Source organism: Steroidobacter gossypii (genome assembly GCF_016801985.1).
GTDB classification, from domain to species: domain Bacteria; phylum Pseudomonadota; class Gammaproteobacteria; order Steroidobacterales; family Steroidobacteraceae; genus Steroidobacter; species Steroidobacter gossypii.
Window position 1 is genome coordinate 1,551,442 of sequence record NZ_JAEVLS010000001.1, and the last position, 115,343, is coordinate 1,666,784.

97 protein-coding genes (2 of these 97 only partly in view) are annotated in these 115,343 nt (G+C 63.2%); 51 read left to right on the forward strand and 46 right to left on the reverse strand.

The genetic code is table 11. From position 1 onward, the window contains the following. Window positions 1-501: the 3' end of an NAD(P)/FAD-dependent oxidoreductase gene (locus JM946_RS06780; RefSeq protein WP_203166386.1), read on the forward strand. The gene continues 1,119 nt to the left of window position 1, outside the view; 501 of the gene's 1,620 nt are visible here — the last part of the coding sequence; the start codon falls outside the window, past its left edge; the stop codon is at window positions 499-501. On the opposite strand, the gene JM946_RS31535 is transcribed toward JM946_RS06780, so the two are convergent. The 6 genes from JM946_RS31535 to JM946_RS06810 are packed head-to-tail and all read right to left on the reverse strand — an operon-like array spanning window position 485 to window position 5,799. Beyond that, window positions 485-910 carry a hypothetical protein gene (locus JM946_RS31535; protein WP_203166387.1) on the reverse strand — a complete coding sequence of 142 codons (426 nt, stop codon included), beginning with the start codon at window positions 908-910 and terminating at the stop codon, window positions 485-487. The genes JM946_RS06780 and JM946_RS31535 overlap by 17 nt on opposite strands. Further along, complete coding sequence (locus JM946_RS06790; protein ID WP_203166388.1) at window positions 900-3,233, reverse strand: MMPL family transporter; 2,334 nt, start codon at window positions 3,231-3,233, stop codon at window positions 900-902. Before JM946_RS06790 ends, JM946_RS31535 begins: the two co-directional genes overlap by 11 nt. Next, a complete protein-coding gene (locus tag JM946_RS06795; protein ID WP_203166389.1) occupies window positions 3,230-3,862 on the reverse strand; it encodes a LolA-related protein in 633 nt (210 codons plus the stop codon). Before JM946_RS06795 ends, JM946_RS06790 begins: the two co-directional genes overlap by 4 nt. Further along, window positions 3,822-4,790 carry an LpxL/LpxP family acyltransferase gene (locus tag JM946_RS06800; RefSeq protein WP_203166390.1) on the reverse strand — a complete coding sequence of 323 codons (969 nt, stop codon included), beginning with the start codon at window positions 4,788-4,790 and terminating at the stop codon, window positions 3,822-3,824. Before JM946_RS06800 ends, JM946_RS06795 begins: the two co-directional genes overlap by 41 nt. Further along, complete coding sequence (locus tag JM946_RS06805; RefSeq protein ID WP_203166391.1) at window positions 4,787-5,104, reverse strand: ApeI family dehydratase; 318 nt, start codon at window positions 5,102-5,104, stop codon at window positions 4,787-4,789. The genes JM946_RS06800 and JM946_RS06805 overlap by 4 nt, the downstream gene beginning before the upstream one ends. A gap of 2 nt (window positions 5,105-5,106) precedes the next feature. After that, complete coding sequence (locus JM946_RS06810; protein ID WP_203166392.1) at window positions 5,107-5,799, reverse strand: COG4648 family protein; 693 nt, start codon at window positions 5,797-5,799, stop codon at window positions 5,107-5,109. 101 nt (window positions 5,800-5,900) lie between these two features. On the opposite strand from JM946_RS06810, the gene JM946_RS06815 reads away from it, so the two are divergent. The 12 genes from JM946_RS06815 (at window position 5,901) to JM946_RS06870 (ending at window position 19,796) form a co-directional block, all read left to right on the forward strand. Continuing rightward, complete coding sequence (locus JM946_RS06815; RefSeq protein ID WP_203166393.1) at window positions 5,901-7,022, forward strand: NAD(P) transhydrogenase subunit alpha; 1,122 nt, start codon at window positions 5,901-5,903, stop codon at window positions 7,020-7,022. 4 nt (window positions 7,023-7,026) lie between these two features. Then, window positions 7,027-7,353, forward strand: coding sequence for an NAD(P) transhydrogenase subunit alpha (locus tag JM946_RS06820; RefSeq protein WP_203166394.1), 327 nt, complete (start codon window positions 7,027-7,029; stop codon window positions 7,351-7,353). A 6-nt stretch (window positions 7,354-7,359) separates the two neighbouring features. Then, window positions 7,360-8,793 carry an NAD(P)(+) transhydrogenase (Re/Si-specific) subunit beta gene (locus JM946_RS06825; RefSeq protein ID WP_203166395.1) on the forward strand — a complete coding sequence of 478 codons (1,434 nt, stop codon included), beginning with the start codon at window positions 7,360-7,362 and terminating at the stop codon, window positions 8,791-8,793. 317 nt (window positions 8,794-9,110) lie between these two features. Beyond that, complete coding sequence (locus JM946_RS31195) at window positions 9,111-9,788, forward strand: response regulator transcription factor (protein ID WP_203166396.1); 678 nt, start codon at window positions 9,111-9,113, stop codon at window positions 9,786-9,788. Beyond that, window positions 9,775-11,157 (forward strand): sensor histidine kinase, encoded by a 1,383-nt coding sequence (locus tag JM946_RS06835; protein WP_203166397.1) that lies wholly within the window; start codon window positions 9,775-9,777, stop codon window positions 11,155-11,157. Before JM946_RS31195 ends, JM946_RS06835 begins: the two co-directional genes overlap by 14 nt. 77 nt (window positions 11,158-11,234) lie before the next feature. Then, window positions 11,235-14,423 carry an efflux RND transporter permease subunit gene (locus JM946_RS06840; RefSeq protein ID WP_203166398.1) on the forward strand — a complete coding sequence of 1,063 codons (3,189 nt, stop codon included), beginning with the start codon at window positions 11,235-11,237 and terminating at the stop codon, window positions 14,421-14,423. Beyond that, a complete protein-coding gene (locus JM946_RS06845; RefSeq protein WP_203166399.1) occupies window positions 14,410-15,558 on the forward strand; it encodes an efflux RND transporter periplasmic adaptor subunit in 1,149 nt (382 codons plus the stop codon). Before JM946_RS06840 ends, JM946_RS06845 begins: the two co-directional genes overlap by 14 nt. Next, window positions 15,545-16,945 (forward strand): efflux transporter outer membrane subunit, encoded by a 1,401-nt coding sequence (locus tag JM946_RS06850; RefSeq protein WP_203166400.1) that lies wholly within the window; start codon window positions 15,545-15,547, stop codon window positions 16,943-16,945. Before JM946_RS06845 ends, JM946_RS06850 begins: the two co-directional genes overlap by 14 nt. A gap of 180 nt (window positions 16,946-17,125) precedes the next feature. Beyond that, entirely contained in the window at window positions 17,126-17,680 is a 555-nt protein-coding gene (locus JM946_RS31200; RefSeq protein WP_349263275.1) for an HNH endonuclease, read from the forward strand. After that, window positions 17,674-18,588 carry a 5'-3' exonuclease gene (locus tag JM946_RS06860; RefSeq protein WP_203166402.1) on the forward strand — a complete coding sequence of 305 codons (915 nt, stop codon included), beginning with the start codon at window positions 17,674-17,676 and terminating at the stop codon, window positions 18,586-18,588. Before JM946_RS31200 ends, JM946_RS06860 begins: the two co-directional genes overlap by 7 nt. Window positions 18,589-18,711: 123 nt before the next feature. Continuing rightward, complete coding sequence (locus tag JM946_RS06865) at window positions 18,712-19,134, forward strand: hypothetical protein (RefSeq protein WP_203166403.1); 423 nt, start codon at window positions 18,712-18,714, stop codon at window positions 19,132-19,134. 182 nt (window positions 19,135-19,316) lie between these two features. Next, a complete protein-coding gene (locus JM946_RS06870) occupies window positions 19,317-19,796 on the forward strand; it encodes a tetratricopeptide repeat protein (RefSeq protein ID WP_203166404.1) in 480 nt (159 codons plus the stop codon). Window positions 19,797-19,841: 45 nt separating this feature from the next. Here JM946_RS06870 and JM946_RS06875 read toward each other — a convergent pair whose 3' ends face one another. Beyond that, window positions 19,842-21,617 carry a M14 family metallopeptidase gene (locus JM946_RS06875; RefSeq protein ID WP_203166405.1) on the reverse strand — a complete coding sequence of 592 codons (1,776 nt, stop codon included), beginning with the start codon at window positions 21,615-21,617 and terminating at the stop codon, window positions 19,842-19,844. 142 nt (window positions 21,618-21,759) lie between these two features. Between JM946_RS06875 and JM946_RS06880 the strand changes: the two genes are divergently transcribed. Genes JM946_RS06880 through JM946_RS06890 form a run of 3 tightly spaced genes read left to right on the forward strand, consistent with a single transcriptional unit; the run spans window position 21,760 to window position 24,255 of the window. Continuing rightward, window positions 21,760-22,485, forward strand: coding sequence for a 2OG-Fe dioxygenase family protein (locus tag JM946_RS06880; RefSeq protein ID WP_203166406.1), 726 nt, complete (start codon window positions 21,760-21,762; stop codon window positions 22,483-22,485). A 54-nt stretch (window positions 22,486-22,539) separates the two neighbouring features. Next, window positions 22,540-23,373 carry an orotidine-5'-phosphate decarboxylase gene (pyrF, locus tag JM946_RS06885; RefSeq protein ID WP_203166407.1) on the forward strand — a complete coding sequence of 278 codons (834 nt, stop codon included), beginning with the start codon at window positions 22,540-22,542 and terminating at the stop codon, window positions 23,371-23,373. A gap of 9 nt (window positions 23,374-23,382) precedes the next feature. Beyond that, window positions 23,383-24,255, forward strand: a complete 873-nt coding sequence (locus JM946_RS06890) for a fructosamine kinase family protein (RefSeq protein WP_203166408.1) — start codon at window positions 23,383-23,385, stop codon at window positions 24,253-24,255. A gap of 13 nt (window positions 24,256-24,268) precedes the next feature. Here JM946_RS06890 and JM946_RS06895 read toward each other — a convergent pair whose 3' ends face one another. The 4 genes from JM946_RS06895 to JM946_RS06910 form a co-directional block, all read right to left on the reverse strand. Next, the gene (locus JM946_RS06895; RefSeq protein ID WP_218042626.1) at window positions 24,269-25,096 is read right to left on the reverse strand and encodes a DUF4097 family beta strand repeat-containing protein; all 828 of its coding nucleotides are present in this window, start codon (window positions 25,094-25,096) and stop codon (window positions 24,269-24,271) included. Window positions 25,097-25,214: 118 nt separating this feature from the next. Further along, window positions 25,215-27,395 (reverse strand): acetyl-CoA hydrolase/transferase C-terminal domain-containing protein, encoded by a 2,181-nt coding sequence (locus JM946_RS06900; protein WP_203166410.1) that lies wholly within the window; start codon window positions 27,393-27,395, stop codon window positions 25,215-25,217. 48 nt (window positions 27,396-27,443) lie between these two features. Next, window positions 27,444-28,043, reverse strand: coding sequence for a YceI family protein (locus JM946_RS06905; RefSeq protein ID WP_203166411.1), 600 nt, complete (start codon window positions 28,041-28,043; stop codon window positions 27,444-27,446). Continuing rightward, window positions 28,040-28,609, reverse strand: coding sequence for a cytochrome b (locus JM946_RS06910; RefSeq protein ID WP_203166412.1), 570 nt, complete (start codon window positions 28,607-28,609; stop codon window positions 28,040-28,042). Before JM946_RS06910 ends, JM946_RS06905 begins: the two co-directional genes overlap by 4 nt. A 110-nt stretch (window positions 28,610-28,719) precedes the next feature. On the opposite strand from JM946_RS06910, the gene JM946_RS06915 reads away from it, so the two are divergent. After that, a complete protein-coding gene (locus JM946_RS06915; protein WP_230979465.1) occupies window positions 28,720-29,463 on the forward strand; it encodes a YceI family protein in 744 nt (247 codons plus the stop codon). Between the two features lie 43 nt (window positions 29,464-29,506). On the opposite strand, the gene JM946_RS06920 is transcribed toward JM946_RS06915, so the two are convergent. The 5 genes from JM946_RS06920 to JM946_RS06940 all read right to left on the reverse strand — a co-directional run bounded on the left by JM946_RS06920 (window position 29,507) and on the right by JM946_RS06940 (window position 36,019). Next, on the reverse strand, window positions 29,507-31,582 hold the full coding sequence (locus JM946_RS06920; protein WP_203166414.1) for a S46 family peptidase: 2,076 nt from the start codon (window positions 31,580-31,582) through the stop codon (window positions 29,507-29,509). Window positions 31,583-31,635: 53 nt separating this feature from the next. Then, window positions 31,636-32,355 (reverse strand): hypothetical protein, encoded by a 720-nt coding sequence (locus JM946_RS06925; RefSeq protein ID WP_203166415.1) that lies wholly within the window; start codon window positions 32,353-32,355, stop codon window positions 31,636-31,638. After that, on the reverse strand, window positions 32,355-33,440 hold the full coding sequence (hemH, locus tag JM946_RS06930) for a ferrochelatase (protein ID WP_203166416.1): 1,086 nt from the start codon (window positions 33,438-33,440) through the stop codon (window positions 32,355-32,357). Before hemH ends, JM946_RS06925 begins: the two co-directional genes overlap by 1 nt. A 165-nt stretch (window positions 33,441-33,605) precedes the next feature. After that, the gene (locus JM946_RS06935) at window positions 33,606-34,166 is read right to left on the reverse strand and encodes a PEP-CTERM sorting domain-containing protein (protein WP_203166417.1); all 561 of its coding nucleotides are present in this window, start codon (window positions 34,164-34,166) and stop codon (window positions 33,606-33,608) included. A gap of 575 nt (window positions 34,167-34,741) precedes the next feature. Then, a complete protein-coding gene (locus JM946_RS06940; protein WP_203166418.1) occupies window positions 34,742-36,019 on the reverse strand; it encodes an acetyl-CoA C-acetyltransferase in 1,278 nt (425 codons plus the stop codon). A gap of 185 nt (window positions 36,020-36,204) precedes the next feature. Here JM946_RS06940 and JM946_RS06945 point away from each other — a divergent pair, with 185 nt between their 5' ends. Continuing rightward, entirely contained in the window at window positions 36,205-37,575 is a 1,371-nt protein-coding gene (locus tag JM946_RS06945; protein ID WP_203166419.1) for an MATE family efflux transporter, read from the forward strand. Here the strand turns inward: JM946_RS06945 and JM946_RS06950 are convergent. The 6 genes from JM946_RS06950 to JM946_RS31205 form a co-directional block, all read right to left on the reverse strand. Next, entirely contained in the window at window positions 37,560-37,934 is a 375-nt protein-coding gene (locus tag JM946_RS06950) for a DUF2845 domain-containing protein (protein WP_218042628.1), read from the reverse strand. The two genes, JM946_RS06945 and JM946_RS06950, sit on opposite strands and share 16 nt — an antisense overlap. 52 nt (window positions 37,935-37,986) lie before the next feature. Next, complete coding sequence (locus JM946_RS06955; RefSeq protein WP_203166421.1) at window positions 37,987-39,165, reverse strand: iron-containing alcohol dehydrogenase; 1,179 nt, start codon at window positions 39,163-39,165, stop codon at window positions 37,987-37,989. 49 nt (window positions 39,166-39,214) lie between these two features. Continuing rightward, window positions 39,215-40,597 (reverse strand): aldehyde dehydrogenase family protein, encoded by a 1,383-nt coding sequence (locus tag JM946_RS06960; protein ID WP_203166422.1) that lies wholly within the window; start codon window positions 40,595-40,597, stop codon window positions 39,215-39,217. Between the two features lie 60 nt (window positions 40,598-40,657). Then, complete coding sequence (locus JM946_RS06965; protein ID WP_203166423.1) at window positions 40,658-42,028, reverse strand: glutamine synthetase family protein; 1,371 nt, start codon at window positions 42,026-42,028, stop codon at window positions 40,658-40,660. Beyond that, window positions 42,025-43,587: an amino acid permease gene (locus JM946_RS06970; RefSeq protein WP_203166424.1), complete on the reverse strand. Its 1,563-nt coding sequence runs from the start codon at window positions 43,585-43,587 to the stop codon at window positions 42,025-42,027. The genes JM946_RS06965 and JM946_RS06970 overlap by 4 nt, the downstream gene beginning before the upstream one ends. Before the next feature lie 183 nt (window positions 43,588-43,770). Continuing rightward, window positions 43,771-44,649, reverse strand: coding sequence for a diguanylate cyclase (locus JM946_RS31205; protein ID WP_203166425.1), 879 nt, complete (start codon window positions 44,647-44,649; stop codon window positions 43,771-43,773). A 203-nt stretch (window positions 44,650-44,852) separates the two neighbouring features. Here JM946_RS31205 and gshA point away from each other — a divergent pair, with 203 nt between their 5' ends. The 7 genes from gshA to JM946_RS07010 all read left to right on the forward strand — a co-directional run bounded on the left by gshA (window position 44,853) and on the right by JM946_RS07010 (window position 55,158). Beyond that, entirely contained in the window at window positions 44,853-46,436 is a 1,584-nt protein-coding gene (gene gshA / locus JM946_RS06980; RefSeq protein WP_203166426.1) for a glutamate--cysteine ligase, read from the forward strand. Window positions 46,437-46,978: 542 nt separating this feature from the next. After that, the gene (locus JM946_RS06985; RefSeq protein ID WP_203166427.1) at window positions 46,979-47,209 is read left to right on the forward strand and encodes a hypothetical protein; all 231 of its coding nucleotides are present in this window, start codon (window positions 46,979-46,981) and stop codon (window positions 47,207-47,209) included. Beyond that, window positions 47,152-48,480 (forward strand): GGDEF domain-containing protein, encoded by a 1,329-nt coding sequence (locus tag JM946_RS06990; RefSeq protein WP_203166428.1) that lies wholly within the window; start codon window positions 47,152-47,154, stop codon window positions 48,478-48,480. Before JM946_RS06985 ends, JM946_RS06990 begins: the two co-directional genes overlap by 58 nt. 185 nt (window positions 48,481-48,665) lie before the next feature. After that, a complete protein-coding gene (locus tag JM946_RS06995) occupies window positions 48,666-52,136 on the forward strand; it encodes a pyruvate carboxylase (RefSeq protein WP_203166429.1) in 3,471 nt (1,156 codons plus the stop codon). 119 nt (window positions 52,137-52,255) lie between these two features. Further along, window positions 52,256-53,809 (forward strand): PAS domain-containing sensor histidine kinase, encoded by a 1,554-nt coding sequence (locus JM946_RS07000; protein ID WP_203166430.1) that lies wholly within the window; start codon window positions 52,256-52,258, stop codon window positions 53,807-53,809. Continuing rightward, a complete protein-coding gene (gene fixJ, locus JM946_RS07005) occupies window positions 53,806-54,438 on the forward strand; it encodes a response regulator FixJ (protein ID WP_230979466.1) in 633 nt (210 codons plus the stop codon). Before JM946_RS07000 ends, fixJ begins: the two co-directional genes overlap by 4 nt. Window positions 54,439-54,783: 345 nt before the next feature. Beyond that, window positions 54,784-55,158: a response regulator gene (locus JM946_RS07010; protein ID WP_322110913.1), complete on the forward strand. Its 375-nt coding sequence runs from the start codon at window positions 54,784-54,786 to the stop codon at window positions 55,156-55,158. A 34-nt stretch (window positions 55,159-55,192) separates the two neighbouring features. Here JM946_RS07010 and JM946_RS07015 read toward each other — a convergent pair whose 3' ends face one another. Both JM946_RS07015 and JM946_RS07020 read right to left on the reverse strand, forming a co-directional pair. After that, window positions 55,193-56,140, reverse strand: a complete 948-nt coding sequence (locus JM946_RS07015) for a DnaJ C-terminal domain-containing protein (protein ID WP_203166432.1) — start codon at window positions 56,138-56,140, stop codon at window positions 55,193-55,195. A 148-nt stretch (window positions 56,141-56,288) separates the two neighbouring features. Then, window positions 56,289-58,358, reverse strand: a complete 2,070-nt coding sequence (locus tag JM946_RS07020; RefSeq protein WP_203166433.1) for a M12 family metallo-peptidase — start codon at window positions 58,356-58,358, stop codon at window positions 56,289-56,291. Between the two features lie 393 nt (window positions 58,359-58,751). Between JM946_RS07020 and JM946_RS07025 the strand changes: the two genes are divergently transcribed. Next, the gene (locus tag JM946_RS07025; RefSeq protein ID WP_203166434.1) at window positions 58,752-59,090 is read left to right on the forward strand and encodes a P-II family nitrogen regulator; all 339 of its coding nucleotides are present in this window, start codon (window positions 58,752-58,754) and stop codon (window positions 59,088-59,090) included. Between the two features lie 66 nt (window positions 59,091-59,156). Then, on the forward strand, window positions 59,157-60,128 hold the full coding sequence (locus JM946_RS07030; protein WP_203166435.1) for a quinone oxidoreductase family protein: 972 nt from the start codon (window positions 59,157-59,159) through the stop codon (window positions 60,126-60,128). A gap of 6 nt (window positions 60,129-60,134) precedes the next feature. Here JM946_RS07030 and JM946_RS07035 read toward each other — a convergent pair whose 3' ends face one another. Together JM946_RS07035 and ilvN are read right to left on the reverse strand one after the other, a co-directional pair. Further along, a complete protein-coding gene (locus JM946_RS07035; RefSeq protein ID WP_203166436.1) occupies window positions 60,135-60,743 on the reverse strand; it encodes a glutathione S-transferase family protein in 609 nt (202 codons plus the stop codon). Window positions 60,744-60,861: 118 nt separating this feature from the next. Beyond that, the gene (gene ilvN / locus JM946_RS07040) at window positions 60,862-61,368 is read right to left on the reverse strand and encodes an acetolactate synthase small subunit (protein ID WP_203166437.1); all 507 of its coding nucleotides are present in this window, start codon (window positions 61,366-61,368) and stop codon (window positions 60,862-60,864) included. A gap of 542 nt (window positions 61,369-61,910) precedes the next feature. Between ilvN and ilvB the strand changes: the two genes are divergently transcribed. Further along, window positions 61,911-63,704, forward strand: a complete 1,794-nt coding sequence (ilvB, locus tag JM946_RS07045) for a biosynthetic-type acetolactate synthase large subunit (RefSeq protein ID WP_203166578.1) — start codon at window positions 61,911-61,913, stop codon at window positions 63,702-63,704. Between the two features lie 53 nt (window positions 63,705-63,757). Here ilvB and JM946_RS07050 read toward each other — a convergent pair whose 3' ends face one another. The 7 genes from JM946_RS07050 to JM946_RS07080 form a co-directional block, all read right to left on the reverse strand. Continuing rightward, the gene (locus JM946_RS07050; protein ID WP_203166438.1) at window positions 63,758-65,029 is read right to left on the reverse strand and encodes a TetR/AcrR family transcriptional regulator; all 1,272 of its coding nucleotides are present in this window, start codon (window positions 65,027-65,029) and stop codon (window positions 63,758-63,760) included. Between the two features lie 64 nt (window positions 65,030-65,093). Beyond that, a complete protein-coding gene (locus JM946_RS07055; RefSeq protein WP_203166439.1) occupies window positions 65,094-66,296 on the reverse strand; it encodes an acetyl-CoA C-acyltransferase in 1,203 nt (400 codons plus the stop codon). A gap of 39 nt (window positions 66,297-66,335) precedes the next feature. After that, a complete protein-coding gene (locus JM946_RS07060; protein WP_203166440.1) occupies window positions 66,336-68,417 on the reverse strand; it encodes a 3-hydroxyacyl-CoA dehydrogenase NAD-binding domain-containing protein in 2,082 nt (693 codons plus the stop codon). 195 nt (window positions 68,418-68,612) lie between these two features. Continuing rightward, entirely contained in the window at window positions 68,613-70,163 is a 1,551-nt protein-coding gene (locus JM946_RS07065; RefSeq protein WP_203166441.1) for a tetratricopeptide repeat protein, read from the reverse strand. A gap of 65 nt (window positions 70,164-70,228) precedes the next feature. After that, complete coding sequence (locus JM946_RS07070; RefSeq protein ID WP_203166442.1) at window positions 70,229-71,173, reverse strand: hypothetical protein; 945 nt, start codon at window positions 71,171-71,173, stop codon at window positions 70,229-70,231. Window positions 71,174-71,307: 134 nt separating this feature from the next. Next, a complete protein-coding gene (locus tag JM946_RS07075) occupies window positions 71,308-72,405 on the reverse strand; it encodes an NAD-dependent epimerase/dehydratase family protein (RefSeq protein WP_203166443.1) in 1,098 nt (365 codons plus the stop codon). Continuing rightward, window positions 72,402-74,489 (reverse strand): S9 family peptidase, encoded by a 2,088-nt coding sequence (locus JM946_RS07080; protein WP_203166444.1) that lies wholly within the window; start codon window positions 74,487-74,489, stop codon window positions 72,402-72,404. Before JM946_RS07080 ends, JM946_RS07075 begins: the two co-directional genes overlap by 4 nt. Window positions 74,490-74,818: 329 nt before the next feature. On the opposite strand from JM946_RS07080, the gene JM946_RS07085 reads away from it, so the two are divergent. Continuing rightward, window positions 74,819-75,670 carry an alpha/beta fold hydrolase gene (locus JM946_RS07085; RefSeq protein ID WP_203166445.1) on the forward strand — a complete coding sequence of 284 codons (852 nt, stop codon included), beginning with the start codon at window positions 74,819-74,821 and terminating at the stop codon, window positions 75,668-75,670. Window positions 75,671-75,698: 28 nt separating this feature from the next. Here the strand turns inward: JM946_RS07085 and JM946_RS07090 are convergent, their stop codons facing one another. Beyond that, on the reverse strand, window positions 75,699-76,091 hold the full coding sequence (locus JM946_RS07090) for a hypothetical protein (RefSeq protein WP_218042630.1): 393 nt from the start codon (window positions 76,089-76,091) through the stop codon (window positions 75,699-75,701). A 43-nt stretch (window positions 76,092-76,134) separates the two neighbouring features. Continuing rightward, window positions 76,135-77,460, reverse strand: a complete 1,326-nt coding sequence (locus JM946_RS07095) for an aminotransferase class V-fold PLP-dependent enzyme (protein WP_203166447.1) — start codon at window positions 77,458-77,460, stop codon at window positions 76,135-76,137. A 103-nt stretch (window positions 77,461-77,563) separates the two neighbouring features. On the opposite strand from JM946_RS07095, the gene ilvA reads away from it, so the two are divergent. Next, on the forward strand, window positions 77,564-79,084 hold the full coding sequence (gene ilvA / locus JM946_RS07100) for a threonine ammonia-lyase, biosynthetic (protein ID WP_203166448.1): 1,521 nt from the start codon (window positions 77,564-77,566) through the stop codon (window positions 79,082-79,084). A gap of 10 nt (window positions 79,085-79,094) precedes the next feature. Here ilvA and JM946_RS07105 read toward each other — a convergent pair whose 3' ends face one another. Continuing rightward, the gene (locus JM946_RS07105; RefSeq protein ID WP_203166449.1) at window positions 79,095-81,758 is read right to left on the reverse strand and encodes a tetratricopeptide repeat protein; all 2,664 of its coding nucleotides are present in this window, start codon (window positions 81,756-81,758) and stop codon (window positions 79,095-79,097) included. Window positions 81,759-81,858: 100 nt separating this feature from the next. On the opposite strand from JM946_RS07105, the gene JM946_RS07110 reads away from it, so the two are divergent. After that, window positions 81,859-82,023 (forward strand): hypothetical protein, encoded by a 165-nt coding sequence (locus tag JM946_RS07110; protein ID WP_203166450.1) that lies wholly within the window; start codon window positions 81,859-81,861, stop codon window positions 82,021-82,023. Window positions 82,024-82,138: 115 nt separating this feature from the next. After that, the gene (locus JM946_RS07115; RefSeq protein WP_203166451.1) at window positions 82,139-83,044 is read left to right on the forward strand and encodes an alpha/beta fold hydrolase; all 906 of its coding nucleotides are present in this window, start codon (window positions 82,139-82,141) and stop codon (window positions 83,042-83,044) included. An 87-nt stretch (window positions 83,045-83,131) separates the two neighbouring features. Here the strand turns inward: JM946_RS07115 and JM946_RS07120 are convergent, their stop codons facing one another. Further along, window positions 83,132-83,365: a hypothetical protein gene (locus JM946_RS07120; protein WP_203166452.1), complete on the reverse strand. Its 234-nt coding sequence runs from the start codon at window positions 83,363-83,365 to the stop codon at window positions 83,132-83,134. 225 nt (window positions 83,366-83,590) lie between these two features. Here JM946_RS07120 and JM946_RS07125 point away from each other — a divergent pair, with 225 nt between their 5' ends. Continuing rightward, window positions 83,591-83,764, forward strand: a complete 174-nt coding sequence (locus JM946_RS07125; protein ID WP_129641894.1) for a DUF1328 domain-containing protein — start codon at window positions 83,591-83,593, stop codon at window positions 83,762-83,764. Between the two features lie 90 nt (window positions 83,765-83,854). Here the strand turns inward: JM946_RS07125 and JM946_RS07130 are convergent, their stop codons facing one another. After that, window positions 83,855-84,625, reverse strand: a complete 771-nt coding sequence (locus tag JM946_RS07130; RefSeq protein WP_203166453.1) for a response regulator — start codon at window positions 84,623-84,625, stop codon at window positions 83,855-83,857. Window positions 84,626-84,836: 211 nt separating this feature from the next. On the opposite strand from JM946_RS07130, the gene JM946_RS07135 reads away from it, so the two are divergent. The 6 genes from JM946_RS07135 (at window position 84,837) to JM946_RS07160 (ending at window position 91,120) form a co-directional block, all read left to right on the forward strand. After that, the gene (locus tag JM946_RS07135; protein ID WP_203166454.1) at window positions 84,837-85,019 is read left to right on the forward strand and encodes a NepR family anti-sigma factor; all 183 of its coding nucleotides are present in this window, start codon (window positions 84,837-84,839) and stop codon (window positions 85,017-85,019) included. Beyond that, window positions 85,016-85,648 (forward strand): sigma-70 family RNA polymerase sigma factor, encoded by a 633-nt coding sequence (locus JM946_RS07140; RefSeq protein WP_203166455.1) that lies wholly within the window; start codon window positions 85,016-85,018, stop codon window positions 85,646-85,648. Before JM946_RS07135 ends, JM946_RS07140 begins: the two co-directional genes overlap by 4 nt. Window positions 85,649-85,674: 26 nt before the next feature. After that, complete coding sequence (locus JM946_RS07145; protein WP_203166456.1) at window positions 85,675-87,555, forward strand: sensor histidine kinase; 1,881 nt, start codon at window positions 85,675-85,677, stop codon at window positions 87,553-87,555. A 131-nt stretch (window positions 87,556-87,686) separates the two neighbouring features. After that, window positions 87,687-88,922 (forward strand): MFS transporter, encoded by a 1,236-nt coding sequence (locus JM946_RS07150; protein WP_203166457.1) that lies wholly within the window; start codon window positions 87,687-87,689, stop codon window positions 88,920-88,922. A 55-nt stretch (window positions 88,923-88,977) separates the two neighbouring features. Continuing rightward, window positions 88,978-90,072 (forward strand): PA0069 family radical SAM protein, encoded by a 1,095-nt coding sequence (locus JM946_RS07155; protein ID WP_203166458.1) that lies wholly within the window; start codon window positions 88,978-88,980, stop codon window positions 90,070-90,072. Between the two features lie 346 nt (window positions 90,073-90,418). Beyond that, window positions 90,419-91,120, forward strand: a complete 702-nt coding sequence (locus tag JM946_RS07160) for a hypothetical protein (protein WP_203166459.1) — start codon at window positions 90,419-90,421, stop codon at window positions 91,118-91,120. Window positions 91,121-91,421: 301 nt separating this feature from the next. Here JM946_RS07160 and JM946_RS07165 read toward each other — a convergent pair whose 3' ends face one another. Further along, entirely contained in the window at window positions 91,422-91,634 is a 213-nt protein-coding gene (locus tag JM946_RS07165) for a hypothetical protein (protein WP_203166460.1), read from the reverse strand. Window positions 91,635-91,963: 329 nt separating this feature from the next. Here JM946_RS07165 and JM946_RS07170 point away from each other — a divergent pair, with 329 nt between their 5' ends. The 11 genes from JM946_RS07170 to JM946_RS07220 all read left to right on the forward strand — a co-directional run bounded on the left by JM946_RS07170 (window position 91,964) and on the right by JM946_RS07220 (window position 104,878). Beyond that, complete coding sequence (locus JM946_RS07170) at window positions 91,964-92,422, forward strand: hypothetical protein (RefSeq protein ID WP_203166461.1); 459 nt, start codon at window positions 91,964-91,966, stop codon at window positions 92,420-92,422. Beyond that, entirely contained in the window at window positions 92,419-92,952 is a 534-nt protein-coding gene (locus JM946_RS30930; protein WP_203166462.1) for a hypothetical protein, read from the forward strand. The genes JM946_RS07170 and JM946_RS30930 overlap by 4 nt, the downstream gene beginning before the upstream one ends. Before the next feature lie 122 nt (window positions 92,953-93,074). Beyond that, window positions 93,075-94,322, forward strand: a complete 1,248-nt coding sequence (locus JM946_RS07180) for a hypothetical protein (protein ID WP_203166463.1) — start codon at window positions 93,075-93,077, stop codon at window positions 94,320-94,322. 30 nt (window positions 94,323-94,352) lie between these two features. Further along, the gene (locus JM946_RS07185; RefSeq protein WP_203166464.1) at window positions 94,353-96,698 is read left to right on the forward strand and encodes a serine/threonine-protein kinase; all 2,346 of its coding nucleotides are present in this window, start codon (window positions 94,353-94,355) and stop codon (window positions 96,696-96,698) included. Then, window positions 96,695-99,109 (forward strand): PEGA domain-containing protein, encoded by a 2,415-nt coding sequence (locus JM946_RS07190; protein ID WP_203166465.1) that lies wholly within the window; start codon window positions 96,695-96,697, stop codon window positions 99,107-99,109. Before JM946_RS07185 ends, JM946_RS07190 begins: the two co-directional genes overlap by 4 nt. A gap of 208 nt (window positions 99,110-99,317) precedes the next feature. Beyond that, a complete protein-coding gene (locus JM946_RS29940) occupies window positions 99,318-99,455 on the forward strand; it encodes a hypothetical protein (protein ID WP_218042632.1) in 138 nt (45 codons plus the stop codon). A 37-nt stretch (window positions 99,456-99,492) separates the two neighbouring features. Beyond that, window positions 99,493-100,326 carry a MotA/TolQ/ExbB proton channel family protein gene (locus JM946_RS07200; RefSeq protein ID WP_203166467.1) on the forward strand — a complete coding sequence of 278 codons (834 nt, stop codon included), beginning with the start codon at window positions 99,493-99,495 and terminating at the stop codon, window positions 100,324-100,326. After that, complete coding sequence (locus JM946_RS07205; protein ID WP_203166468.1) at window positions 100,326-101,726, forward strand: FHA domain-containing protein; 1,401 nt, start codon at window positions 100,326-100,328, stop codon at window positions 101,724-101,726. The genes JM946_RS07200 and JM946_RS07205 overlap by 1 nt, the downstream gene beginning before the upstream one ends. Further along, window positions 101,707-102,801, forward strand: coding sequence for a vWA domain-containing protein (locus JM946_RS07210; protein WP_203166469.1), 1,095 nt, complete (start codon window positions 101,707-101,709; stop codon window positions 102,799-102,801). The genes JM946_RS07205 and JM946_RS07210 overlap by 20 nt, the downstream gene beginning before the upstream one ends. A gap of 30 nt (window positions 102,802-102,831) precedes the next feature. Next, window positions 102,832-103,911: a hypothetical protein gene (locus JM946_RS07215; protein ID WP_203166470.1), complete on the forward strand. Its 1,080-nt coding sequence runs from the start codon at window positions 102,832-102,834 to the stop codon at window positions 103,909-103,911. Window positions 103,912-103,918: 7 nt separating this feature from the next. Continuing rightward, window positions 103,919-104,878 carry a hypothetical protein gene (locus JM946_RS07220; RefSeq protein ID WP_203166471.1) on the forward strand — a complete coding sequence of 320 codons (960 nt, stop codon included), beginning with the start codon at window positions 103,919-103,921 and terminating at the stop codon, window positions 104,876-104,878. Window positions 104,879-104,893: 15 nt separating this feature from the next. Here the strand turns inward: JM946_RS07220 and JM946_RS07225 are convergent, their stop codons facing one another. The 5 genes from JM946_RS07225 to JM946_RS07245 all read right to left on the reverse strand — a co-directional run bounded on the left by JM946_RS07225 (window position 104,894) and on the right by JM946_RS07245 (window position 110,733). Next, entirely contained in the window at window positions 104,894-106,303 is a 1,410-nt protein-coding gene (locus JM946_RS07225; RefSeq protein WP_203166472.1) for an energy transducer TonB, read from the reverse strand. A 98-nt stretch (window positions 106,304-106,401) separates the two neighbouring features. Further along, complete coding sequence (locus JM946_RS07230; protein WP_203166473.1) at window positions 106,402-107,475, reverse strand: SAM-dependent methyltransferase; 1,074 nt, start codon at window positions 107,473-107,475, stop codon at window positions 106,402-106,404. Between the two features lie 3 nt (window positions 107,476-107,478). Continuing rightward, window positions 107,479-108,258: a DUF1295 domain-containing protein gene (locus JM946_RS07235; RefSeq protein WP_203166474.1), complete on the reverse strand. Its 780-nt coding sequence runs from the start codon at window positions 108,256-108,258 to the stop codon at window positions 107,479-107,481. Beyond that, the gene (locus tag JM946_RS07240; protein ID WP_322110914.1) at window positions 108,255-108,614 is read right to left on the reverse strand and encodes a DUF1475 family protein; all 360 of its coding nucleotides are present in this window, start codon (window positions 108,612-108,614) and stop codon (window positions 108,255-108,257) included. Before JM946_RS07240 ends, JM946_RS07235 begins: the two co-directional genes overlap by 4 nt. 184 nt (window positions 108,615-108,798) lie before the next feature. Further along, window positions 108,799-110,733 (reverse strand): methyl-accepting chemotaxis protein, encoded by a 1,935-nt coding sequence (locus tag JM946_RS07245; RefSeq protein WP_203166476.1) that lies wholly within the window; start codon window positions 110,731-110,733, stop codon window positions 108,799-108,801. A 266-nt stretch (window positions 110,734-110,999) separates the two neighbouring features. On the opposite strand from JM946_RS07245, the gene treS reads away from it, so the two are divergent. After that, complete coding sequence (gene treS / locus JM946_RS07250; protein ID WP_203166477.1) at window positions 111,000-114,266, forward strand: maltose alpha-D-glucosyltransferase; 3,267 nt, start codon at window positions 111,000-111,002, stop codon at window positions 114,264-114,266. Here the strand turns inward: treS and amrA are convergent. Next, window positions 114,263-114,820 (reverse strand): AmmeMemoRadiSam system protein A, encoded by a 558-nt coding sequence (gene amrA, locus JM946_RS07255; RefSeq protein ID WP_203166478.1) that lies wholly within the window; start codon window positions 114,818-114,820, stop codon window positions 114,263-114,265. The genes treS and amrA overlap by 4 nt on opposite strands. After that, window positions 114,792-115,343: the 3' portion of an AmmeMemoRadiSam system protein B gene (gene amrB, locus JM946_RS07260; protein WP_203166479.1), read on the reverse strand. The gene runs 297 nt beyond the window's last position; 552 of the gene's 849 nt are visible here — the last part of the coding sequence; the start codon falls outside the window, past its right edge; the stop codon is at window positions 114,792-114,794. The genes amrA and amrB overlap by 29 nt, the downstream gene beginning before the upstream one ends.

Genomic DNA, 115,343 nt, shown 5'->3' on the forward strand with positions numbered 1-115,343 from the left:
GAGAGCACGCTGTCGCTGTACACCGATCAGTACGCGATGTTCGGCGATCCCGAGGTGATGCCGGTCAAAGTGATCTGGGACTACACCTACTATTGGGGCGTGCTGTGCCAGTTGTTCTTCCAGGGCCGATTGACGGATATGAACAGCCTGAGCCGGCTCTCGGACCAGTTGAATCACTCGCGCGACTTGAACCTGGTCATGCAGAAGTTCATGCGCGAGTGGTCGCGGCTCAGCGGCCGTCGCAACGATGCGGTGTTGCTCGATCAGGCGTCACTGCCGTGGTTCGCCGAGCTGAATCGCGGCCTGCGGGATGAGCTCGACGATGAGGCGTTCCGCGCCCGAATGATCGAGTACACGGCGCTGCTGGACTCGCTTGCGATGGAGATCATCGAGCGCGCTTGCTCCGAGCATCCGTCGCTCGACAGCAGTGATGTTCGCAAGCTGTTGAGCCCGGAATCTGGGACGGCGCCGGAGTCGTTGCTGTTTACCCGGGCAGCTTGAGCAGCACGGCGGCTCGGCCTTCCGCCACCACTTCATCGCCGTGAGTGACTTTGAAGCTGTACTGCTGGCTCGACTCTCCGGCCTGCAGGCAGACAGCTTCGACGCGCAGCGCGCCGGATAAGTCGTCAATGTAGTCGCGCGCGAACGTTACGGAACGCAGCGATACCAGCATGCCGGGCGGCGCTCGCTCTGGCGCAGCCTTCAATGCTCCGTGTACAGCCATGGCTTGCGCCCCGTATTCGCACAAATGCACCGAGCGTAATCGACCATTCGAGCACAATGGATTATCCGTAGCCTGATGACTGCGGGTTTCCAGTACGATGCGCGCGTCATCCCACTCGACGACGTGCTCCCAAAGGCACATGCCGCCTTGATGCGGAATCAGCGCAGCGATGTCGTCACGTGACATGAGTGGCGGCAGACGGTCGGGTCAACAGTAATGCGAGCACGAAATTAGAAACAACGCCCAGTGACACCGTCAAGCCGATGGCTCGCAGCACCGGGAGCGTCGAGGTGGCCAGCAGTGCGAACACCATGAGCGTCGAGGCCGAGCAGACCAGCAAGGCATGCAAAGTGCGCCGCTGCTCCATCGGGTCGTCGGCCGCGTGTTCGAAGAACAACGCGTAGTCCAGCCCAAGCCCGGCGGCGAGGATCAGGGCGATCAGATGAAACAGCGTCATCGACACGCCTGCTGCCTGCAAGATGCCGATGATGAGCAAAGTCGTCAAAGCCATCGGCGCAAGCACGCGATATACGCGCGATGCTCGCCGCAATGAGAATGTCACGACCGCCGCCAGCAGCACGGCGGCAACCGCCAGACTCCAGAGGATCTTGACTCGCTGGTGGGTCACCAACGTTTCCGATGCGTTCTTGGTGTCGAGCAGCGTCACGTCCGCGCCAGCCGCAGCGGCGAAGCGCTGCAGGGCCGCCACATTTCGAACGCCGCTGAATGTCACCAGCGCCGTGGTCCGATCGCCATGCTGAGTCAGCAGCATATCTACGCTGACGCCGAGCGGAGAGTCGCGTAATTGCTCGATGGTCAGGATGCGAAGATGCCGGGCCCTCTCGACGTCTTCCAGCAACGGCTCGAACACGTCGGGGCGGAATGGTGTGTCTCTCACGGCAGCAGCGACATCGGCGCGCAGCGTGGCGGGTTCCGGAAGTCGAGCTTGTCGCTGCCGTTGTTTCTCCGCGGTGGGTAGATAGCGCCCTGCGTGGTCATAGCCGGCGATCGCGTCCTCTGCAACCAGCGCTTGCAACGATTCATCGAGTTGCTCGAGACGTTGCAACGCGTACTCGGCATCCGCGGCATCGATGACGAGCAGGTAGCGAACATCCGGCGTGCCCAGTTCCGAGCGCAACGCCTGATCCTGGATCAGCAACTCCTTGGGGACGGGCGTGAGCTTGCTCAGATCGCTTTCCCACATCGGCTGCGGCGCAAGCACGATGGCAGCCAAGGCCGCGACAATCGCTACTGCACCCGCCCAAACAGGGCGAGGTAATCGCTCCATCCGTCGCCACAGCCGGTCGAGCCAGACCGAATCGCCGAAATCCCGTCCTGTCGGAGCCATCAGCACCGGCAAGGCATATCGAGTGGTCAGGCCCGCCACCGCCAGGCCGGCTACCGTGAAACATGCGAGCTGTGCGAGCCCGACGACGCCCGAGAACAGGAATGTGAGATAGGCAATGCACGTGCTCGCCACACCGGTGGCGAGGGTCGGCCAGATGTCTCGGGCGACTTCGACCGGAGTGCGGGTCGCGTGACGATGGCTGAGCAAATGAATGGGGTAGTCCTGCGCCACGCCGATCAGGGTGAAGCCGAACGCGAGCGTGATGCCATGAACCGTGCCGAACAAGGCGCTAACGGCGGCAAGGCCGGCCAGCCCGGCGCTGGCCAGTGGCAGCGCGCTCAATACGACGCTGCCGATGCGACGATAGGCAATCAACAACAGCACGATCATGCCGATGGTCGCAGCTGTGCCGAGTTGCTGAGCTTCGCCTCGGGTACGCTCCTCCATCATCACTGAGAACTTGCCCGCGCCGCTGAAGGTCATCTTCACGCCATCTTCGCGCGCCAGCCGCTCGGCTTCGGCATTCAGTGCATCGACCGCCACGCGTTGCTGGTCTGGATCGAAGGCCGCGGCGCGCGTCTGTGCAAGCAACAAGGCCTGCTCGCCCTTGGCGTCGAACCACACATCGAACAGCCGGTTCGGCTCCTGCATCGGCTGCCATCGTTGCATGACCTTGAGCAGTTCAAGCGTGGGGTCGCGGGACAGCCAGGGTTCGAGAAACGCTCCGGCCGGCGAGGCCAGGTCTTGGGCGCGCGCCTGAAGCTCCGCATGCAGATATTTCGCGTCGAGGGCTCGCTCATCCAAGGTGGGCGACAGGAGATATCGATACGACAGCAAGTCGTCCGGCACGCTATCGAGCGACACCTCGCCGTTGGTCACCAGACGAAAGTACGGACTCTCTTGCAAGCGCTCGACCAGTGAGCGTGAGCTGTCGGCAAGTTGCTCGGGAGTTGCGCCTTCGAGCGCGATCACCATCACCCGCGAAGCGGGCCCTTCGCCGATCTCTTCCAACAGCAGCTGTTGTTCGGGAGTCGTCGGACTGGGAAGAAACAAACGCAGGTCGGTGCCGATCTGCAATTGTTGCTGCACGAACCAGGTGAGGCCGGCCAGCAGCGCGATCCATAGGAACAGCAGCAGCAGCGCGAAGCGCGTGAGTTTCATTCGGCGCAGCGCCGCTGCAAGGCAATGGCAGTCACATCGGAGGCCACGGGCTCCATGGCCGCGTTACCGAGCAGCAACACGCTCGAGCCGCCGTCGGCGAGGGTCATGGTGAAACAGCGCGGCTCGCTCTGCCGGCCAGTGACTTCGATCTGTCGCAGTCGGCGGCTGCGCTTGCTATCAGCCGGAGTCAACTTGAGCGACCATGCGTCGTCGTCGCCGCCGAGCTCGACATTGAAGGACTTGCGTAACGCGGCGGCGTCACCCAGCAACATGGCCGAAAAGCCGGACAGCAGGCCTCTGAGTTCCGGTGCATGTTTCAAAGCAAAGCTGCGCGGCTTTTCGCCCTCGCGTTCCACCTTCACCGACTCGCCGCGGATTGCAGTGTGTTCCCGGTAAGGTGTGGTCACGCGCCGATCGAGACTCTCCGGACCGGAATAACCGAGATCGCCCGAGACGATCAGCGGCGTCTTGAGCAGCGTGGAGAAACGCACTTCCGTGAACGAGATGGTCGCCGGCGCGGGCTTCGCCAGACGCGCGATCAGTGCATCGATGCGCTGCTCGGTCGACTCGATATCGCCTGCAGTCGAATCACTCTGAGCCGCGCTCCACGCCGGGACGTGCAGGCACATCGCGAGCAGGGCCGCCAGAATCCGAGTGCGAATTGAGCTGCCAGAAGTCATAGAAGTTGAACCAATTGTACGGCGCGCCGCGCGTGTAGTGGGCCAGCCGGTCTGCAAAACGTTGCACGATGGCATTGAGACTCGCCTCGCGGTCGGCCCGTTCCACCCGCAAAGTCTCGGCGAATACTTCGAAATACAGATCGTAGCGATTGCCGCCTCGGTACAAGCCGAAACACAGCACTACCGGCACTTTGAGAGCCGCCGCGATCTGCCAGGGCCCGGTGGGAAAGGGCGCCGGGCGTCCCAGGAAATCGGCGATGGTGACCTGGTTGCCGGGCCGCGCGCGATCCACCAGCAACGTCACCAGCGCGGCCTCGTCCAGCGCTTCCTTGATGGCCAGCGCCGTGACCGCGCCGTCCTGCCGGGCATTGATGATGGAGCGCGCCAGCTCGGGATTGAGCGCATTCAGGATGCGGGTCAGCGCCGGGTTCTGTTCGACGTCCAGCACCACGCGAACTTTCACATCGCGGCGAAATTCGGCCAGCACGCGTAAGGCGTCGAAGCTGCCCAGGTGCGAGCCGAGCACCAGCACACCCTGTTTCTTTTCCCACTGCGCGCGCAATTCGTCCAGGCCGTGCACGCGGATATCGAAACGTTTGAAGCGCTCGGACAGCAGGAACACGCGATCCAGGATCACGGCGGCGAATGTGTAGAACTGCTTGGCCACATCCAGCAGGCGCACCTTGCGGCCCAGCGCAAGCTGCAGATATTCGCGGGAAGCGCGCCGCTCGGGCCCGCGTTTCGCCAGGAAGAAAGCAGTGATGGGGAACAGCACCAGACGCGCGGCGGTGCGTCCGCACAGCAGGGCGAACGTGCTGATCAGCCGATACCCGAACGGCGAGCCGGCTTCGGGACGATCCAGCCATTGTTGTTTCACGGCTGCGCGGGCTCGGCGATGCTAAACAGACCTTGAGCAATGGCTGCGCCGTCACGGCTCAAGCTGAAGCGCAGTTCCCGGGCATCGAGCTTCAGCTGCAAATCGGCGCTTTCACCGGGCAGTAGCGGCGCAGTGAACTTGGCATTGGGCAGCGCGAGCACTCGCATCGGTCGCTGCAGCCAGCGCTCGGCCTCCTGCAGGACGCAGTCGAGCAGCACCACCCCGGGCACGATGGGCTGTCCCGGAAAATGGCCGGGCAGCGAAGGATGATTCGCGTCGATGCGCAGAACCGTTGCGTGGGCGGCGGCGCTCATGTTCAGCGGCGAGGGCCAGCGGCGTTGCTGACCAGGCGCGGCATGGCCGCGAGCACACGTAGAAAAAAGTCCAGCATGTTTCGGTAGGGTTGCCGCGGAAAGCGGCGGTGGCGATAAGCGTACTCAATCAGGAAGAACGCCGCGACCAGCAAATAGCCGATCACGTTGGCGAACAACGACCACCATTCCTGCGGCACCGTCACTGGCGGCGTGACGCCGCTCGCCAGCAGCAGCCCATCGGGCTTGGCCAGCAGCGCCAGCACCAGGTTGGTGACCGACAGCGCCACGAACAGCACCGTCCAGCCCAGGGTGAGCTTGCGTGCGTAATCGAGCACCGCGGGCTCCGGCTCTTCCGGGTCGATGAGGCGGATCAGCTGTTCGATGAGTGGCGTCTGCCTGGCGGTGAGGGTGCTGCCAAATACGCCGGCCATGAATCCTGGAACCAGTACCGGTGCGATATACAGCGGCAGCGTCGCGTGCGTGGAGCGAGACAGCCACCACAGGCAAGCGGCGATCGGCGGCACGGCAAGCCACGCCGCGACGCTGCCGCGAGCCAAGGCCGGCAACATGGGTACTAGAACCAGCAGCGCCAGCGCGACCACGATCAGCGCCATGCTGTTGTGGATGACGGCGAAGTGAGCGACCAGCGGGTAAGCGAGCGCCGAAACGGCCTTGTAGCGGCTGATGTTGGACATCGGTGGCGAAGAATGCGCGTGTTGCCGAGCGCGGGCAAGGCATCCACAATGGCGGGAATTTTTATCCGCAGGCGAACTGGTTTGGGGGAGGTCTGCTCGGCATGCCGGTGAAGATAGCCGTCCTGAAAGAAACGCGCGCCAACGAAAAACGTGTCGCCATGGTCCCGAGCGTCGCCGACAAGCTGAGCAAGCTGGGCGCCGAAATTCACATGCAGGCCGGCGCCGGCACGGCCGTCAAACTGGCCGATGCCGCGTTCAAGAATGTGAAATTCAGCGCCGATCCGCTCGAGCTGGTGCGCGACGCCGACGTGGTGCTGAGCGTGCAGCCACCGGAAGCGGCCGTCGTCGACGCCATGAAGCCGGGCGCCATCCTGATTTCATTTGTCTATGCGCACAAGGAAGCGGATCTCACCAGGCTGCTCCGCGACCGGCGCATCACCAGTCTGGCGATGGAGCTGGTGCCGCGTATCTCTCGCGCACAGGCGATGGACGCGCTGTCGAGCCAGGCCACCTTGTCCGGTTATTACGCCGCGCTGTTGGGAGCCACGCATCTGGCGCGCATTCTGCCGATGATGACCACGGCCGTCGGTTCGATTCGTCCGGCGCGCACGTTGGTGATGGGCCTCGGCGTCGCCGGCCTGCAGGCGCTCGCGACGGCGCGTCGCCTCGGCGCGATGACGGAAGGCTACGACGTGCGACCGGAAACCAAGGAACAAGCCGAGTCCCTCGGTGCGAAGTTCGTCGATACCGGCGTGGATGCACGCGGCGCCGGCGGCTACGCGCGTGAGCTGACTCCAGAAGAAAAAGACAAGATCGCCAGCGTCGTCACCAAACATATTCAGCAAGCCGACATGATCATCACCACGGCCGCCATTCCAGGCCGGCCCTCGCCCAAGCTGATCAACAGGGCGCAGGTGGACGGCATGAAGGCCGGCAGCGTGATCGTGGATCTGGCGGCGGAAGGCGGCGGCAACTGCGAATACACCCAGCCGGGCGAGACCATCCAGGTCGGTCAGGTGACCATCGTGGCGCCGCTCAACGTTCCCAGCCTGCTCGGCGAGCATGCCAGCGAGTTGTACGCCAAGAATCAGTTCAATCTGATCGAGCTGTTTCTCAAGGAAGGCGCCATCCAGCTGGACTGGGCCGACGAGATCATTGCCAAGACCGCGCTCACGCACGACGGCAAGATCGTCAACGAAGCCGCACAGAAAGTTGTCGGGTGAACCTATGGATCTCGCTACCACGCTGACGGGCTTCGTCGCCCTGTACATTTTCATGCTCGCCGCCTTCACCGGCTACGAAATCATCGGTCGCGTGCCGGCGATTCTGCACACGCCGCTGATGTCGGGTTCGAACTTCGTGCACGGCATCGTCGTGGTCGGCGCGATGTACGCGCTGCTCAACGCGACATCGACTGTGGAGCAGGTGATCGGTTTCGTCGGCGTGCTGCTCGGCGCGGGCAACGCCGCCGGCGGTTACGTCGTCACCGAGCGGATGCTGGAAATGTTCAAACCCAGCGACAAAAAGCGCGCTGGCGACCAGAAGAAGGCATAAGCGCCCATGAACCTCACTCCGCAATTCATCATCGACGCCAGCTATTTCGCCGCGGCGTTTCTGTTCATCTACGGTTTGAAGCGCATGTCCTCGCCGGTGACGGCACGCTCGGGCATCGTGGTGGCCGGCGCGGGCATGTTGGTCGCGGTGCTGGCCAGCTTCCTTTATTACTTTGGCGTCAACGACGCTGCACTCCCGCACTTGAGCACCAACGTCGTGCTCGCGTTGACAGCACTGGTGATCGGCACCGGCTGGGCATGGTGGAGCGGCAAACGAGTCGCGATGACGGCCATGCCGCAGATGGTTGCTTTGTATAACGGCATGGGCGGTGGCGCGGCCGCGGCGATTGCGGCGGTCGAGTTGTTACGAACCAACGCGGTTCATCAAACGATTCCGCTGATGCTGGCCATCGCGGGCGCGTTGATTGGCTCGGTGTCGCTGTCCGGCTCGTTGATTGCGTGGGCCAAGCTCGATGGCCGCATCAATGGCGTTTGGCGCATGAGCGGCCAGCAGATATTCAACGGCATCGTGTTTCTTGCGACGCTCGGAGTGGGTATTTACATCGTGTTCGTGGCGCATGGCCACGCGCATCCGGGTGTGGTCGCGGCGTTCTTTATCGGCGCGCTGATTTTCGGCGTGTTGATGACGATGCCCATCGGCGGCGCGGACATGCCGGTGGTGATTTCGCTGTACAACGCGTTCACGGGTCTCGCGGTGGGCTTCGAAGGTTACGTGTTGCAGAACCCCGCGCTGATGATCGCGGGCATGGTGGTGGGCTCGGCGGGTACGTTGCTTACGCTGCTGATGGCCAAAGCGATGAATCGCAGTGTGTCGAATGTGATCTTCAGCAACTTCGGCGATGCTGGCGGGGAGAGCCAAGGCGAAATCAAAGGTTCGCAGAAGCCGGCCGAGGCGGGCGACGCTGCGATCAACATGCGTTATGCGTCGAAGGTCATCATCGCGCCGGGTTACGGCCTGGCGGTGGCGCAGGCTCAGCACAAGCTTTATGAGTTCGTGAAGTTGCTGACGGATGCGGGAGTGGAGGTGAAGTTCGCCATTCATCCGGTCGCGGGCCGCATGCCCGGCCATATGAACGTGCTGCTCGCCGAGGCTGGTGTGCCGTACGACATGATCTACGATCTGGAAGACATCAACGGTGAGTTCAAAGAAGCCGACGTGGCAATCGTCATCGGCGCGAACGATACGGTGAACCCGGCGGCGCGCACCAACAAGTCCAGCCCGATCTATGGCATGCCCATCCTGAACGTCGATCAGGCCAAGCAGGTTTATGTCGTCAAGCGCGGCCAGGGCAAAGGTTACTCGGGCGTGGAGAACGAATTGTTCTTCGCGGACAACTGCAACCTCGTGTATGGCGATGCGCAGAAGGTCATGGTGGCGATGATTCAGGCCGTGAAGTCGCTCGAGGGCGGCGGGCACTGATCTCGGCGTCGTTTAAGAGGGTGGCTTCGATTGGGGCTGAGGCTGTGCCGGGGTAGGTCCTCCCGGCACCGCGCACCGCCCGGCCCACGCGTAGCGTGGTCCGTGCGTTACGTCCATGTAGCTGCTAACGGAAAAACGTCCCTGTTTTATCCATTTGCCGGGAGAACCTACCCCGGCACAGCCTCCGCGGCGCGGGGTGGAAGGTCAGATCTCTTCAGGCGGAGCGAAGCGAACGCCGCGCTTGTTAAAGCATCCTTAATTGCCGGTGCCGAGCGGGGGCGGTAGGCTGGCGGTTCCGTGATGCTGTGGCTGGAGCGGTGGCTAGAGTACTCATCATCGAAGACGACCGCGTGACCGCCGATGAAATCGGGGCGGAGTTGCAGCGGTACGGGTTGGAGACCGAGTGGGTCGGTGACGGCAACACCGGGCTTGAGCGCGCGCGAGGGGGTTTTTATGACGCCATCACGCTCGATCGCATGCTCCCTGGCATGGATGGTCTGACCCTTGTTACACGGCTGCGCGAATCCGGTGTGCAGACGCCGGTGCTGATGATCAGTGCGCTGTCGGACGCCGATGAGCGAGTGCGGGGCCTGCGGGCTGGCGGCGACGACTATCTCACCAAACCTTTCAATCCCGACGAAATGGCTGCGCGCATCGAAGTGCTCCTGCGCCGGCACGCGAACGCGTCGCGACCCATGGTGCTGCGGGTCGGCGATCTCGAGCTCGATCTGATCGATCGCACCGCGCGCCGCGGCGGCACGCTGCTGGATCTGTTGCCCACCGAGTTCCGGCTGCTCGAATTCCTCATGCGTCACAGTGGCCGCGTCCTGACGCGCACCATGATCTTCGAGGCCGTGTGGGGTTATCACTTCGACCCCGGCACCAACGTCATCGAGGTGCACATTGGCCGGCTGCGCCGCAAGCTCGATCCGCCCGAACGGGAGCCGCTCATCCACACCGTTCGCGGAGCAGGGTACGTGCTTGAAGCTCGCTGAGCTGTCACGCGTCAGCACGGTTCGGCTGCTGCCGATCTACGGCCTGCTATTCATCTTGTGGAGCGTGCTGCTGGTCGGCTGGGTGCAGTACGACACCAAGCGCTATTTGTCCGGTGTGGTCGACGAGATCCTGCGCCAGCGCATGCATTATCTGAATCACATCGACCGGCAGCGCTTGCCCGAGGCCATGGCGCAGACCGTCGCGTTGGATCTGCAGGGTGTGATGCTGTACGGACTGTTCGATCAGCAGGGTCGAAAGCTGGTTGGCAACATCGAGCAGATGCCGGGCGGCGTGTCGCTGGATGGCGTGGTTCATTTCCTGCCTGGCGGTGTCCGCAAGGAAGGCGACCAGCGACCGATCCGCTCGCGGGGCTTGGCGACGCGGCTCGACACGGGCGAAGTTTTGATTCTGGCGCGCGCCACCAGCGTGGTGGATGAAGTCAACGCCATCATCTATCGATCGCTGTTGTGGGGCCTGTCGCTCACCGTCATTCCCGGCCTGATCGGCGGGTTGTGGCTGGCGCGAGGCCCATTGCGACGGATTCGTGCTTTGGAGTCCGCCGCACAACCCATCATGCGCGGCGATTTGCATCAGCGGCTGCCGATCTCGGAGCGTCGTGACGAGCTCGACATGCTGGCCGGCATCGTCAATTCGATGCTGCAAGAGATCGAGCGCCTGATGAGCGAAGTCAAAGGGGTGTGCGACAGCATCGCGCATGATTTGCGCACGCCGCTGACTCGTCTACGCACGCAGTTGCATCGCATGCACCGTGAGGCGGCCGATGAAACCGCGCATCGCGCTGTGCTGGAGCATGCCATCTCCGATGTGGACTCGTTGCTGGATCGCTTCCGCGCGCTGTTGCGTATCTCGGAGCTGGAAGATATGCACCGTCGCGCCGGCTTCACCGATGTGAATCTGGTGAAGACCATCGATCACGTGCGCGAGATCTACACCCCGCTGGCCGAAGACAAGCACATCACCTTCTCGTTCGAGGTGGCGCACGATATTCCATTGGTTCGCGGCGATCCGCATTTGCTGCTGGAGGCTGTCTCCAACATCGTCGACAACGCCATCAAGTTCACGCCGACCGGCGGCAGCATCCATCTGCGCCTGACGCAGGACGCCGCCGAAGGCGTGCGCATCGACGTGATCGACAGCGGTCCCGGCATCTGCACCACAGAGCGTGACGTGGTGTTGCAGCGGTTCTACCGCGGCACGTGCACCAGCAAGGATGTTTCCGGCTCGGGGCTCGGCCTGTCCATCGTGGCCGCCATCGTCAAACTGCACGGCTTCAAATTGCAGATCATCGACAATCCCAGCGGCGGCGCCTGGTTCTCGCTGTCGTGCGGGCCGGCGGCGGCCGCCTAAAAAACCTTTCATCTGCGGCATGTCCGAAGCGGCGACGAGCCGACCCATAATGGTCGTTCCAGGATCGTCGGCTCCGCATGCTCGGTATCGTCAAAATCGCTCTGCGCCGCCCGTACACCTTTGTGGTGCTGGCGCTGCTCATCCTCATCTTTGGCGTGCTGGCCATCCTGCGCACGCCCACCGATATCTTTCCGAACATCCGCATTCCGGTCATCAGCGTGGTGTGGCAATACACCGGCCTGCCGCCGGACGGCATGGCGGGGCGCATCACCACCAATTTCCAGCGCACCCTGACCACCACGGTCAACGACATCGAGCACATCGAAGCGAATTCGTATACCGGCTTCGGTGTCATCAAGATCTTTTTCCAGCCGAACGCGGACATCAACACTGCCAACGCGCAGGTGACGGCCATCGCGCAGACCATCCTGCGACAGATGCCGCCGGGCGTGAATCCGCCGATGATCCTCAACTACAACGCGTCGACTGTATCGATCCTGCAGCTGGCGTTGTCGGGCGAAGGCATGACCGAGCAGCAGCTTGCCGACCTCGGTTTGAATACGATTCGCACGCAACTGGTGACGGTGCCTGGCGCGGCCATTCCGTTTCCCTTCGGCGGCAAGAACCGCCAGATCCAGATCGATCTGGATCCCACCGCGTTGCAAGCGCGCGGTTTGTCGGGAACGGATGTCGCCAATGCGCTGGCGGCGCAGAATCTGATCACGCCGGTGGGCACTCAAAAGATCGGCGGGTTCGAGTACGTCATCAACCTGAATAACAGTCCGTCCGCGATCGAAGATCTGGGTCGCCTGCCCATTCGGCTGGTCGACGGCGCGATGGTGTATTTGCGCGATGTAGCGCACGTGCGCGACGGCAATGCACCGCAGACCAACATCGTGCATGTAGATGGCGGACGTTCAGTGCTCATCAACGTGTTGAAGAACGGTTCCGCCTCGACTCTGGCGGTGATCGAAGGCATCAAGAACAAGGCCGAGCAGCTCAAGGCGCAACTGCCCGACGCGATGCAGATCAAGCCCATCGGCGATCAATCCATTTTCGTTCGCAGCGCCATCACTGGCGTGGTGGTCGAAGGCGCCATCGCGGCCGTGCTCACCAGCCTGATGATCCTGTTGTTCCTCGGCAGCTGGCGCTCGACCGTGATCATCGCCACGTCGATTCCGCTGGCGGTGCTGGGCTCGGTATTTCTGCTGTCGATGACCGGACAGACCTTGAACATCATGACCCTCGGCGGCCTGGCGCTGGCGGTCGGCATTCTGGTCGACGACGCGACCGTCACCATCGAAAACATCAACTGGCATCTCGAGCACGGCAAGGATGTGAAGACTTCCATCCTCGACGGCGCGGCGCAAATCGTCACTCCCGCGTTCGTCTCGCTGTTGTGTATCTGTAACGTGTTCGTGCCCATGTTCTTCCTGGAGGGCGTGGCGCGCTTTCTGTTCGTGCCCATGGCGTTGGCCGTGATCTTCGCGATGGTGTGCTCGTTCATCCTGTCGCGCACGCTGGTGCCGACGATGGCGATGTATTTGTTACGGCCACACTCGCATGAAGATGCGACGGCATCTTCCACCAATCCGCTGGTGAAGTTTCAGCGGTCGTTCTCCGCGCGATTCGAGCGGTTCCGCGGCAGCTACAAAGAGTTGCTGTCGCTGGCGATGTCCCACCGGCGTGTGTTCGTTACCGGATTCATGCTGTTCGTGCTCGCCTCGTTTCTGCTCGTGCCGTTCCTGGGGCGCAATTTCTTCCCGTCGGTGGACTCCGGCCAGATCATGATCCATTTCCGCGCGCAGCCGGGCACGCGCGTCGAAGAAACCGCCAACCTGTCGGCCCGCATCCAGGACGTGATTCGTCAGATCATTCCGCCGGATGAGCTGATGCTGCTGGTCGACAACGTCGGCATGCCGTTCTCCAGCATCAATATGACCTACAACAACACCGGCACCATCGGTCCGCAGGATGGCGACATCCAGGTGACGTTGGAGGAAGAGCACCAGCCCACCGCGGAGTATGTCCGCAGGTTGCGAGAGGAATTGCCCAAGCGCTTTCCCGGCGCCAGTTTCTCGTTCACCCCCGCCGACATCGTCAGTCAGATCCTGAACTTCGGCTCGCCGGCGCCCATCGACGTGCAGATCCGCGGTAACAATCTGGCGGCGAACTATGCTTATGCCGAACGCTTGCTTGCAGATATCAAGCGCATCCCGGGTGTTGCCGACGCGCGCATTCAACAGGCGCGCGGCCTGCCGACGTTCAACGTCGATGTCGATCGCACTCGGGCGCAATTCTCGGGCCTGACCGAGCGCGACGTGACCAACAGCATGGTGGTCAATCTGGCCGGCTCGGTACAGGTCGCGCCGACGTTCTGGCTCAATCCGGAAACCGGCATTCAGTACCCCATCGTCATGCAGACGCCGCAGTACAGGATGGATGAGCTGAGCTCGCTCGCGACCCTGCCGGTGACGGGTGAAAATTCCAGAACTTCGCATCTGCTCGGTGGCATCGCGGATATCACGCGCACCACCTCGAGCGGCGTGATCTCCCAATACAACATTCAACGGATGGTGCAGATATACGCCACCACTCAGGGCGCCGACCTCGGCTCGGTGGCTTCACGTATTCGAGAGATCATCGACGCGCACGCCGAGGAGTTGCCCAAAGGCTCATCGGTAGAGCTGCTGGGCCAGGCGCGCACCATGGACAGCTCCTTCTCCGGACTGATCTTCGGGCTGATCGGCGCCATCGTGCTGATTTATCTGCTGGTGGTGGTGAATTTTCAGTCGTGGAGCGATCCGTTGGTGATCATCAGCGCCTTGCCTGCCGCGCTCGCTGGCATCGTGTGGATGTTGTTCACGACATTCACGTCGCTGTCGGTGCCGGCATTGACCGGCGCGATCATGTGTATGGGAGTGGCCACGGCCAACAGCGTGCTCGTCGTGAGCTTTGCGCGCGAACGGCTGGAGCAACTGGCCGATCCGATTGCGGCTGCCATCGACGCCGGCTTCGTTCGTTTCCGTCCGGTGCTGATGACGGCCCTGGCCATGATCATCGGCATGGCGCCGATGGCGCTCGGCCTGGGCGAAGGCGGCGAGCAGAACGCGCCGTTGGGTCGCGCCGTGATCGGTGGGCTGATCTTCGCCACCGTGGCCACGCTCATGTTCGTTCCTGTCGTTTTCAGCATCGTGCATCGTCATTACGCCCGCAAGCCGGACACGGATCCGTCGTTTGCCGGAGAGCCTCATGCCGCCCACTGATTCCCATCGTGCGCTACGTCGCGCAGGCATCGTCATCGCCGTCATCGCGGTCGTGATCGTCGTGTCCGGAATTGGAGTGCGCGTCAGCGATCGTCGCGAACTGAGCGAGTGGACCGAAGAGCAGGCGATTCCCACCGTCGCCATAGTCACTCCCACCAAAGGTGATGCAGCTGCGCGCCTCGAGTTGCCCGGTCGTTTAGAAGCGTTGTCGCGTGCGCCACTGCACGCGCGTGTGTCGGGATACTTGAAGTCGTGGAAGGTCGATATCGGCACGCCGGTGAAGGCGGGGCAACTCCTGGCGGAAATCGAAGCGCCGGACATCGAGCAGCAGTTGTTACAAGCGGAAGCGGATCTCGCCAGCGCCGAGGCCAATGCAGCGCTCGCCGCCAGTACCGCCAAGCGCTGGCAGTCCATGCTCGGTCGCGATTCGGTGTCGCGTCAGGAGGTGGAAGAGAAGGTCGGCGATCTCGCGGCTAAGCAAGCGCTGGTGAAAGCGGAGCGAGCCAACGTCGAGCGGTTGCGGACCATGAAAGGCTTTACACGCATCGTGGCGCCGTTCGATGGTGTGGTCACCGCGCGCAACACCGATATCGGCGAGCTGATTACCGCGGGCGGTGGCTCGGGCCGGGAATTGTTTGTTGTTTCGAATACCGGTCGGCTGCGGGTGTATGTCAACGTGCCGCAGGTGTATGTGAGTCAACTCAACATGGATGCGAAGGCGACGATCACTGTGCCCGATCAGCCGGGCAAGGAATATTCGGCGAGCGTGGAGGGGTCGGCGCGCGCCGTGAATGTCGCCACTGGCACGACGCTGATGCAGCTCATCGTCGACAACCGGTCAGGCGAGTTGTTGCCTGGCGGTTATGCAAGCGTCAGCTTCGAGCTGGCTGGCGGTGCGCAGTCGCTGCGAGTGCCGGCGAGCGCTCTGATCTTTGATCAAGCCGGCCTGCGCGTCGCCACCGTGGGGTCCGACAATCGCGTGGTCATGAAGCCGATCAGCATCGCTCGCGATCACGGCGCCTTCATCGAAGTGGCCACCGGCCTGGATCCCGAAGATCGTGTGATCGCCACGCCACCCGACGGTTTGATCGCAGGCAGCGCCGTGCGTGTGCTCGAAACCAATGCGTCGAGTTGAGCTTTCGATCGTAGCGGCGCTCGCGCTGGCGGGATGCTCGCTCGCGCCGAAACTGGAATTGCCCGAGGTTCCCGTTGCCGATTCCTACAAGGAGCCGGCGCCATGGATGGAGGCCGCGCCGGCCGATCGTTTGCCGCGCGATGCCTGGTGGCAGGCTTACGGCGATGCCGAACTGAACAACCTGCAAGCGAAACTGATTCGCAACAGCCCGGATCTGCAGGCCGCGCTGGCGCGCTACAACCAAGCGAAGGCGTTTGCGGATCAGTTGCGTTCCGGTTTGTTTCCTTCGTTCGGCCTGCGCGCCGACGGTGTTCGCGCAAGGCAGTCGGAAACTCGTCCGCCGGCCGGGCAAGCAGCGCCTCGTTATTACAACGCTTACGGCGTAGGATTCGAAGCTGCCTATGAACTCGATCTCTGGGGACGAGTTCGCAATGACGTCGCCGCCGGCGATCTCGAAGCGAGCGCGGCCGCGGCGGACCTGGAGTCGGCGCGCTTGAGCTTGCAAGCTCAACTGGCCGATTACTACATCGCGCTCTATGGGCTTGATAGAGAAGCGGCATTGCTGGCCGATACCGTCGCTGCTTACGAGCGCGCTTTGTCGCTCACCAAGGAGCGACACGACGCCGGCATCGTATCCGGCCTCGACGTCGCGCGAGCGCAGACGCAGTTGGATACGGCACGATCGCAGAGGTCGCAGAACCAGGCTCAACGCGCGACGCTCGAACACGCCATCGCTGCCCTTGTGGGGGAATCGCCCTCGCAATTCTCCTTGGAGCCCCGCTCGGCTCCCCTGCAACTACCCCGCATCCCTCGCGACGTGCCGAGCAACCTGCTGCAACGCCGGCCGGATATCGCCGCGGCACAGCGCCGAACGGCAGCCGCGAACGCCAGTGTGGGTGTGGCTCGTGCGGCGTATTTCCCTTTCATCACGCTGAATGGCCTGTATGGCTTCGAAAGCACTCGCTCGAGCGATTGGCTGACCGCCCCGAATGCCGCCTGGTCGGTCGGCCCGACCTTGCTGCTCGAGCTGTTCGACGCCGGTCGCCGTCGGGCGCGCATGGAGCAAGCCAGGGCCGTGCTGGAAGAGGCGGGCGCGGCCTACCGAGGCATCGTACTGGCCGCTTTTCAGGACGTTGAAGACAGCCTGGCCCTGCTGCATCACTACGGGAGCGCCGCAGAGGCCGAGCGCTCGGCAGTCACTTCGGCCCAGCAATCTCTGGATTTCGCCATGAACCGCTATCGTGAGGGTGCGGTCAGCTACCTGGAAGTGGCGCAGTCCCAGACCGTCGCCCTGAATGCCCAGCGCGACGCCCTTGACCTGGAAACACGACAATTACGGGCCAGCGTGGCCCTGATCCGCGCCCTGGGCGGCGGCTGGGAGGGCTGAAGCGCCCGCGTGGTCCCGGTGAAACAGCTGATACATTAGTCTTTAAGCTGAAATACTTGTCCCGTTGAATCTTTACACAACAGTCGCGTATCTTACGTCACCGGCCCTTGTCGTGTCCGAGTCGTGCAACCTCACCTGTACAACTTGACCCAAGAGATCCTGCGGACTGACGTCTCGGGAATGCCCCTGGAGTGGATAGACTACCGGGACGCGGTACGGCTGTATCACACGGAACAGGTGGCCTATACCTGCGGCACGCAGTTGTACCGGCTGCTCGGCGGCACCAACGCCCGCTCCGGATTGCAAACCGTGGTGGAAGTGAATTCCATCATCGCCACCATCGGTCACACTCACAATCCCGGCAACCTGCGTCACGATTACACGCCGCCGCTGAACAACCAGACCTTGTTCAAACGCGACGCGCATCTGTGCATGTACTGCGGGCAGCGGTTTCCCTCGAGCATGCTGTCGCGGGATCACATTCGTCCGCTGAGTCAGGGCGGGCTGGATCTATGGACCAACGTGGTGACGGCGTGCCGTCGCTGTAACAATCTGAAGGCGTCGAAGACTCCGGAACAGGCCGGCCTGCAGCTGATCGCCGTGCCGTTCAAGCCGACGTACGCCGAGTACATTTATCTCAAAGGTCGTCGGGTGCTGGCGGACCAGATGGAATATCTGCTCGCGCACTTTCCTCGCTCCAGCCCGTTGCACGCCCGCCTCAAATTGCAGTGCTGAATACTCAATCCCTGGTTTCCCAGCCGCTGTATCTCATAGATGCATCGGTGTTCGTGTTCCGTGCCTGGCATTCCGTCCCCATCGAGCTGGTGGATCCCGATGGCAACGCGGTCAACGCGTTGCATGGCTTCAGTCGCTTCCTCGGCGACTTGATCGAACGCGTGCGCCCCGAGCACATCGCGGTGGCATTCGATGCGAGCCTGGTGACTTCGTTTCGCAATCGCTTGTATCCGGCGTACAAGGCCAATCGCGAGCCGGCGCCGGTCGAGTTGAAACGTCAGTTCCTGCAGTGTCAGCGCGTGTGCGCCGGGCTGGGCATTGCTTCCTTTGTCAGCAGCGAATACGAGGCCGATGACATCATCGGCACGCTTGCCACTCGCGCCCGCGCCGCCGGCCGTAAAGTCGTGCTCGTGACGCGAGATAAGGATTTGTCACAGCTGGTGCGGCCGGGCGATGAATACTGGGATTATCTCGGCGACGAGCGTTTCGGCTACGACGACATCCCGCGACGTTTCGGGGTGCGCGCCGAGCGCATGGCCTGTTTCCTCGCACTGATGGGCGACGCGGTAGACAACATCCCGGGCGTGCCCGGGGTCGGGCGCAAGACCGCTTCGACGTTGTTACATCACTTCGAGTCGCTGAGTCATCTGTACGACGACCTGGATCGCGTGTTGAAGATCAAGCTGCGCAATGCCGGGTTCGTGTGCGGGCAGCTGCGCGACTATCGCGAGGCTGCGTTCCTGGCCCGGCAGCTCACCGAAATTGCCTGCGATATGCCGCTGGATGTGGAACTGGGGCAGTTGCGGCGGCGGCCGCCGGATCTGGGCGATCTCAACAAGTTCTATGACACCGTCGGCTTCGGGCGCCTGCTCCGCAATCAGGCCGAGCGCATCGCGGCGCTGAACTGAGGCGGGCCCGCTAGCGTCTGTTTATTGCCGCGGGTACGCAGTTGCCCGGGGAAAAGCTCCGTTATCCAGCGATTCTCGACGGCGTCGGCCGGCGATCCTGGATGTCCCGTCTCAGGAGCTGCCATGAAAGCCACGACGCATGTTCTTCGCCTACTGGGAGCTTTGTTGCTTGCGCCCTTGCTCGAAGCGCAACCCGTCATCTATCGCTGCGAGGGGCCGGCTGGGGTGGTGTATTCGGACCGCGCGTGCGCGGCGGGTGCGGATCCCCACGAAATCGATGACAGTCGCGTGACGGTTTATACCCCGGAACCGGTGGCCGATCGCGCCTCGCCGTCACCCTCTGCCAAGCCTCCCAAGCCCCGACGTTCCAAGGCCAGCAAGGTGCTCGACCCGAACGAGCGGCGAAGCGATTGCGCCAGGCTCGACCGGGGATTACGTGCTGTTCGCGCCAAGATGCGGGCGGGTTATGGCGTCGAGGAAGGTGAGCGGCTGAAGGCTCGGCAGCGGCAGCTGGTCGAGCAGCGCCGAGCGCAAAAGTGTGCTTGATCGCGCTGGATGGATACCTGGGGTTTCAAATGTGAGCGCATAATGTCGCGGGACGGAGTCAGCCGTGAGCCGCGGATTCGCCGGCTGCGGAGGTCACGGGATCGGCTATCACAACTCGGCAAGCATTTCGGCAAAGTCAGGGGGTCGTTATGGTTGCGTTTACTTCTCTCCCGGAATTGAGGATGGTGGCCGCCAGTCTGCTCGCAGGCGCCTGGCTATTCGCGGCGCCGCTGGCGTTGGCGCAGGACAAAGCCGTCGACGAGATGATGGCGCAGGCGCAGAAGGCCCTGCAGAAAGGTCAGCCGCGCGAGGCGGAGAACCTGCTCCGCAAGGCGATCGAGTCAGCACCGACGCGAGCGGAGTTGTACATGCTGAGATCCAGGGCGCGAGATTCGTCGGGCAAGTACGATGCCGCGCTCGAAGATGCAAACAAGTACATCGAGCTGGAGCCGAGCGATGCGTTTGGATATCTGAATCGCTCGCGAATCTATATTTCCATGGACAAGCCGGATTCGGCGCTCGCCGACGCCAACAAAGCCATCGAGCTCGATCCCAATGAGCCGGATGGCTATTACCGTCGCTCCGACATCTACCGAGAGATGGGGAAGGATGCCGAGGCCAAGGCGGACGAGGCCAAGGCGGATAAGCTGGCCAAGAGCTGAGCCGTGATCGCGACGAGGGGCGACATCCCTGCCGCCCCGTAGCGATCAACGCGGCTCGGCGTCGACGCGAAACACCGGGTAGAGGTTGTAACGCTCGTCCCACGATGAGTGGCGGCGGTAGAAGAAGTCGAGGCGGGCGCTCGGGTCGCTGGCGAACTTGGGGTCTTCCAGGCGCTGTTGGAATTCACGACGCAGCGCCGGGTCCTTTTTCAGCATCTGCTCGCCAACCGCTTCGGCCACGTACGCTTCCATATATTCCTTGCGCTCGAAGGCTGCGGCGAAGAAGCCCCAGCTCACCATCGAATCCGGATCGCGAGGCTCCAGTAGCGACATCAGGATTTCAGACTTGGCCTGCGCGATGGGAACGAACAGCGAGCCGGCAGTCATTTCGCGGGTTTCTTTGCTCCAGTCGCCTTCGACACTGAAGACACTGCGGCCTTCGAAGGTCGCGGCGGCGGGAGCGGCTTTGGTGGCGCGGAAGACTTCTACTTCCGAGCGGAGCGGCTGAGTCAGCGTCCTAAACTCGATGCCGTGCAGAGTCAGCTTGTCGCCAACCATCCGAGCGTGGCTGGCGGGCACGACATAGCCGCCGAGCGGTGCGCTTACGGTGATGTCAGGTTTGACTTCGTCGTACAACGGAATGCGCCAGATCTGCGGCTTCTTGTCGTTGTATCGAGTCATCAACGTGCCGGAGATCGCAGACGGCCTGCGCTCATATTCATAGCCGCGAAACTCGATGGTGCGAACGTGCGGTGTGTTGGTGTAAGTCAGCGCAACAGTGGAACCGCCGATCTTCGCTGCCTCGGCGTCCGCAGCCCGAGCGGCGGCGAGCCACTTCTTGCCATCGCGCGCGGCCATTTCCATCAACGAAATGATGGTGTGATGAGTGATGCGCACGCGGGTCGGATAGTCCTTCCACGAATGCGTTTCCACCAGCACGCCGATGCGATTGCGACCGGCCCAGTAAGCCTGTGAGAAGCGCTTCGGGCCCACCGACACGGCGAAGCCCGTGCTCGGATCGTCGTCCTTGATGAAGGAAGGATAGAAGTCCAGCGGCAGCGAGCCTTTGGCGGCCGCGCGCTTCATCAACTCGTCGCGAACCTCGACGGCAGCCTGGCGAATGGGCGCGTGCCCATTGAGAGTCGGCGCGACGCTATATGAAATATCGTGTTCGAACTTGGCGCCGTTGGTGACGTGCAGGTCGACGTAAAGGATCGGATCCCATTCACCTAACAGACGCAGCATGGCGTGCATCTCCGGCGCCTCGGCCTTGAGATAATCGCGATTCAAGTTGAGATTCTGGGCGGTCACGCGCCAGCCCATCTCTTCCGGCCCGACCTGGTTGGGGCGGTTCCAGCGGCCGAAGCGCTCGTGGCCGTCGATGTTGAACACGGGCACGAACACCAGCGTGACGTTCTTCAACGCGTCCTTGGCGAGCGAGCCGTCGAGCATCTGGCGCAGGGCCAGGAAGCCGGCGTCCTTGCCGTCGATTTCGCCGGAGTGAATGCCTCCCTGCATGAGCGCGACCGGGCGCCCGGCGCGGTGCGCCGAAGCAGCGTCCAAAGTGCCGTCGGCCGACGCCACCAACGCGAGCATGGGTCGGCCTTCGGGCGTTCGGCCGAACTCGAAGCAGCGCACCTGTTGCGGCCATTGCTTTTGAAACGCGGGACAGAGTCTTTCGACTTCTTCATAGCGGCCGGTGCGGCGGTCGCCGGATTGTTCGGCGACGGTGCGCAGCGAGCTGGCGGGCCCAGCGGCGACGGCGAACTGAGCGAACGAGCAGGCCAGCAAGGCGAGCGCGGCGGACTTATGACGGATCATCGGGAGCTTCCGTGAACGGGCCAATGCGAAAACAAGGCGCGCAAGATTACTGTATAGAGCTGCCCGAAGTTGTCCCGTTTCTTGCTTCAGTAGCGGTAAAATTGCGGCGTCGACGGCTGTTGTCCGTCGGCGGGAGTCCGACTTGAAACTGATCCGATCGAATGAAGGCGCGGCAGCCACACTGCACCAGGTGGGCTGCGTGTTGTTGCAGCCGGAGGAGCTGGCGGAGGAATGCCGGGTCCGGCTCGAGGATCTGAGCAGCCTGTCGCCCTCGTGGAACCAACTGCCGCGCGATGCTCATTTGCGAGACGGTGGCCGTTACCGATTCCGCCGTCACAGTTGTTTCGTTCACGAGCATGACAGTTTGCAGCTGGCGCCACACCGCGCCCATTGGCAGCCCACCGAATACAACGCTCTCCATGGCGGCATGGAACGCTGGTTCGAGCCGATCTCCGGCGAGGTCCTGCAGGCTCCGGCGTGGACTGCCCTGGTGAGCGGGCTGGCTGACTTGTTTGCTCGGGCGCGGCCGGTGCCGCGTTGGTATATCGAAGCGCATCAGTTTCGCATCGACACGGCGGAAGGCATCGGCCGGCCGACGCCCGAAGGCGCGCATCGCGATGGCGTCGACTATGTCGCCGTGGTCCTGGTGAATCGATTCAACGTGCGCGGTGGCGAGACGCGAGTCTTCGAAGCGGCAGGCATCTCGGGCGTTCGCTTCACCATGAGCTCACCTTGGACGGCGTTATTGCTCGACGACGCCAAGGTGATTCACGAAACCACGCCGATCCAGAACGACGGTCCTGGCGGCGTGCGCGACACGCTGGTGCTTACGTTCCGTGAGCATGGCTTCCAGTCGCCGTCTTCCTGACCGGCAGGCGTAGAATTTCTCTCGATCGCGTATTGCTGATACAGGTACCTGCTCATGTCCACGTTCGCGGCCCGCTTGCAACACAAAATCGCCGAGCACAGCCCGCTGTGTGTCGGTGTTGACCCCTCAGCGGCGTTGTTGAAGTCGTGCAATTTGCCGAACACGCCCGAAGGCGCGTTCGAGTTTGGCAAGCGCGTGCTGGAAGCGGCGGAGTTTCGGATTTCGCTGCTCAAGCCGCAGTCGGCGTTCTTCGAGCGCTTCGGCAGCGCCGGACTCAAGGCGGTCGAGGAGCTCACGACGCTTGCGCGGAGTCGCGATGTGCTCGTGCTTCTCGATGGCAAGCGCGGCGATATCGATACGACCGGAGCCGCCTACGCCGAGGGTTATTTTTCCTCGTCCACGACGCTAAGAGTCGATGCGGTGACCACGCATGTATATCTCGGCCTCGCGGCATTGGATCCTTTTCTCGACATCGCCGTGCGAGCTGAAGGCGGCGTGTTCGTCGTGGTGCGCTCGTCGAATCCGGAAGGTCGTGAGTTACAAACCGCGCGCATGGCGAACGGCGAGACCGTTGCTCAGAATCTCTGCCGCGAGATCACGTTGCGCAATCGACGTCAGGGTGAAGGTCTTGGATATATCGGAGCCGTGGTCGGTGCGACCTGCGACGATGCAGCCGAGTCCGTCGAGGCGCTTCCTCAGTCTTTCATTCTCGCGCCCGGAGTCGGCGCGCAAGGCGCTACGATGCAGGACGTGCTGAAGCGCATGCCCTCGGCGCGTGGCCGTGTGTTGCCCAATGTTTCAAGAGCCATCCTGGCGAACGGCGGCAATGTCGCCGACATTCGCACCACCATCCGCGGCTTGCAGGAGCAGGCTCGCGAGCTGCTGTAGTCGCCCGTTATGTCGCTCGCCGCTGCACTTGGTCGCGCTTCAGGTAGCGAGGTTGCGGCTGGATCCGAGCGCAGCGTCTCGGGCGGCTCGATCAATGCATGTTCTCGCTTCGAGAGCGACCAGGGTCCGCTGTTCGTAAAGCACGGCGATGCATCGAGCCTGGCAATGTTTCAGGCCGAAGCAGAGGGTCTTGCCGAGCTGTCTCGAGCGCAGGCAGTGCGCGTTCCACGAGTGCTGGCGGTGAGTGAGCACGAAGGAACCGCCTTCCTGGTATTGGAGTGGATCGATCTGCGCGGCACATCCGCCGGCAGCGAAGCGAAACTTGGCGAACAGCTGGCGAGACAGCACCGCGTCACTCGCGATGAGTTCGGCTGGCATCGTGACAACACCATCGGCTCGACGCCACAAACGAATCGACTCACCAAGGATTGGGTAGATTTCTACCGCGAGTGCCGCTTGCAACCTCAACTCGCGCTGGCGAAACGAAATGGCGCCGGCGCCGATCTCATCGACGGCGGCCACCGCTTGTGCGAGCAACTCGACCGTTTCTTCCCTGGCTACGCTCCGACGCCGTCGCTGCTTCATGGCGATCTGTGGGGAGGCAATTGGGGCGCGGATGCGAGCGGGCAGCCAGTGCTGTTCGATCCCGCGGTTTATTTCGGGGATCGCGAGACGGATCTGGCGATGACGCGCTTATTCGGTGGTTTTGGCGCGCAGTTCCATGCGGCGTATCAGGCGGCGTGGCCGGTGGATCCGGGCGCAAACACGCGTATCACGCTCTACAACCTGTACCACGTGCTGAACCATTTCAACTTGTTCGGCGGCGGTTATTCGCGGCAGGCGCTGGGGATGGTCCAGCGCCTGCTGGCCGAGCTGAAATAGCCCGGCGGGAGTCTCAATTACCGGCGGGGATCCGCACGGTGCCCGACACGCGCTCGTACAGAATGTTGCCGCTGCTGTCGACCATGACCGCGAAATTGCCGCCCACGTCGCTCACGTTGATGTCCCCCGAGCTGTCGTTGTGGATCTTGACGTTCTGTTTCACTTCGCGAATGGTGATATCGCCGGAGCTGTCGTCCATCACGTCGACATTGCCGGTGACCTTGGCTATGGCGATGTCGCCCGAGCTGTCACTGAGAATTCTCACATTGCCGCGCACGTCCTCGATGTCGATATTGTCCGAGCTGTCTTCGACCTCGACATCGCCGATTACGCTCATGATGCGGATCACGCCCGAGCTGTCGTTGACGTACAGATTGCCGTTGATGTTTTTCAGCAGCTGATCGCCCGAGCCGTCCGTGACCCGCGTCGTACCCACGTCGCTCAGCTCCAGGTCGCCGCTGCTATCGGTGACCTCCAGCTCCACATTGCGCGGCACGGCTATGTCCAGATCCAGGTAGGCGTAGCGCTTGAAGCTGAACATATCGGTCATGCTGCTGCCGAGCACTACCGTTAGATAAACGGTGTCGTTCTCACGGCGGCTCTCCAGCCCGATCTTGCCCAGCAGGTTTTCGGAGGAGGCACAGGCCTTGCCGAGCGCCTTGAGCTCGCCGTTCGTGTCGCCGTGGATCTTCAGAGAGCCCGCGTCGGCCGAGACCACGACCTTTTTGACCGGGCCGTTGAACTTCGCCGCGCGCTCGGAGGAGAACTTGCAATCCTCCGCCCACGCTGCGCCGCTGCTTAACAAAATCATCAGGAGAAGCTGCGCCCCTGTCTTGTTCATGAAGACGTCCTGTTCATTTTAAGTAAAACGGAACAACGCACCCATTCGCTGGGAGCGTTGTCGCGGACTCGGGCCCGCACCCGTTTCCGCTTGAGGGGAAGCAAAGATTAGGCGTTGCTCAGCCGCTCTGCAAAATTTTGCGAAGCGCAGTCGCCAGCAGCCGACGTTGTACGAGCTGCGGAAGGGCGCGGGCTTCTGCCAGGCCCATGCGCGCCAGGTGGGGCTGAATGGCCGGGATGGGCGAGCCGTCGAACAGTGCGCTCAGCATCACTCGCAGTCGGCCCGACCAGGATCGCGTTGACGCTTCCAGCGACCGCAACGCCTTGGCGAGCGCGATTTCCTCGGCGGTGAAGTCCGTGCCGAACGGCAGTTCGGCAAACAAACCTCGCTCGCGCCACGGCGCGAACTTATTGGCCAACTGTTGTGGCGTATTGGCCCGGGCTGCATCCGGAATGGCCCAATCCCGGGGCAGCTTGCCGGCGCGCTTCGCGTCGCTCACCAAGGCGCCTTGGAAACGTGCGTCCATGATCCCCACCAGGGCTTCGACGATTTCGCGGTCGGTTCGGCCGCGCAGATCGGCGATGCCATATTCGGTGACGACGATATCTCGCAAGTGGCGTGGAATCGTGGTGTGCCCATAGCTCCACACGATGTTGGATGTTGTAGTCCCATGGGAGATGCGCGTAGCACGCACGCACAAAATGGAGCGTGCCTCGGGCAGGGCGTGCGCCATGGCGACGAAGTTATATTGGCCGCCGACGCCGCTCACGACACGACCGTCGCCGAGCGCATCGGACACCGCGGCGCCCAGGCCGGTGATCATCATGGCCGTATTGACGAAACGCGCGTAGCGCCGCTGTGCGCACTTCAATTCCCATTCGTGGCCATACAGCTCGTTGATGAAGCTGATGCCTCGCATGGCGAACAGCTTGCGCTGAGCGGCTGGCAGCTCGCGCAGGCCGGCATAGAAGCTCTTCGGACCGAAAAAGAAGCCGGCGTCGGCGAGCACGCCATTTCTCAGCGTGTCTCCCAGGCAGTGTTCGGCGATTTGAGCGCGCTGTTCCGGATCGGAGAAGGTGGCGCGCAGCTGCTGGCCATCCGGAGTGATGAGCACGCCACGGTCATACTCGACGTCGTCCCGAAACAAACCTATTTCCCGGAACTCCTGGAAGTCGGCGTAGGACATGCGGCTCATGCCGGCCTCGACCAACGCATCGAGGGTGTGCAGGCTGACGCGTTCGTCGACGTGTCCTTCGTCGATGAGCCGCTGCAGCTTGGCGCTCGGATACACGCGCCGCTTCAGAATGCCGCTGCGGTACAGGTCGAGAAAGCCGTCGGCCAGCATCTCGGTGCAGCCATACAGGCCGCGTTCGAAGGGCGCGGTGCCGCCTTCGGTCTCGATCAGTCGGCGGTGGCGCGCCAACAGACCGTTGGATTCCAGGATCTCGCGATACAGCGCTGGCTGCTTTTGCCGTAGCTGCAAGGCGTAGCAGATGCCGTCGCCCAGCTCGCCGATGCCCAGCTGCAGAGTGCCGCCGTCACGGATCAGCGTGCTCACGTTCAGCGCGATGGCGTGCTCGGTGGGCGGAATCGGCATGTTCGGCGGGCAGAACAACGCCGTGTCCGGATCCTTGACCAGGAAATCGAAGGTGTCGGAGGTGACCAGCGCGTCGCCGTACATGAACGGCATTTCGCGATGGACTTGTCCGATCAACGTGAACGGCTTGCCTTTGCCACTGGCGCGCATGGCGGCGATCTGTGGCAGCAGATCGGCGGTCATGTCGGCGTTCGAGCCGAGGCTGAGCAGGCCGGGCGCTTCGTCCGGCGGGGGGGCGGCGACTTGCTGAGCAATCACATTGAGCCCACGACGCAAGGCGTCGCGCGCCACGTGCGTGTAGTTGCTGCTCAGATAGTTCTGTTGCAGAACGTCGTTTCGCAACCAGGCGCCGGGCTCGAGGTAAAACTCCACCACCTCGATGTTGGCTGGCAGCTGCTGCCGTTCGATGAGCTGCAGATATTCGAGCTCGGGGTAGTTGCCGAACACCCGCCGGGAGAACGGCTCGATGAAGCGCCGTTCGAGCTCGCTGCGCCCCCGTGGCGCGCGCAACGACAAGGCAGTGATGATGGTGAGCTTCAGGGTCGGATCGGCGGCGACGCGCGCCACGAAGGCGTTGACCAACGTATTGGGCTTGCCGATCGCCACCGGCAAGCCCAGCACCACATGCTTGCCGACCCGGTTGAGAGTGGCCTCTACACAGTCGTCGGGCGCCGTGAATCGAAGCGGCGAGGATGCGGACATCGGCGGGCGGTCACCCGGCTCGAGAATGCATGGTCGAGCGCGTGCGGCTCATGAAGCGCTTTTCAGACGCAGCGCGAAGCGCACCTGCACGTCGTTGCCGACGGTGGCGGTGTCTTGCCAGTCGCCCTGGCCGACGCCGAAGTCCAGACGTTTGATCCTGGCGGAGCCTTTCAGCCACGCGCCCCCGTCTTTGTTCTCGAATGTGAATTCGATCGGCACGTCCCTGGTCACATTGCGCAGGGTGAGCTTGCCGGTGGCGGAATATTTGTTGCCGCCCCTGCTGGTGAACTTGTCGGCGACGTAACGCGCGGTCGGGAAGCGTTTGACGTCGAACAGATCGGCGCTCTTGATGGTGTCGTCGCGCTCGCCGTCCTGGGTATTCACCGAGGCGGTATCGATCTTCACGTCGAAGCGGCTGGCGGTCAGATCGGCCGGGTCGAAGCGGATGTCGGCGGTGAATTTCTCGAAGGCGCCTTCGAACTGCGCGCCGGCCTGTTCACCGACGAACGTCAGTTTGCTTTCCTTGGGCTGCATGCTCCATTGCGCGGCCGCGAAGGCCAGCATGGCGGCCAGGCCGGTGGCGAAGCCCACCACCAGGCGGGCGGCCAGACGATGAGGCGTGTTCCGGGTGTTCTGGGCAACAGTCATGATCGCGTCGTTTCCTGTGTCAGCTTGACGGGCAACATACGGCGTAGCACGTCGTCCTTGTCCCAAAAATGATGTTTGAGCGCCGCCGCCACGTGCAGCAACGCCAGCCAGAACAGCGTCCCGGCCAACAGCTCGTGAGTCTGGTGCAGGAACTCATAGGCGGGTTTGCTGGGCCGGATGAAATCCGGCAGCGTCACCAGCCCGAACCAGCTTACGGGAAAGTTGCGCGCCGATGACATGAGCCAGCCGACGATCGGCGTGATCAGCAGCAGCGCATAGAGTGCGACATGAGAGAAGCGCGCGGCAATACGCTGCCAGGTGGGCACATCCTTCGGCTCGCCCGGCACCACGTTGAGCCAGCGCCAGATCAGGCGCAGCAGCACCAGAGCCAGGATGGTGATGCCGAATGACTTGTGCTGGGCCAGCACGCCGATCTTGGCCGGGCCCAGCGGCAGGTTGTCGGCGCGGTTGGCGAGGATGAACTGAACTATGATGAGCGCCACGATGGCCCAGTGAAATAACTGCGCGACGACGCCATAGCGCGATTCGTCGTTCTTCAGTTGCATCACTTCGACCCCTGCTCACGTAGAGACAACAAGTGTAAGCGATTCGCGGGGCGGGGCCCACGCGAAGCTTCGATCGGCTGCAAATCTGACACAGTGCGGGGCACCCCGGAATGGCTACGCTAGGAAGTCGAACAGCACTGAGTGCCGCGAGCCGCGTGGTCGTGCTGTTAGTTCTGTGCCTGGGACTTGTCGCTTGTCCGCGACCAGTGCAGCCGCCCCCGCCCGCGCCGAGCGTGCCGCCTCCATCTTCAGCGCCTTCGTCGCCGCCACCCGACTCGGCGACGGACTTTTATGAGATCGATACGCAAGCGTCCGTCGTGCATATTCATGTGTTCCGCGGTGGGACGCTGGCGCGGCTCGGCCACAATCACGTGATCACCAGCAGGTCGGTGACCGGCCGTGCCTGGCTACACCCTCGGTTCACAGCTTCCGGTTTCGAGCTGTCGTTTCCCGTGGCCGAGCTGGTCGTGGACGATCCCCAGGCCCGCCAGGCCGCCGGCAGCGACTTCCCTCCCGAGATCCCGACGGCGGATCAGGAGGGGACGAAGAAAAACATGCTCCGGCCGGAAGTGCTGGATGCGCAGAAGTATCCCAAGGTCACGTTCAGGTCGGCTTCGATCTCCGGTTCCTTGCAGGCTCCCCGAATCACCGCGCGCATCACGATCAAGGACGTGAGTCGCGAGGTCGTCGTGCCGGCCAGCATCGCTTTGAATGGCAAGCGGCTGACGGCCCGTGGCGAGCTCGAGATTCTGCAGACGGAGTTCGGGATGAAGCCCTTCAGCGTGGCGCTGGGGGCGCTGGCGGTGCAGGACCGATTACGCGTGCGCTTCGACCTGGTAGCGGTGAAGCGCTAAGCACGAACAGCAGGGCGGGGCCTGATGCCCCGCCCTCGAGGAATCAACGAGCGTCCAACAGTTCCTTCGCCAGATCCTGCGCGCCATACACATCGCGAAGCGCAGCGATGATGATCGCCGGATGCACGGCCACGGTGCGATTCATCTCGCCGTCGTACCAGAAGCTGCCCGCGATGGAATGTTTGTTGCCATCGAAGGCCAGCCCGACCAGGCGACCCTGGCTGTCGACCAGCGGGCTGCCGGAGTTGCCGCCGACGATGTCGTTGGTGGTCACGAAACAGAACGGCGTGCTCATGTCGAGCTTGTCGCGAGCGTCGAGCCACACTTGCGGCAGACGGAACGGATCCTTGCCGGTGGTGCGTTCATAGAGCCGCGACAACTGGGTGAACGGTTCGACCGGTTGACCTTTCTCCGTCCAGCCCGCGACCGCGCCGTAGCTGAGTCGCAGAGTGAAGGTAGCGTCGGGGTACGTGTTCGTGCCGAGCACCGCGAAGCGAGCCTTGGCGATGCGCTCTTGGGCCGCTGCCACTGGAGCCTGCACTTCGTCTTCGTAGATCTTGCGAACGGCGCGGGCTTCGCCATCGATGTCACGCGCCAGCGCGATCATCGGATCGTTGGAGGCCGCCACGGCCGCGGCGCCGCCATCCCACAAGGCCTTACGAACGGCGGGATCGCCCAGCTTGCTCTGCGTGATCAACTTGGCGGCCAGCGACTCGGGCGACTCGGTGCTCAGCAGTTTGCGAACCACTGAATCGTCCGGGCCGAGCGTTTCGCGCAGCTTGTCCAGCGAGAACGACAACGTCACCTGCTCGAACTCGGGATAGAGCGGTGTGGTCGCGAGCAAACTGGAAGCAATCTTCGGCAGATTCGATTCGGCATACTCGCGCAATCGTTGTTCGTTGCTCTTGCCGCGCTCCGCCGCGCCGCGCACCAGCTGCCGCGCATAACCGAACAGCTTGCTATTGAATCCGGCGCCGCTCTCCAGGAAGAGATAACGGTCATAGATCTGTCGGTAGCGTTCCTGCGCGTCGGCCGCATCCTTCCACGCCTCGCCGACGGCGGCTTCGAGCTTCGGATCCGTCTTGACGCGCTCGCGAAGTTCACGCTCCTGCACGGTCTTGCGAGCAAACAAACCATCGTCGAGCAGCGCCGTCTGAAAGCCGCGATACACCTTGAGCGCGTTCTCCACGCTCTGCAGGTAATCCGACACGATGCGCGCCGGCTCGTCGCCAGTCTTGCCGTACTGGATCATTCGACCGCGCAGCTCGGAGTTGCGAATGAGATAGGAGGGCACCGAGACATCGCGCTGAAAGCGCAGTTGTTCGACGGTGAGCAGGCGGCTGGTGCTGCCGGGGTGCCCGGCGATGAACGTGGGCTCGCCTTCCTGCGGGCCTTCGATGCGCCAGCTCAAGTGATTCGGCGTGCGCGCCGGCTTGCCCTTGTCGTAGACGCGCATGAGGCTGAAATCCAGGCTCCAGCGCGGGAAGTTGAAGTTGTCCGGATCGCCACCGAAGGCGCCGATGGCGTGATGAGGCGCGAACACCAGGCGCACATCGTCGTAGCGGCGATACTTGTACAAGTAATATTGGCCGCCCTGATACAAGGTCACCGATTCACAGGCGAGCGGGCCGCCGCGGCTGTTTTTCGAGCTGCTGGTGCAGGCGGCCTCCAGCTTGCTCAGTTCCTGTTTGCGTGCCTGATTGGCTTGCGCATCGGCGAGGCCGGCGGTTGCGGCCGCCACTTTGGCAGTCACGTTCTCCATTTCCACCAGCACCGACAGGATCTGGGTCGGGCATTTCTTTTCCTGGCTGCGCGTGCCGGCGTGGAAGCCGTCGTCGACATAGTTCGCGCTGGTGCTGGACAGCTCCGCCAGGCACGACATGGCGCAGTGATGATTGGTCAGGACCAGGCCGTCGGGCGACACGAACGAGCCGGTGCAGCCGCTTTCGAAGCGGGTGATGGATCGTTGCAGCTTGTCCAGCCAGGGCTTGTCGAGCGTGATGTTGTATTTTTTCTGGATGGCGGCTTGTGGCACGTTGTCGAAGGTCCACATGCCCTCATCCGCCACGACTGCGGTGGCGAACAGCGCCGCACACGCGGCTGCGAGGCTTCGTAACATCGAATTCTCCCTCAATGTATACAGCGAACGGCTGCGTGCTCCGGCGCACGCGATCAGGTGTCGGACTGTAACAGCAGCAGCCGCGTTCCTTCCGGCGCAATGAGAATGGCGTTGCACGATTCGTCGAGATTGTCGGGCATCTCGTCCGATAGCCGGAAGCCGCGTTCTTTCAGCCGGGTCAGGCGCTCGCGCATGTCCGGGTCTTCGAACGTCAGCACCGGTTGGCGAAATGCTCGCGAACGATACAACGCCAGGTTGAGATGGTCACTGGTGATTGCCGTACGCGCAAATGGCTCCAATTGCTCATCCCACGCCACGAAGCCGAGCGCTTCCCAGAACACGCGCATCGGGCCCTGCTCCCGCACGGGCAGGCCGAACTCGGTGAAATAGCCGCAAGTCGTGGCGGGCGCAGTCTCGAACTGCGGTGGGGAGAAGGTGCGCGCCTCGAAGACGTTGACCAGCTGGCCGGAAGGATCGCGAAAGCTCACGCGATTGAACACTTCGTTGCCGAGCTTCATGTCTTCGAGCTCGATGTCCATCTGCTCCAACTGATCGACGCCATGCATGAGTCGCGGCATCACGAAGGTCAGCGCCGGGGAGGCCATGGGCTGATCGTGCAGCCCAAGAAACAACCGTCCGTCGGTGACCACCGCGTACGGATGCTTCAAGGCCTCGCCGACCGGCGCCTGGACGAAGCCCAGCGATTCGTAGAACGCCAGAGACTCGCGAATCTGTGGCGCGTACACGCTGATTTCCAGGAATCGCTCGAACATCAAACCTGGGCGCCGCTGCGTAGGGTTGGTTGCTCGGCCGGCGCCGAGCCACGCGACGCTGGCTGCCAGCCCTGCGCGTGACGATTGACGAGGTTGGTGATGACTGCCACGTGCGATTCGTCGGCATTCAATGCGGGGATGTAATCGTACCCTTCGCCGCCCGCGCCGAGAAACGCCTCCCGGTTGCGAAGCGCGATTTCCTCGAGCGTCTCGAGACAATCGGTGGCGAATCCGGGGCACACGACCGTGACACGCTTCGGTCCGCTGCGTCCGAACTCGAGCAGTGTTTCATCGGTGTAGGGGCGCAGCCATTCCTCGCGGCCCACCTGCGATTGGTAACTGAGGGTCCAATCTTTCTCGCCCAGCGACAGTCGTTGCGCGATCAGTCGTGCGGTCTGAGTGCAGTGATACTGATAAGGATCGCCCGCCGCGGCGTAGCGCTGGGGAACGCCATGAAACGAAAACAACAAGTGGCGGCGTTCGTTTGTCCGCCAATGGCGCTCGATGCTGGCCGCGATGGCGTCGATGTAACCGGGGTCGTCGTGATAGTCGCCGATGAAGCGCAACTCGGGCACCCAACGCCAGCGTTGCAACTCCTTGGTCACGCGTTCGAACACCGAGGCCGTGGTCGAGCCTGAATACTGCGGATACAGCGGCAGCACCACGAGCTGACGCACGCCCTGCCGGCGGAGTTCTTCTACGGCCTTCGGAATGGATGGCGAGCCATAGGTCATGCCGAGGGCAACGGCGGCATTCCATTGGGAAGCGAGTGCTTCCGCCACGCGCTGGGTCAATGCGGTGCTATGAGTCAGCAGCGGTGAGCCTTGAGGTGTCCAGATCTGTTGGTAGGCGTGAGCGCTTTTCGAAGGACGGATTCGCAGGATCACGCCGTGCAGAGCCAGCCACCACAACCAACGGGGCGCTTCGATGACGCGCGGATCGCCGAGAAAGTCGGCCAGGAATCGGCGGACGGAGGACGGATCCGATCCATCCGGCGTACCCAGGTTCACCAGCAGTACGCCCAGGCGATCGGCGGCGCCGTGCTGGTGGGAGGGATCGCCAAGGTAAGTGGGTTTGCCCAGCACCGCTCATGACTCGTCGTTCAGGGGCGGCCAGTGTAATGAGGTCGCCCCCGGTGCGAGCAACAGTCCGTGGCAATCACCGCCATCGACGATTCGGAGGCACCTGCATAAAAGAAAAGCCCCGCCGGAGCGGGGCCTTCCCTACCGAGGAGCGATTGCTTCGCTGCCTTAGGCAGCGCGCGTCTGCCGACGGCGGCGCATGCTCACCGCCATGCCGACCAGACCGAGGCCGAGCAGGCTCAGCGCGCCCGGCTCCGGAACGTTCGCGGGAACGTTGCTCAGGCCGTTCGCCGTCAGGGTGGAGCTGATCAGGTCGAAGTCGCCGAACACCGAGCTGATGGTGACGGTCAGCGTGCCGAGCACATTCAGCTGCAGCAGGCCGACGATGGACCAGCCGCCGTACTCTTCGCCGCCGGCGCCGAAGTCCCACACCAGGCTGTCGCCGCTCACGCCGGGCAGATCCACGAACGCGAGCTCCAGGCCGTCGAACCAGCTGCGGCTGTCATCGGCCAGGTTGATGGACAGATGAAAGTCGGAGATGACGTCGTTGAGCGGGCGGAAGCCGTTGTCGTTCAGGTCGTGCACATAGGTGTACGACTGGCCGCTGCCGATGTAGATGCCGTTGCTGCCGCCGTTGAGCGAGTCGGTCCAGGTGGCGGGGATGAAATCGGCCTGCGCGGAGCCGGCGAAACCGAGCGCGAGCAGGGCCAGGGCAAAAAGTCGCTTCATGTTGGTATGACTTCCGGTGAAAAGGTGCACCAAGCCAAAGCAACCGGTATGCCACGGGCAATATTTTCCTGAATATTCAACCGATTGCGCGAGCGGCGGTGCGTTCCTGCAGGTCTGACCCAGCGTCGGTGTAATGCTTACCGACGCGCAAGGCAGCATGCGTTTTTCCATATTGTGAAAACTGCAAGGAGAGGTCGCAGGCTCGGCGGAGCGAAAACTGCGTCGCGCTGTGAGGGTATTTACCTCGGTTTGTCGCTATACCCTTTAGGATCTGCGTGCGTGTGATTAGGGATGCCTTCACAAGGACCCGCAAGGTCGGGGCATGCATCCGGGCAGGGACGCCCTTTCATCTTCCTATTTCCAGTTCTGGTTCAGCGGCGGGTCGCCCGCCAACCTTCTCATCGACCAGCCGATTGCTCGACGTGTCGCGATTCATTACTGCCCCCTCCCCGGGATCGCGGCACTTCGCGCAGGGGACCGAACGCCGGATTAACTTATTCTGGCCTCTGCGGTCCGGAGGGCGGTCGGTAGGTGCCACCAACCCCTGCCGACCGCCGTTTTTCCGGGCGACGGTTTCAGCGTTCCACGATCGCGGTGACGCCCATGCCGCCGGCGGTGCAGATCGAGATCAGGCCGCGGCCGCCGCCGCGATGGGCGAGTTGCTTGGCCAGCGTGGCAAGGATGCGAGCGCCCGTGGCGGCGAAGGGGTGGCCCATGGCGACGCTGCCGCCCTTGAGATTCATCTTGCTCCGATCGATGCTGCCGAGAGGCGCCGACAGTCCGAGCCGGTCGCGGCAGAACTCGGGTGACTCCCACGCCTTGAGCGTGCACAGCACCTGCGCTTCGAACGCTTCGTGGATCTCATAAATGTCGAAATCCTGCAGCTTCAAATTCGCATCCGCGAGCATGCGCGGCACGGCATAGGCCGGCGCCATCAGCAGGCCTTCCTTCTGCACGAAATCGACCGCCGCATATTTGCCATACGTGAGATAGGCGAGCACAGGCAGTCCGCGAGCCTTCGCCCATTCTTCGCTGGCGAGAAGCACGGCGGCTGAGCCGTCCGTCATCGGAGTCGAGTTGCCGGCCGTGAGTGTGCCGTTCGCAGCGAACGACGGTTTGAGCTTGGCGAGCTTCTCGATCGAAGTATCGCGCCGGATGTTGTTGTCCTGGTTCAGCCCGCGGAACGGCACGACGAGATCTTCGTAGAAGCCTTCGTCCCAGGCAGCCGCGGCTTTGCGATGACTCTCGTAAGCAAGCTGATCTTGATCGAGGCGCGAGATCTGCCAGGTCTGCGCCATCTTTTCGCAGTGCTGGCCCATGGACATGCCGGTGCGCGGCTCACTGACTCCCGGCAACTGCGGCTTCAGAAAGCCGGGTCGGAATCCCGCCCAAGGCGACAAACGCTCGCCCAGCGAACGACCTCGCGCGCTGCGCAGAAGCATTTTGCGATACGCGGTGGGGTAGACGATGGGCACATCGCTCGCGGTATCCACACCGGCGGCGATGGCCGAGTCGATCTGGCCAGTGGCGATCTTCAAGCCCAGCACGATGGCTGTATCCAGGCTCGTGCCACAGGCGCGTTGCAGATCGAACGCAGGCGTTTCCGGCGCGAGGCCACTATCCAGCACGCTTTCACGCGTCAGGTTGAAGTCGCGCGAGTGCTTGAGCACCGCGCCGGCGCCGACATCGCCGAGCGTTTCACCGCGCAGGTTGAATCGATCCACCAGCCCCTTGAGCGAGGCGGTAAGCATTTCCTGGTTGCTGGCTTCGGCATACACGCCCATCGAGCGCGCGAACGGAATCCGTGTGCCACCGATGATGGCGACGCGGCGGATGGAAGAACCTACGAGCATGGCGGCTCCATTGCGAGCAACGTGGGGCCGCAAGCATGCCAGCCGTCGTCACTCGATTCATAGTCGGAACACATCGTTGGGATCGCTGTTCATCTGCTGTTGGCGTCGGCGGCACAAAGCCCGTACGCTGTGCGGCCGCGATCCGGAACCACACTCGCCGTCGTCCGCGACGGCCATCGACTCGCATGACTATCACCAGCCGCGACCGCCTGGTCGTGGACGCCCGAGCTATTGTTGCGCTCGGCGGACCGTTGCTAGGCAATAACCTCTCCATCACCGGCATGGCGTTCGCCGACACCATCATGGCCGGCCAGCTCGGTGCGGTCGACCTGGCCGGCCTGGCAGTCGGCGCGGCCAGTTTCAACCTTTTCATGTTCACCGGCTTCGGCCTGCTGATGGCGACTTCGCCGTCGGTGGCGCACGCCTTCGGCGCCAACGACCGGCAGCAAGTCACGACCTATGCCCGCCAGTCATGGTGGCTGGTGATGGCGCTTTCAATCTTGCTGTTCCTCGGCATGCGGCAGGCCGACTGGTTCCTGCCGGCAGTCGGCATCGCCGAAGAGGTGCTGCCGGTGGCGATCGGCTATGTGCATGCCATCAGCTGGGGCATGCCCGCGCTGCTGGCGTTTTTTTCTTTGCGCTATACCAGCGAAGGGTTGGGCCGCACCAAGCCCATCATGTTCACAGGCTTTCTCGGCCTGACCGTGAACGTCATCGGCAACTGGATTTTCATGTACGGCAAGTTCGGCGCCCCGGCGCTTGGCGCAGTGGGCTGCGGCGTGGCCACCGCCATATCCATGTGGCTCATGTTCTTTGCAATGTTTCTACACGTGCGAACCCATCGCGCCTATCGACCTTTCAACTTCTTCGCACGCGTCGATCGGCCGAACTGGCCGGTGCTGGGCGAGTTGACCCGCATCGGAGCGCCCATCGCCGGCAGCATCCTCGCCGAAGGCGGTTTGTTCGTCGCGGCGGCATTGATGATGGGCAGCATGGGCGCGGTGACGGCGGCCGGCCATCAGATCGCGCTGAACTACGCCGCTTTCATGTTCATGGTGCCGCTGGCCATCAGTTCGGCCACCACCATTCACGTAGGTCACACGCTCGGCCGCGGCGATGTGCTGGGAGCGCGCAATGCAGGTTTGATTGGCGTCGGCATGTGCGCCATCGTCATGACCGTCTCCGCCATCGTCATCCTGCTTCTGAACGATCAGATCGCGGCGCTGTACACGCGCGATGTGCCGGTCCGCGAGCTGGCCGCGAGCTTGCTGCTGATGGCCGCGCTGTTTCAATTTTCCGATGGCGTGCAGGTCGGCGCAGCCGGCGCGCTGCGCGGATTCAAGGACACGACCATCCCGATGATGATGTGCGTGTTCTCGTACTGGGTGGTTGGATTCACCTTCGCGTATCACTACGGCGTTTACCGGGGCGAAGGGCCGGTGCTGGTGTGGGTCGGCTTAAACGTCGGGCTGACGGTCAGCGCGATCCTGCTGGTCGTTCGCTACCTGCGCGTCACCAGAGCGCGCATCGACAGTGCGGGTCAGCGGCCCATATAAGAGCCGCGCTGCGGATCGTTGTAACCGTAGCCGAGGGTTTCCACCTCTTCGACGATGCCGTCGACGAAGCGCACCCGGCGCATCAGTTTGTTCGGGCCGAAGTTGTAGGTCCAGGTTTCCACCGGGACTTCCACCAGGCCGTCGCCGAAATAAACAAGCCGGCCACTGACGTTATAGAAAGGCCGCCGCAGGATGGTGCGCGTCTGCACGTCGGCCGGCTCGCCGCAGAAGGCGCGCACTTCGGCGCGTGCATCCCCGTCTCGAATCAAACGTCCACCACAACGCATGCCGTCAGCATGCGCCGGCATGGCGACCGCCGCCGCCAGAATCGTCGATGCGATGAGCATGGGGATACGCATGGCGCTCACTATGCCTCCGCGCGCATGAATTGCCAATGAACGCCGGCTTAACTCAGGAAGCGGACGCATGCAGTCTCCCCTCGATGCAATTTCGATACAGCTGGGCGAAGTCCGCCACGGTGAGCGTCACTGGATTGCCGCCAGTGGAGGGATCGTCGAACGCCTGCTGCGCGAATCGGTTCGCGTGCTCGGGTTCAACGCCCAGCTCGGCCAATGTGTCCGGCACGCCGATGGTTTTTCGCAGGCCCAGGATCCAGTCCAGCACCCCGGTAAATGAATGTTCTTGCAAATTGAGATAGGCCGCCAGGCGCTGCATTTTCTCGCTCAGCGCCGGTCGATTCCACGACAGGACATAAGGCATGACCACCGCATTGGTCAGGCCGTGATGCGTGTTCAGGTTGGCCGAGCAGGGATGGCTCAGGCTATGCATGGCGCCGAGCCCTTTCTGAAACGCGGTCGCGCCCATCAGCGACGCCGCCATCATGTGCGAGCGGGCTTCGAGGTCGCTGCCGTGTTTCACCGCCGTTGCCAGCCAGTCATGAATCAAACGCATTCCTTCCAGTGCAATGCCTTCCGCCAGGGGGTGATAGGAAGGCGAGCAATACGCCTCGAGATTGTGAGATAGCGCGTCCATGCCGACCGCGGCGGTCACGCTGGGCGGCAGGCCCAAGGTCAGCTCCGGATCGGCGATCACCACCGCGGGCAGCATCTTCGGATGAAAGATGATTTTCTTGGTGTGGTCGCGCGTGTCGGTGATGACCGCGGCGCGTCCGACTTCAGAGCCGGTGCCGGACGTTGTAGGCACTGCCACCGTCGGCGCCATTCCCGCGACATTCACACGCGTGTACCAGTCCTCACGATCTTCGAAGTCCCAGATTGGGCGCGTCTGTCCCGCCATCAACGCCACCGCCTTGCCGGTGTCGAGCGCGCTGCCGCCGCCGAAAGCGATCACGCCATCGTGCGAGCTCCGGCGATAGGCATTGACGCCATTCGTGACGTTGGACTCCACCGGATTCGCCTGCACGTCGCTGAAGACTTCGCAACTCAGTCCCGCGGCTCGACACGATGCGACGGCATTCTCGATCATCGACATCTTCGCCAGCGCCGGATCGGTGACGAGCAGCGGACGCTTCATGCCGAGCGATTTGCATGCGTCGGCCAACTCTGCGACACGCCCCGGGCCGAAGCGCACCGAGGTAGGATAGTTCCAGTTGCCGCGCAGTGAAGCCATGAGGGTTTCCTTCGAGCGAACCGGTTTGATGATGAACTCTCGCATGATTTCAAGTACGCGTGCGCAGATGAAACGATTTGGGACGAGTCAGGTGTTCGTAGCCCACCACCGATAACGTGCAGCCGCGGCCGGAATCCTTCACGCCGACCCATGCGAGCGCCGGATCGAGATAGTCGCAGCGATTCATGAACCACGTGCCGGTGTCGATGCGATCGCCGATGGCCAGCGCGGCCTCCTGATCCCGTGTCCAGATCGCCGCGGTGAGTCCGAAGACCGTGTCGTTCATGAGCTCGACGGCCTGCTGGTCCGAGCTCACTTTCATCAGACCCGCAACCGGCCCGAAAATTTCCTCGCGCATCACCGTCATCGAGTGGTCGACGCCCAGCAGCAGCTGAGGCGCCAGATACGGTGTGCCGGGTTTGCTGACAGGAAAAGCCGCTGCATCGATCGCAGGCGACGCGCCGGCGCGGATCGACGCTTCGATCTGCTGACGAATCGTGTCCGCGGCGGAGGTGCGAATCACAGGACCTAGCGTCGTGTTCGGATCCAGTGGATTGCCAAGTACGTACTTACGAGTGAGATCGATAAAGCCGGCGACAAAGTCGTCGTACACGCGTTCGTGCACATAGATTCGCTGCAGGCCACAGCACGACTGGCCGCTGTTGAAATAGGCGCCATCCACGATGTTCTCGATGGCGTGCGCGAGATCCGCGTCATGTCTCACATACACGGGATCGCAGCCGCCGAGCTCCAGTCCCACACCGATGAAACGTTCCGAAGCCGCACGTTGCACGGTGTGGCCGCCAGCCACCGAGCCGGTGAAGGCGACGAAGTCGATGCGTCGGTCGCGAACAATCTTCTCGGTGTCGGCATGAGTGAGATGCAGAACTTGAAACACGCCTGCAGGCAAGCCGGCCTTGGTCAAGCAGCTCGCAAAGCGCTCCGCGCACAATGGTGTCTGGGCCGAATGTTTGAGGATGACTGCGTTGCCGGCCATCAATGCGGGAACGACGCTGTTGACCGCGATCAGGTACGGATAATTCCAAGCGGCGATGGTGAGCACGACGCCAAGCGGCTCGCGACGCACGAAGCGGGTGAAGTTTTCTTTCGGGCCCGCGTCGATGTCGGCCAGCGCCTGTGGCGCGATGGCGATCATGTGTCTCGCGCGCTCCAGCGTGCCGTTCACTTCGCTGGGCGTGTAGCGAATCGGCCGGCCCATTTGCCAGGTCAGCTCGGTGGCGATCTCGTCGCGCTGGGCCTCGAACAGATCGCAAAACCTCGAAAGAATGGCCGCGCGATCCTCCACAGGCGTATCGCGCCACGCGCGCTGCGCGGCGCGAGCGGCGTCGAGTGCTTCATCGATGATCGCGGGCGTATCCAGCTCGAGCTCGACGTAGATGCTGCCATCGATAGGAGAGATCGTCTTCTGCATATGCTCGCTCGCCAATGTGCCGGCCGCGCCTTCGACTGTTCTCCGTTCCCGGGACACCAGTCAGATGATTTCGAAGTACCTGGCCAGCTCCCAGTCCGTAATATGCTTGCGGAACTCGCGCTCTTCCCACTCGCGGGTCGCGGCGAAGTGATCGACGAAGGCATCGCCGAAGTACTCGCGCGCCATGCGCGATTGTTTCAAACGCTGAGCCGCATCCCACAGCGTGCGCGGCAGCGCCAGGCGCTCTGGAAACTTGTGATCGTAGGCGTTGCCTTCGACCATCGGCTCCGGTTCGATGCGATGCTCGACGCCCCACAAGCCCGAGGCCAGCGCCGCAGCCAGAATGATGTATGGATTGGCGTCGGCTGCCGCCACCCGATACTCCACACGTTGTGACTTCGCGCTGCCGGGAATGACGCGCAAGGCGCAGGTCCGGTTCTCGACGCCGATGGTGGAATCGGTGGGCGCCCAGAAGCCGGGAATCAGACGTGTGTAAGAGTTGACGGTCGGCGCGACCATGGCGAGCAACTCCGGCATGAGTTGTTGCTGGCCGCCGACGAAATGACGCATGGTCTGGCTCATCTGATGCGGCTGGTCGGGATCGTGGAACACCGGCTTGCCGCCGCTATCCTTGAGCGACAGATGAATGTGTCCGCTCTGGCCCGGCCAGTCGCGCGACCACTTGGCCATGAACGTGGCCATCATGTTGTTGCGCTGGGCGAGCACCTTCACGAACGTTTTGAACAGCGCTGCCTTGTCCGCCGAGGCCAGCGCCTCGTCGAACGCGATGGCGGCTTCGATCACGCCGGGCCCGGTTTCCTCGTGCAGCCCTTCGATGCCGAAATCCATGGCTTCGCAGGTCTCCAGCATGTGGCGATAGAATTCCGCCGCGGTCGAGTTGCGAAGCACCGAATAGCCGAACCAGCCGGGCGCCATGGGTTTCAGATCGCGATAGTGCTTGGCGCGTACCGACTCCGGCGTCTCGTCGAAAAAGAACACTTCGTATTCGAAGCCTGCGTACGCCTGGAAGCCAAGCTGGGCCGCTTTGTCGAGCACGCGTCGAAGCACGCCGCGAGGACAGATCTGCTCCGCCCCGCCAGTGAACTCGCTCAAGAACAGCAGGTTGTTGTGCTCGAACGGCAGCGGCCGGCAGGTCTCCGGAAGAATGCGCACCGGCGCGTCCGGATAGCCGGTGTGCCAGCCGGTGAATTTCACATTGTCGTAGAGCTGATCCTGGCAGTCCCAACCGAGCACGACATCGCAGAATCCGAAGCCGCTCTCCAGCGCCGAAACGAACTTGGCGCGCGACATATATTTGCCGCGCATGATGCCGTCCACGTCGAACACGCCGACTTTGACGTGCGACAGACCGCGCTGCTCGACGATGGCTTTGGCGTCGGCGGCATTCTTGACCTGGCGAGGTTCCATCATGATGCAGTGTCAACCTTGGTGGTGCCGTAACCCTCGCGCTCGGGATGACCATGCTGGCCGCCAGTGAGCGCGAATTCCTCTTCCGGCGACAGCACCAGCCGGTGACGGCCCACCAGCGCAAAATAGATGAGGCCAGCGACGTACCACGCCAGGGCCGAGTACACACCGGCGCGATACACCGGATCCTGCAGTTGGAAATACAAAGTGACCAGTGCGATCAGGACCGTGGCGCTCGCGCCTGGAATGCCCAACGGGCTGCGATACGGGCGCTCGATGTTCGGCATGTTCTTGCGTAACAGAATGAACGAGACGCCCTGCAGCGCATAAGAAATCATGGCGCCGAACACCGCCATGTTGAGCAAGGTCGCGCCGATGATCGCGCCGCCTTGCTCCGCGCCGCGCGAGAACCAAACGACGAGGATCACGCAGAGCCCGATGGCCGCGCCGGTGAACAATGCGATGTGAGGAGTCTTGCGCGAGCCGTGCGTGATCGACATCGCTGCCGGGTAGTAGCCCGCGCGAGACAGGGAATAGATCTGCCGGCCGAACGCGAAAATGATGGTGTGGAAGCTGGCGATCAACCCGATGACCGCGAGCAGCGACAGCAGCTTGGCGATGTCGCCGGTGAAGATCACGCGGAAGCCGTCGAGCAACGGCTCGGCCGAGGTGGCCAGCGAATAGGCGCCATGCAGCTTGCCCTGGTCCGCCGAGCCGATCGATGCGTTCAGCAACATGATCATCAGCGCCGACACCATCAGTGTGAACATGCCGAAGATCAGGCCTTTGGGCATGTCCCGTTTCGGATCCACCGATTCCTCCGCTGCGAGCGGCAATTCCTCGATCGCGAGGAACAGCCACACCGCGAACGGCATGGCCGCCAGCACACCGCCCCAGCCGAACGGCAGGAAGCTGCCGCCGCCCTGCGGCAACTCCATGAGATTGCCATCGGGGCCGACCGCGATGTTCAGCGCCCAGCGCGAAAAGTCCGCGTACGGAATGGCGCTGATCCAGAACACCACCAGCACCGCCAGCGCCAGCATGGTGACCACCACCGAGATCTTGAATGAGACCTCCACTCCGGCGTAGTTGAGCGCCACGAACAGCAGATAACAGCCGATCCACCACAATGGCTGAAACGCGGCGGGAGTTTCGAAGATGCCGGTGAGGTAGGAGCCGATGAAAAACACGATCACCGCCGGCGTCATGATGTATTCGATGCTCTCGGCCAGCCCGGTGATGAAGCCGCCCCAGGGGCCCATGGCGCTGCGAGCAAACGAATAAGCCCCGCCGGTGTGGGGCAGCGCCGGCGACATTTCCGCCAGGCTGAAGATCAGGCCCAGATACATGATGGCGATGATGATGGCGGCGATGAACAGTCCGCCCCAGCCGCCGGCGCCGATGCCGAGATTCCAGCCGGAAAAGTGACCCGAGATGACCGCGCCGACGCCCAGCGCCCATAACGACCAGACTCGTGCGTGGCGTCTGAGGCTGCGCTTGGCGAAGTAGTCCGCACCGGCGTTCTGATACGTCACGCCGCCAACCGTCTTCTTGGCTGTCATGCGATTCTCCTGGAAGGAACGCCAATCGCAGCCGCGACCCACATTCCTTGTCTGTTGTTCTCGAGGATGAATGCGACGAAACGACTATACGCCCACCCCGCATGAATGGCGTACGCGCGGGGTGGTCGCGTCAAATGACAAGCAAGACTGGGGCCAGGCCGGCGGACCGGGCCGGCGAATGCTTCAAGAAGCGAGCTCGATGGCAGGGCGCTCGCGATCCGCGGGCGGAGGGTTGGCGGCCATGGCGATGCGATTGCGGCCCAGGCATTTCGCCCGGTACAGCGCCTGATCGGCCGTTCGTAACAAAACATCGGGCGTTGCATTCATGAAGCCTGGCGAGCCCGGCACGATCGTGGCCACACCGCCACTGATGGTGATGCGCTTGTTGCTCTCGGCTGCTCCCACCGAAATGGCCATGCGCCAGATGCGTCGACGCAGCCGTTCGGCGTACAGGCCGGCGCGGCGTGCGTCCACAGCGGGCAGGATTACGGCGAATTCTTCTCCGCCATAGCGGGCGACCAGATCGCCGCCCCGGCGGAAGGTTTCATCCAGTGTGCGGGCGACCCGGCGCAGGACCTCGTCACCGGCGGCGTGACCGTGGGTGTCGTTGAACTGCTTGAATTCGTCGAGGTCTAGGAAGATCAATGACAATGGCAGCTGCTCGCGCCGCACCCGGCGCACTTCCCGATCGAGTGCGCGATCGAAATGGCGCCGATTGGCGATGGCGGTGAGGGGGTCGAGCGCCACCATGCGCTTGAGTCGTCGATTGGCGGCTTCCAGCGCCAGGCGGAGGCGGCTCAGCTCTTCGTTGCGCGCTTCCAGTGCGTGAGTGCGCTCGCGAACTCGACTCTCCAGGTGGTCGCGAACGGTCTGCAGCTCGGCTTCGGCCCGCTGGCGCTGAGCCAGTTCGGCTTCCAGCTCCTGCGTCCGCCGCTTCAGGCGGGCATGCAGCCACAAGGTCCGGGCCAGGGCAGCAACAGCCGTCACCGCCAGCGCCGCGACCACTCCGATCGACAGGTATGAGGTTGCGAATTCAAGCGCGAGGGCGGACGAAAGCTCCACGGATCTCCAGCAGGCGCATCGAGTGTGCAATCAGAGCATAAACACCGGCTTTGCGGTATCAGACTTGACGAAAGACCCGCGCATGATTCACATGTGTTGTGACCGGATGGTTGCAATCTCCGCGCCATTTCCGAAGGTCTGGCGCTTGACGCGTTCGACGAGGCTGCCGGAAACTTGCCGGCCATTTCGAGTTCTGATGTGACATGAGCAGCTCCGGCATCGACCGCGCCTTCGAGCGTCGCCTGGCGACGCTGATCAATACCCGCGAGCCGCGTGTGCTGCAGAATGGCTTGAAGGGCGTGGAAAAAGAATCGCTGCGCGTCTCGCCCGACGGCCGCATCGAGCACAGCCCGCACCCGCAGGCATTGGGCTCGGCGCTCAGCCACGAGCACATCACCACCGATTATTCCGAAGCCCTGCTCGAGCTGGTCACACCGGCGTTCCGCGAGAGCTGGCAGCTGCTGCAATATCTTTGCGATCTGCATCAGTTCGTGTATCGCCATCTCGGCGAGCAACTGCTGTGGGCCACCAGCATGCCCTGCATGCTCGAAGGCGACGCGGACATTCCCATCGCGCGCTATGGCCGCTCCAACATCGGGCGCATGAAAGAGGTGTACCGGCTGGGCCTCGGGCATCGTTATGGCCGGATGATGCAGGCGATTTCAGGCGTGCATTTCAACTACTCGTTCCCGCAGCAGTTCTGGCCGGTGCTGGCCGAAGCCCTGCAGAAACGTAACGCGGGCCAGGATTTCATTTCCGACCAGTACTTCGGTCTGCTGCGCAATTACCGCCGCCATGGCTGGCTGATTCTGTATCTGTTCGGCAATTCGCCGGCGCTGTGCGAATCGTTCGTGCGCGGCCGCGATCATCAGCTGGAAAAGTTTGCTGCCGGCACGCTTTATGCCCCGCATGCGACGTCGCTGCGCATGAGCGACCTGGGGTATCGGAACAAGAGCCAGGCGGGCGTGCAGATTTCGGTCAACGGGCTGGACGAATATGTCCGCGATCTGACGGCTGCCGTCAGCACTCCGCACCCGGAGTATCAAAAGCTCGGCGTCAAGGTCGACGGCGAATATCGACAGCTCAACACCAACCTGCTGCAGATCGAGAACGAGTACTACAGTTACATCCGGCCGAAGCGGGTGGCGCGCTCGGGCGAGCACCCCTCGCAGGCGTTGCGTCGGGGCGGCGTCGAATATGTGGAGTTCCGGGCGCTGGATGTGAGCGCATTCGATCCGGTCGGCGTCAATCAGAACAAACTGCGCTTTCTCGAAGCGTTCGCCGCGCTGTGTGTGTTGAAGCAGAGCGATCCGATCGAGGCCAGCGAGCAGGCGCACCTGGACGCCAACCATGCCATCGTCGCGCGTCGCGGCCGCGAGCCCGGGCTGAAACTCAACCGCAATGGACGGTCGGTAGAATTGCGGCAGTGGGCGCTGGAGTTGATCGATTCGATGCGCGGCATCTGCGAGCTGCTCGACGAAGGCGATGAGCGCCGGCAATACACGGCGGCGTTGGAATTGCAACAGACCAAGATCGACGACCCGGACCGCACGCCTTCGGCGCGCAGTCTGCAGGAGCTGCGCACGACCGGCGAAAGCTTCGCGCAGTTCGCGCTGCGGATGTCCCGCGTGCACAAAGCGTACTTTCTGGACCTGTATCCGCCCAACGAGCAGCGCCTGGCGGAGTTCAGTGCCGAAGCCGAAGAGTCGTTGCAACGCCAGGCCGCCCTCGAAGCCGCCGACGACATGACTTTCGACCAGTTTCTGGTCAAGTACTTCGCTGGATAGACTCGCAAAAGTCGCGCCTTTTGCGAGGTGTGTCGAAAGGGCCTCGGTCGCTTTCGATCATGGAGAAGACTTGCAAAAGTCGCGCCTTTTGCGAGGCGTATCGAAAGGGCCTCGGCCGCTTTCGATCATGGAGAAGACTTGCAAAAGTCGCGCCTTTTGCGAGGCGTAATCGAAAGGGCCTCGGCCACTTTCGATCATGGAAAATGTCAAGTACGCGGATCGAATAATTCGAATCGATCGCGAATCCGGATATCGCAGCGCCGCGATTTAGCGGGTGAGTTTTATTTTTCGCGCCGACTAGCACAAGCGAAGCACGAGGATTAATCTCGGCACCCTGGCTAGCGCGTTGGTCGCTTGAACATAACGAGGCGACTTCAAACGCGTACCCACGTCTGTCGAGTGTCCAGCGCACGGAAGTCGTTCAAGAAGACCTCCAGGTTCCGCAACTGAGAACTGCGCACGCTTTCACGGTCGGACGAGAAATAACATGGGCAGTTTTTTTCTTCCGAAGTAGCGTGAGAGCGCTCCGCCGACTGATTTATATGAGCACTGTAATCAAACCTGTCGTGAGCCAGATGATCAGCGGAGGAGGATCGGCGGCGAATGCCGATCAACTCGGAGATGCGATCAGTCTGCGCGTGCCGCCCGAGATCGGCGTCGACACGGTCGTCGAGCCCAATATCGAATCCACCGGGGGCTGGGATGCCTACGAAGTATGGCGACGCTTGATCAAGGACGCGCGCGATCGTCGCAAACAGCAGGATTCGAACTAATCCCCGAGCCGGCGGCACAATTCGCCCCCGGGGCGAGCCTTACCAGCGGCGCTCAGGCGCCGAGCGCCCCGCAATCTGCTTACGGGCAGCAGCTCGCGCGTGGCTTTCCCCGTCTCAAGTTCGACGATCCGGACCTGGAGCGGAAATTCCGCCGTTCGCATCTGGCCCGCAGCCGCGCGCAGATCAGCCGCAATCTGCTGCTCGGCATCGGCTTCGTCGTAGGCTTCTCGGCACTCACTCATCTGGTCTTGCCAGGGCCGGTGAACCGGCCGCTGGATCTGATCCGCCTGACGGTGCTCGGGCCGGTGTTCCTGATTGCACTCATCCTTGTGCACACGCGCCTGTATCAGCGCTGGTATCCCATCATATGTCCCTATGGCGCAACGCTCTTTGGCGTGGGCGTGGTGGTGCTCGCCGTGATCGCGGCGAGTCAGGGTGTCAGCCTGATCGCGTCGGTGGTGCTCGCCATCATCTACAACTATCTGATGTTGGGCCTGTCGTTCCGGCCGGCCTTGACCACGTCGTTGCTGGTGCTGCTGTCGTATCCGTTGATCGCCACGCTGGCCGGGATTCCAGGACCGCAGCGCCTGGTCGATGTAGGTGTATTGCTGTTCACCAACGTCATCGGCGCCATCGTCTGTTACTCGCTGGAGCGCGCCAACCGCACCAACTTTCTCGAGTCGCAGCTGCTGATGGAAACGGCGCGGCGTGATGGATTGACCGGCATCGCCAATCGACGCACTTTCGATGAGCACCTGGACCGCGTCTGGGCGCAGGCGGCGCGCGAAGGCCGGCCGTTGACCTTGCTGATGATCGATATCGATCACTTCAAAGCCTACAACGATCGCTTCGGCCATCAGGCGGGCGACGAGTGTCTGCGACGCGTGGCGTGGTCGTTGAGCAGTCATGCGCGTCGTCCGCTGGATATTGCGGCCCGCTATGGCGGCGAGGAGTTCGCGATGGTTCTCTACGACGCGAGCCGACAACACGCCGAGGACATGGCGCGGCAGATCCAGATCGGCATCGACTCGCTCGCCATCGCTCACGCGGCGGCGAACGCCAGCAACCGGTTGACGGTGAGCATCGGCATCGCCTGTGTCCAGCCGATGAGCGATCGCAGTCACTTCGGCTTCATCCAGCTCGCCGACGAGGCGCTGTACGCCGCCAAGGAGCGCGGCCGTAACTGCATCGTGATCATGGACAAGGAATACAGCGAGCTCACCACCGGCTCGTTCCGCAAAGACAAGCCAGTGGCGAACACGGCCCACTGACGAAGCAACGTCGCGCGCTGTCATCTCCGCTGACGATAATCCGATCGTCAAAGCCAATTGGCCTCGGCCTTGCAGGGGCGGGTCGTGCGGCTATGATCGTGGGCTCTCGCTGCCTTCTGTCGTGCTCGGGCAGCTTCATCCATCGACTACTACAAGCCCGTCTGGCGCGGGCGGCGAGTGTTGTCATGCCCCAAGTCTCCAAGCAGCCCAATCACCGGCGGATCAAGAGTCTGCTGATCGCCAATCGCGGCGAAATCGCTATCCGGGTGATGCGTGCGGCGGCCGAGCTGGGGATTCGCACGGTTGCCATCTACTCGCAGGAAGACCGCTTCTCGCTGCATCGCATGAAGGCAGACGAGAGCTATCTCGTCGGCGCCGGTAAAACGCCGGTCGAAGCGTATCTGGACATCGCCGACATCGTGCGCATAGCGCGCGAGGCGCACGTCGACGCCATCCATCCGGGCTATGGCTTTCTGTCGGAGAATCCCGAGTTCGCCGAAGCCTGCGCCGCCGCCGGTGTGATCTTCATCGGACCGACTCCGGAGATCATGCGCCGCCTCGGCAACAAGGTGATGGCGCGTGACCTGGCCGTGTCGGCCGGAGTGCCGGTGATGCCGGCCACGCCGCCGCTGCCGAGAGACGAAGCAGAAATATTGCGCATGGCGCGCGAAGTCGGCTTTCCAGTCATGCTCAAGGCGAGCTGGGGTGGTGGCGGTCGCGGCATGCGCATCGTCGAGACCGAAAAAGAATTGCTCGAAATGGTCGCCACCGCGCGGCGCGAAGCCAAGGCGGCGTTCGGCAACGACGAGGTCTATCTCGAAAAGCTGGTGCGCCGTGCGCGGCACATCGAAGTGCAGTTGCTGGGCGATGCCTATGGCAACCTGGTGCATCTGTTCGAGCGTGACTGTACGGTCCAGCGGCGCAATCAAAAGGTCATCGAGCGCGCGCCTGCCACGTTCTTCGACGACGCGCAGCGCCAGGCTCTATGCGATGAAGCGCTCAAGATTGGCCGTGCGGTGCGTTATCTCAACGCCGGCACCGTTGAATTCTTACAAGACGCCGACTCGGGCAAGTTCTACTTCATCGAGGTCAATCCGCGCGTGCAGGTCGAGCACACGGTCACCGAGGCGGTGACAGGCATCGACATCGTACGAGCGCAGATCCGGATCGCGGAAGGCGCCAGGATCGGTGATGCCGACAGCGGCGTGCCGAAGCAGGAAGACATTCGTCTGAATGGCTACGCGATGCAGTGTCGCGTGACCACCGAGGACCCCGAGAACAATTTCATTCCCGACTATGGCCGTATCAGCGCCTATCGCAGCCCGGCCGGCTTCGGCATCCGCCTCGATGCCGGCACGGCGTATTCCGGCGCGATCATCACGCGCTCCTACGATTCGCTGCTGGTGAAGGTGACCGCGTGGTCGCCAACGCCTGCTGAAACGATCGCCCGCATGCATCGCGCCCTGTGGGAATTCCGCGTGCGCGGCGTTGTGACCAATCTGCGGTTCCTGGATCAGCTGATCCTGCATCCGCAGTTCGCATCGGCGGAGTACACCACCAAGTTCATCGATCAGACGCCGGAGCTGTTCCGCTTTCCGCGCAAGAAGGATCGCGCCTCGCGGCTGTTGAACTTCATCGGCGACGTGGTGGTGAACGGCAATCCGGAGGTGAAGTCACGTCCGCGACCGCAGCGACTGGTGGCGCCGAAGCTGCCGAAAGTCGCTTTGCCCGCGCCTGCGCCCGGCACCAAACAGAAGCTGGACGAGCTGGGGCCGGACAAGTTCGCGCAATGGATGCTGGAGCAGAAGCAGGTGCTGCTCACGGACACTACCATGCGCGACGCGCATCAGTCGTTGCTGGCGACGCGCTTCCGTACCTATGACATGAAGGCGATCGCGCCGTACTACGCGAGCCTGCTGCCCAATCTCTTCTCGGTCGAGTGCTGGGGTGGCGCGACCTTCGATGTGGCCATGCGCTTCCTCAACGAGTGCCCGTGGGAACGTTTGAACGAGTTCCGGCGCGCCATGCCGAATCTGCTGCTGCAGATGTTGCTGCGTTCGGCGAACGCCGTCGGCTATACCAACTATCCCGACAATGTGGTGCGCTACTTCGTCAAGCAGGCGGCGCAATCGGGTATCGACTTGTTCCGTGTATTCGACTCGTTGAACTGGGTCGAAAACATGCGCGTCGCGATCGATGCGGTTCGAGAGACGGGCGCGCTGTGCGAAGCCGCCATTTGTTACACGGGCAATTTGACCGATCCGCGCCAAACCAAATACGACCTGAAGTATTACTTGTCGATGGCGCGCGACTTGAAGGCGGCGGGCGCGCACATTCTCGGCATCAAGGACATGGCGGGCCTGTGCCAGCCGCGAGCCGCTTACACGCTGGTCAAGGCGCTGAAGGAAGAGATCGGATTGCCGGTGCATTTCCATACGCATGACACCAGTGGCATCGCTGCTGCGAGCGTGCTTGCCGCGGTGGATGCAGGCGCCGATGCGGTCGATGGCGCGCTCGATGCGATGAGCGGACTCACCTCGCAACCCAATCTGGGCTCCATCGTCGAATCGTTGCGGCATGGTCCGCGTGAGTCCGGTCTCGATCCTGAGAACTTGCGAGTGCTCTCCAGCTACTGGGAGCAGGTGCGCCATTGTTACAGCGCGTTCGAAAGCGATCTGCGGTCCGGCGCCTCGGAAGTTTATGTGCACGGCATGCCGGGCGGACAGTTCACGAATCTGCGTGAGCAGGCGCGCTCGCTCGGCATCGATGACGTGCGCTGGCCGGAAGTGGCGCGCGCCTATGCCAAGGTCAACGAGATGTTTGGCGACATCGTCAAGGTGACGCCGACCTCGAAGGTGGTCGGCGACATGGCGATCATGATGGTCACCAGCAATCTCACGCCGGAGCAGGTGCTTGATCCGAACACCGAGATCGCGTTCCCGGAATCCGTGGTCTCGTTGTTCCGTGGTGATCTCGGTCAGCCCTACGGCGGCTTCCCGTCAGCCCTGCAAGAGAAAATTCTCAAGGGCGCCGCAGCCATGACCGGACGCCCGGGCGAGGTGTTGCCGCCTATCGATCTGAACAAGGCCCGCGAGGAGGCGCAGAGCAAGACCTGGCGCGAGATCACCGACGAAGAGTTCGCTTCATACCTGATGTATCCGAAGGTGTTCCTCGACTACATGCGCAACCGGCTCGAATACGGGCGGGTGAGCGTGCTGCCCACGCCGCTGTTCTTCTATGGTCTGGAGCCAGGCGCGGAAGTCACGGTCGAGATCGATCGCGGCAAGTCGCTCATCGTGCGCTTCGTGGCGGTCAGCGACGTTCATGAAGATGGCACCCGCACCGTGTTCTTCGAGCTCAACGGCCAGCCTCGGTCGGTCAAAGTGCCCGACCGCAGCCAGGTCGCGCTCAAGCCGCCGCGGCGGAAGGCGGAACCGGCCGACGGCAATCACGTTGGCGCGCCCATGCCCGGCACGGTCGCCACCGTGGCGGTCCGCCAGGGCGACAAGGTGAAGCGCGGCCACGTGCTGCTCACCATCGAAGCCATGAAGATGGAAACATCGGTGCGGGCCGACCGCGACGCCTCGATCGGTGAGATCGTTACCAAACCCGGCGAAACGGTCGACGCCAAGGACCTGCTGGTGGTGCTCGCCTAGATCGTGCCCGTTTGAACCGAGTCCAGACTCGGGCAGGGGTGTCGTGGGCCGGCCGCGGGGAACCGATCGCGGCCAGCACTACTTCCACGGCTGCTGCCATGCGTGGTTAGATCGGTAATATGACCTTACTGCGAGTCGCCGAGCCCCAAGAAGAACGCGCGCATCGACTGGAGCGCGAATTTCAGGCGGTCTTGGACGCCGCCGTCGACGCGGTCGTGCTGTTCGATCACGAGGGCCGCATCGAACTGCTGAACCATGCCGGCGAGCGCATGTTCGGCTACAACGAGCAGGAGGTCATCGGGCTGAAGGTGAACATCCTGTTGCCCGAACCGTACCGCTCTCAGCATGACGACTATCTCCGTCACTATATCGAAGCGGGCGAGCCTCGCATCATCGGCATCGGTCGCGAGCTGCTCGCCAAGCGCCGCGACGGCAGCGAGTTCTCCGCCGAGCTCGCGGTTGGCCGCGTGCAGGGCACGGATCCGCCGCGCTTCGTCGGCTTCATTCGCGACATCACCGTGCGCCGGAATGCGGAAGAGGCGCTCCGCCGCAGCGAAGCCCAGCTGACCATCGCCCAAGAGATCGCCAACCTCGGCAACTATGTCGTGCATGCGGACGGCAAGTTCGAGGACTACTGGTCGCCGCATTTGTATCGAGTGCTGGGGCGCCGCTATGGCGAGCCCTACATCGGCGTCTACGAATACCTGGAGCCGATGGTGCATCCTGCAGATCGTGCACGCTGGCAGGCGGCACGCGACGAGCTCGAGACCAGCGCCCGCTCCATGGACATCGAGTATCGCGTCATCCATCCTGACGGCTCGCTCCGCTACGTGCACCACATTGCACAGACAACGAGGCGACCGGACGGCAGGGTGCTGCGACAGGTGGGAACATTGCACGACATTACGGATCGACGCCGTGCCGAAGACGAAGCGCGACAGATGCAGGATCGCATCGCGCACTTCGGACGTATATCCACCATGGGTGAAATGGCTGCCGGCATCGCGCACGAAGTCAATCAGCCGCTCACGGCGATCGCGACCTATGCGCAAGCGTGCCAGCGTCTGATCGCGGCCAACGACTTTTCGCAGGAAGAAGTGGAAGCGGCGCTCAATCACATCGGCGCGCAGGCGCTGCGCGCCGGTGAGGTGATTCGTCGCTTGCGAACGTTTGTAAAAAACCGGGAAGTGCGGCGAGAGTTGATCGAGGCGAATCGTCTGCTGGAGGACGTGGTCACGCTTGCGCAGACCGACGCCCGACACAACGGCGTGCGCCTGGTGCTGGAACCATCGCCGCAAGCGCCGCAGGTGCAGGCGGACGCGGTACAAATTCAACAAGTGGTGCTGAACCTGGTTCGCAACAGTATCGATGCGATGCTGACGGTGCCCGAAGTGCGCCGTGAGATCCTGTTGCGAACCACGGTGGACGGCGAAGGCGATGTGGAATTCATGGTCGCCGATCGCGGCACGGGCGTGGACCCGGCGGCCATGGCCGAGCTGTTCAATCCGTTCTTCACCACCAAGCCCGGCGGCACCGGACTCGGCCTGTCGATCAGCCGATCCATTGTTCGCGCTCACGGCGGCAAGCTGTGGTGCAGCGCCAATCCCGGCGGCGGAGCGCGATTCTTTTTCACACTGCCGGCCGTGCCGGCGTCAGCAGGGAGTCAGCAATGATGATGAGAGCAAGCGTCACCAATCAGCGGCCCACGATCTTCGTCGTCGACGATGACTCCGCGGTGCGCGACGCGCTGAAGCTGCTGCTTCGGTCGGTCGGACAATCCGTGGAGACCTACGGAGCAGGCTCGGAATTCCTGGAAGCGTACAGCGAAGACCGGCCCGGCTGCCTGGTGCTGGACATCCGCATGCCGGGCATGTCGGGTCTGGAGCTGCAACAGAAGTTGAACGAAAAGCACTCCATCCTGCCGATCATTTTCATCACTGGACACGGCGACGTGCCGATGGCGGTAGAGGCCATGCAGGCCGGCGCGGTGGACTTCATTCAGAAACCGTTCAGAGATCAGGATCTGATCGATCGCATCAACCAGGCGCTCGAGAAGGACACCAGCAACCGCGCCGCGCTGGGTGAACGCAACGACATTCGCCGCCGATTAGAAACACTGACGCCGCGTGAGCGCGAAGTGCTCGATCTGGTCGTGCACGGCAAAGCGAACAAAGTGATCGCCGGCGATCTCAAGCTCAGCCAGCGCACTGTGGAAATCCACCGGGCGCGCGTCATGGAGAAGATGCAGGCGTCCTCGCTTGCACATCTGGTGCGCATGGTGCTCGAAGTCGGGCAAGTGTGAGCGGCTACGCATCCGTGCATGTGGGACATCTGATTTTGCTGCTGTGACAGAAGCTTGCGATTGGCCGGCGGATCGCGACGAGCGAACGTATGAAACAACTTTAATTTCCGGCGAGTGCAGCGTTCAGCGGCGCTGCCTTTCCTTAAGTACAAGTGCGACTTTTTCGTCGGTGGCGCTCGGCCAAGATAACAACATGCGACCACGGCCCACAGGCGAGTCCACCGCCCCCAATCCTCCCTGCGGCTCGGGCTTTCCCGCAACAGTGGCCGTGGCCGCTTTTTTCTCAGCATACTCAGCGCAAAAGATTCGTTCCTGGTTGTGTCGTACTCCCGCCCCATCGTTGCAGTGATCGAAGCCGACGCAACGGACCGCCGAATGCTTTGTTCCTTATTGAGTAAGCTGAACGCGGAAGTTCAGGATTACGACAGCGCTGAAAGCTATCTCGCCTCGCCTGGCGGAATTCACGGCAGTTGCCTGATCACCGACATGAGCCTGCCGGGCATGTCCGGGCTGGATCTGTTGAAGCAGCTGCGCGCCAGGCACGCGTCCACGCCGGTGATCTTGTTGGGAGAGGATGCAGACGTGCGCGCCGCGGTGGCGGCCATGCGCGAGGGGGCGGTGGATTTCATCGAAAAGACGCACGTGGATTATTCCATCGTGCGTCGCGTCGCCTATCTGCTCGATCATTCACAGCACGCCGAGGCTCCCGGCGTGCATTGATCGGTTGTCTCCGGCCGATCGACCGTCCGAATGTTTACTGCAGCTCCGCTCGCGGATCGAACGGCAACTCACGCTGCATCTGTTCGTATAGCTCGCGCGCCTTCGCCGAATCGGCGGGCGGCAATACGATCTTCAACACTACGTACTGATCGCCCGGCGTCGAACCCGGCAGACCGCGGCCTTTGAGTCGCATGCGCTGTCCCGCTTTCGCGTTCGCGGGGATGCGCAAGTCGACCGGTCCAGCCAGCGTTGGTGTCGGCACCGTGGCGCCGAGCGCGGCTTCCCACGGCGCGATCGGCAACGTCAATGTCACATCGCGGCCTTCCACTTGATACAACTTGTGCTTGCGGAACCGAACTTCGAGATACAGATCTCCCGAAGGTCCGCCGCCGTGGCCGGGGCTGCCTTGACCGGAGAGACGAATGCGCTGGCCTTCCACGATGCCTTGAGGGATCGTGATCTTGAGTGTGCGCGGTCCGGTCTGCGGGCTCTTCAGCTCGATGGTCTGCGTGCCGCCGCGGAACGAATCTTCGAGATCGATCTCGATGGACGCGACTTGATCGTCGCCCGCCATCGCGAAGCCGCGAGCACCGCCCGCGCCACGCGCACGCGGGCCTCCTCGAGCAGCGCCGCCGAACAAGGACGAGAAGAAATCGCTGAAGCCGCCTTCCTGGTCGCCGAACGCGGTCGAGAACTCGAAGTTCTTGCCCCAGTCCGGCGGCGGACGGAAGTCCTGGCCCTGACGCCAGTTGCTGCCGAGTTGATCGTACGCGGCGCGCTTTTGCGGATCCTTCAGGACCTCATAGGCTTCCTGCACTTCCTTGAAGCGGGTCTCGGCGTCCTTTTCCTTGCTCACGTCCGGGTGATATTTGCGCGCAAGCCGGCGATAGACGCGCTTGAGCTCGTCCTGGCCGACGTCGCGGGCGACGCCCATGATCTTGTAGTAGTCCTTGTATTCAGGCACGGCGAAATGACACCTCATGCCCGGGCCCGTGAGGCACGCGCCCGGAAGATTGCAAGCGACTGATGGCGATCAATTTACGCGGTCCGCTCCGCCGGGCCAGAAGTTGCCGGCCGGAGACACGGATTGCGTGTGCTTGGCGTCGTAAATGGCGCTTGCAAGCGCGCTTTCAAGCGTCCGCGGGCCGGGTGTGGCGGCGGCGCTGCTGGAGACTTTTCAGGCCCAGCGTTCCCAATAGCAGAGCCAGCAGGCCGGTTCCCAAGGAGCCCCCACCGCCGCCGCCGGATGAGCCCGACGAGGAGTTGGTCACCGCCGCGGCGGTCACGTTCACCGTAGTGCTCGCCCGGTCATTCGCGGTGTCCGGATCGAGATGACTGCTAGAAACGTGGGCTTGCAAGCCAACGCTACCGATGGCGCCCGCGGTCAGGCTCACGGTGCCCGCGGCGCTTGCCCCGGAAGCCAGCGAAGGCAGCGAGCAAGTGACCGTGCCGCTTGCAACCGAACAGCTGCCGCCAGCGAGGGTCGCGCTCGATGCCGAGACTCCGCTTGGCAGGGCCATTGTGAGCGTCACGGAGCCGGCGCTGCGCTCCGATTCATTGCGAGCCGAGAAGCTCGCGCTGAAGGGCTCATTCGCGGCAACGGAGGAGGGCGCCTGGAGGCTCACGCCGAGATCCACTTCGGTCTCGATTTGGATCGTGCCCTCGCCGTGGTTGTTGGCGAGATTGCCTTCGTTGGCTGCGCTTACGTCCACGGCAATGGGATAAGACCCGACGAGGGCGCCGCGCAGAGACAGTTGGACCGCAGTCGAGTTGCCTCCAGCGATGTTGCCGAGCTCGCAATTCACGCGCCCGCCACCACTGGTGCACGTGCCTCCGCTCACAAATGCTTCGACAATCGTGAGCTCAGACGGCAGTGTGATTTCCGCTCTCGCGTCGGTGGTCGCGAGCCCGCCGGCATTGCGTACCGTCAGCGCCCAATCGAAGTTCCGACCTAGCGGCCGCCGCGCGGAGCCCAGACTGCTATCAACGGTTATATCGGCGTTGGCTAGCGCAGTGATGCAACTCGCGTTGTTGGCCTTCGGCTGCATGATGCTCAAGCTGCACGAGGAAAACCTGTCGTTACCGTTGATGCTCGAGGACATCAGGAACACGCCAGTCGGCGTGCTCGCACAAGCGCCATCGACGTCGCCATCGTGAGGTGCCCCGAAGTTGTGGCCGATCTCGTGAGCGGCGATCAGGGATTCCATCCACGCATTGCGCCCGCTCGCTTCCGTGAGGCCGGCGCCGTACTGCCGATCGCAGACGGAGCTGATGTACGCGATGCCGACCGTCGATCCGTCCAGGTTGCGCCCGGTGAACAGATGCGTCAGGCCGCGCGCATTGAGATTTGGAGAGCGTCGGCGCAGATCGGCGAGCTCGCTGAGCAACGATGATGGAGCCGTGGTGGCCGATAGCGAATCGCCGATATCGATCGACGGTACGCTGATCTGCACGCCCAGTTGTGAGCTGTAGATGCCGTCGACGTTGTTGAGTCGCTGCAGGATCTGCTCGCGCGTCTGGCTCTCGCTCGTGAACTGATTCCGCAGCAGGTTGTCCGCCAACACCGAAAGCTCGATCCGCCGGGTCGCGCCGGCCGCTTGCATGATCGCTGGCGCGCCCTTCAGTTCGCTCACCATCGATCGATAGGCGTCCGAGCCGTTGCCGGCGATGGCCGTGGTATCGACGCCGCACGAAGCCGACCCCGGCGCCATCTCCACATCCTTGAGGCGGAAGATGGCCGTGGTGTCCGCGGCGACTTTGGCGTTGACGGGCAGCGAAGCGCGCAGCTCGGCAGCCGGCTCGATCACATACAGCTCGGCGCCATCCCAAATCATGCCTGCGAGCTGGCCCTGCGTGATCGAAAGGCGCACCCATGACTGGGTCTCGCCGTTGATGTGACCACGGTACAGCTCGATGTTCGGCTGGTCGGTCAGGAGCGGGGATAGCCGCTCGTTCGGTTCCAGCGTCAGATCGAAGCGCCGACCATAGGCATCGAACTGCAGCGCATGCGTCTGCGACGACTTTCGTTGAACCTGGCCGGTCGGAGTGGCGAGCCGGAGAGGCTCGAAGTAAAGAATGCGGGTGTCGTCCTGTTCGGCGCCGAGCGCGACGCCGGTCACGGTGCCGAGCGCGAAGGCAGCCAGCCAGTGCCAGGGTTGTCCGAACTTGGTTGCGCTGTCGCGCCTGTCGCCCCCGATCACTGATTCGACCTTGCTTCCCAGATGCCGGCCGACCTTTTCGCACAGTGGCGCGCCGCGGGCAACAGCACGAAAGGCCCTGGTTGTTCGGGACGCGATCTCGATCACGGGCAAGTGTTGAATAGTGAGATGAATATTCCACTTTGGGGAGGCCTGCTGACGCACCAATTCCGCGCGCCCGCTGCGGCACGCGCGCCAAACTGGTGCGGGCCGAATCGGACTTTTACCGGCGATCGGCTGGTAAGCTGACGCCCAGTGATCACGTCGGGTCGAAACGCGCGGCATGGAACGTGCATTGCAATCCCTCGCCGCGGTAGTGCAAGGTAGTCTGGCCACGCCAAGCGATCCGGCGGAAATGAAAAACCCATAGCGCAAGCGAGACAGGAGCCACGGGGAATGAAACTCATCAGCGCCATCATCAAGCCGTTCAAGCTGGACGACGTTCGTGCCGCGTTATCGGAAATCGGCGTGTCCGGCATGACAGTTACCGAGGTCAAGGGCTTCGGCCGGCAGCGCGGTCACACCGAGCTGTATCGCGGCGCCGAGTACGTGGTCGATTTCGTACCCAAGACCCGCATCGAAGTCGCCGTGCGCGATTCTCTGGTCGATCAGGTGGTCGAGGCCATCATCGGCGCGGCCAAGACCGGCAAGGTCGGCGACGGCAAGATCTTCATCACGGATCTGGAGCGTGTGCTGCGTATCCGTACCGGCGAAGCGGACGATCAAGCTCTTTAAGTAGATGCACCCACCACAGGCGGCGCGCACCGCCGCCTGAGATCCGGCTCGGGCTAGAATGCCCGCATGACCGGCATCATTCGTTTCCACGAGACTGGCGGTCCCGACGTATTGCGTTGGGAATCCATCGAGCTGCCCGAGCCTGCGCGCGACCAGGTGAGATTGCGCCATACCGCGGTAGGCCTGAACTTCATCGACGTCTACGAGCGCAACGGCCTGTATCAGGTGCCGCTGCCGGGCACGCCGGGCAAGGAAGCGGCCGGAATTGTCGAAGCCGTCGGGCCCGGCGTGAAATATGTGCAGGTCGGCGATCGGGTCGCGTATTCCGCAAGCGGCTCCGGCTCTTACGCCGAAGCGCGCGTGATGCAGTCCGATCGGCTCGTGAAGATCCCCGATGACATCGACGACAACACGGCCGCCGCCGCGACGCTCAAAGGCCTGACTGCGCATATGTTGCTGCGTCAGGTCTACAAAGTGCGCAGAGGCGATGCGCTGTTGGTGCACGCTGCAGCTGGCGGCGTTGGTTCGATTCTCGTGCAGTGGGCCCGTCATCTCGGCGCGGTCGTGATCGCAGTAGTCGGCTCTGCTGCGAAGGCGGATATGGTGCGAGAGTTGGGCGCACAACACGTTTTGCTCAGCGACGACGATTGGGTCGCGCAAGCCAGAGCCATCACGGGCGGCCGAGGCGTCGCGGTGGCCTATGACTCTGTCGGCAAGGACACTTTCATGCGCTCGCTGGATACGTTGCGAGTGCGCGGCATGATGGTCAGTTACGGCAATGCATCCGGCCCGCCGCCAGAGATCTCGCCCTTGGAGCTGTCGAAGCGCGGCTCGCTGTATCTCACACGACCGACCACGTTCCATTTCACTGGAACGCGTTCGGCGCTCAGCAAGGCCGCGCAGGAGTTGTTCGATCTCATGGCTCGCGGCGCGATCAAAGTGCAGATCGGCCAGACGTATCCGCTCAAAGAAGCGGCCCGCGCGCACGCGGATCTGGAAGCCCGTCGCACTACGGGCTCCACAGTGTTGGTCCCCTGAGATCGATCAGGTCGAGGTGATGGGGGCCCACCGCGGCTGCGACGACACGCGGTCGCACCAGCTGCGTATGTTCGGATAAGGCGCGAGATCGAAACCGCCTTCGTGCGCGACATGCGTGTACGCGTACAGCGCGATGTCTGCGAGCGAGAACTGTTCGGCGACCAGGTAGGTCCGTTCGCGGAGCCCGTCTTCGAGCACGTCGAGCGCGGCATAGCCGATCTTTTTCTTTTCGATCAGCTTCTCGCCGAGCTCCGCGCGAGTCTTGCCGAGCATCTTCAGCCAAAATCGCACGGTGCCGAGGTTGGGTTCGAGGTTGTATTGCTCGAAGCACATCCACTGCCACATGCGCGCGCGCTCATAGGCGTCTTCGGGAATCAGCGCGGAGCCTTCGGCCAGGTAAGAAATGATGGCGTGGCTCTCGGACAGATAACCCTTGCCCGGAATCTCCAGCACCGGAATGCGACCGTTGGGATTTTTCGCCAGAAACTCCGGAGTGCGCGTGGCGCCGACCTTGATATCGAGCTGGATCAGCTCGTACGGCAGCGCCAGCTGCTTGAGCACCAAGCGCACTTTGTAGCCGTTACCGGAGGGCAGATAGTCATACAGGCGATACATCGTCTCTCCCAAGCATCATCCGCAGGTCCAGGTTTGCAGGCACACGTTCAAAGAATTGAGCGCGTCCCCGAAACATCCTGCCCGTGATGTTTGCAGAGAACTCCTTGACGCCAGTCGATCAGGCGCGGAGCGTGGTCGCTCCTCGCAGCATCGCCAGTGCACCGCTGCGCACGACTTCAAGAACTTCGCCGAGATTCCCCGCTTCGGCAATGAACCTGTTGATCTGCGCTTCACTATCGGTGAGTTCGACGGTATAGCTTTCCGGGTCATCCGACAAGACTTTTCCACCGGCCTTTTGCACAGCGGAGTTGACTGCGGCCAGTTGCGAGGCCGGCACGCGCAATTTAAGTAACAAAAGCTCGCGCTCGACGTGCTGATCGCGCGTCACGTCGTCGACGTTCACCACGTCGATGAGCTTGAGCGACTGATTGACGATCTGCTGCACGACCGCTTCGGTGCCGGTCGTGACCAGAGTGAGTCGCGACACGGTCGGATCTTCGGTGGGCGCCACGTTCAGCGACTCGATGTTGTAGCCGCGCGTGGAGAACAGACTGGCGACGCGCGTCAGGGCGCCGACTTCGTTCTGTAGCAGGATGGAAACGATGTGGCGCTTGCGGGTGCTCATCGCGGATCCTTTGGCGGTCGCAGGAGTGGTCCAGGCCTCGGGTCGAGGCGTCACTATAGATGTCATCGGTCGCGCCACTGTTGGCAGGCGAAAGGGTCGGAGAGCATAGGGGAGGCGGTGGCGGGTTGCCTAGCTCATCTGCGTTGCGGTGGCGTGTGTCGTTTGGAAAGAGGCTCGCGGGCCCGGGGGGCGCACGCCGCCTCCGTCGGCGGCAACCGTTCGAACACCTCTGTTCCGAAAGTCCGCCGCAGGCAAAAATCAAAATTATCTTCTCCCTCCCGTGCACGGGGCCATGCACCGGAGGGGGCAGGGATGGGTCTTCTGGCCGCGAGGGGAGCCACACGTCAAATACCGGGGGCGAAAAGCGGGAAAGAGGGGGTGGGGTGCCAAATGGACGCTGAGGCTCAGCTTGCTGTAGGCTCCCCCGGTCGCATAAACCCGGTCGCCACACGCGCCCCGGGCGCATTTTTTTCCGGAAAACAGACGTGAAACATAGTCCTGCCGCGCTCTCCGCCGCCAGCCACCCGCTTGCCGGCAAGCAGATGTCAGGCGCCGAGATCATCGTTCAGGTGCTCGCCGACGAGGGCGTGGAGACGGTATTTGGGTACAGCGGCGGCGCGATCCTGCCGACATACGACGCGATCTTCGTCCACAACCGCGACGGCGTGAAAGAGGGCCGCCAGCCCATGCCGCTGGTGGTGCCGGCGAACGAGCAGGGCGCCGGCTTCATGGCGGCAGGGTACGCCAGAGCCACGGGCAAGGTCGGTGTGTGCGTCGTGACTTCCGGTCCGGGTGCGACCAACACGGTCACCCCGGTACGGGACTGTATGGCGGATTCCATCCCCATTGTGGTCATCTGCGGCCAGGTGCCGACGGGCGCCATCGGCAGCGATGCGTTCCAGGAAGCCCCGGTGGCCAGCATCATGGGCTCGGTGGCGAAGCACATCTTCCTGGTGACTGACGCTGCAAAGCTGGAAGCCACGGTGCGAACCGCGTTCGAGATCGCCCGCACCGGTCGGCCCGGGCCAGTGGTCATCGACATTCCCAAGGACGTGCAGAACTGGCGCGGCGCCTTCCAAGGCACAGGCCGGTTGCCAGTGCCGGGTTATCGGCATCGCATGAACCGGCTCCTGCGCAGCACGTTGTCCGAGACGCAGTGCGCCGAATTCTTCAGCATGCTTGGCGAAGCCAAACGGCCACTCATCTATGCGGGCGGTGGCGTGATTCAATCCGGCGCAGCGCCGGCGCTGCGCGAGCTGGCCATCGAATTCAACATCCCAGTCGTCACCACGTTGATGGGTCTCGGCGCATTCGATACCACTCATCATCTGTCGATGCGCATGCTCGGGATGCACGGCGCGGCCTTCGCCAACTATGCCGTCGACGATTGCGATTTCCTGATCACGCTCGGTGCGCGATTCGACGATCGCGTCGCCGGCAATCCGCCGAAGTTCGCGCCGAACGCCAAGCGCATCGCGCAGATCGACATCGACGCGTCCGAAGTCAACAAGGTGAAGCCGGTGCAGTGGCACCACGTCGGCATGCTGCCCGAAGCGCTACGTACGTTGCTCACGTATGGCCGTCGCGCCAGTTTCAAGCGCGACTGGACCTCATGGGTCGAGCATTGCGCGCAGCTCCGTCGCGATCATGCGATGAACTACGATCGCGACAGCACGCTGATTCAGCCGTATCACGTCATCGAAGAGATCAACCGGCTGACCAAGGGCGAAGCCATCATCAGCACCGGTGTGGGCCAGCATCAGATGTGGTCCGCTCAATACTTCGACTTCCGTAACCCGCGCCTGTGGCTCACCTCGGGCAGCATGGGCACCATGGGTTTCGGTCTGCCGGCGGCGATCGGCGCGCAGCTCGCCAATCCAGACAAGCTGGTCATCGACGTCGACGGCGACGCCAGCATTCGCATGAACCTGGGCGAGCTGGAGACGGTCACGACCTATGACCTGCCGGTGAAGATCGTAGTGTTGAACAACTGCGGTGACGGCATGGTCAAGCAGTGGCAGAAGCTGTTCTTCAAGGGCCGCCTGTCGGCCAGCGACAAGTCGCTGCACAAGAAGGATTTCATCAAGGCCGCGCAGGCGGATGGCTTCCAATACGCGGTGCGCCTGGATCGCAAACAAGATGTGGAGCGCGTGGTCCGCGAGTTCATCGAGTTCAAGGGCCCGGCGTTCCTCGAAGTCATGATCGATCCGGACGCGGGCGTGTATCCGATGGTCGGCCCCGGCCAGGCCTACGATGAAATGATCACCGGCCAGCACATCAACTCTCGCAATACGCCGACGCAGATCCGCCCGCCGGACGCTTCGGAAATGTTCTAGGCCGATTTCGGAGCCGCCACGGACGTGGCGGCCACCGCATTCATTCGCTAGCGTTATTTCGCGAACAATCCCATCAGCATGGGCTTGGCGTACAGCTCATGGGTTTGCTCGCCGGTGGCGCCTGGCACCCACCAGCGATATTCCGCGGACGCATTCAAAGTCGCAGAAAACACTTGCGCGCCAATCATCGGGTCGATCGCGCGTATCGACCCGGCGGTGATGCCGTCGGCGATCACGCCGGCGAAGCGATTCGAAACCCGAGCGTAAGCGTCGATCATTTCCTGGCGCATGGACAGCGGCAACGCTACCAACGCTGAAGTGCGCAACAGCGGGCCGCGCTCCGACATCTGATAGACGATCAACGCCGCCGCGAGCGTCATCAACTGTTCCCATTGATCGTCGCTCTGCGCAAGCACGGTACGCTGAATGCGGCGCATGGTGTCGAAGCTGCGCTGGAAGCAGGCGACCACCAGGTCGTCTTTGGCGTCGTGGTGGTAGTAGAACGAGCCCTTGGTGACGTTGAGTCGTTCGGAAATCTTTTCGACCGAAGCGCCGCGATAGCCGCGCTCGTTGATCAATCGCGTAGCCGCGATCAGGAACGTTTCCTGCGCGGCGGAGCCGGATGCGGCGGGCAGCATGTCATCGAGCGACACCTGCACATTGCGCCAGGTACGGCCCCGGCCGGCGAAGCCATTCAACAGGATGTCGCATATACGCCGGTGCACGCGCTCGAAGTCGTCGACGTCATAACGTCGTAACCAGATCACCGCCCAGAACACTTGCTCGCTCAGGATGTGAGCGCGCGCGGCACGTTGAGTTGCGGTCATCCACGAGCACTCGGGCGTTTCGAACAGCGCGCAGAGTTTTGCGAAGAAGCGCCGGTACGCATCGCCGACCACGGTGCGCTGTGGCTTTTGTAGCGTGCGCATGTCGCCGAACAGTGCGACGGGCGGCTCCTCGCCAGCGACGATGCGATGGCGCAGTTGCAGCCACAGTTGCAGCAGTCGTTGCACGCGCTCACGTGCCTCGGATTCCTGCGCCGCCATGTCGACCAGCGCCTCGGTGCGGCCAATGGCGTCGAGGAAGCAGGCCACCGCCAGATCTTCTTTTTTCCGGAAGTAATACGTGATGCTGGTGGTGAGCAGGCCGACGCGACTCGCCACGTCGGCGAGCGTCATGCCTTTGACCCCGTCGCGATTCATGATCTCGCTGGCGGCCGCGATGATGGTCTGTTGTTTGCGCGCGTATTTGCTGCCGGCCCGTGCCGACTTGCGGGGCCGCCCGGAGGAGGGCGGCGCTGTAACTTCTTTGTCCGAAGCAGACATCCGCGGTGATCTCCGGGCGGGACCTTCGTCCCGCCCTTGACGGCCGCCAGTCTACAAGATCGTGTTAGAAGATCTCGAACAAGCCCGCTGCGCCCATGCCGCCGCCCACGCACATGGTCACGATGCCGTACTTGGCGCCGCGGCGCTTGCCTTCGATCAGCAGATGGCCCGTCATGCGTGCGCCCGACATGCCATACGGATGGCCGATGGAAATCGCGCCGCCGGACACATTGAGCTTGTCGTTGGGAATGCCGAGCTTGTCGCGGATGTACAGCACCTGGCTCGCGAACGCTTCGTTCAACTCCCAGATGCCGATGTCGTCCATTTTCAAGCCATGCTGCTTCAGCAGCTTCGGCACCGCGAACACCGGGCCGATGCCCATTTCGTCCGGATCGCATGCCGCGACCATCATGCCGCGGTAAGCGCCCAGCGGTTTCAGGCCGCGCTTCTCGGCCTCTTTCGCTTCCATCAACACCAGCGCCGCCGCGCCATCGGAGAGCTGCGAAGCATTGCCGGCGGTGATGAACTTGCCTTCCTTGATGCGCTGTCCGTCCTTGAACACGGGCTGCAAGCCCTGCAGGTCCGGCAGCGTGGTCTTGGGGCGATTGCCTTCGTCGAGCTTCAGAGTCACAGGCTTTTCGGAGGTGGCGCCGGTTTCTTTGTCCGTCACGATCATCACTGAAGCCAGCGGTGCGATCTCAGCGTCATAGCGGCCTTCGGATTGCGCCACGGCCGTGCGCTGCTGAGACTGCAATGCATACTGATCCTGCGCTTCGCGGCTCACGCCGTAGCGTTCGGCAACGATTTCCGCAGTCTCGATCATCGTCATGTAGATCTGCGGAATGTTCTTCACCAGCCATGGATCGGCGGCGCGGAATCTGTTCATTTTGTCGTTCTGGACCAGCGAGATCGATTCGACCCCGCCGCCGATGGCGATCTGCATGCCGTCGTGAACGATCTGTTTCGCGGCCGTGGCAATTGCCATCAGGCCCGAGGAGCACTGACGGTCCATGGACATGCCGGACACGGTGACGGGCAGGCCGGCGCGCAGCAGCGCCTGACGAGCGACGTTGCCGCCGGTCGAGCCTTGCTGGAGCGCGCAGCCGAGAATCACATCCTCGACTTCCGCGCCATCGATGCCGGCGCGCTTCACCGCTTCCGCGATGGCGTGACCGGCCAGCTCCTGACCCTGAGTGTTGTTGAACGCGCCGCGATAGGCTTTGCCGATCGGCGTGCGTGCGGTGGAAACAATGACTGCTTCACGCATGAGTGGATTCCTTGGTTGGTCTATCGGTACGCCGAGCGTTCACTTCAGATCCTGAAACTTCCTGCCTTCGGCGGCGAGCTTCTCGAGCAACGGCGAGATGCTGAAGCCCGCGCCGAGCTTGGGCGCATGTTCCTTCAACTTGGCAACCACGGTGGCGAGCCCGACGGTGTCGGCATAGAACATCGGGCCGCCGCGATAGGCCGGCCAGCCGTAGCCGTTGATCCAGACGATATCGATGTCGGACGGACGGATCGCAATCTTCTCTTCGAGAATCCTGGCGCCTTCGTTGATCATGGGATAGATGCAGCGCTCGATGATTTCCTGCTCGGAAATCTGGCGCGGCGTCGCGCCGGCTTTGGCCATGAAGTCCTTGATGATCTTCTCGGTGACGGGTGAGGGCTTGGCGTTGCGCTGCTCGTCGTAGTCGTAGAAGCCCGCGCCGGTCTTCTGGCCGCGGCGATCCATTTCGCACAGCACCTCGCGCACCGTCGAGCTCTTGGATGTTTCTTTGCTCCAGCCGATGTCCAGGCCCGCCAGATCGCCCATCGCAAACGGTCCCATGGGCATGCCGAAGTCATACAACGGCTTGTCGACATCCCACGGCATCGCGCCTTCCATCAGCATGGCCTGGGCCTGCGCCTGACGCGCGGCCAGCATGCGATTGCCGACGAAACCGTGGCACACGCCGACCAGCACCGCGACCTTGCCGATCTTCTTGGCCAGTTGCATGGAAGTGGCGATAACTGGCTTAGAAGTCTTCGCGCCGCGCACCACTTCCAGCAGACGCATCACGTTGGCCGGTGAGAAGAAGTGCAGGCCGATGACCCACTCGGGGCGCGAGGTGGCGCTGGCGATCTCGTTGATGTCCAGATACGAAGTGTTGGAAGCGAGGATGGCGCCTTGCTTGGCGATCCTGTCGAGCTTGCCGAACACGTCTTTTTTCACGTCCATGTTCTCGAACACGGCTTCGATGATCAGGTCGCAATCGGCCAGCTTTTCCAGCTCCAGCGTGCCGGTCAGCAGGCCCATGCGCTTTTCGACATCTTCGGCCTTGAGCTTGCCGCGCTTGGCGGTAGTCTCGTAATTCTTGCGAATCACGCCGAGGCCGCGTTCCAGCGCTTCCTGCTTGGTTTCGACGATGGTCACGGGAATGCCGACGTTCGCGAAGTTCATCGCGATGCCGCCACCCATGGTGCCCGCGCCGATGACGCCGACTTTGGCGATCGGCAGGGTCGGCGTGTCGGACGGCACATCGGGGATCTTCCACACTTCGCGTTCGGCGAAGAACACATAGCGCTGCGCGGCGGACTGCACGCCGCCCATCAGTTCCTGGAACAACTTGCGCTCGACGGCCAGGCCTTCATCGAACGGCAGATTCACCGCAGCCTCGATACAGCGAATGTTGTATTCGGGGGCGAGAAAGCCGCGGAACTTGCGAGCGTTGGCCTTGCGGAAATCGGCGAAGATTTCCGGCTGGCCGCGCGCCGCTTCGACCTTGTCATTCAGATCGCGCACTTTCTTGAGCGGGCGATTCTCGGCGACGACTTTCTTGGCGAAGGCAATCGCGCCCGCGCGCAGGCCGCCTTCCGCCACGAGTTCGTCGATGAGACCCGCGGCATGCGCGGTCTTGGCGTCGATGTGAGCACCGGAAGTGACCATCTCCAGCGCTTTCTGCGGGCCGACGATGCGAGGCAGGCGTTGCGTGCCACCGGCGCCCGGCAGCAAGCCGAGATGAACTTCCGGCAGACCGCATTTGGCGGAAGGAACAGCGACGCGATAGTGACAACCCAGCGCGACTTCCAGGCCGCCGCCGAGGGCAGTGCCATGGATGGCGGCGGTCACCGGCTTGCTGGTGTTCTCGATGACCTCGATCACCTCGGGCAGCCACGGCGATTTCGGCGGCTTGCCGAACTCGGTGATATCCGCGCCGGCCATGAAGGTCCGACCGTCACAAATTAAAACCAGTCCTTTGATCGCAGCGTCCGCGCTGGCCTGCTGCACGCCCTGGACGATGCCTTCGCGGACCGCATGCGACAGCGCATTCACGGGCGGATAGTTGATTGTGATGATCGCGATCCCGTCTTCCACGGACAGGTCGGTCACAGCGTTGATTGCCCCCATCGGTGCGTCTCCTGTGGCTTGAATGATCGGACCGCGAGGCGGAATAAAGCGCTCGGCGGGGTTGTTCCGCCGAATCGGCTCAACGTCGCGGGGCGGGCATTATGGCGCACTTTGAGGGCTTTTACCGCAGTGCAAAGAATTCCGCACCGCGGGTTCTCTACCGACCGGTAATCAACGACTTAGCTGCGGCGATCATCAGCGCCGCGCCGTGGATTTGCTGGCGGTGCTCGGTTGGATCTTGCAGCCGTATAGCGCGGGCTCGGCGGAGCAGACATCGGGCACGCCTTGCTCCTGCCAGAACGCGGGCAGGCCGGCCGCGCTGACGATTTCTTCGAAGCGGGAGTGGTCGCGAAGGAATCTGGTCTGCGGCATCCACAGCACTCGCAGCGGCAGGCTTTCGCCCTGACGTTGCAGACGTGACATGCGATTGAAAACAAACTCCGGCTGCTTCAAAGCTGCGCCACACAGAATCTCCGTGGCCGGATCGATCTGCTGCTCACTCGCCGCGAGCGTGACGGCTTGCAACGCCTGCGGGATGCGACGACGATTTTCCGCCGCGCGCAGCAGCGGCTCGCCCCAGCGCGAAAAATCCTGCGTGCCGATCGACGCTTTCAATATGTTTCTGGCCGAATCGTGTCGGCCCGCCAGCAGGGCTTCCAACGCCTGCACTGTCGAGGGCACCGCTTGAATCGCGGGCGGCGCTGCGGTGGTGGTCAGCGTATATGCGAAACATTCGGTCGCGCCCGTGCTCTGCGGTTGCAGAGCGACGGCTTGGGCGCCGAGCGGGGCGGCTTGTTTATAGCGTCCCGCATCGACCAGCAAACAGGTGAGGCCTTCCAGTGCGGCGGCTGTCTGCGCGTCGAGGGTCAAGGCGCGCTGAAAACTTTCGCGAGCAGCAACCCATTCGTTACGACGTAAATGAACCAGGCCGAGCGCGGCGTACGCCTCGGCGCTGGCTTCATCGAGTGTGAGCGCGTGCTCTGCCGTGGTTTCGGCCAGCTGCGTCAGCGATGTTTCATCTTCGCCACCGAGGCTGAGATAGCCGGTAGCCAGCGAGCCCCACGCGCGAGCGAATTTGGGATGACTACGAACCAACCCTTCCAGGCGCTCCACCGAACGGGCGCGGCGAGGCGCGTTCGACGGTTGCGTGAAGCCCGAGCTTTCCGGACCGGACCACTCCAGCGAGGTGGTCAAAAACGTGTCGTACGCCTTGTCATCGTCGGTGCCCAGCAACGAGGTCCAATCGCCAGTGGCGTGCGCGGCATTCAGGAACCGCGGCAACTCAGATGCGAAGGCGCGCATGACAGCGAGACGAGATTCATTCGGCAACGCCAGCGCATTCTGCCGATCGACGACATCGTCGGGCGCGATCAAGGCGAGCGTCGCCTGCTCCCCGTCGCCACTGAACGTGATGCGCAGAGTGAAGATTTTCGGCTCGGCGGCCGGATCGGTCGAGATCGCGGTCATGTGCATCTTGCCGCGAGTCAGCAGGTGATTCAGTTCGAGGCGCAACCACGAGAGGTCCGGATTGTCGGCCTCGCTTCTCAGCTCCAGACGTAAAGGTTTACTGGCGTGAAATTCTTCCCTGATCGGCGCGGGCGGGATGACAGGCTCGGGCTCCTCGGGCGAGCAACTGCGCAGGAATGGGTACGCCGCGAGCGTGGCGAGCAGCAGCAAGCCCGCCACGCGGCGAACGGTGAATAAACGGTTGGCGCGGGGCTGCGCTGGAGGAGTCGAGTCTTGCACGGCGGCGCTAGTTTAGTGCCGCCGCGCGATGCGCCGCCAATGTCAGACGGCGCTTGGGTCCTGGATCAGCGCCACTCGTTGCCGCCCTGATCGAGCACGCTGGCGAACTCGGCCCGGCGCGGCACGCCCTCGAAGGTCGAGGTGCGCACGAACATCCTGGCGCGGTCGGTGGCGTTGAACGAGCCGTTGAGCCCTTCGATGTGGCTGTTGGCCACGTGCACGATCGCGTCTTCGACGATCAGGCCCGTGCCGGTGGCGACCACGTGGCTGTTGGTGATGTAAAGCTCGCAACCGCCGCGAGCGATGATGGCGTCGCCTTCGACATAGATCTTGCGGTCGTCGAGCTTCAACATGCGCTTGCCTTCGCAAATGATGGGCTCGCTGGGCTGCGTGCCCGCGACGTTGCGCGATTGAGACGCCGAGCTCTTGCCGGAGCTCACGATGCTGACCCCGGGACCGGAGACCCGCAGCTGTCCGCCCGTGCGTTCGATGGTGTAGGCCGCTTCGGCGGCTTGCGCTCGTTCGGCAGCGGCTGCCGGCGAGTTGTCGACGACTCGCGCCGGTTCTTCAGCAGCGCGCGTTGGAGTAGCTGGTTCGGCGGCAGTCGGAGCTTGCGCCGGGGCATAGTTCAACGGTGCAGGGTCGGCCGGCTGTGTACTTGCCGTTGGTGCTGCCGGCGGAGCAGCCGCTGCAATGGCAGGAGTCGGAGCATTCAGCTGCGCAACTGGCGCGGCGGCCAGGTCGTTCAGATGGATCGTTTGAACCTGACCGGTCGTGCGATCACGTACGGTGAACACGCGCGTCCTGGTATCGCTCGCGAGCACCTCGTAACGCGGATTGCGTTCCAGCGCGCTGCGGGCCCAAGCGATTTCGGCCGGCTCGCCAGGCAATGCCGCGGTCGGCTCGTTGCCGCCGTGGTTGCATGCGCTGAGCACGGCCAGCGCGATACAGCCGAGCGCGAGGCGGGCGCGGAAGGATCGGGCTGCCGAGCGGATGACGATTGACGACATGACGGTCTCCAGAAGCAGGACACTATCGTCACTCCGGTGAGGACGAGAGTCCACTTCTGTTCGACGGGCGCGGCGAGTTGGATGAGACCACGGCGGCGATTGGTGATCGCCGCCGGATATATGTCACATTCGAATCACGCCAGGGCTTTCAACTGCTTGAGCAGCTCGGTTTCCCGTTCAGCAGTGAGCCCGGCGCGCAGCTTGGCTTTTTGTTCGGCGGGACGCTGTTCGTGCCAGGCCAGCGTGTCCTTGATGGTCACCTCGAGGTCGCGGAATCGCAGACCCTGCGCGACCGCTCGCGCCGAGCTGACCAGCGTCGCGCCCGCTTCCTTGCCGACCGGCGGCGCCCAGATCGGAATCTCGCCGCTCTCCAGCGCCTTGTGCTGTTCGAGAAACGACTGACTCGCCCACACGAACGACGCATTCGATCGGGAGACGCGCCTGCTGGCCTCGAGCAACTGCCCCATGGTCACCGCGCCCGGCGGATTGCAAAGGTTGTAACGGCCCTGGATCTTGCGTTCGACGCAGGCGTGCATGAACTCGGCCATGTCGCGCACGTCGATGAACTGCACCGGATCCGACGGCGTGCCCGGCGCCAGCATCTCGCCACCGCGCGCCACTCGCACCGGCCAGTAAGTGAAGCGATCGGACGAATCGCCCGGGCCGACGATGTATGAAGGCCGAATCACTGCCTGACGCGCGCCGAAAGTTTGTTCGACGACCTTTTCGCAGGCCGCCTTCAAACCTCCGTAGTTGTCATTGGTGATTTCCGTGGCGTTCGGATCTTTCAGCTCGGCGAGTTTGTAGTCCTCGTCGATGCCCGGTGGCGTGAGATCGGCGTACGCGGAAATGCTCGATACATAGATGTAGTGCTGCACGTGATCCTTCAGCAGCTCGGCGCTCCGCTGCACCTGGGCGGGGAAGTAACCGGAATTGTCCACGGCCACGTCCCAGTCGCGACCCTTGAGCATGTCGAGCGGGCCGGCGCGATCGCCGATCAGCGTCTCGACGTCGTCCTTGAACAAGCCCGGATTGCGTTTGCCACGATTGAGCAGAGTGACTTGATGACCGGCAGCGCGCAGTTCACGCACCAGGTGCGGGCCGCTGATGCCGGTGCCGCCGAGGATCAACACCTTCAGCGGCTTCGATTTGTTGCTCGCGGCGAATGTTTGTCCCGCGAGCAGCGTGGCGGCGCCCGCCATCAGCAAAGCTTCGCGTCGATTGATAGTCATTGCGACACCTGTGTTTGAGTGGCTTCACTGCCGGTGGCCGACACCGGGGTTGCTTCGCCCGGTCCTGGGCGCACGTATTTCTCCAGCCATTGGCGCTTGGTCTCGTACCAGAACAGCGAGTTCTGCGGCTTCAAGATCCAATGGTTCTCGTCGGGGAAGTACACCAGCTTGCTGGGCACGCCGCGGTTCTGCAGGGTGTTGAACAGCTCGAGGCCATGATTCACCGGCACGCGCATGTCGAGCTGACCGTGAATCACCAGCGTCGGAGTAGTGAAGTTCGCGGCGAAGCTGTGCGGCGAGTTGCGTGTGAAGCGCTCGACGTCTTCCCAGAACTCGCCATGGCGCGATTTGTCCGCACCGTAGTCGCTGGCGATCTGTGTATATGAGTTGTACACCGCTGCGTGCGCTACCAATGTTTTGAACGGATGCGGCTTGCCCAACAGAGCAGACGCAAGATAGCCGCCATAACTGCCACCGCCAGCGGCCATTCGTTCAGTGTCGATCCATGGCTGGGCGCGGAACCAGTCGGCGGCCTTGATGGTGTCCTCGTACGGCAGCGCCATCCATTCCTTGGTGATGGAGTCGGTCCAGGCCTGGCCGAAGCCGCTCGAGCCATGGAAGTTGTGCCAGGCGGTTACGTAGCCCCAGTTGGCGAAGATCTGCGCGTTCCAGCGCCACTGATAGCCGTCGATGGCGCCGTTATGCGGGCCCCCATGCAGCAACAGGTACAGTGGCCACTTGCGGTCCGGGGAGAAGTTCGGCGGATATACCACCCACATCTGCACGTCTTCGTTGTTCGCGCCTTTATAAGTGACGCTCTCCACCTTGCCCGGCGTGAGTTTGGCCAGCAGCGCATCGTTGAAATCGGACAGCTTGGTGGCGGCGCCCGTGCGCGGAATGATGCTGACGAGCGTCGGCGGCTCGCTGAAGCTCTGACGCAAGCCGACGATCACCGGGCCGCTGCCGGCGATGGCGAGCGAGCCGAAGCTGTGCTCGCGAGTCACGGCCTTGGGTTCACCGCCGCCGATGTCGAAGCGATAGATGCGACGCGTACCGGCGTCGTCGATGGAGCCAAACAACGATCCGCTGTCTGGCGCCCACACCAGCCCATCGGCCGTTCGATCCCAGTTCTCGGTCAGGTTGCGCAGCTTGCTGGCGCGACGATCGAATAACATCAGGCGCGCGCGATCGGCGTAGAAACCTTTGATGGTTTGCCGGCGAAACGCGAGCGATCGACCGTCGGGACTGTACAGCGGACCGAAGTCGTCGGCCGGATTGTCCTGAGTGAGATTGGTGAGATTCTGCGGCGAGCCGCCTTCCACCGGCAGCGTGAACACATCGAAGTTGGGATCGATGCCGCTGCGATCGGTGTTGACCGCGAACGCGACCTCGGCGCCATCCGGCGAGATGTCATAAGAATTGGCATCCGGCTCGGCGCGATCCAGCGCGACCCCGGAGTTGCGCGTGATGGCTTGCGGTTCGCCGCCGTCGATGCTGATGGAATAAATATGGGTCTGGCGATCGTCGAGAAAATGATCCCAATGACTCACCGGCGCCTTGTCCCAAACCTTTGCGGTCATTTTCGCTTCACTGCGTTCGGTCATGCGCTTTTCCATCTCGGCCCAGCTCGCCAGATCCGTCCAGACCTGCGACAGAAAGGCGATGCGTCGCGAATCGGGAAACCACTTCGGAGCAATCACGCCGGTTGGGACGTTGGTCACCCGACGCGCTTCGCCACCGTCGACGGCAATGACATAAAGCTGCTGTTGTTTGTCGTCGCCGCGCTTGGCGACGAACGCGATCATCTCGCCATCCGGGCTCCACACCGGCGAAGACGCCGAGCCGGCGGTGCTGGTGAGCTGCCGCGCCTTGCCAGGCTTGGTGGGCACCAGCCACAGATCCGTCTCGCCCTTGTTCTTGTCGACGTCGTAGCGCGTCACCGGCACGACCGCGAGGCGGCCGTCGGGAGAAATATCCGGCTCGCCGAGCCGCTGTAGTTGCCACATCGCCGCCGCGCTGTAGGGCTCGGCGTGCGTCGTGCCGGCGAGGGCGATGCCGAACATCAGCGCGAGCGTGGCCCGCATGGAGGACCGCAGGGCGCTGTGCGGTTTTTGCTTATGACAATGCCTGCGCTCGTAGCTGCGAAGAGACGGCATGCAAATCATCGGTGTGCCTCGTGTTGAGCCCATGTAATCAATCGTGAATTGACATTAGTCTAACCAAGCGGCCGACCTGCGCTGTGCATCTGAGAAGTGCATCCATTTCTTCGCAGGCATCGCTACGTACACTCGCGACTGTCCAGCAAGTGCGCGGCCTCGCTTGAATACGCGAGCTTCGCGCGGGCTCGCGACGAGCCACGCTCAACTCGCACGGAGGCGTCGACCGCATGGAGCGTCCTAAAAGAGGACTTCGAGTGATCCAAGCCAAATACCGCAACCGCCTGCCTTTGCCGCAACCTGCCGTCGTGCATGTGCGCCGCTCCTACGCCGAGAGCCGTTTCGGCCAGATTCATCTGTCTACGGCTTACCCATCGGGCGGCGGTTTCGACGAGCGTACACCGGTTGTCTGTCTGCATCACAGTGGCGGTTCGGGTCGGCTGTTCGCACCCATCCTGCGTGAGCTGGGGCATGACCGCAGCGTCTATGCGCCCGATCTTCCCGGTCATGGCAATTCCGACCCGGCCAGCAGCAAGGCGACAGTCGCCGATCTCGCCGCGGCCATCGCAGATTTCATCGACGGGCTGCGCCTGCGCACGGTAGATCTCGCCGGTTTTCAGCTCGGCGCGCTGATCGCCGCCGAGCTCGCCATCGCTCGGCCGCAACTGATCCGTCGCGTGCTGCTGTGGGGCGTGCCTTCTTACTCCGCTCAGGACCGGGCGGCGCTGTTGCAGAACGTATCCTCGCCGGGGTCGCGTGAAGACGGTAGCGACGTAAGTGAGGAGTGGCGTCGAGTGCTCGAGCGTCGCGGTCCAGGCGCACCCATCGGCGCGCTGACCGACGAACTCGCCGATCGTCTGCGCGCTGGCAGCAGTGGCGGGCGTGCGTTGGTGTCGATGATCGAGTATCCGGTGTCGGAGCGGCTGCCGCTGGTGAAGCAGTCGGCGTTGGTGCTGCGGCTGAAGGACGAGTTCTGGGAGCACTCAGGCCGCGCTCGCGCCTCGCTGCCGAATGGCTCGATGCTCGACCTGCCAGACTACGGCCAGGGCTTCCTGAGCGCCGCGCCTCAGCGCTTCACTTCGGTGGCTCGCGAGTTCTTCGATCGGTGAACCCTGATCGAGCTGGGTCAGCGCTCGGTCAAACCGAGCGTTCCCAGCTCCAGGCACAGGTGAGGCCTGCGATCAGGCAGGTCATCGCCCAGCGCGACGCCATCATTGCCGTCGCTTTCGCCGACAGGCCGCGCTCGGGCGGCGACGTGATCCACGCGCCCACCACTGCGGGCAGCGATACCGGCACCCAGCACAGCATCGCGAACGACACACCCCGGAACCACCAGGGCACATCGACCATCCCCGCCAGCCCCCAGCTCAGCCAGAACAACAGGCCGAGCCCCGTGCCGCAGATCAGGTGCAGGAATGCATCGGTGAGGCTCAGCGTGCTGAAGCTCGAGCCACGCCAGCGGATCATCTCATAAATGGAATACAGCACCGAATGGGCCAGCACCGCGGCCAGGCCGCTCAGGCTGCCCATGAGCAGAAGATAACTCAGCTCCACGGATCGATCCCGGCGCCGCTCAACGCAGCACCTGCTGCAGGCCGTTGAACAACCTGTCCACTTCGTCGTGCGTATTGAACGCGTGCAGCGAGATGCGGACCGCGCCTTCGCTCTTGCCCGGCCACTGCATGTCACGCGCGAAGACGCGATGACCGCGCACCAGCCCCAATGTGATATCGGACGCCTGACGGCCGGGCACATGGAACGAAAGAATGCCGGCCCACAAGCCAGGGCGGCCCGGTGTCAGCAAATCCAAGCCCGGCAGCTGTTGCAGGCGCAGGCGCGCGTAAATGGTCAGCTCACGAATGCGCGCTTCGATGCGACTGCGCAGCACCTGACGATGGAAGTCGAGCGCCACTTCAGCGCCACGCAACGAGGGCCACGTGAGCGGCACGATGTTTCCTAACTTGTGCAGCGCTGCCGGCACGCCCATGTGACCTTTGGACTGCGTGGGCGTGATCACCGGCGGCGAAGCGTCGATGCCGCGCGGCTGCGAAGGCCAGATGCGATCGAGCATGTCTCGGCGAACGTACAACATGCCGGTGCCGTTGCTGCCGCCGAGCCACTTGTGAAACGACGTGCCGTAGAAATCGCAACCGAGGTCGCGCAGCTGGAAATCCAGCATGCCGAGCGCCTGCGCGCCGTCGACCACGCTGATCAGATTGCGCTGGCGGGCGAACTGACACAGATCCTGGACCGGCATCAACGTGCCGTCGGCGTACTGAACGTGCGAGAACAGCAGCACTCGGGTGCGATCGGTCACCGCGCCAGCAAACAGACCCAAGGCCTGTTCCGGACCCTCCATGGGCGCGGGCAGGTCGATCTGCTTGACCACGATGCCGCGCCGTCGGGCCAGCAACAGCCAGGGGCTGAGCGTGGCGGGGTGCTCGCGAGTGGTGGTCAAAATCTCATCGCCCGCGTTCAGATCCAGGCCGTTCGCCACGGTGGCGATCGCCTCGCCAGTGCCGCGAGTGAACATGATTTCGTCGGCGTCGCAGCCGATGAAGCCGCCGAAGGCGGTCGCGATACGCGTGGTTTCGGCGCTCCATTGCCCGTCGGCGAAGGCCGCGATGTTCAAGCTCTGGGAGTCACGCACACGATATTCGGTCGCCATCGCCGCGCGCAGCGTTGGGCCGGCGCCGGCCACGTCTAGATATGTTCTTTGCAGATCCAGCACCGGCTGGGTGCGAAACCACTGCCACAGCTCCTTGGTGGTGGAGGGCATGCTGCCGATGGGCTGCGCGCCGGCGCTCGACGCCGCGCCCAGGGCGGCAGCGCCCAGCGACGTCATCAGGCTGGTGGCGAGCAGGTCGCGGCGAGTGAGACGGGCGGTCGAATCGTTCATGAGGTCGTAACGGCCGAGTCGTTGCAGAGTAAGACGTTCAGATGTTCATCCGCCGGGTGGCGAGCGGCGCGCATTATCGCAGAGATGCGGTATCCTGGCCTGTATGTCCCACGATTACCTCGAGCGTATTCTCAAGGCGCGCGTCTATGACGTCGCCATCGCCACGCCGCTGGACGCGGCCCCACGGCTGAGCCGCCGTTTGGGCAATTCGGTCCTCTTCAAGCGAGAGGATCTGCAACCGGTGTTCTCGTTCAAGATTCGTGGCGCCTACAACAAGATCGCACACCTGTCGGACACTGCCGCCAAACGCGGCGTGATCTGCGCTTCGGCGGGCAATCACGCGCAGGGCGTGGCGCTTGCCGCCAAGCGCCGGGGTATCCCGGCGACGATCGTCATGCCTCAGACCACGCCGCAGATCAAAGTTCAGGCGGTGCTGGATCATGGCGCGGAAGTGGTGCTCCACGGCGACGACTACGATCAAGCCTACGAGCATGCGATGAAGCTGATGAGCGAGCGCCAGCTGGCGTTCATTCATCCTTTCGACGATCCGGATGTGATCGCCGGTCAGGGCACCATCGGCATGGAACTGCTGCGCCAGTGCGCCGGCGAGCAGATCGATGCCATATTCGTCGCGGTGGGCGGCGGCGGATTGATCGCCGGCATCGCCGCGTATGTGAAGTACCTGTTTCCCAAGATCAAGATCATCGGCGTCGAGCCCGACGATGCGGACGCCATGTACCAGTCCATGCAGGCCGGCAAGCGCATCACGCTGGATCGGGTCGGCATCTTCGCCGATGGCGTCGCCGTGCGTCGGGTGGGCGAAGAAACATTCCGTCTGGTGCGTGAGTACGTCGACGAGATCATGCTGGTCAGCACGGACGAGATCTGCGCGGCCATGCAGGACATCTTCGAAGAGAATCGCACCATCGTCGAGCCGTCGGGCGCGTTGTCGGTCGCCGGCATCAAGCGTTACGTGGCGCGTGAGCAGTGTCGTGACCGCACTTTCGTCGCCATCAACTGCGGCGCCAATGTGAATTTCGACCGGCTGCGTCACGTGGCCGAGCGCGCCGATATCGGCGGCCAGCGCGAGGCGCTGATCTCGGTGGAGATTCCGGAAGTGAAGGGGAGCTTCCTGCGCTTCTGTGAAGCCCTCGGTCGGCGCAGCATCACCGAGTTCAACTATCGCTTCAGCGATGCAACCTCGGCGCAGCTGTTCGTCGGCTTCGGGCTCAGTGATGGCCGGCGCGAAAAAGAAGCGGTGATCAAGTCACTGAAGGACTCGGGTTATACCGTGCACGACATGAGCGACAACGAAGTCGCCAAGCTGCACGTCCGATACATGATCGGCGGCCACGCCCGTGGCCTCAGTCACGAGCGACTGTTCCGTTTCGAATTCCCCGAGCGCCCCGGCGCATTGTTGAAATTCCTGAACGCTATCGGCACGCGTTGGAACATCACGCTGTTTCACTACCGCAATCACGGTTCCGACTACGGCCGCATCATGGTGGGCATCCAGATCCCTCCTGCCGAAAGCACGGAGTTCGAGCTGCACGTCCGCGAGCTCAAATACGTCTACGCGGAAGAAACCGACAACCCGGCGTACAAGATGTTTCTCGGAGCGTGACCCGGTCGGCTCATCGCGCGCTCACGCTGTCCAGCGCTTCTTTGGTCCGCCTGGTGATCGCCGCATCCTCGCCTTGTGCCTTCGCCAGGATGGGATAGCTGGTCTGAAGCAACGGCGACGCTTCCTGTGCCCGATCCAGGGCGAGCAGAGTGCGACCGAGCGAGCTATGGACGGAGGCGAGAGTAGGGCTGTCGGCGGCGAGAGATCTGGCGCCGAGTTGCGAGGCCTTGCGAAGCGTTTGCTCGGCTTCTTCGAGGCGGCCTTGTTCGAGTTGAGCGCGGCCCAGGCCGGAGAGCGCTGAGACTGCGAAAGGATGATCGGGCGGTAGCGCAACGGCGTAAATGGCGAGCGCTGCGGTGAAGTCTTGCTGAGCTAGCGCAGGATTGCCGGCGTCCACTCGCAGCATGCCGAGATTCACCAGATCGTGCCCGACGAACGGATGTTGCTCGCCGCGAGCCTTACGATTCAGATCGACGACGCGCACCAGTACCTGTTCCGCCTGCTGCAGATCGCCGCGACGATGCAGGAAGCGGCCATAGTTGGCGGTGGCGTCCAAGGTCATCGGATGCGTTTCGCCCAGCACCTTGCTCAGTATCTGCAATGACTCGGTAAACAACGGCGCCGCTTCGCTCAGCTTGCCTTGCGATTGCAGAACAAAGCCCAGGTTCTGCACATGCATGCCGACCTGCGGATGGTCATTGCCCAGCGCCTGCCGATCGATATCGAGTGCCGCGCGATACAGCGTGGCGGCGCGCTCGTACTCATTCCGGTACGTGTACAGACCCGCCAGCTCGTTCATGACCGAAGCTGCTGCCGACGATCGCTCCTGCTGATGCAGCCGGTAAACCGCCAGGCTGTCCTTGAAGAACTGCTCGGCATTGTCCAACTCCCCACGCAACTGCGCGAGGCGACCATGCGCGAGCAGCGTGGGCGCGATCGCGACGGCTTCAGTGCCAAGGAGTTCTTTCTGCATGGCCAATGCTCTGTCGAGCTGCTCCCCGCACGCATCCAACTGACCCCGATCGCAGAACGCGGCTCCCAAGTTCGCATGCGCAAGGGCTACGTCGGGATGTCGCTCGCCATGAATACGGATGCGCGACTGCAACGCGTCTTCCAGCAGCTCGACGGAGCTTTCATACAGCCCCATGCTGCCGTACACGCGACCGATGGTTCCCAACAACGTTGCGCGCGTCTCCGGCTGCTCGTTCAAGCCGAGGCGGATCCGACGCGCGCCGATGTCCAGTATCTCGCGCGCGGTCACTTGATTGCCCCGGCTGCGCGAAGGATCGGACAGCTCGAACAGCTCCACCAGAAATGACGAAATTTGTTCCGCCCGCGTGCGCTCGGCCGTCGCTACGTCGCGTTCGGCAGCGATCCGTTGTGCCTGAATGTATGTGACCGCCGAGAAGGCGGCGAGCGTAAGCACCGCGACGACGCTGGCGGCCACCGAGAACGAGTGACGCTTCACGAACTTTCGCGTCCGGTACAGCCACGTGTCGCGCGTGGCTAGAACAGGCTGCCCCGTCAGGTGATGCTCCAGATCCGCTGCGAGCTGCTCCGCCGATGCATAGCGGCGCTCGGGATCCTTGCGCATTGCCATGCCGATGATGTTGTCGAGGTCGCCGCGTAGCTGCTTTTGCAGCCGGGCTGGCGTGGTCGAGCGGCGCGACGCGATGTCGGCCATCAACTCGGGCGCATCCGCGTTCACCTGGGCCACCATCGAGCTTGGCGTCGGCGCTTCCTGCTCGCAAATGATCCGCTCCATGTCGGTGAGGCTGGTGCCGACCAGAAGGAACGGCCGCCGCCCACACAGCAGCTCATAGAGCAGCACGCCCAGCACGTAAATATCGCTGGCGGTCGTGATCACATCGCCGCGCACCTGCTCTGGGCTGGCGTGCGCGGGCGTCATCACCCGGTACTCGAAGTGCGTGACCGCCAGCGTGTGCGCCGAATGCCGCGAGTCGAGCAGCTTGGCGATGCCGAAATCCAGCAGCTTGGGCACGCCGTCCGGCGTGATCAGAATGTTGTTGGGCTTCAGGTCCCGATGCACGATCAGGTTCTGGTGCGCGTAATGGACCGCGCCGCAGATGGTTCGGATCAGCTGCAGGCGCGCTTCGACCGACAGCCTCCGCCGATCGCAGTAAGTGTCGATGGGCTCGCCATCGATGTACTCCATGACCAGGTAGGGCGTGCCGTCGGGCGCGCGCCCGCCGTCGAGCAAGCGTGCGATGTTCGGGTGTTGGAGCGTCGCGAGGATCTGGCGCTCCATTCGCAGGCGGCTCTGAATCTGCGGCGAGAACAGCCCGCCGCGCACGATTTTCAGCGCGACACGTTGCTGATACTCCTCGTCCGCGCGCTCCGCCAGGTAGACGTCGCCCATGCCGCCGGAGCCGAGCTTGCGCAGGATGCGATAGCGGCCGAGAAGTTGCCCCTCCAGCGTTTCGCTCAGGGCGAGGGAGTTGCGCTCGCCCACGGCGACTTCGTCCCAGAAACCTTGCTCATGCGCGGCCTTTTCGCCGAGCGAATCGGCCAGCGCCTGCAGGACGTGCGACAGCAATGTTTCATCGGCTCCGCAGGCGCGGCGCACGTACTCGCCCCGGTCTCGCGTGCCCAGGCCTCGGGCGTGCGCGACGATGGTCGTAACTTGTTCGTGGATGTTCTTGCCGTTTTCCATCGCGCGCCATCATGCATCAGCTGGGTGTCACCGTGTAATATGGTGAGGCACGTCGAAGACGTGATTAAAACTGAAAGTGGGACTAACCTGGAGGTAAAACGTGGCAACCAAGCGCAAGGCCAGCAAAAAGGCCAGCAAGAAGGCGGTGAAGAGCAAGACCGCCAGCAAGGCCGTCAAGAAAAAGGCCGGCAAGCGAAAGGTCGCGAGCAAGAAGAAGGTGAGCAAGGCGGGCGCGAACGTGGTTCGCACTCCGCAGCGAACCTAAATCCACTGCTTGAGTGGAGCGATGCCGTGGCACCCTCGGGTGCGCGGCATCGTCACTCACCCCTCGCAGTCAGCCCCCTCAACCCCTCAACCCCTCGTCCGCCCTCGATCAACCATTGACCAGCAGCCACTCAACGACCTATCGCGCGCTGCGCGCCCCGCAAAATGGCAGCATCGAGGCGCGCGGGCTGAAGTTCCATCTGTATCGCTGGCCCGGCGCCGACCCGGATCCACTCGTCCTGCTGCACGGCTGGGGCGATAGCGGCGAGACCTTTCAGTTCCTGGTCGATTGTCTGCCGGCCGAGCGCACCTGCATCGCCATCGACCTGCGCGGCTTCGGGCGCACACAGCGACCGGTGGACGGCTATTGGTTTCCCGATTACCTCGCGGATCTCGACGCGCTGCTGGATCAGCTGGTGCCGGATGCACCGATCGATCTGGTCGGGCACAGCATGGGCGGCAACATCGCGATGTTGTACGCGGGCGTGCGGCCACAGCGCCTCAGGCGCGTCATCAGTCTGGAAGGCTTCGGCATGTCTCGCACGACACCCGAGCAGGCGCCGGCCCGCTACGCCCAGTGGCTCGACGAGGTGAAGCACGGCAGCGAGTTCAATGTTTATCAAAGTTACGAGCAGCTGGTGCGCGTGCTGGCTCGTCGCAATCCGCGCACGCCACAAGACCGACTTGATTTCATCGCGCGCTCCTGGGGGCAGGAGCGCGAGGACGGCACGATCGAGTTGCGCGCCGATCCCAAGCACAAACGAGTGAACCCCGTGCTGTATTCACGCGAACAAGCGGAAGCGTGCTGGCGCGCCATCGAGGCGCCGCTGCTGTTCGTGCTCGGAGAGCAATCCGATCTGGTGAAACGCATGGGCGATGAGCTCGAAGAGCACAAACTCCGCGCGCTGTTTCGAACCGGCAGGTTTGCGACCATCCCGGACGTCGGCCACATGATGCATCACGAGCGGCCCGAGCAAGTGGCGGCTGTGATCGAAGAGTTTCTCGACGGCACGCGCGCTTGAGTGACAAACGAAAGGGCCCTTGCCGCCGGGCAAGGGCCCTTTCCCACTGCTCCGTTGCGTCGACTTCGCAGCGTCGACGCAGCGAAATCAGTTATTGCGCAACTCGTCAGCCGTGTCTTCGGCGCCTTCACGCGCTTCGTCAACGGCATCGTCCGCTTTGTTCGACGTTGACTCGTCGCCACCGCGCTTCATGGTGTCGATGGCTTCGTCGACTTCTTCGCCGGCCTGCTCCACCGGGCCCTTCTTATCGCACGCCGCCAGGCCGACGCCCAAGGTCGCGGCCAATAGCGCAGACCACAGCAATTTTGCATTCGACTTCATGATGTTTCCTCCACGGCGCTGGCGCCGCCCCTGGTTCAATCCACGATGTTTGATTGCCAACAACTCGTCAGAAAAACGTTTACGCACGCGGGAAGTTCCGAGCAGTTCCGGTCGGAACCGGACATAAGCTCGCGCGTTCCCTGACTGAAGCGGTGTGCGGTGCATGATGGCCGCAGCTGGAAATTGCAGCGGTTTTGGATTGCGGATACGGGTACGGAGGTTCAAATGTTGTCTTGGGCGCTGACATTCTTTGTCGTCGCGATCATCGCCGCAGTGCTGGGCTTTACCAGCATCGCCGGCGCCGCGGCGGGTATTGCGAAGATCCTGTTCTTTATCTTCCTGGTGCTGACGCTGGTGGCGCTGGTTGGCGGCGCTTTGCGCGGACGGCCACCAGTGTGATCCACCCATGCAGTGTGACGAGCTGGCCATGAAGCTCGGAAATGAAAACGGGGCCTGCAAGGCCCCGTTTTTTTCGATCAGGTGAGCGCCTCAGGCGAACAGCAAGGCCTGGCTGACCGCGACGCGCACCGTCTCCGGCACGAACGGCTTGGTGACCAGGAACGTAGGTTCCGGCCGTTCGCCGGTCAGCAGACGTTCCGGATAAGCGGTGATGAAGACGATGGGCACGTCCAGTTCGCTGAGGATCTGTCGAACGGCGTCGATGCCGGAGCTGCCGTCGGCGAGTTTGATGTCGGCGAGCACCAGGCCCGGTTCGGTCTTGCGCGCGGCGCGCACGGCTTCGTCCCGAGTGGTGGCGATGGCGGCGACCGTGTGACCCATCTCGCGCACGATGCTCTGGAGGTCGAGCGAAATGATGGGCTCGTCTTCGATGATGAGCACCTTGGTGCTGGGTTGATTGGACATCTCGCGGACGGCTTGTCCGACCATCTGCTTCACTTCTTCTTCGTCGGCGCCGAGGATCTTGGCGGCGTCGCTGATGTTGAAGCCTTCCATCGCGGTCAGCAGCAGGGCCTGGCGGCGCGCCGGTGTGAGCTCGCTCAAACGCCGTTCGACACCGTCGGCGTCGCGCTTTACCGACGCCGCGGGCACTTCGATGTGCGCGCTGTTCCACAGCTTGTGAAACAGTCGGTATAGCCCCACCCTCGGCGACAGACGTGTGTCCAGCACCGAAGTATCGGCAACAATCGCTTCCAGACATGCCCGGACATAGGCATCGCCGCTTTTCTGCGTACCGCACAGCGCGCGGGCGTACCGACGCAGATACGGCAGATGTTCGGCGATGGCGTGAGCTAAGGCCATGGAGACTCCTAAAACGGTTTCTTTATAGGCGCAGCTTCGGGGCGCTCTATGGACGGAGATCGGCGCGCTCGAATGAGTGCAGCAATACTATGTACGAAGACGGTGGAAGGTTCCTTACTCCCTGGAACTTTTTCACGCCGCGGAGCGTTCAAGCCCCCACGAAACTGGCCTGCGGGTCGCATTCGCCTATTACCCTGAACCAGCCATGATCATGACTGAGCAAACCAAGCCTGACGAGCCCGTCGAAGCCCCGGTTGCGAGCGCGGCGGAGCAAGTCCCTGATTGGCTCGGTGCACGCCTGAAGCGCATGTTTACCGAGGTGATGGACGAGCCCGTGCCCGACGAGTTCAAACAGTTGCTCAAGCAGCTGGAGGACAAGGAGCGTGGCGCTTGAGCGGCACCAGACTAGCGACCCAGCCCGAGACGGCGGAGCCCGGCACTGAGCGGAAGCCGACCATGACTGGCCAGGACAAGTTTTTAGATCAGGTCACCGCGCTGCTGCCGGCCCTGCGAGCGTTCGGTCGTTCGCTGTGCGGCGATCCGGCGCGGGCCGACGATCTCGTGCAGGACACGGTGCTCAAGGCGTGGACCAATCGCGAACAGTTTCAGGCGGGCAGCAATCTGAAGGCCTGGCTGTTCACGATCCTGCGCAATTGTTACTACTCGGAGCTGCGTCATCGCAAATTCGAGATCGAAGATCCGGACGGGATCTGCGCCTCTCAGATGGCCATTGCGCCCGACCACGACGCCAAGCTGCACTTGCGGGATCTGAATCGCGCTTTGCAGGAATTGCCGGTGGATCAGCGCGAAGCACTGGTGCTGGTATGCGCCACGGGACTGTCGTATGAAGAAGCGGCGGATGTCTGTCAGGTGGCGGTCGGCACCATCAAGAGCCGCATTGCGCGCGCGCGCGACCGACTGGTCGAGCTGCTGGGCGAGGACGCGACTCAGGTCACCGGAACTTTGCCTGCGGTGAATTCGCTCGGTGAAGCCAAAGATGCCTTGAGCAATCGACTACCCTGAGCGCGGGGTCACGGGGGAGTCGCTGCTTGAAGAGCGCAAAGATCGTCGCCGCCTCGCGCTCATGGTTCGGACGCAATGCCGGTCTGCGGCCCCGGCTCGTGCTCATCGTCGGCGTCGCCATGCTGGCGCCGGGCGCGCTCGCCGTCCTGCAAGCGATCTCCAGCTACAACAGCAGCATGCGGATCCTGGAGCAGAATCTCGCCCAGGCCGCGCAGCTGTCGGCGACCGAGCAGGTCAACATGATCTCGGCGTCGCGCGACATTCTCACCAGTCTGGCCGCGCAGCCCGACGTTCGCGCCGGTCAAGGCCCCGCGTGCCGTCGCGCCTTGCAGCGAGCTATTGGCGGCTTGGATCAATACGCCGGCGCCTCCGTGGTGGACGCCAAAGGCAATTTCACGTGTGCATCGAGCCCGACGCGCAGCGGCGTCAATGTCGCCGATCGGCAATGGTTCATTTCGGTCATGAGTGGCGATGGCTTCGTGATCAGCGACCTGATCGTGAGTCGCTGGCTCGGCACTTGGGGCATCAGCACGGCGGTGCCGCTGGTCGACGATGACGGCGTCATCCGGGGCGCGGTGGCGTTGTTCATCGGCCTGGATTGGCTGACGCGGCGGTATCACTCGAGCAATCAGACCGACGACACGGCGTTCGCACTGCTCGACAGTCAGGGCGAGATCATCACCGGTGAAGCGGAGCGCTCGCCGGCGCGTTCCCCGCTGCCCAGGCGCGATATCGTCAATGAGCATCTGCGCGAACATTTACAGGGCGGCCAGACCCAAACCTTCCGCGCTCGTGGCCACGATGGAGTCTGGCGTCTCTATGCCATCAGCCCGCTGCTGGGCGGACGGATCTTCGTGATCCTCGGCACCCCGGTGTTGACCGCCATCGGCCCATTGGCCTTGCAGGTGGCGTGGGGCGTGTTCACGCCATTGTTGATGTGGGCGTTGGCGATCGCGGTGGTGTGGTTCGGCATCGAGCACCTGGTGGTCCGCTGGATCACCTATCTGGAGCGCATCACTTCGGCTTACGCGGCCGGCCGGCATAGTGTGCGGCCTGAACGCGTGAGCGCTGCGCCGGCGGAGATTCGCAGTTTGGGTGAAACGTTCTCGCGCATGGCGGACCTGCTGTCCGCGCGTGAGAATGAGTTGCGCGATTCGTTGGCGCAGAAAGAGATCCTGGTGCGCGAGATCCATCACCGGGTGAAGAACAATCTGCAATTGGTGATGAGCCTGCTGAACCTGCATGCGCGGCGCATTCGTGATCCCCGTGCCGAGGTCGCGTTCGCCGAAGCGCGCAGCCGTATCAATGCACTCGCGACGTTACATCGTCGCTTGTATGAATCGGAGAGCTTGCAGGAGATCGATCTCAGATGGTTCCTGGACGATCTCTGCGCGGAGTTGCGTCGAGGCGGTCTGTCCCGCGGTCGAAACGTCGAACTGAATGTGGAAGCGCCGAGTGAAGTCATCGGTCCCGACGTGGCCGTGCCGCTGGGATTGCTGGTGACCGAGGCGATCACCAATGCGTATAAACACGCGTTCAACGAACGCGATGGCGGCCATATCAGCGTGCGGGTGACGCGTGAGTCGCCGGCATCGCTGCTCTTGACCATTCGCGACGATGGCACCGGTTTCGACATGGCGGCCAGCACGCAGGATCAGAGCGGCCTCGGTCGCTCGCTGATCGAGGCGTTCGTGCGGCAACTCAGAGGCGAACTGGAAACGCGCTCCGACGATGGCACGGTGGTGCAGGTGAGATTCCCGGCGCCAGTCAAGACGGCGGAGAAGAAGCATGCCGGCCACCATGGCGTGCATCATCATGCTACCGGTCACGGTGCGACCGGCATGGCGCCGGCAGGCGCGCCAACAGCCGAGCCGTCACCGGCGCCGGAGCGCACGAAGTCGGCCTGAGCGCCGGGGGCACAGCGCGCCGCCGGATATCACTTTCAATACCGGCCGTTTCAGTTTAGCTGTCGCAATCTGGTCAGCACGGCCTCGCGGCCAGTATCCTGCCGGGCTCCAGAGCTTGCCGCTTCATCCCCATGACCAGTCTGAGCGCGCAGACGCAAACCGTGCTGCGCAATTCCAATGTTGCGCGCTTCGTCTCGGCCCGCTTTCTGGCGACCCTGGCCGCGCAGATTCAGATCGTGGCGGTGGGTTGGCAGATGTACGACGTGACCGGCGATCCGCTCGATCTGGGATTGATTGGCCTGTCACAGTTCATTCCATTCGTGACGCTGATCCTGCCAGCCGGTCATGCTGCGGATCATTACAATCGTGCACGCATCGTTACGACCTGCTATCTCGCGAATGCGGTTTGCGCTCTGCTGCTTCTGATCATCACGTTGCGCGGAGTGCTGTCGGTGTGGCCAGTGTTCATGGTGATGATGCTGCTCGGCGCGTCGCGCGCATTCTCCATGCCGGGCAGTCAGTCGCTGTTGCCCAATCTGGTGCCGCCCGAATCGTTCAGTCGCGCAGTGGCGCTGAATTCCTCGACGCAACAGTTTGCAAACATCATCGGGCCGGCGGTCGGCGGCGTGCTTTATCTGGCCGGCCCGGCGGTGGTTTATGCATCTGTGATGGGCCTGGCGCTGGCGGCGTCACTGATGATGTTTCAGATCAGGCGCGCGACCGAGCGGGTCAATGTGAAGCGCGAGCCGCTATCTTTGGAAAACCTCCTTTCGGGCCTGAAGTTCGTGCGCTCGCGGCCCATCGTGCTCGGGGCCATTTCGCTGGATCTGTTCGCAGTGCTGTTTGGTGGCGCAACGGCGCTGTTGCCAATGTTCGCTAGCGACATTCTTCATACCGGTCCGGCCGGGCTGGGCCTGCTGCGCACCGCGCCTGGCATCGGCGCCGCTGTATGTGGGCTGATGCTGGCGTTGAGCCCGATTTCGCGACACGTGGGCCCATGGATGTTTGGCGGCGTGGCGTTGTTTGGCGTGGCCACCATCGTGTTCGGCGTGAGCACGAATTTCTATCTATCGATGGCGGCGCTGGTGATCTTGGGTGCGGCCGACATGGTGAGTGTTTACGTCCGACAGCTGCTGGTGCAACTGGATACGCCCGATTACATCCGCGGCCGGGTTAGCGCGGTGGCGGCGGTGTTCATCGGCGCTTCCAACGAATTGGGCGATTTCGAATCGGGCTTGATGGCCAGGTGGTGGGGCGCGGTGCGCGCGGTGGTCATCGGCGGCGTCGCCACGTTGATTGTCACTGGATTGTGGACACGGCTGTTTCCGGTGCTCTGGCGCATGCAGGAGTTTCCAAAAAGACAGTGAACGCAGGATCGACGGGGCGCTTCCATCCTGGGTATACGTACAGTATCATCCCCCCATGCCCAGCCCGATTCGCCCTGCTGTTCGCAACGGACGCGGCGCCGTGTCGAATCCTGCTGGGCGCTTTGAATCTTCGCGCGCCGAAGCCGTGGACGACGGTTGGGGCAGTCTCGATGAGGAGCTGCCCCCGCTTCAGACCACGGTGCAGCCGGAGCCGGCCCGTTCCATCATCACACACAATAAATCGCCGGACATCCCGTTCGATCAGTCCATCAATCCGTATCGCGGCTGTGAGCACGGCTGCATCTATTGTTACGCGCGGCCGTCGCACGGCTTCCTGAATCTGTCGCCCGGTCTCGATTTCGAGACCAAGCTGTTTTACAAGGCGGACGCGGCGCGCCTGCTCGAAGAGGAGCTGTCGGCGCGGAACTATCGCTGTTCGCCCATCACCATCGGCGCCAACACCGACCCGTATCAGCCGATCGAGCGCGAATACCGCGTCACTCGCAGCATCATCGAAGTGCTGGCGCGACGTCGACACCCGTTCTCCATCATCACCAAGAGCGCCATGATCGAGCGGGACATCGACCTGCTCGCGCCGCTCGCCAAGGACAATCTGGTGTACACGCTGATGAGCGTGACCACGCTCAGCAATGACCTCAAGCGCACGCTGGAGCCGCGCACCGCTTCACCGGCCGCGCGTTTGCGAGCCATTCGCAGCTTGAGCGAGGCGGGCATTCCAGTCGGCGTCATGGTCGCGCCCGTCATTCCGGTGCTCACCGATTCGGAGCTGGAAAAAATCCTCGAGGCCGCGGCGGTCGCCGGCGCGCGCTCGGCCGGCTACGTGCTGCTGCGTTTACCTTACGAGTTGAAGGATCTGTTTGGCGAGTGGCTGGAACAGCACGAGCCGCTCAAGGCCAAGCACGTCTGGTCGAGATTGCACGATATGCGGGGAGGCCGAGACAACGACCCGCGCTGGGGTCATCGTCAGCGCGGTGAAGGGCAATACGCCGACCTCTTGGCGCAACGTTTTGCGGCGGCATGCGCGCGATACGGGCTCAAACATCGCGAGAGATTTGTCCACAACACGCAGTTGTTTGTTGCGGGCTCCACTGCAACGGCGGAAGACTCGCGGCAATTGTCGTTGCTTTGAAGCGCCGGCGCAGCGGCCCGCGCAGCGCACGCCGTTCAGTGGCAGTTCAGCCATTTGACATTGCAATTTTATTCTCGAGTTGTTGCCCGCTGTGCTTGCGCGTTTTCCCGGCATTGACGTATGAATGGCTGGCGTATACTCGATCGTAAAGGTCGGGCGCGACGCGGCCGACGCGATCTCGAGCAGGATGCGAATCGGATCGCGGCGAGCTGGCGAACGCTTCAGGACGGATTGTTCTGCAAGACCTGCAATCCTGGAGATGATCATGAATTCTGCTGGCACAGTCTCCGCACGTCTCGCGAGCGCCGTCGCGACTCTTATCATTTGTGGTGGCATGAGCGGTTGCATGACCGCCAAGATCGAAGAGCTGCGTGAGGCGCCGACGCAAATCGCCTCGCACGAAGCGATCGTGCTGCTGGCCAAGCCACACCTGGAAGGCACGGGCACGGAAGACAAATTCCTGGATTGCCTGGAACGCGAGCTGGTCGGTGAAGCGGTCTCCGCCGACGTTGCCCAGAGGCAACGCGCGGGCAAGGAGTTCGAACCTCGCAGCAATCTGAGCAAGGGACCGTTCCAGATCTACGCGGACCATCACTTCGTCGACGCACTGTATCCCTGGCTCGAGCCGAGCACCGCGCCGGCGAACGCGCAAGGCTTCAGCGCCTTTCTCGCCCGCCCCGGCGTGGCCGAGCGGGTCGGCGAAATGGGCGTGCGTTACATCGTGTGGGTCGATGGCGTAACCCAGAAGACCGATGGCGGCGGCAGCATCGCCTGCGCGGCAGGGCCTGGCGGCGCGGGTTGCCTGGGGCTGGGCTGGTGGGAAAAATCTTCCGATTACGAAGCGACGATCTGGGACCTGCGCGACGGCATCAGTGCCGGCAGTCTCACCACCGACGTGAAAGGCACCTCGGTGATGATCGGCGCCATCGCTCCGATTCCGCTGATCGCGCCGGTGCAGAGTACGGCCTGCGACCGATTGGCGGGTCAGCTGAAGGCATTTTTGTTGGGCGCGGGCGATGAGGAAACCGCGGCGGTGTCGCCGCAGTAGCCGATTCGCGTTCTCGCGCGTTGAACTTTGGAATCCGGCAGTCGCCACTCATTGAAAGTGGTCGATGCGCACTGACATGGTCAGCACTGGTTCAGCTGATCGGTCGCAGAGTTCCCTTTTAAGTGCACATGCGTCCTCATGCGCGCAGGGGAATGGAAGGAGAGGACATGCAGAGACAACCCACCCGGGCCACCGCCGCCGGGCCGCGCTCGTCGCTCACGCCCCGGCGTGTGCTGACGGTTGCCGTCCATTGCGTGCTGGTGAGCTCCGTTTCCGCTTTTCTGATGGGTGGCTGCGCCGGTCAGCAATCCTCTTCTTCTTCCATGCCTTCCGGGGGCATGCCGAGCGGCGGCTCGTCCGGGTCGTCCGGTGGCTCTTCAGGTTCCAGTGGCGGCTCCTCGGGTGGCGGCGGTTCCAGCAGCAGCATGCCGAGCGGTGGCCAGAGCGGTGGCCGATCCGGTGGCGGTTTGCCGTCCGCTGGCGGCGGCGCGAGTGGCGGCGGTTCGATGGGCATGCCTTCTTCCTCGCAGGGGGGCGGTAGCCAGGGCGGTTCGTCCGGCGGCGCTTCAGGCGGTCAGAGTGGCGGTGCTTCCGGTGGCGGTGGCAGCTCGGGCGGCAGTCAGGGTGGTGGTGGATCTACCGGCGGCTCCGCAGGCGGCGCGGGTGGCCAGTCCGGCGGCGCGTCGGGCGGTTCACAAGGTGGCTCCGGCAGCCCCAATGTAACTGTGGGCACTTCGCTGCCCGGCGCTGGCCTGCCTTCTGTGGGCCTGCCTTCTCCGAGCACCGGCGGTGGCGGCGCTTCAGGTGGCGGTCTGCCCAGCACGGGCGGCGGTGGCGCTTCGGGTGGCTCGTCGAGTGCTGGCGGCGGCGGTGCCAGCGGCGGCGCCGGTGGCATGCCAGATTCTTCCGCGGGCGGCACATCCGGCGGCGGCTCTGGTAACGAAAGCATCTTCAAGGGATCTAGCGGCGGCGGCGGTGGCTCGTCCGGAGCCTCGGGCTCGGCAGGCGCGGCCGGAGGTGCAATGGGCGGCGGTGGCGCGGCCGGCGCAATGGGTGGTGCTGCGGGTGGCGCTGGTGGAGCTGCCGGTGGAATGCAAGGCGGCGGTGGCGCGGCGGGCGGTGGTGCCGCCGGCGGCGGCCAAGGCGGCGCAGCCGGTGGTGGTGGAATGCAAGGCGGTGGTTCTGCAGGCGGCGGTGGCGCCGCGGGTGGAGCCGGCGCTCAAGGTGGCGGATCTGCAGGTGGCGGGTTCCCGTCGGCCGGGGGCACTGCCGGTGGCGGCGGCGCGGGCGGTGGAGCAATGACGACCGGCGAGCGCACGGCGCAGATCGATCGTCAGTTCGATGAATCTTTCAGCATCTTCGACGGCCGCATGCGCTCCGAGCAGGCGGCGATCGCCGGCGAACGGGGCGGCCGCGGCGGTTCAGGCGGTGGACAAGGCACCAGTGCCGGCGCCGCGGGCCAGTCCGGGAACGGACAAGGCGAGGGTGCTGGCGAGGGCGAAGGGTCCGGCGCGGGTGAAGGCGCCGGCGGTAGCGGCCGACAAGGACAGGGCCGCAGCGGCGGTCAGGGTCAAGGCGAGGGCGAAGGTCAAGGCCAAGGCCAAGGCCAAGGCCAGGGCCAGGGTGGCCAGCAAGGCGGCGGCGGTGGTGTAGGTGGCGGCGGCGCTGGCGGTGGTGGCGGTCCGAACACCGTTCCGGCCGGCATTCCGGACGGCAGCGACGACGACATCGTCGCGCGGCAGCTGCGCGAAGCGGCCATGAATGAAACCGATCCGGAGCTGCGCGAGAAACTCTGGGAAGAGTATCGGAATTATAAGAAAGGGACCGGCTGAGGCCGGTTCCGACCGGGCAGGGCCGGTTGGCGGGATGGGTTGAATAAAACAAACTGGCGGAACGATCGGGTCATGATGGGGCAGGTCAGGCACGGCGATAAGAACGACTCAGGTTGAAAGTTATGAAGCGCACGCTTGCTCTAATTGTCCTTACCGTAGCGGCACTGGGTGCGACCGGCTGCGTGATGCACGAAACTCGCCCGCAACAGCGGGTGAAGGCCATCCAGGCTGCCACCGAAATTCCCGAATCGCAGCTGCTCGACGTCGGCGTGCGGCTGTTCGACGAGAACCTTCCCAAGGACGAGAAGGAAATGGAGGAGCGGCACATCTTCCCCGAGGTGCGCAAAGCCGAGGCGCGCTTCCTGCCCATGCAACTGCGTAACACGCTGGAGGGCACCGGTCAGTGGGGCCAGGTCCGTGTGATGCCCGAGGATGCGGAGGCGCTGGATGTCTACGTCTCCGGCAAGATCATCGAGTCCACCGGTCAGATGCTTCGCGCCGAAATCACGGTGACCGATGCGACCGGTCGCCAGTGGTTCAAACGCGAGTACGAACAGCTCGCCGACACGCGCTCGTACAAGGATCAAAGCGGCAAACCGCGCGATCCTTTCCAGAACATGTACAACACGTTGGCCAACGACATGCTGATGTATAGGCAGCAGATGACGGCGGCCGATCTCGAAAACGTGCGGCGCGTCTCGGAGCTGCGCTTCGCCTCGGATCTCGCGCCGTACGCATTCAGCAGCTACGTGCAGGAAGACAAGAAGGGCATGATGCAGGTCGTGCGCCTGCCGGCAGAAGACGATCCGATGTTGCAACGAATGGATCGCATCCGTGAGCGCGACTACGCCTTGCTCGACACCATCAACGAACATTACTCGCTGTTCGCGGAAAACATGTCCGAGCCGTACACGAACTGGCGCCGCTATAGCTATTCCGAGCTGGAAGCGAAAGATGAAGCACGCCGAGCATCCATCACCCGCAAGTTGCTCGGCGCAGCCGCGATCGTTGGCGGCCTCATGGTAGGCGCGGAAGCGAATACGTATGCCGGCCAAGCCGCGGCCACCGGCGCGATCTTCGGCGGCGCGTACGCCGTGAAGAGCGGCTTTGACAAGGGCGCGGAAGTCAAACTGCACTCCGATTCGCTGAAGCAGCTCGGCGAATCGTTCCAGGCCGAAGTCCAGCCCATGGTGGTCGAAGTGGAAGGCCGCACGCTGCAACTCAAGGGCACCGCGGAACAGCAGTACACCGAGTGGCGGCGCTTGCTCAAAGAGCTCTACGAAAACGAAACCGGCACGCAGGTGCCCGTGGCGCCGGTGCCCGAGGAGACGACCTCAAACACCGCTGCGAAAACCGGCACCCGCGGCTGACGCGAGGCGCTCAACCCGCGAACTTTAGTCATGCTGGAGCGCGGGCAGGAACTGTCTGCCAACCTAGTGCTGGTACGCCGCCTCGGCGCCGGCAGCAGCGGCGAAGTATGGCTGGTCGAAGACCGTGAACGCGGCGGCTTGCGCGCTGTCAAGATCTTGTCAGCGACGCTGGCGCAGGACGTTGCAACCTGTGCCGCGTTACGAGACGAATACGCACGTGTCGCGGCGCTCGGCCATCCGAATGTTCTGCGAATCGACGGTTTGTACCGGTCGGCGCGTCACGCGTGGATCGCGATGGACTATGCCGCCGGTGGCGACCTCACTCAGCTACGAGGTCGCGCTTGCGGCGAGATCCTGCGAGTCGCCATTCCGGTGGCCTCGGCACTGGCCGCGGCACATGCTGCCGGCCTCGTTCATCGCGACGTAAAGCCCGCGAATGTATTGTTGAGCGCGGAAGGCGTGCCGCTGCTGGCGGATTTCGGTGGACACACGACCGGATCGCCGTTTAGCGCCAGCCCACAGCAGCTCGCAGGTGCGCCGGCCAGTATCGCTGACGATATGTATGGTTTTGGCGCGCTGCTGTACGAGCTATTGTCGGGCTATCCGCCGTTCTATCCCGACGCGGCAGCGGCGCGAGATGTCGAGCAGGAGCCCGCGCCTCCGCCGGCTCATGTGCCTGCGACCATGGCGCAGATGCTGGCGAAGCTATTGGCGCGCCGGGCCGAGGACCGACCGGCGGACATGCGGAGTGTCGAAAGAGAATTGCGCGCGGCGCTTGCGAGTCTGCCGCCGCCTGCGATGATGAGCAGTATGAACGAGCCTGTTGCTGACAAACCTGCTTCGGTAAGGATCGAGCCTCCCGGTCTGCGTCCGCCCCCGGGTCAGGGTGAGCCCCTGCGCAGCGAATGGCAACGGAATACCGGTCCGCGCGTCACCGAGGAGGAGCTGCGCCGGCAGGGTTTCCGTCGCGGCCTGGGCGCCTCGCTGGTCGCCCTAGGCATCGCGGCCGTGGCCATCGTGTTCTTCGTGTTGCCCAAGTGGGTGGCTCGCGATCAGCCGGTCGCCAAGCAGCCGGCCGCCGCAGTGGTGGCGCCCAAGGCCGAGGAGAAGGCAGCGGCCGAGAAGAAGGAGATCGATTTCGCCGCACTGGCCAAGGCGAAGCAGGCCGCGGAAGAAGTGCGAGCCATCATCGACGAAAGGCTGCAGAAGCTCAACGAGCGCGCGGCCTCGGAGTGGGGCGGTGAAGAGTACACCCGCATCAACTCGCTGCTGGCTGCGGCGGATACGGACTTCACTGCACGCGAGTACACGCTCGCCGAGGAGAAGCTCAACGAAATCGTGCCGCTATTGGATGTAGTCGAGGAACGCGCGCCGCAGGTGCTGGCCGAGCAGCTCAAAGAAGGCGCCAAAGCACTGCAGGAGGGGCGGTCCGAGGATGCCAAGGCCGCCTTTACGCTCGCGTTGAAGATCGAACCGAACAATCAAGTTGCCTCGCGCGGCCTGAAACGCTCGGGCACGCTGGATCAGGTGCTCGCTCTCCTGACCACGGCCGAGCGCCAGGAGAAAGAAGGCAATGCCACCGAAGCCGCGGATAATTTCCGCAAGGCATTGTCACTTGATGCTGAAGCGACTCGCGCCACCGAGGGCCTCGCGCGCATCTCGTCGCGTCAGGCGGCCGATGCATTCGCGAGCTCGATGGCACGAGGTTACAGCGCGCTCGCCGCGACGAATTACTCGCAGGCGCGCGAAGCATTCGAAGCCGCGCGTCGCATTCGTCCCGATGCGCCCGAGATCGCGCAGGCGTTGCGGCAGATCGAGCAGGAGCAACGCACCGGCGTCATCAACGTCAAGCTGCAACAGGCGCAGCAGTTCGAGTCGCAGGAGAAATGGGCCGAAGCGCTCAAGGAATATCGCAGCGTGCTCGAGCTGGACTCGACCGTAGCGGCCGCCAATGACGGCGTGGCGCGCACTGCCCCGCGAGCGACATTGAACGAGCAACTGGAGTTGTATCTCACGCAACCGGAGCGCCTGTTCAGCCAGTCGGTGCGCGCGGTGGCGAAAGAAACATTGGCGCGCGCCGCTGGCATCGCCAATCCCGGCCCGATCCTGAGCCGGCAGGTCAAGACATTGGGCGAATGGCTGGCGCGCGCCGACGTGCCGGTGCCGGTCGCCCTGCGTTCGGACAACATCACTCAAGTGACCATTTATCGCGTTGGCGCCTTGGGAGCGTTCGAACAGCGTTCCCTCGAGCTCGTTCCTGGCAGCTATACCGTGGTCGGCACCCGACCCGGCTATCGCGATGTCAGGCGCGAAATCAGCGTCATGCCGGGAGCAGCGCCGGAGCCGGTCGTGATTCGCTGCGAGGACAAGATTTGAGCGAGCTGATCGTTCGCGAGGCCTTGGGTGAACGCCGATTCACGGCCACGGATTTTCCTATCGCTGTCGGCGGCCAGGGCAGCGCCATCGTCATGGCCGGTCGGCCCGAGGGCGCCGAAGCCTATCTCGGATTACACGAAGATCAGCTGTTCGTGCAGCCGGCGGACGGCGCCGAAGTGCTTCACAACGGCGTGCCCGTTCGCAACTCCACGTGGCTGCGCAGCGGCGACGTGATCAATTTCGGCGCGGCGCGCCTGCGGCTGCTCGCGCAACGTGACAATCAGCGCGTCGTCGAGGTCGACGACGGCAGCAGCGGCAACATCACCGCGCCACCCATCATCGATCCTTCATCGCGTCTGGCGGGCGGAGGCGAGGACGATGCCGAGCGCATCGACGCCTTGCAGTTTCGTCCGACCGGCCAGGTCCAAGCCAGGCCCGGCGCCACGCTGGACGTGAAAAAGATCGTCATCGGCCTCGCCGCCGCGATCGCCGCGGTGGTGCTGTGGTTCATTTTCACTGCGACCTCGGTGGCCGTCAGAACCGACCCGGCCGAGGCGGTGGTCGATATCGAAGGTTCGCTGCCGGCGCTTCGCTTCGGCGATCGCGTTTTGTTACGGCCAGGCGATTATCTGATCAAGGCCACGCGCGAAGGTTATTCGCCCGCGCAGCTACAGGCGAAGGTGACGGACGAGAGCAATCAGTCGTTCTCGTTGAAACTGCAAAAGCTTCCCGGCCGCGTGCGGGTCGACGTGCCGACGCAGGCGCGGGTCACTGTGGATGGCAAGGTGCTGGGCGATGCGCCTGGCGAGTTCACGATCGCTCCGGGCAAGCACACGATCGTCATTGCGGCCGCGCGCTACCAGCCGTTCTCCGGCGAGCTGGAGGTGATGGGTGAAGGCAAGAGCCAGACATACAAACCGCAGCTCGTGCCGGCGTGGGCGGAAGTCACAGTGACTTCGGAACCCGCGGGCGCGAAGTTGCTCGTGAATGGTGAAGAGCGCGGTGTGACGCCGCTAACGACGCAGATTCTTGCCGGCAATCATCCCATCGAGCTGCAGCTCGAAGGTTTCAAATCGTGGACCACGGATGTGCAGGTGAAGGCCAACGAGCCGATGAGTCTCGGCCCGGTCCGGCTGGGCCTGCCGGACGGCAAGCTGGCGTTGCGCTCCGAGCCGTCGGGCGCGAGCGTGTCGGTCGGCGGTGTGTACCGCGGGCAGACGCCGGTGTCGCTGGAGCTGCGGCCAGACATCTCTCACAACGTCGTGCTCACCTTGCCCGGCTACGAAGCCGCGACCCGGCAGATTTCGTTGGCGGCCGGCGAAAATCGCGCGTTGTCGGTGCCGCTGTCGGGTGTGTTCGGCGAAGTCACGGTGCAGGCGCAGCCGGCGGATGCCGAGGTGTTCGTCAACGGCAAGTCGGTGGGCGCGGCGAATCAGAAGTTGCGACTGGTCGCGACCACGCACGACATCGAAATTCGCAAGACCGGTTTCGTGACTTACAAGACCAGTATCACGCCGCGGCCCGGCGTATCGCAGAAGATCGAAACTACGCTGCTGACCCCGGCGCAGGCCAAGATGGCGCAGACGCCCGCCCTCATCACCAACAAGGCCGACCAGCAGCTCAAGCTCATGCCGTTGGGCTCGTTCACCATGGGCAGCCCGCGTCGCGAGCCCGGCCGCCGCGCCAACGAGGCGCAACGTAATGTGCAGTTCAAACGTCCGTTCTATATGGGCGTGAGCGAAGTCACCAACGGCCAGTTCCGCAAGTTCAAGTCCGAGCACCGCTCCGGCATCGTCGGCCAGCACACTCTGGACCTGGACAACCAGCCGGTGGTCGGCGTCACCTGGACCGAAGCGGCCCTGTTCTGCAACTGGCTGTCGCAACAGGAAGGCTTGCCGCCGGCCTACGAGAACAAGAACGGCCGCCTGGTCGCCGTGCAGCCGCTGACCACGGGCTATCGGTTACCCACCGACGCCGAGTGGGAATGGGCCGCCCGTTATCAGGGCGGCGGCAAGTTTCGACGCTATCCGTGGGGCGACGCCTTGCCGGTGGCGCCACGGTCCGGAAATTACGCCGACGTGACCGCACGTTTGCTGGTTCAGGATGTCATTCCTGACTACGACGACGGCTTCGCCGCGACCGCACCGAGCGGCCGGTTTCCACCCAATCCACTGGGCCTGCTGGACCTCGGCGGCAACGTCGCCGAATGGGTGCACGACTACTACACTGTGAGTGCCGACAGCAGCGAAGTCGCCGTCGATCCGACCGGTCCGGCCGACGGCAAGCAGCACGTGATTCGTGGCTCGAGCTGGCGACAGTCGAGCGTCACGGACCTGCGTTTGTCGGCGCGCGATTTCGGTGACAGTCAGCGTAACGACGTCGGTTTCCGGGTCGCGCGATATGCCGAGTAGATGACGCGGAGTAGGTGAGGGGCAACATATGAAAGCGCTACAACTGCTGACCATACTGGCTGCGTGTTGCGCATTCGGCACGATGATGTCGAGCGCGGGGGCGGCCGAACCTGCGGCGACCAGGCCGTCTAACGAATCCGCGGCGCCGAAGGCGGACGAACCATCTTCGGCTGCCCAACCGTCGACCAAAGCCGAGGGTACTCAAGTTGTGGAGGATGACGGGGACGCCGAGGAACAGCAGGCGGCCGCCAAGCCCAAAGCGCCAGGCAAGGGCTCGCCCGAGCGCTTCGTGCCGTCGGAACAGGTTCGCGCCGACTTCGACGTGTCCTTTCCCATCGATATCTGACTTTTTTTGAATCGAGCTTTCACGACAGGACACACTCATGGTAACCGCAGCAGCACCGGCTCCTCGCTCCAAACGCCCGGTCCAGTATCCGAGCGAGTTTTTCGTGAACGTGCTGGCGCTGATCGTGACCATCCTGGTCGTGCACGCGCTGTACGTGTCATGGATCTACCCCACCGGCGATGAGATCGTCGCGGCCGAACAGGCGCGCCTCAAAGCCGATCCGGACTACGTGCCGGAGCGTTCGTTCTTCCTGGTGATCAACGCCCCCGAGCAGGAAGTGGAGATCATCCACTTCATCTGGGCGCTGCTCATTCTCGGTTACAAGGCCGTGCTGGTTCGGCGCGAGCGCAAGCTGCTCGAGCGCGAGTTGATCCACGTGCCCGAGGGCATCAAGGTCTTGCCCGAGGATGCGAAGGACTACGCACGCCAACTCGAGGCGTTACCGGAAGAAGACAAATCGATGCTGGTGGTGCGTGCGTTACAACGGGCACTGGATCGCTTCTCCGCGACACGCAGCATCCGCGACTCGGCCGAAACATCCAAGGCGGTGTGCGATTCGGAAGCCGACCGGCTCGACTCCGGGCTGGCCATGATTCGTTACATTGCCTGGGCCATCCCGGCGATCGGCTTCATCGGCACCGTGCGTCACATCGGCGATGCGCTGTTGCAGGCTCATAAGGCGGTGACCGGCGACATCACCGGCGTGACCTCGGGCCTGGGTATCGCGTTCAACGCCACGTTCGTGGCGCTGCTGCTGACCCTGATCCTGATGTTCTTCCTGCACCAGCTGCAGCAGGCGCAGGAGCAGTTCGTGCACGACACCGATCATTGGATCGACCAGCACCTGATTCGCCACATGCAGGTGAGGTAGTGCTAGCACTGGAGCTCATCGATGCCGCGTTGGTTGTCGCCCGTCAGCACGGCGACGCCGTCGACGTCGTTGCCGACGCACCAGGCGTCGCATTGCTGGAAGATCAAACCACCGTCACGGGTGTCGACGCGCTTCAGCGATTGCGAGTCAAGCCGCTGCTGGCGAACACCAATTTCTGGCGCGCCCTGAGCACGCAGCCGTTGACCCGCCCGTCGCGCGTCGCGGGCACCACGGCCGACGTCGCTTTCGCACAAGCGGAGCAGCTGCTCGGTCGTTTCAAGGGCAGCGAAAGCGTGTTGCTCGCTGTGCCGGCAGGTTACACCCGTGAGCAACTCGGCCTGCTGTTGGGTGTGATCAACGAGACCGGCGTGCGCGTCGCGGGGTTGGTGGACGCAGCGCTGGCCGCGTGCAGTCTGGAGCCCGCACCCGCCCGAGTGCTGCATCTCGATTTGGAGCTGCATCAGGCATTGCTCACGGTGCTGGAATATTCCGGCGGCGAGCATCCGGGCCTGAAGCGCAGCCGTTATGAGATCGCCTTGCGCCACGGCTTGCTGGGGATTCAGCAGACCCTGATGCAGTTCATCGCCGAGAATTTCGTGCGCAAGACGCGCTTCGATCCCTTGCACGAAGCGAGCAGCGAGCAGCGCCTGCACGATCGATTGCCGGCGTGGTTGAGCGAGTTGCAGCAGGCTGAAACCATCACCCTGTCGTTCCAATTCGACCAGCGCGAGCTGCAGTTGGAAATGGAGCGCGGGCAACTGATCGCCGCCGCCGAGCCTCACTACGCTGAACTGCTACGGCTTGTGCAGGGCGCGCGTGTTGCAGGTATGGCCATCGATTTGCGAGTGTCACAGCGCGTCGCCTCCATGCCGGGCTTGCTCGATCGGCTCCGCACCCTGCGTGACTGCACGATACAAGTGCTGCCGCCAGCCGCCGCCGCCTGGGGTGCACTTCAATACGAAGCCAGTATCCGGCGTGCGCCGGACTCTTTGGCGCTGGTGTACCAGTTGCCGGTGTCGCGCGCCGAGAGCGGCGAGACGCAAGCTCCCGATTTCGAAGCGACGCCGCCGCAGCTGCGCCCGACTCATGTTTTATTTCAAGGCCGCGCCTGGAGCATCGACGAACAGCCGCTCACCATCGGTTGGGCCGTGGAAGGTCGCCCGCGCGCGCTGACTTTGCCAAGCGCATTGCCAGGTATCTCTCGTTCGCATTGCACGCTGGTCCGACGAAATGGCGCTGTCATGATCGAAGACCACAGTACTTATGGCTCGTTCGTCAACGACGAAAAAGTCGTCGGCCGCACGGCGCTCACCGTGGGCGATCGCCTGCGATTGGGCTCGCCCGGCATCACGCTCGAATTGATTCAACTGGTGAACGACGATGGCGCGCCGCAAGACTGAAGTCTTCAGCATGTCGTTCCTCGACTGCATCACCTGTGCATTCGGGTCGGTGGTGCTGGTCTATACGTTGATCAATGCGCAGGGCGGGTTGCGCGCGCAGACCATGGATCAAAGCCAGCGCGCCGAAGTGTCCAAGATGGAAGAGAAGGTGCTGGAGGGCTACCAGAAGCTGGTGGTGCTGCGCAATTCGCTGATCGAGACCGACCAGGAAAGAGTGCGCACCGAAGGCATGGGCACGCGCGTGCTGAGCGAGACCGAGCGACTCAAGATCGAGCTGGCCGATGCCACCAAGGAAACATTGTCCCGCCGCGAAGCCATCGAGCGGCTCAAGGCCGATCTGAAATCGCTGGAAGAAGGCGCGCGCCGGCTGGAGGGCGCGAGCAAGGACGCCAGCGCCACTGGCACACGCGTGCGCGGTTTCGTCGGTACCGGTGACCGTCAGTACCTGACGGGCCTGCGCGTTGGCGGCGACCGCATCCTGCTGTTGGTCGATGTGTCCGCGAGCATGCTGGACGAGACCGTCGTGAACGTCCTGCGTATGCGCAACATGTCCGAGTCCAAGAAGCTCATGGCGCAGAAGTGGCGTCGCACGGTGTCCACCGTGGAGTGGCTGGCTGCGCAGATGCCGATGGAAGGCCAGTTCCAGATCTACGCGTTCAACACCAAGACCTATGCGCTGGTGGAAGGCTCGGAAGGCAAATGGCTCAAGACCAACGATCCGAACGCGCTGACCGACGCAATCGAAAAGTTACGCAAGACGGTGCCGACCGACGGCACCAGCATCGAGAACGCGTTCATCGCCATGAGCGCGCTCAATCCCAAACCCGACAACGTCATCATGGTCACCGACGGTTTGCCGACGCAGGGCGCGTCGGCGCCGCTAATCCGCAAGACCATCGATGGCGATGCGCGTTTGAAACTGTTCGAGCGCGCTTTCGCCAAGTATCCGCGCGATGTGCCTTTGAACGTGATCCTGATGCCCATGGAAGGCGATCCGATGGCGCCGGCGGCGTTCTGGGTGGCGGCGCGCGACACCGGCGGCTCGTTCATGAGCCCGTCCAAGGATTGGCCATGAGCCGGCAAGCCAGCCGGCCGGGAGCTCAGCATGGCTAAGCGAGCCCGCCGCGAAACCGAGATCTTCAGCATCTCGTTCCTGGACTGCATCACCTGCGGCCTGGGCTCGGTGGTGCTGCTGCTGGTGTTGAGCCAGATCCGTACGCCGAGCATCGAGCAGTCCGACGAAGACCTGCAGGAGCAGTTGCTGAGCCTGCAGGACGAATTGATCGAGATCGAAGGCCAGGCGGAAATCCTGAACCGCGACCTGACCGCCAAGCAGGAACAATTGTCCGAAGAGAAGCGTCGCATCGCACGCCTGCAGGGCGACTTGAGCGACATCCGCGGCAAGTATCAGGCGTCTAAACAGGAGGCGGACGTCGCCAATCAGCTCGAGGGGCGGCTGGCCTCCGCGCAGCAGACCATGACGGAGGAGATGAAGCGCCTGCTCGGCGAGGGCTTTCGCCGCAAGAAGGACGACGCCATCGGCGGAATCCCGGTAGACAGCGAATACATCATCTTCATCATCGACACCTCGGGCAGCATGTTCAACTACGTGTGGCCCATGATGCTGGCCAAGGTCGAGGAAACCCTGAACGTGTATCCGCAGGTGAAGGGCTTCCAGATCATGAACGACGAAGGCACGTACATGTTCAGCGGTTATCGCGGCAAGTGGATTCCTGACACGCCCAGCCAGCGGCGCACTGTGCTGGATCGGCTGCGCACCTGGAATGCATTCTCCAATTCCAGTCCGATCGAGGGCATCGTCGAGGCGATCCGCACCTATTACTCCAAGGACAAGAAAATCAGCCTGTACGTGTTCGGCGACGAATTCACCGGCTCGTCGATCGACTCGGTGGTGAAGGGCGTGGACATCATCAATCGCGAAGACTCCACCGGCGAGCGGCGTGTGCGCATTCACGCCATCGGTTTTCCAGTGCGCCCGGATGCGCCTCAGTACACCAGCATTCGCTTTGCGACGCTGATGCGAATCCTTTGTCAACGCAATGGCGGTTCGTTCGTCGGTCTGGACGATCCGGCGCGCAGCGGCCCCCGCATTCGAATCGGGGAGAACCTCGCCGCGCCGAAGCCTGCGAACCAAGCGCTCGCCCAGGCCACGCCGGGCTCATGAGGTCACCGTGAAAGACTATCGCCTGCTGTCTCGCTCGAACTCGTGGCTGCACGCACGGCGGCGGCAGTTGATGGCGGCCGCGGCGTGCGGATTAAGCGCCACGCTGGTGCTGCTGGCGGGCTGCGGCCCCGTGAAGCTGGTGGCGAACACCAATATCCCGCCGCCGCTGGTGGTGAAGATTCCCGTCGCGGTGGCGTTGTTCATGCCCACCGAATTCTCCAGCTACGTGCACAAGGAAGAGCGCTGGAGCACCAAGTGGCACGTCGATCTGGGCAAGGCGCAGACCGAAGGCATCTCGCGTCTGATGGCCGCGATGTTCGAGCGGGTGGTGCCGGTCGAGAGCGTGAATGCGGGCACGCAGGTTCCTGGCGGCGTGGCCGCGATCCTCGAGCCGAGCATCGAGGAGTATGCGTTCGTCACGCCACGTGACGCCGGCTCGCCCTTCTATGCGGTCAGCATCAAATATCGCGTGAATGTCTACATGCCCGACGGCAAGCTCGCCGACTCCTGGGGCTTCACCGGTTACGGAACCTCGCCGTCGCAGGGATTGTCGAGCGAGGCGCCGCTTTCCACAGCGACTGCATTGGCCATGCGAGATGCGGGCGCGAAGCTCGCGGTCGAATTTCGCGAACAGGCCGTGATGCGTGGACTGTTGCCAGAGTCGGCGACGGCCGATTCGCCTGCGGCTGGTGGCACGCCGCCCGCTCCTGGCGTCGCGCCGACGACTACGACTACGACTACGCCTGCAGCTCCTGCCGAGAAGAGCGAGCCCAAGGAGCAGACGCCGGCTGGCGCAGGGGGACAAGCGCCGGCCGCCGCGCCGAGCAGCGAGCCCGAGAAGAAAGATGCGGCGACAAGCGAACTGCCCGCCGAAGAACAAGAGGTGGAGCAGCAGGACGAGCAGGGCAAAACGAACCGGCCGCTGCCCGAACCCGAGGCGGTCGCGCTGACGCCGCCCGTCTCCTGACGGAACTGCGGTGGGTTACGAGCGACCTTCCTCGTCCTCGTCCTCGTCTGCCTGCTTACGGACCTTGAACACTTCGCGATTGACCAGGCCTTCGGTCTGCACCGGCTCGCCGTTGACGAACTTCGGACGATAGCGGGAGGAGCGCACCGCATGCAGCGCTTCGGATGCCTGGCGCTCCGTGCCGTTCTGCTCGATCACCTTGGCGTCTTCCACGTAGCCCTTGTCGTTCACCGTGAACTGCACGGCCACGAATTTCTCTTCGATCTCTTCCGGCGGCAACTGGCGATTGCGCATCGCCAGTTGCGGCAGGGGATAGTAGATCCGCACCGGGAAGCTGAGCGGCACTGCCGCCAGTTCCGGCCGCGGTTGATCGCTGCTCTCCACCAAAGCGGCGGCGCGCCGATAGTGGGTCAGTGCCTTTTGCGACTGCTGTTTGAGCTGATACCAGTCGCCCAGCTGGATCAGTGTGTCGATCATCGATGCCGGTGAGGCGTCGGGCCGCGCCTCCAGGATGTCCAGCGCACGCTGCAACGACTTTTCGCCATCGCTGCTGATGTACTTGGGATTGACGCCCTTGGACTCGGCCGGCTGCGGATCGGGCAGCAGCCGGTCGTGCAGTGACTGATAGCCCTGAGTGGCGTAATAGACTTCCTGCACATAGCTCCGCGCCAGGCCCCGCAGCGGCAAAACCAGCGCAGGGTCGTGCTTGCCCAGCTTGCGCTCGAGGATTCCGATCGCGTCCCGATAGCGCTCGCGACCGAGCATGAAGTTGCCGGTGTCGACATACCAATCGCCGATCACGCACAGCACGGGCGACATGCGTGGGTCCTTGGCGCCATGGGTGCGTTCGCCGACACGCTGCAGATAATGCATCTGCTTGGCGCCGTCGGCCAGACGACCGGTCTGGAACAGGCTGGTGGCGAGTTGACGGAGCAGGCCCTGCTGACTCAGGTCGAACAGCCCGTGAGTGCGATGGCTGATGTTGAGTGCGCGCTCCAGCACTGGCACCGCTTCCTGATGGCGGTCGAGCAACGCCAGGGAATAACCCAGGCCGCGCAGCGGATCGAGCAACGCCACGCCGCTGCGTACGCCGGCCAACTCGATGATCTGCAAAGCTTCGCGATAGGAGGTCTCGGCGTTGACCTTATCGCCGCCGCTGAGCTGCGCGTTGCCCAGAAGCGTCAACGCGTTGGCGAGCTGTTCGGGCTGGTTGCTGGCGCGCGCCTGTTCTACCAGGCTGTGCGCTTCTTCGATGGCCGCGGTCCAATCTCGCTTGTCATAGCTCGCCCAGAATTCCTGCTGCGCTTCGGGGCGCTTCGGCAGCGGTGGCGCGGCGGCGGCCGGAATCATGAGCGTGGTCAGGCCGAGCAACATGCCCAGCCTGAGCGTTCGTAACCAGGCGTTGGACGGTTGCCTGATTCTCATGACCCACCCCCCAAGCTCATCTCGATCTCGTTGTGCGTGCTATGACGAGAGGCTACGACTCGAGCCGCGCCCGCACAAGATGAGCTTTTCCGTGGTGCTCACTTGCTGAAGAGATAGTGCGATACGAACCATTCGCGGCCGCCGCGATAGCCCCACAGCTCGGCGCAGGCCATGAAGAACACGCGCCAGTACACCCACCAGCGGCGCATGTTCTCGGCGCCGTAGGTGGCCGCCAGAATCGGCTCGACCCGAGCTCGATTGGCGTCCATGTTGGCCAGCCAACACTCGCTGGTGCGGCTGTAATGCGTGCCATCCACGCGCCAGTGCTCCTGCAGGCGCAGATCGCGCTGGAAATAACTCAGCAGGTTGTCGCTCGGCATGATGCCGCCGGTGAAGAAGTAACGGGCCATCCAGTCGTTCTCGTCGCGCACCTCGAACGGATAGGCGTAGTCGCGGTGAGTGAAGATGTGCACGAACAACGTGCCGCCGGGGCGCAGCCAGGAGCTGATGCGCGCCAGCAGCTGTTCGTAGTTGCGCATGTGCTCGAACATTTCCACCGAGACGACGCGGTCGAAGCACTGGTGCTCCAGCGCCAGGTCGTTCATGTCACAGGTGATGATCTGAACGTTGCGCAGCCCGCGACTCGCGGCGCGAGCTTCGATGAACTGCTTTTGCGTACGTGAGTTGGAGACGGCGGTGATGCGTGCGTTCGGATAGCGCTCCGCCATCCACAAGGTGAGCGAGCCCCAGCCGCAGCCGAGCTCCAGGATGTCTTCGCCGTCCGCGATGCGGGCGCGGCGGCAGGTGAGCGCCAGCATCTCCGCCTCGGCGTCGTCCAGCGAGGTGACGCCCGGCTGGAAGTAGCACGATGAATACTTCATGTGCTTGCCCATGACCATTTCGAAAAACTCGCACGGCAGCTCGTAATGTTGCTCGTTCGCTTCGCGCGTGTTGATGGCGATCGGGCTGGCTTTGAGTTGCGCGATGAAGCGCATCAGGTGGCGCTGTTGCGCCTCTTCAGTGGTGCGTTTCTCTTCGCGCAGCCGCTCCGCCAGCAGTCGCCGAATGCCGAAGCGCACCAGCGAATCGGGCAGCATGTCCCTCGCGAGCAGGCGGAACGGCAGAGAAATGGCTGGATCGGCCGGACGCGGTGTGATGGCTGTGGCGGTCATGGCTCAACTTTTACTTGGCAGCGGAATAAACATACTGGTGCGCTGCTGATACTCCCGGTAACGCTCGCCCTTGGAGCGCAACGCCTGCTCCTCGGTTGCTTTGACGCCGGTCACGTTGATCAGGAAGTGCAGCATCAACGCCGGCATCGCCAGTGCCAGCCAGCCCCAGGGGGAAGCCAGCGCGAACACGGCGTAGCCGATCCAGATCGTCCATTCGAAGAAATAGTTCGGGTGGCGCGAGTAGCGCCACAACCCTACATCGCACACCGCGCCGTGATTGGATGCAGAGCGCTTGAAAGACGCGAGCTGGCTGTCGGCGATGCTTTCCCCGATCAGGCCGGTCAGCCAGATAGCCACACCCATGACCTCCAGGACATGCAGACGCGGCTCGGGATTGAGGCAGGCGATGAGCAGTGGCAGGGCCAGCACGACGTTGAGCGCTGCCTGCAGCTGAAAGAAGCCGAAGAACATTGTATTGAGATTGCTCGCCCAGCGCTGACGGAGATCCTGATAGCGACCTTCTTCTGGCTCGCCGATGATGCGCTTGGCGAGATGCCCGGCCAGGCGCACGGACCACAGTGCGTACATGGTGGCGATGATCCACTTGCGTGTGTCCCAGCCATTCGCGAGCGCCGCGTACAACAATGCGAGCACGGCGAAGTTGCCGGACCAGCCGATGTCGACGTAGCTGAAGTTACGATTGCGAATGCCGAGCAACCAGAGCGCGGTCATGATCGCGAAGACCAGCAGCGTGGCGAGCGTGACGAGCAACCACGGGCTCATCGTTGGGTGACTCCGCGAGAAGTCAGGATGTCACTGGCGGGCGCGCCGGGTGGGAGCTTGTGCAATTGCCAGAGCACGTAACTCGCCATCGCCATGTTGCCTAGAGTCATGATGAGCACGAACCACAGCAGCCGCGCCAGCGGGCCTCGCTCCTTGAAGCACACCCAGACGTAGAAGGTCAGAAAGCCGTAGTAGGCGTCGATCAAGGTCGCCAGAGTCCACCAGCGATCCGGCCCCTGCGTGAGGCCCTGCCACTGCCACACGGGCTGTTGCATGCTGGCCCACGCGGTGTAGGCGAGCAGAGACAGCAGAATGGCTGCAAACAGGATCTGCAGCAGGGCTCGGGTACTCATGATTTGCCTCGCGGTCGCTCGCCGGCCGTTCGATTACCTGGCCGCGTGCTTCCTTTATTTGATCGAGGTATTCGGCCGGGCACGGGTTGTGGATGCACCGGCCGCGAGGCAGCAGATCTACGCGCCGGGCCTTCCTATTGCCCGTGCGCGGGAGCGGGTCACGGGGGAGGGGTCGTCTTCCGCAAAGTCAGGCAGCCGAGCGAAAACGTTCCTTTGCTTCCGCCTGCCGAACTTCCGTGGCCTGCGAAGTAGCCGCGGTTGAACGCGAGACGTCGGTACTGAGGGTGAACATCCCAACGGCATCCAGCAGCGCCTCCACCTGAGTGCGCAGCGATTGCGCCACCGCGGCAGTCTCTTCAACGCGAGCGGCATTCTGCTGAGTGTCACCATCGATGCGATCGATGGCTTGGTGCAGTTGGGCGATGTCGTCGCTCTGGGTGCGGCTCGCCATGGCGATCTGTTGCATGATGTGCGACACGCTCTGCACCGAGCTGAGGATCTCCTGCATGGTCTGGCCGGCGCCATTGACCAGCGAAGCGCCTTTCTCCACGTCTTCGAGCGAAGCATGGATCAGTTTCTTGATCTCGTTGGCGGCGCTTGCCGAGCGCTGAGCGAGATTGCGAACTTCGCTGGCGACGACGGCGAAGCCGCGGCCTTGCTCCCCGGCGCGGGCCGCTTCGACAGCGGCATTGAGCGCCAGCAAGTTGGTTTGAAAAGCGATCTCGTCGATCACCCCGATGATGTCGCCGATCTTTCGTGACGATCCGGTGATGGCCTGCATGGTCTGCACCACCTGTCCCACAGCCTGATTGCCGCGGGAGGCGACCTCGCGCGCGTCGTCCGAGACGCGTTCGCCATTCAAGGCATTGTCGAGATTGCGCTGCACGTTCTCTTGAACCTGCTGAGCGCGCTCCGCGGTAGTACGAACAGCGGACGATTGCGACGCTTCGCGCTGAGCGAGCTCGTCGTTGGAGCTGGCGATCTGCTGACCCGCGCCGTCGATTTCGCCGGTGACCTCACGAATCCTCAGCACCAGCGATTGCAACTGCGACTGGCTGGCGTTGAACGCATCGATGAGCTGCGCGATCTCGTCCGTACCGCGCGCTGGGTAATTCGTAGTGAGGTCGCCTTGTGCGAGCTTGCGCATGCGAGTCATCAGCGCCGCAAAGCCACGCAGGTTGGAAACGTAGAAGCTGGAGATCAGATAGACAGCCAGGAACAAACCGATGAACGTGATCGCCAGCAGCAGATTCCGGCGTTGCTCGAAACCCTCGATGCGAGTCGCGAGCAACTCATCGAGCACCGCTGTGGCCGCGGCCGACATCGCCAGAGTTTGCTCGCTGAGCTTGCCGCCAATACCCACTCGTGCCGCATCCGGCTCGCCCCGGCGCAACCGCTCGGCATGTTCCTTGAACTCGGCGTAAACCGCTTCGAACGCGCCGCTGTCGAGCTTGGGAATCAGCAAAGGATTCGCCGCCGTCGCGCGCTTGATGGCGAGCGCGAGCGAATCACGATACGTGGAGGCGCGAGCAGCGATGAACTGAATGGCGACGTCGTCCGCGCCGGATACCGAGCCCGCCGCTTGAATCTTCAGCGCCATGGCATCCAGCCGAGCAGCCGTTTCCGCCAGCTTGGGCGCATAGTCCATGACAATGGCCATCGCGTAGTAGGAATCCAGATCCGGATCGAGCGTCAGCTTGGAGTTATCGCTGATCAAGCCATAGAGCGAGAGCGCCTGCGCGGCGAGATCGTCGACGTCGCTGCCACCCCAGCTGCTACTTAGCGCGCGCAGTTCATCTTTGAGCGCCAGGGCGTCGCCCTGCGATTCGTTCAAGGCACGCGCTTTGTCCAGCGCCTGCGATCCGTTGGCGCTCGCGTCGCCGCCGGCACGTCGAGCCGCCAACGCCGCCATGAACTCGTTCATGGACGCGACATGCGCCGTACCCAGCTGCTCCTGCTGGGCGAACTCGATATTGCTTTTCGAATAGCTGGCCACGCCGTACACCGCGACGCATAGCGGCACCATGAAAGCGGTGCTGATGATGGCGAACTTGATCGGCAGCCGAGCGACCTGCATCAAGCGGATTCCGGGCGCGAGTAAACGGTCCAAGGTGCTCGACATACGTGGTTATCTTAGTTCGCGGCCAGCCGGATTCGGGCGAAGCTCACCCATGGGCGGAATCGGCTCGGCCGTCGCGATCTTGAGTCAGCGCTTGCACTCGATTCGTGAAAGGCCGGAAGCTTTCGCGCCGTTCTGTGACCGGGTTCACCCGTGCGCGGCGCCGGAGCCGACTTGTGGCGGCCGGCCGGCGTCGGGGGGAACCCGACAACCCGTTGCACGCGTTTGAACCTATCCACCGCCATCCACTCGAGCCGCCAACCACCGCCATGACTGACGACCCGCTTTGGTACAAGGACGCGATCATCTATCAGATGCACGTCAAGGCGTTTCACGACGCCAATGGCGACGGCATGGGCGATTTCGCCGGCCTGACGCAGAAGCTCGACTACATCCAGGAGCTGGGCGTCAACACCATCTGGCTGCTGCCGTTCTATCCGTCTCCGCTGCGCGACGACGGTTACGACATCGCCGAATACACCAACGTGCACCCCGACTACGGCACGCTGGAGGACTTCCGCCAGTTCATCGATGAAGCGCATCGCCGGGGGCTGAAGGTGATCACCGAGCTGGTCATCAACCACACCTCCGATCAGCATCCCTGGTTCCAGGCCGCGCGGAAGGCGCCGCCCGGCTCGCGCGAGCGCGAGTTCTACGTATGGAGCGACGACGACAAGAAGTTCGCCGGCACGCGCATCATCTTCACGGATACCGAAACCTCCAACTGGGCCTGGGATCCGGTGGCGGGCCAGTACTACTGGCATCGCTTCTTTTCACATCAGCCGGACCTGAACCACAACAATCCCGAGGTCGTCGAGGCGGTGATCCGCGTGATGCGCTTCTGGATGGACCTGGGCGTGGACGGCATGCGGCTCGACGCCATTCCGTATCTGTGCGTGCGCGAAGGCACCAACAACGAAAACCTGCCCGAGACGCACGCCGTGCTCAAGCGCATGCGCGCCGCGATGGATGAAAGTTATACCGGCCGCATGTTTCTCGCCGAAGCGAATCAATGGCCGGAAGACGTGCGCGAATATTTCGGGGAGGGCGATGAATGCCACATGGCGTACAACTTCCCGCTCATGCCGCGAATTTTCATGGCGGTGGCGCTGGAGGATCGCTATCCCATCGCCGAGATCATCCGCCAGACGCCGGATATCCCGGAAAACTGCCAATGGGCCATCTTCCTGCGCAATCACGACGAGCTGACGCTCGAGATGGTCACCGATCGCGAACGCGACTATATGTACCGGATGTATGCAGCCGAGCCGCGCATGCGAGTGAACGTCGGCATCCGTCGCCGCCTCGCGCCGCTGCTCGGCAACGATGTCGACCGCATCAAGCTGATGAACAGCCTGCTGCTGTCGATGCCCGGTTCGCCGATTATTTATTACGGCGACGAGATCGGCATGGGCGACAACATCTACATCGGCGATCGCAATGGCGTGCGCACACCGATGCAATGGAGCATCGATCGCAACGCCGGCTTCTCGCGCGCCGATCCGCAGCGGTTGTATCTGCCCGTGATCATGGATCCGATCTACGGCTATCAGGCCGTCAACGTGGAAGCGCAAAGCCGCGATCCGTCGTCGCTGTTGAACTGGACGCGCCGCATGCTGGCGGTGCGCCGGCAGTTTCAATGTTTCGGTCGCGGCTCGTTGGAGTTCGTACGGCCGCAGAACCGCAAGATCATTGCGTACGTGCGAAGCTGCGGCAACGAGCTGATCCTGTGCGTCGCCAACCTGTCGCAGACCGCGCAGGCGGTGGAGTTGGATCTGTCGAAGTACAAAGGCCGCGTGCCGGTGGAGCTGATGGGACGCAACGCCTTTCCGCCGATCGGCGATCTGCCGTATTTCCTCACCTTGCCGGCGCATGGCTTTTTCTGGCTGCAGCTGAGCGACTCGGCGGCGCCGCCGGCATGGCACGTGGAACGCCTGCCTGCCACCGAGTTGCCGGTGCTGGTGTTGTCGGAGGGGCTCGCGACCTTCCTCCCCGAAGTCACCCAGGCCGCCAGCGGCGGTCTCATGCGCCGCACGTTGCAACAGCTCGAAACCGAAGTGCTGCCGGAATTCATCAGGGCTCGCGGCTGGTTCTCGCACAATCGCGGCGATATCACAGCGCTGCACCTCGGCCCGCGCAGTGTGTGGCGCTACGAGCAGCGCTCGTACTTGCTCTGCTTCGTGGACGTCGAGGGCGCCAGCGGCGGTCGTCGTCGCCATGTCTTCCCGCTCACCATCGGTTGGGAGGACGGCTCCGACGACATTCTGCGCACGGCGGAATGGACGCTGGCGAAAGTTCGCCAGCATGCGCGCGCCGGTGTGATGATCGATGCGTTTGCCGATCCGTTCTTCTGTGTCGGGCTGGTGCAGAACATGGCCAATGGCGCGACGCTGCCGTTCGCCGGCGGCGAGATCCGCTTCCATGCGCTCGCGCCGCTGCCGGCGTTGCCAGAAGCCGATCTGCAGCACGTGCGCCATGTCGGTGCGGAGCCGACCAACACCAACATCATCATCGACGATTCGTTGTTCCTGAAAGCTTATCGGCGTGCCGAGACCGGGCCGAATCCGGACTTGGAGATGACGAGATTGCTGACCGAAGCGGGCTTCAGGGCCATCGCTCCGTTGCTCGGATACATCGTCTGGGAGGCGGAGGAGACCACCCCGCTAGCTGCGCTGTTCTCGTACGTGGGCAACCAGGGCGACGTTTGGACGTACGCGCTCAATCACCTCGAGCGCTACGTGACATTGATTTCTGCGCAGGACGCCGCCACGCCCGAGCAGCCGCATGCATTGTTCACCACTCAGATGCAGACGCTCGGCCGGCGCATCGGTGAAATGCATGCGATTCTGGCCAAGGCCCAGGATGTGGCGTTCGCGCCCGAACCGATCCGCTCTCAGGATCTGTCGCGCTGGTACAGCGCCGTGCAGTTCGAAGCAGATGCCGCGCTGAACGCGCTCCAACAACGTGTGTCCACCTTGCCGGAAGCGACGCGCACGCGAGCCGAGCAGTTGCTCGGCGAGCGTGAACGTTTGTTGACTCACATTCGCGAGCTGACGGCCGAGCCCATCAACGGCCTGCGCACGCGAGTGCACGGCAATTTGCATCTGGCGAAGATCTTGCTGGTGGCCGACGATTTCCTGCTCACGGGCTTCGAAGGAGACATGAGCTTGCCCATCGCCGAACGCCGGCAGAAGGATTCGCCGCTGCACGATGTCGCCAGCGTGCTGATCTCGTTCCATTACGCCAGCAGTGTGGCGCTCGAGCATGCGCTCACGCATCGCCCCGAGCAGCGTGAGCGCCTGGAGCCGGAGCTTGCGCAATGGCTGCAGTTGACCACGCAGGCGTTCATGAAGGGTTATCGTCGCGGCGCGGCCGAGTCTGGCGTGCTGCCCTCGGACGAGGCGGGCATGCAGCGGCTGCTGAAACTGTTCATGATCATTCGCTCGGTGTACGCGTTGCGAACCGAGTTGGCGTCGCGACCGGAAATGATCGCGGCGGCCGTCGACGCTCTGCTGGATCAGTCGCGCAGCGGCTAGTCGAAGCTTTCGGTGGTGTAGAGCAAAACCTGCATGTCGGCTGGCCAGAAGTCCGCGGGCCAGCCGGCTTTCAATTTCAGATGACGGATGAAGCGGCGCGGATCGGGCAGCTGCTCCCACACCGCTGGCAAAAACGTGCTGCGTCTGAGGCCGGCTCGAAGAATCACGCCATCGATACCCGGACGCAGGATCTCCAGCAACTCCGCTTCACTACGGACGTCGCAGGGTTGTGGCTCGCTGAGTACCGAGATCTGCACGCCGGCATCGGCCCATTCCGGCGGCGTGAGCGCTGGGAACCTTGGATCCGCGAACGCCGACGCCCACGCATTGTTCCAAACATCCACGTGCAGCGGACGCGTTGCTTCGATGGTGCCGCAGCAGCCGCGCAATTCTTCGCCGATGCGCAGCGTGACGAACGAGGCGCCCGGGCGATCCAACTCCGGATCGAAGGGCTCGCCGGGTGCAGGAACGAGCTCGCCGCTCGGCAATGCCGCTTCGACGGATGCACGCGCGAGCGCGAGCAGCTCAGTGCGTTGTCGTGGACCCAGACTCATGGAGAGCGAAAGCTCCGTAGCCCACCACACGATTTCGGTCGCCGGCCGTATCGCCAGAGTTGCAGCGGGCGATCTCGGAGATGCGCGCCTCGCGTTGCCGAGCCAGAAATGAAAGGCCATTGATCCCGATGCAGCCGCACGCCTGTTCGCCGGTCAACGACGGCTCGCTGCGCAAGATCGCCTCGATGGTTTCCGCATCCACGGCGCGCGCCTCGTCGTAAGGCAAGTAATGGCTCAGATCGGAGCTCACCAGGATCAATGTTTCCGGGCCGCCCCAAACGTCCGCGAGCACCGCCGCCACGGCGGGCGGGGAGGCCGAGCCAAGCGCGATGGGCAGCAGCGTGAAATCATCGAACAGCATTTGCAGAAAGGGCAGCTGCACCTCGAGGCTATGCTCGCTGGCGTGCGGCGCGTCCGACTCGATCATCTGCTCGTGAGCGAGCGCCCGCTGCTTGAGTTCCCGATCGACTGTCACCATACCTAGCGGCGTTTGCAAGATTTCGGCCGCAGGCGCCGCCATGCC

Bases quoted from the DNA above. Each gene is read 5' to 3' on its own strand.
- JM946_RS31535 (WP_203166387.1), bottom strand. From the start codon at position 910: ATGTCACGTGACGACATCGCTGCGCTGATTCCGCATCAAGGCGGCATG.
- JM946_RS06790 (WP_203166388.1), bottom strand. From the start codon at position 3,233: ATGAAACTCACGCGCTTCGCGCTGCTGCTGCTGTTCCTATGGATCGCG.
- JM946_RS06795 (WP_203166389.1), bottom strand. From the start codon at position 3,862: ATGTGCCTGCACGTCCCGGCGTGGAGCGCGGCTCAGAGTGATTCGACT.
- JM946_RS06805 (WP_203166391.1), bottom strand. From the start codon at position 5,104: ATGAGCGCCGCCGCCCACGCAACGGTTCTGCGCATCGACGCGAATCAT.
- JM946_RS06810 (WP_203166392.1), bottom strand. From the start codon at position 5,799: ATGTCCAACATCAGCCGCTACAAGGCCGTTTCGGCGCTCGCTTACCCG.
- JM946_RS06815 (WP_203166393.1), top strand. From the start codon at position 5,901: ATGCCGGTGAAGATAGCCGTCCTGAAAGAAACGCGCGCCAACGAAAAA.
- JM946_RS06820 (WP_203166394.1), top strand. From the start codon at position 7,027: ATGGATCTCGCTACCACGCTGACGGGCTTCGTCGCCCTGTACATTTTC.
- JM946_RS06825 (WP_203166395.1), top strand. From the start codon at position 7,360: ATGAACCTCACTCCGCAATTCATCATCGACGCCAGCTATTTCGCCGCG.
- JM946_RS06840 (WP_203166398.1), top strand. From the start codon at position 11,235: ATGCTCGGTATCGTCAAAATCGCTCTGCGCCGCCCGTACACCTTTGTG.
- JM946_RS06845 (WP_203166399.1), top strand. From the start codon at position 14,410: ATGCCGCCCACTGATTCCCATCGTGCGCTACGTCGCGCAGGCATCGTC.
- JM946_RS06850 (WP_203166400.1), top strand. From the start codon at position 15,545: ATGCGTCGAGTTGAGCTTTCGATCGTAGCGGCGCTCGCGCTGGCGGGA.
- JM946_RS31200 (WP_349263275.1), top strand. From the start codon at position 17,126: ATGCCCCTGGAGTGGATAGACTACCGGGACGCGGTACGGCTGTATCAC.
- JM946_RS06865 (WP_203166403.1), top strand. From the start codon at position 18,712: ATGAAAGCCACGACGCATGTTCTTCGCCTACTGGGAGCTTTGTTGCTT.
- JM946_RS06870 (WP_203166404.1), top strand. From the start codon at position 19,317: ATGGTGGCCGCCAGTCTGCTCGCAGGCGCCTGGCTATTCGCGGCGCCG.
- JM946_RS06875 (WP_203166405.1), bottom strand. From the start codon at position 21,617: ATGATCCGTCATAAGTCCGCCGCGCTCGCCTTGCTGGCCTGCTCGTTC.
- pyrF (WP_203166407.1), top strand. From the start codon at position 22,540: ATGTCCACGTTCGCGGCCCGCTTGCAACACAAAATCGCCGAGCACAGC.
- JM946_RS06890 (WP_203166408.1), top strand. From the start codon at position 23,383: ATGTCGCTCGCCGCTGCACTTGGTCGCGCTTCAGGTAGCGAGGTTGCG.
- JM946_RS06895 (WP_218042626.1), bottom strand. From the start codon at position 25,096: ATGAACAAGACAGGGGCGCAGCTTCTCCTGATGATTTTGTTAAGCAGC.
- JM946_RS06900 (WP_203166410.1), bottom strand. From the start codon at position 27,395: ATGTCCGCATCCTCGCCGCTTCGATTCACGGCGCCCGACGACTGTGTA.
- JM946_RS06905 (WP_203166411.1), bottom strand. From the start codon at position 28,043: ATGACTGTTGCCCAGAACACCCGGAACACGCCTCATCGTCTGGCCGCC.
- JM946_RS06910 (WP_203166412.1), bottom strand. From the start codon at position 28,609: ATGCAACTGAAGAACGACGAATCGCGCTATGGCGTCGTCGCGCAGTTA.
- JM946_RS06915 (WP_230979465.1), top strand. From the start codon at position 28,720: ATGGCTACGCTAGGAAGTCGAACAGCACTGAGTGCCGCGAGCCGCGTG.
- JM946_RS06920 (WP_203166414.1), bottom strand. From the start codon at position 31,582: ATGTTACGAAGCCTCGCAGCCGCGTGTGCGGCGCTGTTCGCCACCGCA.
- JM946_RS06925 (WP_203166415.1), bottom strand. From the start codon at position 32,355: ATGTTCGAGCGATTCCTGGAAATCAGCGTGTACGCGCCACAGATTCGC.
- JM946_RS06935 (WP_203166417.1), bottom strand. From the start codon at position 34,166: ATGAAGCGACTTTTTGCCCTGGCCCTGCTCGCGCTCGGTTTCGCCGGC.
- JM946_RS06940 (WP_203166418.1), bottom strand. From the start codon at position 36,019: ATGCTCGTAGGTTCTTCCATCCGCCGCGTCGCCATCATCGGTGGCACA.
- JM946_RS06945 (WP_203166419.1), top strand. From the start codon at position 36,205: ATGACTATCACCAGCCGCGACCGCCTGGTCGTGGACGCCCGAGCTATT.
- JM946_RS06950 (WP_218042628.1), bottom strand. From the start codon at position 37,934: ATGCGTATCCCCATGCTCATCGCATCGACGATTCTGGCGGCGGCGGTC.
- JM946_RS06955 (WP_203166421.1), bottom strand. From the start codon at position 39,165: ATGGCTTCACTGCGCGGCAACTGGAACTATCCTACCTCGGTGCGCTTC.
- JM946_RS06960 (WP_203166422.1), bottom strand. From the start codon at position 40,597: ATGCAGAAGACGATCTCTCCTATCGATGGCAGCATCTACGTCGAGCTC.
- JM946_RS06965 (WP_203166423.1), bottom strand. From the start codon at position 42,028: ATGATGGAACCTCGCCAGGTCAAGAATGCCGCCGACGCCAAAGCCATC.
- JM946_RS06970 (WP_203166424.1), bottom strand. From the start codon at position 43,587: ATGACAGCCAAGAAGACGGTTGGCGGCGTGACGTATCAGAACGCCGGT.
- gshA (WP_203166426.1), top strand. From the start codon at position 44,853: ATGAGCAGCTCCGGCATCGACCGCGCCTTCGAGCGTCGCCTGGCGACG.
- JM946_RS06985 (WP_203166427.1), top strand. From the start codon at position 46,979: ATGAGCACTGTAATCAAACCTGTCGTGAGCCAGATGATCAGCGGAGGA.
- JM946_RS06990 (WP_203166428.1), top strand. From the start codon at position 47,152: ATGGCGACGCTTGATCAAGGACGCGCGCGATCGTCGCAAACAGCAGGA.
- JM946_RS06995 (WP_203166429.1), top strand. From the start codon at position 48,666: ATGCCCCAAGTCTCCAAGCAGCCCAATCACCGGCGGATCAAGAGTCTG.
- JM946_RS07000 (WP_203166430.1), top strand. From the start codon at position 52,256: ATGACCTTACTGCGAGTCGCCGAGCCCCAAGAAGAACGCGCGCATCGA.
- fixJ (WP_230979466.1), top strand. From the start codon at position 53,806: ATGATGATGAGAGCAAGCGTCACCAATCAGCGGCCCACGATCTTCGTC.
- JM946_RS07015 (WP_203166432.1), bottom strand. From the start codon at position 56,140: ATGAGGTGTCATTTCGCCGTGCCTGAATACAAGGACTACTACAAGATC.
- JM946_RS07025 (WP_203166434.1), top strand. From the start codon at position 58,752: ATGAAACTCATCAGCGCCATCATCAAGCCGTTCAAGCTGGACGACGTT.
- JM946_RS07030 (WP_203166435.1), top strand. From the start codon at position 59,157: ATGACCGGCATCATTCGTTTCCACGAGACTGGCGGTCCCGACGTATTG.
- JM946_RS07035 (WP_203166436.1), bottom strand. From the start codon at position 60,743: ATGTATCGCCTGTATGACTATCTGCCCTCCGGTAACGGCTACAAAGTG.
- ilvN (WP_203166437.1), bottom strand. From the start codon at position 61,368: ATGAGCACCCGCAAGCGCCACATCGTTTCCATCCTGCTACAGAACGAA.
- ilvB (WP_203166578.1), top strand. From the start codon at position 61,911: ATGTCAGGCGCCGAGATCATCGTTCAGGTGCTCGCCGACGAGGGCGTG.
- JM946_RS07050 (WP_203166438.1), bottom strand. From the start codon at position 65,029: ATGTCTGCTTCGGACAAAGAAGTTACAGCGCCGCCCTCCTCCGGGCGG.
- JM946_RS07055 (WP_203166439.1), bottom strand. From the start codon at position 66,296: ATGCGTGAAGCAGTCATTGTTTCCACCGCACGCACGCCGATCGGCAAA.
- JM946_RS07060 (WP_203166440.1), bottom strand. From the start codon at position 68,417: ATGGGGGCAATCAACGCTGTGACCGACCTGTCCGTGGAAGACGGGATC.
- JM946_RS07070 (WP_203166442.1), bottom strand. From the start codon at position 71,173: ATGTCGTCAATCGTCATCCGCTCGGCAGCCCGATCCTTCCGCGCCCGC.
- JM946_RS07075 (WP_203166443.1), bottom strand. From the start codon at position 72,405: ATGACTATCAATCGACGCGAAGCTTTGCTGATGGCGGGCGCCGCCACG.
- JM946_RS07080 (WP_203166444.1), bottom strand. From the start codon at position 74,489: ATGCGGGCCACGCTCGCGCTGATGTTCGGCATCGCCCTCGCCGGCACG.
- JM946_RS07090 (WP_218042630.1), bottom strand. From the start codon at position 76,091: ATGGGCAGCCTGAGCGGCCTGGCCGCGGTGCTGGCCCATTCGGTGCTG.
- JM946_RS07095 (WP_203166447.1), bottom strand. From the start codon at position 77,460: ATGAACGATTCGACCGCCCGTCTCACTCGCCGCGACCTGCTCGCCACC.
- ilvA (WP_203166448.1), top strand. From the start codon at position 77,564: ATGTCCCACGATTACCTCGAGCGTATTCTCAAGGCGCGCGTCTATGAC.
- JM946_RS07105 (WP_203166449.1), bottom strand. From the start codon at position 81,758: ATGGAAAACGGCAAGAACATCCACGAACAAGTTACGACCATCGTCGCG.
- JM946_RS07120 (WP_203166452.1), bottom strand. From the start codon at position 83,365: ATGAAGTCGAATGCAAAATTGCTGTGGTCTGCGCTATTGGCCGCGACC.
- JM946_RS07125 (WP_129641894.1), top strand. From the start codon at position 83,591: ATGTTGTCTTGGGCGCTGACATTCTTTGTCGTCGCGATCATCGCCGCA.
- JM946_RS07130 (WP_203166453.1), bottom strand. From the start codon at position 84,625: ATGGCCTTAGCTCACGCCATCGCCGAACATCTGCCGTATCTGCGTCGG.
- JM946_RS07135 (WP_203166454.1), top strand. From the start codon at position 84,837: ATGACTGAGCAAACCAAGCCTGACGAGCCCGTCGAAGCCCCGGTTGCG.
- JM946_RS07150 (WP_203166457.1), top strand. From the start codon at position 87,687: ATGACCAGTCTGAGCGCGCAGACGCAAACCGTGCTGCGCAATTCCAAT.
- JM946_RS07155 (WP_203166458.1), top strand. From the start codon at position 88,978: ATGCCCAGCCCGATTCGCCCTGCTGTTCGCAACGGACGCGGCGCCGTG.
- JM946_RS07160 (WP_203166459.1), top strand. From the start codon at position 90,419: ATGACCGCCAAGATCGAAGAGCTGCGTGAGGCGCCGACGCAAATCGCC.
- JM946_RS07165 (WP_203166460.1), bottom strand. From the start codon at position 91,634: ATGCCCATCGAACCGCCGCCACTCGCGCCGCCGCCAGCGGACGGCAAA.
- JM946_RS30930 (WP_203166462.1), top strand. From the start codon at position 92,419: ATGACGACCGGCGAGCGCACGGCGCAGATCGATCGTCAGTTCGATGAA.
- JM946_RS07180 (WP_203166463.1), top strand. From the start codon at position 93,075: ATGAAGCGCACGCTTGCTCTAATTGTCCTTACCGTAGCGGCACTGGGT.
- JM946_RS07185 (WP_203166464.1), top strand. From the start codon at position 94,353: ATGCTGGAGCGCGGGCAGGAACTGTCTGCCAACCTAGTGCTGGTACGC.
- JM946_RS07200 (WP_203166467.1), top strand. From the start codon at position 99,493: ATGGTAACCGCAGCAGCACCGGCTCCTCGCTCCAAACGCCCGGTCCAG.
- JM946_RS07210 (WP_203166469.1), top strand. From the start codon at position 101,707: ATGGCGCGCCGCAAGACTGAAGTCTTCAGCATGTCGTTCCTCGACTGC.
- JM946_RS07215 (WP_203166470.1), top strand. From the start codon at position 102,832: ATGGCTAAGCGAGCCCGCCGCGAAACCGAGATCTTCAGCATCTCGTTC.
- JM946_RS07225 (WP_203166472.1), bottom strand. From the start codon at position 106,303: ATGAGAATCAGGCAACCGTCCAACGCCTGGTTACGAACGCTCAGGCTG.
- JM946_RS07230 (WP_203166473.1), bottom strand. From the start codon at position 107,475: ATGACCGCCACAGCCATCACACCGCGTCCGGCCGATCCAGCCATTTCT.
- JM946_RS07235 (WP_203166474.1), bottom strand. From the start codon at position 108,258: ATGAGCCCGTGGTTGCTCGTCACGCTCGCCACGCTGCTGGTCTTCGCG.
- JM946_RS07245 (WP_203166476.1), bottom strand. From the start codon at position 110,733: ATGTCGAGCACCTTGGACCGTTTACTCGCGCCCGGAATCCGCTTGATG.
- treS (WP_203166477.1), top strand. From the start codon at position 111,000: ATGACTGACGACCCGCTTTGGTACAAGGACGCGATCATCTATCAGATG.
- amrA (WP_203166478.1), bottom strand. From the start codon at position 114,820: ATGAGTCTGGGTCCACGACAACGCACTGAGCTGCTCGCGCTCGCGCGT.